The 115,343-nt window shown below is 62.2% G+C and carries 101 protein-coding genes and 2 tRNA genes (1 of these 103 running past the window's edge); 44 read left to right on the top strand and 59 right to left on the bottom strand.

Annotated features, from left to right (window positions below):
- Positions 1–53 carry the end of an LOG family protein gene (locus G503_RS12910; RefSeq protein ID WP_051190783.1) on the top strand. 538 nt of this gene lie to the left of the window's left edge, so 53 of the gene's 591 nt are visible here — the last part of the coding sequence; the start codon falls outside the window, past its left edge; it ends in the stop codon at positions 51–53.
- A gap of 51 nt (positions 54–104) precedes the next feature.
- Here G503_RS12910 and G503_RS0100510 read toward each other — a convergent pair whose 3' ends face one another.
- The gene (locus G503_RS0100510; protein WP_028026040.1) at positions 105–1,499 is read right to left on the bottom strand and encodes a sensor domain-containing diguanylate cyclase; all 1,395 of its coding nucleotides are present in this window, start codon (positions 1,497–1,499) and stop codon (positions 105–107) included.
- A 239-nt stretch (positions 1,500–1,738) separates the two neighbouring features.
- On the bottom strand, positions 1,739–2,044 hold the full coding sequence (locus tag G503_RS0100505) for a thioredoxin family protein (protein WP_035021223.1): 306 nt from the start codon (positions 2,042–2,044) through the stop codon (positions 1,739–1,741).
- 418 nt (positions 2,045–2,462) lie between these two features.
- Between G503_RS0100505 and G503_RS0100500 the strand changes: the two genes are divergently transcribed.
- The 5 genes from G503_RS0100500 (at position 2,463) to G503_RS12895 (ending at position 7,598) form a co-directional block, all read left to right on the top strand.
- Entirely contained in the window at positions 2,463–3,785 is a 1,323-nt protein-coding gene (locus tag G503_RS0100500) for an MFS transporter (protein ID WP_084636176.1), read from the top strand.
- 270 nt (positions 3,786–4,055) lie between these two features.
- Entirely contained in the window at positions 4,056–5,225 is a 1,170-nt protein-coding gene (locus tag G503_RS0100495) for an ATP-binding protein (RefSeq protein WP_028026037.1), read from the top strand.
- Between the two features lie 112 nt (positions 5,226–5,337).
- Positions 5,338–6,318: a glutamine-hydrolyzing GMP synthase gene (guaA, locus tag G503_RS12905; RefSeq protein WP_084636175.1), complete on the top strand. Its 981-nt coding sequence runs from the start codon at positions 5,338–5,340 to the stop codon at positions 6,316–6,318.
- A 279-nt stretch (positions 6,319–6,597) separates the two neighbouring features.
- Positions 6,598–6,924 (top strand): hypothetical protein, encoded by a 327-nt coding sequence (locus tag G503_RS12900; protein ID WP_156891839.1) that lies wholly within the window; start codon positions 6,598–6,600, stop codon positions 6,922–6,924.
- Positions 6,921–7,598, top strand: coding sequence for a Fic family protein (locus tag G503_RS12895; RefSeq protein WP_051190782.1), 678 nt, complete (start codon positions 6,921–6,923; stop codon positions 7,596–7,598). Before G503_RS12900 ends, G503_RS12895 begins: the two co-directional genes overlap by 4 nt.
- A gap of 219 nt (positions 7,599–7,817) precedes the next feature.
- Here the strand turns inward: G503_RS12895 and G503_RS15845 are convergent, their stop codons facing one another.
- The 3 genes from G503_RS15845 to G503_RS0100465 all read right to left on the bottom strand — a co-directional run bounded on the left by G503_RS15845 (position 7,818) and on the right by G503_RS0100465 (position 10,830).
- Positions 7,818–8,777 carry an Abi family protein gene (locus G503_RS15845; protein ID WP_084636174.1) on the bottom strand — a complete coding sequence of 320 codons (960 nt, stop codon included), beginning with the start codon at positions 8,775–8,777 and terminating at the stop codon, positions 7,818–7,820.
- A gap of 490 nt (positions 8,778–9,267) precedes the next feature.
- Positions 9,268–9,903, bottom strand: a complete 636-nt coding sequence (locus G503_RS0100470) for a GyrI-like domain-containing protein (RefSeq protein ID WP_028026036.1) — start codon at positions 9,901–9,903, stop codon at positions 9,268–9,270.
- 69 nt (positions 9,904–9,972) lie between these two features.
- Positions 9,973–10,830: an AraC family transcriptional regulator gene (locus tag G503_RS0100465; protein ID WP_028026035.1), complete on the bottom strand. Its 858-nt coding sequence runs from the start codon at positions 10,828–10,830 to the stop codon at positions 9,973–9,975.
- A 410-nt stretch (positions 10,831–11,240) separates the two neighbouring features.
- On the opposite strand from G503_RS0100465, the gene G503_RS0100460 reads away from it, so the two are divergent.
- The 4 genes from G503_RS0100460 to G503_RS0100440 all read left to right on the top strand — a co-directional run bounded on the left by G503_RS0100460 (position 11,241) and on the right by G503_RS0100440 (position 14,484).
- Positions 11,241–11,840, top strand: coding sequence for a type IV toxin-antitoxin system AbiEi family antitoxin domain-containing protein (locus G503_RS0100460; protein ID WP_051190781.1), 600 nt, complete (start codon positions 11,241–11,243; stop codon positions 11,838–11,840).
- 414 nt (positions 11,841–12,254) lie between these two features.
- Entirely contained in the window at positions 12,255–12,857 is a 603-nt protein-coding gene (locus G503_RS15365) for a class I SAM-dependent methyltransferase (RefSeq protein ID WP_051190780.1), read from the top strand.
- On the top strand, positions 12,854–13,414 hold the full coding sequence (locus tag G503_RS0100445; RefSeq protein ID WP_028026033.1) for a YdeI/OmpD-associated family protein: 561 nt from the start codon (positions 12,854–12,856) through the stop codon (positions 13,412–13,414). Before G503_RS15365 ends, G503_RS0100445 begins: the two co-directional genes overlap by 4 nt.
- A gap of 92 nt (positions 13,415–13,506) precedes the next feature.
- Complete coding sequence (locus G503_RS0100440; RefSeq protein WP_156891838.1) at positions 13,507–14,484, top strand: hypothetical protein; 978 nt, start codon at positions 13,507–13,509, stop codon at positions 14,482–14,484.
- Between the two features lie 199 nt (positions 14,485–14,683).
- On the opposite strand, the gene G503_RS15360 is transcribed toward G503_RS0100440, so the two are convergent.
- Complete coding sequence (locus G503_RS15360) at positions 14,684–15,829, bottom strand: helix-turn-helix transcriptional regulator (protein WP_028026031.1); 1,146 nt, start codon at positions 15,827–15,829, stop codon at positions 14,684–14,686.
- 310 nt (positions 15,830–16,139) lie between these two features.
- Between G503_RS15360 and G503_RS0100430 the strand changes: the two genes are divergently transcribed.
- Entirely contained in the window at positions 16,140–16,481 is a 342-nt protein-coding gene (locus G503_RS0100430; protein ID WP_084636171.1) for a SemiSWEET family transporter, read from the top strand.
- 77 nt (positions 16,482–16,558) lie between these two features.
- On the opposite strand, the gene G503_RS0100425 is transcribed toward G503_RS0100430, so the two are convergent.
- Positions 16,559–17,842, bottom strand: a complete 1,284-nt coding sequence (locus tag G503_RS0100425; RefSeq protein ID WP_235715453.1) for an ATP-binding protein — start codon at positions 17,840–17,842, stop codon at positions 16,559–16,561.
- Between the two features lie 352 nt (positions 17,843–18,194).
- On the opposite strand from G503_RS0100425, the gene G503_RS0100420 reads away from it, so the two are divergent.
- The 6 genes from G503_RS0100420 (at position 18,195) to G503_RS16150 (ending at position 24,287) form a co-directional block, all read left to right on the top strand.
- Positions 18,195–18,890, top strand: a complete 696-nt coding sequence (locus G503_RS0100420; RefSeq protein WP_028026028.1) for a response regulator transcription factor — start codon at positions 18,195–18,197, stop codon at positions 18,888–18,890.
- Positions 18,890–20,065 carry a HAMP domain-containing sensor histidine kinase gene (locus G503_RS0100415; RefSeq protein ID WP_028026027.1) on the top strand — a complete coding sequence of 392 codons (1,176 nt, stop codon included), beginning with the start codon at positions 18,890–18,892 and terminating at the stop codon, positions 20,063–20,065. The genes G503_RS0100420 and G503_RS0100415 overlap by 1 nt, the downstream gene beginning before the upstream one ends.
- Positions 20,066–20,149: 84 nt before the next feature.
- Positions 20,150–20,929: an ABC transporter ATP-binding protein gene (locus tag G503_RS0100410; RefSeq protein WP_028026026.1), complete on the top strand. Its 780-nt coding sequence runs from the start codon at positions 20,150–20,152 to the stop codon at positions 20,927–20,929.
- A 10-nt stretch (positions 20,930–20,939) separates the two neighbouring features.
- The gene (locus G503_RS0100405; protein WP_028026025.1) at positions 20,940–23,387 is read left to right on the top strand and encodes an FtsX-like permease family protein; all 2,448 of its coding nucleotides are present in this window, start codon (positions 20,940–20,942) and stop codon (positions 23,385–23,387) included.
- A 228-nt stretch (positions 23,388–23,615) separates the two neighbouring features.
- Positions 23,616–24,083: a YbaK/EbsC family protein gene (locus G503_RS0100400; protein ID WP_028026024.1), complete on the top strand. Its 468-nt coding sequence runs from the start codon at positions 23,616–23,618 to the stop codon at positions 24,081–24,083.
- A gap of 51 nt (positions 24,084–24,134) precedes the next feature.
- Positions 24,135–24,287 (top strand): hypothetical protein, encoded by a 153-nt coding sequence (locus tag G503_RS16150; RefSeq protein ID WP_156891837.1) that lies wholly within the window; start codon positions 24,135–24,137, stop codon positions 24,285–24,287.
- Between the two features lie 130 nt (positions 24,288–24,417).
- Here the strand turns inward: G503_RS16150 and G503_RS0100390 are convergent, their stop codons facing one another.
- A complete protein-coding gene (locus G503_RS0100390) occupies positions 24,418–25,350 on the bottom strand; it encodes a radical SAM protein (protein ID WP_028026023.1) in 933 nt (310 codons plus the stop codon).
- Positions 25,351–25,469: 119 nt separating this feature from the next.
- On the opposite strand from G503_RS0100390, the gene G503_RS0100385 reads away from it, so the two are divergent.
- The 3 genes from G503_RS0100385 (at position 25,470) to G503_RS16145 (ending at position 26,954) form a co-directional block, all read left to right on the top strand.
- Entirely contained in the window at positions 25,470–25,802 is a 333-nt protein-coding gene (locus tag G503_RS0100385) for a winged helix-turn-helix transcriptional regulator (protein ID WP_035021214.1), read from the top strand.
- A 144-nt stretch (positions 25,803–25,946) separates the two neighbouring features.
- The gene (locus tag G503_RS0100380) at positions 25,947–26,612 is read left to right on the top strand and encodes a Fic family protein (RefSeq protein ID WP_235715463.1); all 666 of its coding nucleotides are present in this window, start codon (positions 25,947–25,949) and stop codon (positions 26,610–26,612) included.
- Positions 26,613–26,744: 132 nt separating this feature from the next.
- Complete coding sequence (locus G503_RS16145) at positions 26,745–26,954, top strand: hypothetical protein (protein ID WP_156891836.1); 210 nt, start codon at positions 26,745–26,747, stop codon at positions 26,952–26,954.
- On the opposite strand, the gene G503_RS0100375 is transcribed toward G503_RS16145, so the two are convergent.
- From G503_RS0100375 to G503_RS0100360, 5 genes are all read right to left on the bottom strand, one after another.
- Positions 26,931–27,581, bottom strand: a complete 651-nt coding sequence (locus tag G503_RS0100375) for an HAD family hydrolase (RefSeq protein WP_028026020.1) — start codon at positions 27,579–27,581, stop codon at positions 26,931–26,933. The genes G503_RS16145 and G503_RS0100375 overlap by 24 nt on opposite strands.
- Positions 27,582–28,237: 656 nt before the next feature.
- Complete coding sequence (locus G503_RS0100370) at positions 28,238–29,188, bottom strand: restriction endonuclease (RefSeq protein ID WP_084636170.1); 951 nt, start codon at positions 29,186–29,188, stop codon at positions 28,238–28,240.
- A gap of 207 nt (positions 29,189–29,395) precedes the next feature.
- Positions 29,396–29,698: a type II toxin-antitoxin system RelE/ParE family toxin gene (locus G503_RS15840; protein ID WP_084636169.1), complete on the bottom strand. Its 303-nt coding sequence runs from the start codon at positions 29,696–29,698 to the stop codon at positions 29,396–29,398.
- On the bottom strand, positions 29,695–29,967 hold the full coding sequence (locus tag G503_RS0100365) for a type II toxin-antitoxin system RelB/DinJ family antitoxin (protein WP_028026018.1): 273 nt from the start codon (positions 29,965–29,967) through the stop codon (positions 29,695–29,697). The genes G503_RS15840 and G503_RS0100365 overlap by 4 nt, the downstream gene beginning before the upstream one ends.
- Before the next feature lie 74 nt (positions 29,968–30,041).
- On the bottom strand, positions 30,042–30,314 hold the full coding sequence (locus G503_RS0100360) for a hypothetical protein (RefSeq protein WP_156891835.1): 273 nt from the start codon (positions 30,312–30,314) through the stop codon (positions 30,042–30,044).
- 317 nt (positions 30,315–30,631) lie between these two features.
- Between G503_RS0100360 and msrA the strand changes: the two genes are divergently transcribed.
- A complete protein-coding gene (gene msrA / locus G503_RS15355; RefSeq protein WP_084636168.1) occupies positions 30,632–31,066 on the top strand; it encodes a peptide-methionine (S)-S-oxide reductase MsrA in 435 nt (144 codons plus the stop codon).
- A gap of 397 nt (positions 31,067–31,463) precedes the next feature.
- On the opposite strand, the gene G503_RS12870 is transcribed toward msrA, so the two are convergent.
- The 4 genes from G503_RS12870 to G503_RS16615 all read right to left on the bottom strand — a co-directional run bounded on the left by G503_RS12870 (position 31,464) and on the right by G503_RS16615 (position 34,186).
- A complete protein-coding gene (locus tag G503_RS12870; RefSeq protein WP_051190779.1) occupies positions 31,464–31,799 on the bottom strand; it encodes a hypothetical protein in 336 nt (111 codons plus the stop codon).
- Between the two features lie 118 nt (positions 31,800–31,917).
- Positions 31,918–32,319 (bottom strand): DUF6262 family protein, encoded by a 402-nt coding sequence (locus G503_RS0100345; protein WP_028026015.1) that lies wholly within the window; start codon positions 32,317–32,319, stop codon positions 31,918–31,920.
- A gap of 343 nt (positions 32,320–32,662) precedes the next feature.
- A complete protein-coding gene (locus tag G503_RS15350) occupies positions 32,663–33,913 on the bottom strand; it encodes a helix-turn-helix transcriptional regulator (RefSeq protein WP_051190778.1) in 1,251 nt (416 codons plus the stop codon).
- Between the two features lie 123 nt (positions 33,914–34,036).
- On the bottom strand, positions 34,037–34,186 hold the full coding sequence (locus G503_RS16615) for a hypothetical protein (RefSeq protein ID WP_169628132.1): 150 nt from the start codon (positions 34,184–34,186) through the stop codon (positions 34,037–34,039).
- On the opposite strand from G503_RS16615, the gene G503_RS16610 reads away from it, so the two are divergent.
- Positions 34,141–34,590, top strand: a complete 450-nt coding sequence (locus G503_RS16610; RefSeq protein ID WP_235715462.1) for a GNAT family N-acetyltransferase — start codon at positions 34,141–34,143, stop codon at positions 34,588–34,590. The two genes, G503_RS16615 and G503_RS16610, sit on opposite strands and share 46 nt — an antisense overlap.
- Here the strand turns inward: G503_RS16610 and G503_RS15345 are convergent.
- Positions 34,587–35,120 carry a hypothetical protein gene (locus tag G503_RS15345; protein WP_051190777.1) on the bottom strand — a complete coding sequence of 178 codons (534 nt, stop codon included), beginning with the start codon at positions 35,118–35,120 and terminating at the stop codon, positions 34,587–34,589. The genes G503_RS16610 and G503_RS15345 overlap by 4 nt on opposite strands.
- Before the next feature lie 260 nt (positions 35,121–35,380).
- Here G503_RS15345 and G503_RS12855 point away from each other — a divergent pair, with 260 nt between their 5' ends.
- Positions 35,381–36,124: a TetR/AcrR family transcriptional regulator gene (locus G503_RS12855; protein WP_035021209.1), complete on the top strand. Its 744-nt coding sequence runs from the start codon at positions 35,381–35,383 to the stop codon at positions 36,122–36,124.
- Positions 36,125–36,319: 195 nt separating this feature from the next.
- On the opposite strand, the gene G503_RS12850 is transcribed toward G503_RS12855, so the two are convergent.
- The 7 genes from G503_RS12850 to G503_RS0100285 form a co-directional block, all read right to left on the bottom strand.
- Positions 36,320–37,213 (bottom strand): FAD-binding protein, encoded by an 894-nt coding sequence (locus G503_RS12850; RefSeq protein WP_035021307.1) that lies wholly within the window; start codon positions 37,211–37,213, stop codon positions 36,320–36,322.
- A gap of 299 nt (positions 37,214–37,512) precedes the next feature.
- On the bottom strand, positions 37,513–41,937 hold the full coding sequence (locus G503_RS0100310) for an MBG domain-containing protein (protein ID WP_028026012.1): 4,425 nt from the start codon (positions 41,935–41,937) through the stop codon (positions 37,513–37,515).
- Positions 41,938–42,197: 260 nt separating this feature from the next.
- Positions 42,198–42,695, bottom strand: coding sequence for a hypothetical protein (locus G503_RS0100305; protein WP_028026011.1), 498 nt, complete (start codon positions 42,693–42,695; stop codon positions 42,198–42,200).
- A gap of 187 nt (positions 42,696–42,882) precedes the next feature.
- A complete protein-coding gene (locus G503_RS0100300) occupies positions 42,883–43,071 on the bottom strand; it encodes a 4Fe-4S binding protein (protein WP_028026010.1) in 189 nt (62 codons plus the stop codon).
- A gap of 242 nt (positions 43,072–43,313) precedes the next feature.
- Positions 43,314–44,339 (bottom strand): hydrogenase expression/formation protein HypE, encoded by a 1,026-nt coding sequence (gene hypE, locus G503_RS0100295; protein WP_028026009.1) that lies wholly within the window; start codon positions 44,337–44,339, stop codon positions 43,314–43,316.
- Entirely contained in the window at positions 44,339–44,761 is a 423-nt protein-coding gene (gene nikR, locus G503_RS0100290; protein WP_028026008.1) for a nickel-responsive transcriptional regulator NikR, read from the bottom strand. Before nikR ends, hypE begins: the two co-directional genes overlap by 1 nt.
- Before the next feature lie 12 nt (positions 44,762–44,773).
- Entirely contained in the window at positions 44,774–45,028 is a 255-nt protein-coding gene (locus tag G503_RS0100285; RefSeq protein WP_028026007.1) for a hypothetical protein, read from the bottom strand.
- A gap of 121 nt (positions 45,029–45,149) precedes the next feature.
- Here G503_RS0100285 and G503_RS0100280 point away from each other — a divergent pair, with 121 nt between their 5' ends.
- Positions 45,150–45,581 (top strand): hypothetical protein, encoded by a 432-nt coding sequence (locus G503_RS0100280; RefSeq protein WP_028026006.1) that lies wholly within the window; start codon positions 45,150–45,152, stop codon positions 45,579–45,581.
- Between the two features lie 428 nt (positions 45,582–46,009).
- Positions 46,010–51,196 carry a DUF11 domain-containing protein gene (locus G503_RS0100270; protein ID WP_156891832.1) on the top strand — a complete coding sequence of 1,729 codons (5,187 nt, stop codon included), beginning with the start codon at positions 46,010–46,012 and terminating at the stop codon, positions 51,194–51,196.
- 271 nt (positions 51,197–51,467) lie between these two features.
- On the opposite strand, the gene G503_RS0100265 is transcribed toward G503_RS0100270, so the two are convergent.
- Complete coding sequence (locus G503_RS0100265) at positions 51,468–52,880, bottom strand: phosphohexomutase domain-containing protein (RefSeq protein WP_028026004.1); 1,413 nt, start codon at positions 52,878–52,880, stop codon at positions 51,468–51,470.
- Positions 52,881–53,366: 486 nt separating this feature from the next.
- Here G503_RS0100265 and galE point away from each other — a divergent pair, with 486 nt between their 5' ends.
- A complete protein-coding gene (gene galE / locus G503_RS0100260) occupies positions 53,367–54,584 on the top strand; it encodes a UDP-glucose 4-epimerase GalE (RefSeq protein ID WP_028026003.1) in 1,218 nt (405 codons plus the stop codon).
- A gap of 209 nt (positions 54,585–54,793) precedes the next feature.
- Here the strand turns inward: galE and G503_RS0100255 are convergent, their stop codons facing one another.
- A complete protein-coding gene (locus G503_RS0100255) occupies positions 54,794–56,503 on the bottom strand; it encodes an ATP-binding protein (protein ID WP_028026002.1) in 1,710 nt (569 codons plus the stop codon).
- Between the two features lie 310 nt (positions 56,504–56,813).
- Here G503_RS0100255 and G503_RS0100250 point away from each other — a divergent pair, with 310 nt between their 5' ends.
- Complete coding sequence (locus tag G503_RS0100250) at positions 56,814–57,743, top strand: SDR family NAD(P)-dependent oxidoreductase (protein ID WP_051190776.1); 930 nt, start codon at positions 56,814–56,816, stop codon at positions 57,741–57,743.
- Here the strand turns inward: G503_RS0100250 and G503_RS12845 are convergent.
- Positions 57,738–59,285 carry a response regulator transcription factor gene (locus G503_RS12845; protein WP_051190775.1) on the bottom strand — a complete coding sequence of 516 codons (1,548 nt, stop codon included), beginning with the start codon at positions 59,283–59,285 and terminating at the stop codon, positions 57,738–57,740. The genes G503_RS0100250 and G503_RS12845 overlap by 6 nt on opposite strands.
- Before the next feature lie 233 nt (positions 59,286–59,518).
- Between G503_RS12845 and G503_RS0100240 the strand changes: the two genes are divergently transcribed.
- Positions 59,519–61,078, top strand: a complete 1,560-nt coding sequence (locus G503_RS0100240) for an FAD-dependent oxidoreductase (RefSeq protein WP_035021205.1) — start codon at positions 59,519–59,521, stop codon at positions 61,076–61,078.
- 68 nt (positions 61,079–61,146) lie between these two features.
- Here G503_RS0100240 and G503_RS0100235 read toward each other — a convergent pair whose 3' ends face one another.
- From G503_RS0100235 to G503_RS12835, 4 genes are all read right to left on the bottom strand, one after another.
- A complete protein-coding gene (locus tag G503_RS0100235) occupies positions 61,147–61,587 on the bottom strand; it encodes a VanZ family protein (protein WP_235715452.1) in 441 nt (146 codons plus the stop codon).
- A 2-nt stretch (positions 61,588–61,589) separates the two neighbouring features.
- Positions 61,590–62,279, bottom strand: coding sequence for an HAD family hydrolase (locus tag G503_RS12840; protein WP_035021203.1), 690 nt, complete (start codon positions 62,277–62,279; stop codon positions 61,590–61,592).
- Between the two features lie 150 nt (positions 62,280–62,429).
- Complete coding sequence (locus G503_RS0100225) at positions 62,430–63,248, bottom strand: ABC transporter permease (protein ID WP_028025998.1); 819 nt, start codon at positions 63,246–63,248, stop codon at positions 62,430–62,432.
- Positions 63,245–64,138, bottom strand: a complete 894-nt coding sequence (locus tag G503_RS12835) for an ABC transporter ATP-binding protein (RefSeq protein WP_156891831.1) — start codon at positions 64,136–64,138, stop codon at positions 63,245–63,247. The genes G503_RS0100225 and G503_RS12835 overlap by 4 nt, the downstream gene beginning before the upstream one ends.
- A gap of 274 nt (positions 64,139–64,412) precedes the next feature.
- Here G503_RS12835 and G503_RS0100215 point away from each other — a divergent pair, with 274 nt between their 5' ends.
- The 8 genes from G503_RS0100215 (at position 64,413) to G503_RS16140 (ending at position 71,804) form a co-directional block, all read left to right on the top strand.
- Positions 64,413–64,937 (top strand): ferredoxin domain-containing protein, encoded by a 525-nt coding sequence (locus tag G503_RS0100215; RefSeq protein WP_028025997.1) that lies wholly within the window; start codon positions 64,413–64,415, stop codon positions 64,935–64,937.
- 199 nt (positions 64,938–65,136) lie between these two features.
- Positions 65,137–66,789, top strand: coding sequence for a hypothetical protein (locus G503_RS0100210; protein WP_028025996.1), 1,653 nt, complete (start codon positions 65,137–65,139; stop codon positions 66,787–66,789).
- A 71-nt stretch (positions 66,790–66,860) separates the two neighbouring features.
- Positions 66,861–67,598 carry a putative DNA binding domain-containing protein gene (locus G503_RS12830; protein WP_051190773.1) on the top strand — a complete coding sequence of 246 codons (738 nt, stop codon included), beginning with the start codon at positions 66,861–66,863 and terminating at the stop codon, positions 67,596–67,598.
- 241 nt (positions 67,599–67,839) lie between these two features.
- Entirely contained in the window at positions 67,840–68,307 is a 468-nt protein-coding gene (locus G503_RS12825; protein ID WP_035021200.1) for a Panacea domain-containing protein, read from the top strand.
- Entirely contained in the window at positions 68,304–69,326 is a 1,023-nt protein-coding gene (locus G503_RS15830) for a RelA/SpoT domain-containing protein (RefSeq protein ID WP_084636166.1), read from the top strand. The genes G503_RS12825 and G503_RS15830 overlap by 4 nt, the downstream gene beginning before the upstream one ends.
- 69 nt (positions 69,327–69,395) lie before the next feature.
- On the top strand, positions 69,396–69,917 hold the full coding sequence (locus tag G503_RS0100190) for a ferredoxin domain-containing protein (protein ID WP_028025994.1): 522 nt from the start codon (positions 69,396–69,398) through the stop codon (positions 69,915–69,917).
- Positions 69,918–69,999: 82 nt separating this feature from the next.
- Positions 70,000–70,473: a hypothetical protein gene (locus G503_RS0100185; protein ID WP_028025993.1), complete on the top strand. Its 474-nt coding sequence runs from the start codon at positions 70,000–70,002 to the stop codon at positions 70,471–70,473.
- Positions 70,474–70,727: 254 nt separating this feature from the next.
- On the top strand, positions 70,728–71,804 hold the full coding sequence (locus tag G503_RS16140; protein ID WP_235715461.1) for an IS1249 family transposase: 1,077 nt from the start codon (positions 70,728–70,730) through the stop codon (positions 71,802–71,804).
- Positions 71,805–71,926: 122 nt separating this feature from the next.
- Here the strand turns inward: G503_RS16140 and G503_RS0100175 are convergent.
- A tRNA-Met gene (locus tag G503_RS0100175) sits at positions 71,927–72,004 on the bottom strand.
- A 358-nt stretch (positions 72,005–72,362) separates the two neighbouring features.
- On the opposite strand from G503_RS0100175, the gene G503_RS12820 reads away from it, so the two are divergent.
- Entirely contained in the window at positions 72,363–73,382 is a 1,020-nt protein-coding gene (locus G503_RS12820; protein WP_235715451.1) for a DMT family transporter, read from the top strand.
- Between the two features lie 229 nt (positions 73,383–73,611).
- Here the strand turns inward: G503_RS12820 and G503_RS0100165 are convergent, their stop codons facing one another.
- The 18 genes from G503_RS0100165 to G503_RS0100080 all read right to left on the bottom strand — a co-directional run bounded on the left by G503_RS0100165 (position 73,612) and on the right by G503_RS0100080 (position 98,310).
- Entirely contained in the window at positions 73,612–75,036 is a 1,425-nt protein-coding gene (locus G503_RS0100165) for an amidophosphoribosyltransferase (RefSeq protein WP_028025991.1), read from the bottom strand.
- Positions 75,037–75,501: 465 nt separating this feature from the next.
- Positions 75,502–78,363: an AMP-binding protein gene (locus G503_RS12815; protein ID WP_051190769.1), complete on the bottom strand. Its 2,862-nt coding sequence runs from the start codon at positions 78,361–78,363 to the stop codon at positions 75,502–75,504.
- Positions 78,364–78,381: 18 nt separating this feature from the next.
- Positions 78,382–79,221 carry a 1,4-dihydroxy-2-naphthoyl-CoA synthase gene (gene menB, locus G503_RS0100155; protein ID WP_028025990.1) on the bottom strand — a complete coding sequence of 280 codons (840 nt, stop codon included), beginning with the start codon at positions 79,219–79,221 and terminating at the stop codon, positions 78,382–78,384.
- Positions 79,222–79,727: 506 nt separating this feature from the next.
- Positions 79,728–80,801: a type IV pilus twitching motility protein PilT gene (locus tag G503_RS0100150; RefSeq protein WP_028025989.1), complete on the bottom strand. Its 1,074-nt coding sequence runs from the start codon at positions 80,799–80,801 to the stop codon at positions 79,728–79,730.
- A 20-nt stretch (positions 80,802–80,821) separates the two neighbouring features.
- Positions 80,822–81,406, bottom strand: coding sequence for a hypothetical protein (locus G503_RS0100145; RefSeq protein WP_028025988.1), 585 nt, complete (start codon positions 81,404–81,406; stop codon positions 80,822–80,824).
- Positions 81,399–82,157, bottom strand: coding sequence for a hypothetical protein (locus tag G503_RS15330; protein ID WP_156891829.1), 759 nt, complete (start codon positions 82,155–82,157; stop codon positions 81,399–81,401). Before G503_RS15330 ends, G503_RS0100145 begins: the two co-directional genes overlap by 8 nt.
- Entirely contained in the window at positions 82,157–82,765 is a 609-nt protein-coding gene (locus G503_RS0100135) for a DUF4860 domain-containing protein (protein WP_028025987.1), read from the bottom strand. Before G503_RS0100135 ends, G503_RS15330 begins: the two co-directional genes overlap by 1 nt.
- The gene (locus G503_RS0100130) at positions 82,762–83,085 is read right to left on the bottom strand and encodes a hypothetical protein (RefSeq protein WP_028025986.1); all 324 of its coding nucleotides are present in this window, start codon (positions 83,083–83,085) and stop codon (positions 82,762–82,764) included. Before G503_RS0100130 ends, G503_RS0100135 begins: the two co-directional genes overlap by 4 nt.
- 4 nt (positions 83,086–83,089) lie before the next feature.
- Complete coding sequence (locus G503_RS0100125) at positions 83,090–84,142, bottom strand: type II secretion system F family protein (protein ID WP_028025985.1); 1,053 nt, start codon at positions 84,140–84,142, stop codon at positions 83,090–83,092.
- A gap of 18 nt (positions 84,143–84,160) precedes the next feature.
- On the bottom strand, positions 84,161–85,132 hold the full coding sequence (locus tag G503_RS12805) for a transglutaminase-like domain-containing protein (protein ID WP_051190766.1): 972 nt from the start codon (positions 85,130–85,132) through the stop codon (positions 84,161–84,163).
- A 5-nt stretch (positions 85,133–85,137) separates the two neighbouring features.
- Positions 85,138–88,134, bottom strand: a complete 2,997-nt coding sequence (locus G503_RS12800; RefSeq protein ID WP_051190765.1) for a hybrid sensor histidine kinase/response regulator — start codon at positions 88,132–88,134, stop codon at positions 85,138–85,140.
- Positions 88,135–88,220: 86 nt separating this feature from the next.
- The gene (locus tag G503_RS0100110; protein ID WP_028025984.1) at positions 88,221–88,583 is read right to left on the bottom strand and encodes an Hpt domain-containing protein; all 363 of its coding nucleotides are present in this window, start codon (positions 88,581–88,583) and stop codon (positions 88,221–88,223) included.
- A gap of 27 nt (positions 88,584–88,610) precedes the next feature.
- Positions 88,611–90,776, bottom strand: coding sequence for a bifunctional diguanylate cyclase/phosphohydrolase (locus G503_RS12795; protein ID WP_202805144.1), 2,166 nt, complete (start codon positions 90,774–90,776; stop codon positions 88,611–88,613).
- A 99-nt stretch (positions 90,777–90,875) separates the two neighbouring features.
- Positions 90,876–92,111, bottom strand: coding sequence for a phenylacetate--CoA ligase family protein (locus G503_RS0100100; protein ID WP_028025983.1), 1,236 nt, complete (start codon positions 92,109–92,111; stop codon positions 90,876–90,878).
- A gap of 304 nt (positions 92,112–92,415) precedes the next feature.
- Entirely contained in the window at positions 92,416–93,153 is a 738-nt protein-coding gene (locus tag G503_RS0100095) for a response regulator transcription factor (protein WP_035021196.1), read from the bottom strand.
- Complete coding sequence (locus G503_RS12790; RefSeq protein WP_084636161.1) at positions 93,131–94,858, bottom strand: ATP-binding protein; 1,728 nt, start codon at positions 94,856–94,858, stop codon at positions 93,131–93,133. Before G503_RS12790 ends, G503_RS0100095 begins: the two co-directional genes overlap by 23 nt.
- Positions 94,859–94,995: 137 nt before the next feature.
- Positions 94,996–95,595 (bottom strand): 4Fe-4S dicluster domain-containing protein, encoded by a 600-nt coding sequence (locus G503_RS0100085; RefSeq protein WP_028025981.1) that lies wholly within the window; start codon positions 95,593–95,595, stop codon positions 94,996–94,998.
- 15 nt (positions 95,596–95,610) lie between these two features.
- Complete coding sequence (locus G503_RS0100080) at positions 95,611–98,310, bottom strand: molybdopterin-dependent oxidoreductase (RefSeq protein ID WP_028025980.1); 2,700 nt, start codon at positions 98,308–98,310, stop codon at positions 95,611–95,613.
- 411 nt (positions 98,311–98,721) lie between these two features.
- Here G503_RS0100080 and G503_RS0100075 point away from each other — a divergent pair, with 411 nt between their 5' ends.
- Complete coding sequence (locus G503_RS0100075) at positions 98,722–99,234, top strand: type II toxin-antitoxin system RelB/DinJ family antitoxin (protein ID WP_051190764.1); 513 nt, start codon at positions 98,722–98,724, stop codon at positions 99,232–99,234.
- Positions 99,234–99,725: a type II toxin-antitoxin system VapC family toxin gene (locus G503_RS0100070; RefSeq protein ID WP_028025978.1), complete on the top strand. Its 492-nt coding sequence runs from the start codon at positions 99,234–99,236 to the stop codon at positions 99,723–99,725. The genes G503_RS0100075 and G503_RS0100070 overlap by 1 nt, the downstream gene beginning before the upstream one ends.
- A 67-nt stretch (positions 99,726–99,792) precedes the next feature.
- Here the strand turns inward: G503_RS0100070 and G503_RS0100065 are convergent, their stop codons facing one another.
- The 4 genes from G503_RS0100065 to purE all read right to left on the bottom strand — a co-directional run bounded on the left by G503_RS0100065 (position 99,793) and on the right by purE (position 105,521).
- Positions 99,793–101,580 (bottom strand): AAA family ATPase, encoded by a 1,788-nt coding sequence (locus tag G503_RS0100065; RefSeq protein WP_035021193.1) that lies wholly within the window; start codon positions 101,578–101,580, stop codon positions 99,793–99,795.
- Between the two features lie 170 nt (positions 101,581–101,750).
- Entirely contained in the window at positions 101,751–102,482 is a 732-nt protein-coding gene (locus G503_RS0100060) for a 2-oxoacid:acceptor oxidoreductase family protein (RefSeq protein WP_028025976.1), read from the bottom strand.
- Positions 102,479–104,860: a thiamine pyrophosphate-dependent enzyme gene (locus tag G503_RS12785; RefSeq protein ID WP_084636160.1), complete on the bottom strand. Its 2,382-nt coding sequence runs from the start codon at positions 104,858–104,860 to the stop codon at positions 102,479–102,481. The genes G503_RS0100060 and G503_RS12785 overlap by 4 nt, the downstream gene beginning before the upstream one ends.
- Positions 104,861–105,059: 199 nt before the next feature.
- Positions 105,060–105,521, bottom strand: coding sequence for a 5-(carboxyamino)imidazole ribonucleotide mutase (gene purE / locus G503_RS0100050; RefSeq protein WP_028025975.1), 462 nt, complete (start codon positions 105,519–105,521; stop codon positions 105,060–105,062).
- Between the two features lie 146 nt (positions 105,522–105,667).
- On the opposite strand from purE, the gene G503_RS0100045 reads away from it, so the two are divergent.
- Positions 105,668–105,898: a hypothetical protein gene (locus G503_RS0100045; RefSeq protein WP_028025974.1), complete on the top strand. Its 231-nt coding sequence runs from the start codon at positions 105,668–105,670 to the stop codon at positions 105,896–105,898.
- A gap of 95 nt (positions 105,899–105,993) precedes the next feature.
- Positions 105,994–106,080: transfer RNA gene (locus G503_RS0100040), tRNA-Leu, on the top strand.
- Between the two features lie 263 nt (positions 106,081–106,343).
- On the opposite strand, the gene G503_RS0100035 is transcribed toward G503_RS0100040, so the two are convergent.
- Positions 106,344–107,144, bottom strand: a complete 801-nt coding sequence (locus tag G503_RS0100035; protein WP_235715450.1) for an alpha/beta fold hydrolase — start codon at positions 107,142–107,144, stop codon at positions 106,344–106,346.
- A 246-nt stretch (positions 107,145–107,390) separates the two neighbouring features.
- On the opposite strand from G503_RS0100035, the gene G503_RS12775 reads away from it, so the two are divergent.
- Positions 107,391–108,713 (top strand): hypothetical protein, encoded by a 1,323-nt coding sequence (locus G503_RS12775; protein ID WP_156891827.1) that lies wholly within the window; start codon positions 107,391–107,393, stop codon positions 108,711–108,713.
- A 153-nt stretch (positions 108,714–108,866) separates the two neighbouring features.
- Here G503_RS12775 and G503_RS0100025 read toward each other — a convergent pair whose 3' ends face one another.
- Together G503_RS0100025 and G503_RS0100020 are read right to left on the bottom strand one after the other, a co-directional pair.
- The gene (locus G503_RS0100025) at positions 108,867–109,145 is read right to left on the bottom strand and encodes a hypothetical protein (protein ID WP_028025971.1); all 279 of its coding nucleotides are present in this window, start codon (positions 109,143–109,145) and stop codon (positions 108,867–108,869) included.
- Positions 109,146–109,694: 549 nt separating this feature from the next.
- Positions 109,695–111,197 carry a LuxR family transcriptional regulator gene (locus tag G503_RS0100020; RefSeq protein ID WP_028025970.1) on the bottom strand — a complete coding sequence of 501 codons (1,503 nt, stop codon included), beginning with the start codon at positions 111,195–111,197 and terminating at the stop codon, positions 109,695–109,697.
- A gap of 279 nt (positions 111,198–111,476) precedes the next feature.
- Here G503_RS0100020 and G503_RS0100015 point away from each other — a divergent pair, with 279 nt between their 5' ends.
- Together G503_RS0100015 and G503_RS0100010 are read left to right on the top strand one after the other, a co-directional pair.
- Positions 111,477–113,168: an FAD-dependent oxidoreductase gene (locus G503_RS0100015; protein WP_028025969.1), complete on the top strand. Its 1,692-nt coding sequence runs from the start codon at positions 111,477–111,479 to the stop codon at positions 113,166–113,168.
- Positions 113,169–113,356: 188 nt separating this feature from the next.
- Complete coding sequence (locus G503_RS0100010) at positions 113,357–114,970, top strand: FAD-dependent oxidoreductase (protein WP_028025968.1); 1,614 nt, start codon at positions 113,357–113,359, stop codon at positions 114,968–114,970.
- A gap of 75 nt (positions 114,971–115,045) precedes the next feature.
- Here G503_RS0100010 and G503_RS0100005 read toward each other — a convergent pair.
- The coding region (locus G503_RS0100005) for an IS3 family transposase (protein ID WP_028025967.1) at positions 115,046–115,343 on the bottom strand (298 nt) is incomplete at its 5' end.

Here is a 115,343-nt window from a genome sequence, read left to right as displayed (position 1 = left end):
AGCGCGCCACACTGCGCTGCGATGGCCCGCTGCTGGCGCAGAAGGCGGGGTAACGGGAAGTTGCGCGCATCCGTCGGCGCGCGTACAGCGAGCGAGCAGGCCGTCTAGCCGATGACGGTCAGGTGGTAGCGCGCCTTACCGGCCTCCTTGGCCTGGTACAGGCTGCTGTCGGCCACGGCGAACAGCTCTTCGAAGGGCATGGGAGGCGTCACGCAGCACGCCGCACCGATGCTGATGGAAGGCGCCGCGTGGCTGCCGCGACGGCCCGCGCCATCGGTTGCGCGTTGGGCCGCGAAGGGGCCGCGGGCCAAATGCTCCAGCACGCGATCGGTCGCAGGACCGGCCACCAAGCCGGGCGCGAAGATGAGGAACTCGTCACCGCCGATGCGGGCCACGATATCCTCCTTGCGCATCACTTGGGTGAGGAACACCGCCAGCTCCTTCAGCACCACGTCGCCCTCCAAATGGCCGTACGTGTCGTTTACCAGTTTGAAGTCGTCCACATCCACCACGATCAACGTGCAGGGGCGCATCTCGGCGCGCAGGGCCGTCTCAATGCGATCGAGGGCAGCGGCGCGATTGTACAGCCCCGTGAGACTATCGCGCTCGGCCTTGCGGCGGAACTGGCTCTCGCGCTGAGCGGCCTCGTTGGTATCCAGCAATCGGCCCACGTGGCGCAGCGGCGCGCCCTCGTCATCGTAGAGCACCACCGACTGGTAGCGGTACCACACCGGCTCCCCATCGGGACCGAGCGTGGCCGTTTCGAAATCTACGAGGCTGTTCTCGCCGATCTGCTCCATGAGCGGCGAGAGATCGTGTGAGGTGATGGCCAGGGTGCAGGGTTTCTGGCAGCGGCGGTGCACCACGAAGTCGCCCTGCTCCGGCGCGCGGCCGAAACGGCCCTCGAAGTCGCCGTACACATGGGCATCGCCCGAAGCGCATTCGATATCGAAGAGCACGTCGCTCGACAGGGCCGTGAGAATCTCCAGGCGCTCGTTGGCCCGACGCAGCTGCTCCTCGTCGCGCACCTGATCGGTGATATCCATCACCGTCACGTAGAACCAGCGCTTGCCCGCGCCGTCTTCCACCAGATGGCCCCAGTCTTCCACCCAACGCACCGCCCCATCAGCCCGCTGAATACGGTAGCGCACGTGGTCATCGGCGCTGTCAGTGGTCTGCTCGCGGATCTCGCCAAGCACGCGATCGCGGTCGGCGGGATGCACCATGCCCGCGAACGTGCCGCCCGTCAGCGCAACGAACTGATCCCTGTCATCGCAGCCGAACAGGTGCAGCAGCCCGGCATTGGCGTATTCGATCTCATCGCTATCGTCAGCGGCATAGCGGAACATGCCCCCGGGGAAGCGGTCGAGGAACTCCTGGGAGATCGCGGCATTCTCGGCGCATTCGGCGTCGGCCTTGACGCCCACCGCTGCCTCGGTCGCCCCAACGGCATCGCCCGCAGATTCCCCTGCATGGAAGAGGCGGCGAAAGACGTCCATTGGCTCTCCTTCTCACGACTCGATACCCCAGGTCAGCCCATTTTCCGAGGCCGCCCGTCTTGATCCGTGCCATCGTAGCACGACGGCACCCCGCGCAGTTGGCCAAAGTCGAACAAGCGAAAGGAAATCAAGAGTTTCGGCGAGGAGAGATGCAAGCGGCGGGCAGCAAAGAGGCGTGGGCAACGCCAGGGGGCAGTACTGGGAGGGGCGCCGGCCGAAGCCAGGAGCGGGTGCCCCGTCTAGGGCGCGATCAGCTCTTCGATGCGCCGGGCCGGAACCGCGCCCACGATCTCGCCGACGGGCACCCCGTCACGGAAGAGCACGAAGGCAGGGACGCTGACCACGTTGAAGGCCCAGGCGATATCGGGGTTCGCCGCCGCATCCAGCTTGGCGAAGCGCACGGCGGGATGGCGCGCCGCCACCGCCTCTAGCACCGGCTCCATCATGCGGCAGGGGCCGCACCCGGGGCTCCAGAAGTCCACAAGCACCAGACCCGATGCCTCAGTCACCTGGGCGTCGAAGTTCGCTTTCGTCAGCTCCACCATGATGCGCGTCCTTCCTTCCCGAGCGCCCTTTCTTCGCTTGCGCGACCCAGTATAGCGGCCTGTCACCCTGTGCTGACGTGAGGAGCCCGAGCCGTGGACGGTTTGACAGACAGCAAATACTCCCGTACACTGGGCGAACTTTGGAATCTATCGAGGTGGGTGTTTTGATGGCCGGAAGGTTCGTAATCTAATATATCGGCAGCGAAGCCGTGCGATGAGCGCAACATTTTGTCGCGCCGCCCCCTTGCGCTCCGCACAGTGCGGCACGACGCTTCGGCACCGCTTCGCCTTCCGCAACTTCTCGTTGCGATGCCTTTTGCCACCTGAAATAGGTGGCGCAACCCCTTCCGCAACCCCATGCTGAGCCCCACGCGAATCGTTCCGTCGCGCTCGGCCTTACCTTTATAAGGAGATTCCCATGACCGAACATTCCCCACACTCTTTCGAAGTGACTGGCAACGCCATCCCCGACATCACCGCAGCCGAGACTGCCGTCCCCAACAACGAGGAGCCCCTGAGCGCGGCCGGCCTACCGCTGCCGAGAAACTGGCTGGCCATTATCGCGTTCATCTGGGCCGGTCAGGCTGTGTCCATGATCACCAGCTACGCCGCCGGATACGCGGTGGTGTGGTACGTCACCGAGAGCACCGGCAGCGCGCTTATGCTGGCCATCATGAACATCTGCGTGATGCTGCCCATCGGGCTCGTGTCGCCCTTCGGCGGCATTGTGGCCGACAAGCACAACCGCAAGATCATCATGATTGTCGCCGACGGAGCCGTGGGCGCGATCTCGCTGGTGGCGGCCCTGCTCATTCTGACCGGCGATGTGTCCATCCCGCTGCTTTTGGTGGTGTGCATGGGCCGCGCCGTGGGTCAGGCCTTCCACGGGCCGGCCATGATGGCCGCCATGCCCATGCTCGTGCCCGACAAGCACCTGCTGCGCATCAACACCTTGGATCAGCTACTGGCCTCGGTGGCCTCTATCGGGGCGCCGGCCTTCGGCATCTTCCTGTACACCACCCTCGGGTTCTCCTCGGTCATGTTCCTCGATTTCGCTGGTGCGTGCGTGGCCATCGGCGGCCTTGCCCTGGCGAAGATCCCCACGGTGGTGGATGCCACTGCCACCCAGCAGCACGTGCTGGCGAACCTGCGCGACGGCTGGCGGGCCATCGCGCAGACGCGCGGCCTGGTGCTGCTCATCGGCGGCGTGACCGTAGGCATGATGATCTTCGGGCCGATGTCGGCGGTGTTCCCGCTCATGACCTACGACCACTTCGGCGGCGACGGCTACATGGCATCGCTCACCGAGGCGGCCTTCGGCGCGGGCATGCTCGTGGGCTCGGGCATTCTCATGGCCTGGGGCGGTGGCAAGCGCCTGGCCGGGCTCATCGCCGTGGCCTGCATGATCGTGGGCGTTGCCACCGCTGCCTGCGGTCTTTTGCCCACCGACGGCTTCCCCGCCTTCCTGGCCCTGGTCGTGATCATGGCCGTGGCCTGCGCCTGGTTCAACGGCCCCACCATGACGCTCACCCAGCGTCATGTGGCTGACGAGAAGATGGGCCGCGCCATGGGCCTGCTCACGGCCGCCATGGGTCTGGCCACCCCCATCGGCGTGGCCATCGGCGGCGTGCTGGCCGAGTGGATCGGCATCGCGCCGTTCTTCCTCGTCGACGGCCTGGCGTGCCTGGCGCTGGGGCTGGTCATGTACCTGCCGAAGTCGGTGCGCGCGTTGGATGCCTAGGGGAGCCGAACAGCCAACCGACTGCCCCCGTGCCGACGGCTCGCTTGCAGCAACCCGCCCCCTTCCCCAGCCTGTCACCACCATGCACTGCTCACCCGCAGGGGCGGCCTTTAGGCCGCCCATCCACAACCTGGCATCACCCCACGCCCCAGCCCAGCTGTTCCAAACATGCACTCAATAAGTGCAGGTTTTTCCTAGATATAGCACTCAATGAGTGCACTTATGGTACAATTTCTGCACTCAATAAGTGCATTCATTGAAGGATCGGCCATGGAACGCCTCTACGAAACCATGTACCGCCTGCTCGAGAACACGACGAGCGAATTTCACCGGTACATCTACGACCGCATCAACTGGGACAATCGCATGCTCGGCCTCGTCGGACCGCGAGGCGTCGGCAAAACCACACTCTTCTTGCAGCATATCAAGCATGCCAACCAGACCGACCGGGCACTCTTCGCCTCGGCCGACAACTTGTACTTCTCGGACCACACGCTCTTTGATACGGCCGAGGCTTTCAGCAAAAGCGGCGGCGCATTCCTCTATCTCGATGAGATTCATAAATATGAGGGATGGTCCCGCGAGCTGAAGGCCATCTACGACTCGTTCCCCGATATGCACGTGTACTTCACGGGCTCGTCGATCCTCGACATCGAGCGCGGCGAGGCGGATCTGAGTCGTCGGGCACCGAAGTACCACCTGCAGGGCCTTTCCTTCCGCGAGTTCCTCGCCATGCGCCACGGAATAGAGACGCCGGCCTTCTCCCTGGAGGACATCATCGAGCACCGGGCCTCCATTCCCGGGGTAACCCACCCCCTCCCCTACTTTCGGGAATACCTCATCAGCGGCTATTACCCCTTCGGGCAAGACCCCGACTTCTCCATCGAGCTCGCTCAGGTCATCAACCGCACGCTCGAAGTGGACATTCCCCAGTTCGCGAACATGAACGCCTCGACAGGTCGCAAGCTGCGCAAGCTCATGGCCCTTGCCAGCACGCTTGCCCCCTTCAAACCCAGCATGGCAAAACTAGCCTCGCAGATTGGAGCCAGCCGCAACAACCTGGAGGACTACCTTTTGTTCATCGAGAAAGCAGGCATGACAGCCCAGCTGCGTGAGCCCTCGTCGAGCATCAATGCCCTGGGCAAGGTCGAGAAAGTCTACCTGGACAACACGAACATCCTTCACAACTTAAGCGACGGAGCCCCGGATGTCGGCACGGTTCGCGAGACGTTCTTCTTCAATCAGATGCGTGTCAACCAGAAGGTCTTCAGCTCACCGATCTCTGACTTTCAAATCGACGGCGCCACCTTCGAGGTAGGCGGCAAAAGCAAGGGTGCGAGGCAGATTCGCGATGCGGCGCAGGGGTTCATCGTAAAGGACGACATCGAATACGGCCACGGCAACGTCATCCCCCTGTGGGCCTTCGGGCTGAGTTACTGAGGGCGCTCGCCTGAAACCTCGAGAAGTTCCCCCAGGAAGAGCGCACCCAGACCTGGCCTTCGCTATAATCGTCCCAGAGAGAATCACGACCCGAATTTGCGAGGAGGTTCCTATGGATCAGAACGTTCGCCCCGACGACATGGAGCGCATCAGCACGCCCGAGCTGGCCCAGGCTTTCATCGACGAGCAGGTGGCCGCCATTCGAGAGCAGGTCGGCGACAAGAAGGTGCTGCTGGCCCTGTCCGGCGGCGTGGACTCCAGCGTGGTGGCGGCGCTGCTGATCAAGGCCATCGGGAAGAACCTCGTGTGCGTGCACGTGAACCACGGCCTTATGCGCAAGGGCGAGTCGGAGCAGGTCATCGACGTGTTCCAGAACCAGATGGACGCGAATCTGGTGTACGTGGACGCCACCGACCGCTTCCTGGACTTGCTGGCCGGCGTGGACGAGCCGGAGACCAAGCGCAAGATCATCGGCGGCGAGTTCATCCGCGTGTTCGAGGAAGAGGCCCGCAAGGTGGGCGACGAGGTTGATTTCCTCGCCCAGGGCACCATCTATCCCGACATCCTGGAGTCCCAGGACGGCGTGAAGGCCCATCACAACGTGGGCGGCCTGCCGGACGATCTGCAGTTCGACCTCGTGGAGCCCGTAAAGCTGCTGTTCAAAGACGAGGTGCGCGTCGTCGGCCGCGAGCTGGGGCTGCCGGAGAACATGGTGGAGCGCCAGCCCTTCCCCGGCCCGGGCCTGGGGGTACGCTGCCTGGGCGCCATCACCCGTGACCGCTTGGAAGCGCTGCGCGAGGCCGACGCCATCGTGCGCGAGGAGATGGAGGCGGCGAACGTGGGCGCCTGGCAGTACTTCGCTGTGGTGCCCGACGTGCGCGCCACCGGTGTGCGCGACGGCGTGCGCGCCTACGAGTGGCCGGCCATCATCCGCGCCATCAACACCGTGGACGTGATGACCGCCGAAGTGCCGGAGCTTGACTGGGCGCTGCTGAAGCGCATGACCGACCGCATCACCCACGAGGTCCCCGGCATCTGCCGCGTGGCCTACGACCTGACTCCCAAACCCGTCGGCACGGTGGAGTGGGAGTAAAGCGCTCAAACACGATCAAGCGAACGAAACCCGAAGTGCTCCTGGGCAGCTGCCGAGGAGCACTTTTGTATCTCACCGGTCTCGATGCCTTCATGGGCGAGAACACAGGGGGGCTTGTCGGCAAGCTTCCACGAGAAGCCGGTGAGTTTACCGACGAATGTGCCATCGAAAACGTTTAATGCTGAGGTTCAAATTAGGCATTCCAGCCCTTGACACATGCGCTATTAAGAAGAAAATAGATATCTATATTTCTAGAAATCTTCCTTTGAAAGGATCAGCGTGTCCAAGGCAGTTAAACCGGCATCGTTTGAGGATTTTCTCGGGGCCCCTGTGCGCCTTTCGGGACGAAAAGGGGCGCGTGCCGCCGCTTCCGGGGGCGAAATGCCGGCGCCCGTTGCTAGGCCTTCGTCCGAACGCGGCGAGAAGTGCCCCGCGGCTTCCCCCAAAAAGGTAAAAGTGGGACTAACCATAGACGAGGGTCTTATCGATGCCGTTGACGACTACATCTACCTCGCGCGGAAACAAGGGCGGCGGCTTAAGAAGAACGATGTGTACGAAGCCGCCCTGCGCCAATTCCTCGAAGCCGAAGGGGTAGATGTTCGATGACCGCAAACGGAAGGCTCTCCCTCGAGGACAACATTTTCCTCGCTAAGCGAAACTTGGTGGACAGCATCTGGAAAGAGACCCGACTCGAGGGCATCGCCGTCACATACCCCCAGACCGCCGATGTGCTCGAAGGCCGCGTGGTGGCCGACTTGAGCCTTGAGCAGAACCTCGCCCTCAATAATCTGAAGCAGGCGTGGCGCTATGTTCTCGATGAGCCTCACGCGATAGACTTCGAGACTCTTCTGCACCTCAACCTGCTCATCGGCCAGGGCGGAGTGGTTCGCTATGCGGGCGAGGTGGGCGACGGGCTTGTTCGCATTGGGGGCACCGATTTCGTGCCACCCGTTCCCGACGAGAATCAAGTTCGCAGTGAATTCGCGCGAATTCTCTCCGTGAAAGAACCCGTCATGCGCGCTCTGCTCGCGTTTGCATGGACATGCCGTTCGCAGCTATTCCGCGACGGCAACAAGCGAACTGCCCAGCTTGTCGCCAACGATATCCTCGTCCACTCGGGCGAGGGCATTTTGGCCGTGCCCATTGACGCCCAAGGCGAGTTCTTCGAGTTGCTGGTGGCATTCTACGAGAGCAACATTCCTGATGAGCTGATTTCGTTCCTGCGGGAAAAGTGCATCGAAAGACCCGCGATCGGGAAGGCTGATACTCGGCAATCGTGATGTCCCGCACGTCGTGGGGCACCTTCCGCCTCACAACGTCCAATCCAGGCTATGCGCTGCCGAAAGCGCGGAGGGCAGTCTGAGCCAGTGCGGGAGCACCCCTGTTGCCCGTAGATGTCTTCCTGCAGCTCTACCAGAAAGTCGTTCAGCGTGGGGTAGCACCGGCAGAAGGTCCTCTTCTCTCGGTTCCGGGGAGTGGGAGTAAGCGCCCAAGCAAAGCTATACGGCACTTTTGCCCGAATCGTACTGTTCAACCCAGGATTTCCACAGAGGACTTTCTTTCCAACCATCAGTAAACCCCATACGATTGAGCTCGTCTGCCGACCTGGTCTCCAGAAGGCTAAATAGTTTTGACCGCCAAGACGTGTCAGGAGCCACTCTTTCGAGCAGGTAGCTGAGGATAGTGAGAATTCCGCAGGTTCTGTCGGCGCGAATCTGAAAAGGTTCATACCACTCGGGATTCTTTGCTTTGGTTGGAATAACCGGTCTTGTACCAATACCTTTATTCCAGAGTCGTGCATGATGAGCACATATGTTGCGCGTGGTATTTAATGCAACAAGCCAGGATTTCAACACACGCGTGGTTACACCGAGCTTGCCTGCGAGTTCATTTCGAATTTCCGACGACGCACCTTTATAGAGGCGCAGCATCGTCCCGAATTCCATGAGATTAACCATGATCCAATACGGGGGCAGCTCTTTACTATCGCCATACTTCTCTTTGAAGTGTCGCACAAACGGTTCACTAGAACGCAGATACTGGGTTTCGCAGCGCTCCAGAAATTCGCTATATTCTTCTTCATCTAAACGTGGCAGATTTTCTGGTTCCAGATATCCAAATGGACCAGTTTCTTTCGCGAGTTCATATGCAAGCTGAGACCTAAAATAAACCTCAATACGCTCTATAGCGTCGAGAGTCAATAAACGCAATTGCCGGTCGAATGTATAGAGGCTCCAGATTTCGTCAAACGTTGTTCCCTCGATGAAGCGCTCATCGTGAGTACCTTTGGAATCTGAGATGTTAGAGCGTTTGAAAATATACCAATACCCACTCAGACGGTAATAGCCGACCTCTTGAAGATGTCGAATCAGGTTCTCTCGGTTGGCGCTCAAGCCACGCTCATCTATAAGCAGATCTGCTTGCTGCTCGTAAGACAACCATGGCTTTTCGTACTCCAAGGACCCTCCTAGGCGAGAATATAAGAAGACCCGGCAGTGTGCATCGTTGAGAGGCCGGCCGGGTTTGCTGTTGCTTATACTAGCACAAGCGCTTGAAGATTTGGTGGCGATACTCTTGAATGGTAGCCCGCTTCATCCAGCAAGCCCCTCGACCTTTGGTTGTCTTGCCGCCGCCATAGACCCAGAATCTGTCGGAAACCCATTCGGCCCCTTCGAAACGCTTTCTATCTTGACACCTGCTACGGCCACAGCATGAACATACACACGAACTCGGTTCATGTGTATGTTCATGCTAATACTGCCGATTGAGGGCGAATGGGGCTTCGATGTGGGGCTACGGGCACAGATTGTCCGACAGCACGATGGAATCACGGCAACGACTCAGTACCGTATCTGTCATCCGCGGCGGCACAGCCATAGCGAGGCCTGCCGTTTTACGCTCGGCAGGCCTTTTCTTCTGGTCAGATATGCGGCTTACGGCACGCTTGCCCTAGGCGGGCTTTACGGGGATGCGGAGAACCGTTTTCAGGCGCTCGGGGGCAACCCGTCGCGGGTCGGAGAGGTAGATCTCGTGGTGGAGGCGCTCCCCGCTCTGGTCGAACCGCAGGCCCTCTGACTCGGCATAGCTTCTCAGCGCGTCGATCGTCGCAGGCTCGTCGTCGTAGGACCCGCTGTGCATGCACTGCACGCAGAGCCCCTCGCCCACCGTGACCATCTCCGCCTTCGAGAAGTCGGCCTTCTTCTTGCGCGCGGCCTCCTGCACCGCCCAGTCGAACACCCCGGGCGTCACGAACTCGGGCAGCCGGATGCAGCTTATCCACTCAAGCTCGGCCTTGCGCTTCGGGTCCAGTCGCTCGATAGGCTCGGGAAAAGTCCAGAAGCCCTCGAGCGGCGGAACGACGTAGGGCGTATACCCCTCGATGTCGTAGCCCGACTTGGGCGACATCTTGATGGTAAAGGAGATGCCGTAGAGCATCTGGAGGGCACGCTGGTATTCGCCGTCTTCCTCGTTCGGATCCCCCTTGCCGCGCACCGCCACATAGCTGATCGGCGGCACCTCTATGAGAGCCGGCTTCTTCGACGGCTGGTAGATGTCCTTGTACTCTTTCTTGTAGTCGAACGGCATGGGGCTCCTCGCTCCTTACGTGATGGTTGCTCTGGTTATCGGCTCGCCGTCGGCGAACGCGGCTGGGCCTTAGGCCTTGACCACGGGAAGCCAGACCTCGCTCCTGCTGTCCGGCGCGGTCATGGCCGGCGTGAAGTATCTCTCGACGTCGGTGCCCGAGGCCCACTGGTACCCAGAGGCCGGCAGCCACTCGGCGAGGATGCGATGCCACAACTCGTTCATGGCATCGGGCATCGGCCCGACGCACTCGAAGACCGCATAGGTGGCCGCCTCGACGACGCGCTCCCCCATGCCCTCGGGGCACGGCTGGCCTGTGGCCACGCAGGCCATGTAGCAGTCGAACTCGCCGTCGTCGCAGAACTGGACGCCCAGCAGGCCCGCAGGCTCGCTGCCGTCCATCAGGTCCAGCACCTTGTGGACGTCCGCCCCGATCTTAGCCCAGTACTCGGTGGCCTTCGCCCCGGCGCTCTCGACGTCCCACGTCCCGTTGTCGGACGGTATCCCGACCACGCGGAAAGACGGCTGCTCGATGATCTTGTAGTCCATTGCCTCTTCTCCCTTCACGGATAGCGTGAACGCGAGGCGTGGGTGGAGTTTGAGCTTGGTGCCGGGCAGGCGCGCCTCGCTCGGCGACGCGCCGTGCACGCTTCGGAACGCCCTGCTGAACGACGTCGGAGAGTCGTACCCGTATCTCAGGGCCACGTCTATCACCTTCGCATCGGTTGACGCAAGGTCGTATGCGGCGCTCGTCATCGCCCGGCGCCTGACGTACTCCGAAAGCGTCACGCCCGCCAGGTAGGGGAACATCCGCTGGAGCTGGTACTGGGAGCATCCGGCAATGCGGGAGAGCTCCTCCAGGTCGAGCGTCCCGTCCAGGTGCTCCTCGACGTAGCCCATGGCTCGGTTCAAGTTCTCAAGCTGGCTCATCCACGCCTCCTTTCGCATCCAGGTTACCGGGCAGGAGAGGGCGCGTCCTCTCATATCCCGTGCGAATATTGGCTGGGCGCGACCACGCATCACGCCCGAACCAGCAGCATAGCTTAACATTGCAAAGCATGCAGAAGAAACCCTAGGCATCGCGCTCCAAAGGACATATCCTTGCGCGATGGTTATACTTGAAGGAGTCTAATCTGTTCGGAAGGGGAGGAAGATGGGCGTGCGACGAAGGGGCGCAAATTCGGCATGAGGGCGTTCTGGACCCCTGCGATTGCCGGGGCGAAATGATTCGCACGACAAAGATCTGTCAAATGAATAACCGAACTTACCGGCCAGGTACCTACTGAACTATATTTTACAAACATGCTGAATATGTATTAGAATGTCAGCGTGATTGTAAAATGATTACCAAATACGACAAGACACTGAATTCTATCCTCGAAGCCAACGCGGGGATCATAACCTCTGCCGAGGCGCAAGAGGCAGGGGCCACGCGCCCGGCCTTCTCCGACTACGTCCGCAGACACGGCCTTGAGCGAGCATCGCGTGGGGTCTACATTGATCCTGATGTATTCCCGGACGAAATGGCGCTCCTCCAGAAGCGCTTCCCTAAAGCCGCGTTCTCCCATGAATCGGCGCTCTACCTCCATGACCTGACCGACCGAGAACCGATGCCGATCTCGGTCACGGTTGACTCGGGCTACAACGCCGGCCCCCTGAAGGCCCAAGGCGTGCGCATCTACTACACGAAGCCGGAGTGGTACGAGATGGGACTCGCGGAGGTCGAAACGCCGAGCGGTGCCAAAGTGAGGGCCTACGACAAGGAGCGCACTATCTGCGACCTCATCCGCAAGCGTACTGCTTTCGATCCGGCAGTGTTCCGACAGGCGATCCGCGACTACGCGCGATCAAAGGACAAGAACCTCGCGCGCCTGTCTGCCTACGCGCGTGCGATGAACATCGAATCCCGCGTTTACGAGGTAATGGAGGTGGCGTTGTGATCACAGGAGCCAGGAGAATCAAAGACCTCATCAGAAATCGCGCCAAAGGAGATGGCGCCACGGCACAGATGCTCCTTCGTCACTACGCCATGGAGCGCCTGCTTGAGAGACTGTCCGTGTCCGATTATCGCGATGACTTCGTTATCAAGGGAGGCATGCTCGTGGCAGCTCGACCGGAGCGACGAGATGATAGACCTGCTTGCGCAAAGCGAGATGATGGAGGGGCACTGGAGCCGATATCAGGCGGCAAACGCCTTCGCTGAGTCAGTCAGTTGGCAAGACGCGCTCGCGTCTCTTCGCGCGTTGGCCAACGCGGTCAAGGACGCCAAAACTGCCGACTAGCCGTTTTCACGAAGAAATACCAGTTCAGAGCTAATGGGACAATTTGTCTCAGTGGAACGAGGAAAGACCAGAATGTCTATCAACGAGTACATCGCCAAGCAGTTCGCCAACCCCCGTGGTATAGGCGGGCGCATCGTTATGGCCGTCATGAACCGTCAGAACGCGCAGATGTACGAAGAGACAGAGAGGCTCCTTCGTCCTCGAAACGACGACATCATACTTGACATAGGCTGCGGCAACGGGATCATGTTGGAGCGGATCGCCCATGCGTGTGATTGCCATTTGATAGGAACCGATATCTCGGAAGATGCGCTTGAGATCGCGAAACGTCGGCTTGCCGGAACGAACGTGGAGCTCCTTCGCTGTCCGGTTGACGATACGCCACTCGAAGACGCAACAGTCGACAAGGCTCTAACAATCAACACGATTTACTTCTGGGAGGATCTGGCGTCGGGCTTCGAGGAGATTGCTCGCGTGCTCAAACCCGAGGGCATCTTCACCAGCACTCATTACACGAACCGAGCCCTCGAATCCTACTCTCACACTCAGTTCGGCTATAGGATGCGTACGGAACAAGAGGTTGTTTCGGCTGCGGAGATTGCGGGCTTTACCGTTCAAATCAAGTCCATCATGGACGGAAGGGCGTATTGTGTTGTAGGCAGGAGGCAAGCGTGAGCGAGGATTTGCGATTCGCCGACAGGGGCGAGTTCAGAAAATGGCTGCAAGGCAATGCGTCTTCCGACGATGGTGTCTGGCTCATCTTCGGCAAGGCAGGAGGCCCCAAGACGCTCAAGGCATCGGAAGCCCTGGAAGAAGCGCTCTGCTTTGGCTGGATCGACGGGCAGATGCAGAAGATCGACGACGTCTCTTATCGCAAGTACTTCTCTCAACGTAGGCTCAACAGCAAGTGGTCTGAGAAGAACAAGAAGCTCGTAGCCAAGCTTGAGAAGCGCGGACTCATGACTGAGCATGGGCGCTCGAAGATCGAGGAAGCGAAGGCCAACGGACAGTGGGATGCTCCGAAGGCTCCTGGCATCACCGACGAGGACATCGAGCGTATCGCGCAGATTCTTGAGCCCTATGAGAAGGCGCACGCGAACTTCCTCGGCATGTCGCCTTCGGTGAGGAAGACCTACACGAGGGCCTACCTTGATGCAAAGACCGACGCTGGTCGCGAGAAGCGTCTCGCTTGGATGGTTGACAGGCTCAATCGAAACCTGAAGCCGATGTAATCGGCGAAGAATCACCAGTTCAGAGCAACTGAGATAATTTGTCCCAGTGAAGCAAGGAGGGAGAAGAGATGGATGCAGCAAGAAGGCAGCGATTGAGCTTGATCAGTTTTTGCTTGCTGGATCTCGTTCTCTACACCTACGGCGTCATCTCCGCGCCGCGCATACCTAGCCACATCGAGGGCATCGCCCTGCCGCTTGATTTCATGGTGGGAATACCGCTTGGGTTCTATCTTCTCGTGGTTAGGCCGAGAAGGCTCACGCTGCTCTCGGTCATTCCCGTTATCTGGCTCGGTTATGCGCTGAGCGCACTCGCGCTCGGAGCGCCAGATGCAGGTATCCTGCCGGCCCTGCTCTCCGCGTTGATTCCCGTAGAGCTCGCCATCGCCGCGCGGGAATGCCTGAAGATCGCCCGCACTTTCAAAACCGCCAAGGCGAAGAGCCCCGATCCCATGGTCTGGTTCAGGGAGACAATGCTCTACCTCGTCCGCAAAGATGCCGCCGCTAGCATGACGGCAGCCGAGCTGAGCGTTTGGCACTACGCGCTGCTCTCGTGGCGAAAGAAGCCCTACGCGCTGCCAAGCGAGCGGGAGTTCAGCTACCACAACGCCGGCGGTTACATGAACATGATACTCGGCCTTGCGCTCGCGTTCCCCGTGGAGATCGTCGCGGTGCACCTCCTGGTGTCACAGTGGAGCGTTCCGGCCGCTATCGTCATTACGGCACTTTCCGCTTATGCGGCCGTTTGGCTCATGGGCGACGCGCGCGCCCGCATACTGCGCCCCATCGTGGTCGGAAAAGGCTCCGTTCGTCTGGAATGCGGCATTCAGATGGAGGTCGTCATCCCCGTCTCCAATATCGAGATGGTCGCACTTTCGGATAACGAACTTGGGCCTATCGAGGAATCGGACAGGCTCAACTACGGCACGTTCTACCATCCCGACGCATGGCTGGTGACGAAGAGCCCCGTGGAGGTTCGAACACTCTTGGGCGCGAAACGCGTACGCGCCATCGGCGTGAGCGTGGACGACCCGAAGGCCCTTGCCGCCGCGATTAAAGAGGCCACGGAGTAAAACGCCGTGTCTTGGCGCATGCCAAGCGTCGGAGGATCGAAGCGAATGCCCAGCGACTTGAACACCTGATCCTCTACGGTTGGCGCAAGCTCGAAGGCATCGACCAGGGGCCAAGGCGACTGGAAGGCGTGCACCCAGGCGCAAGCAAGCTGGAAGGCGACCGAAATGATCGCGTATCTCAAGACCAAATCGACGGCGCTCATACGGAGACCTCCTCTTCCTCCAGACGGCGCACGACCGCATCAAACCTTGGGTTGCCGCGAAGCGTGCCCCAACTCTCGTTCGATGTGATGCTGCTCACGAAGGACGAGCGTAGCGATGCCGCAGCCTCTCCCCTCGCCTCATCCGCCTTCTCGTCTCCGTTCTGCCACAAGAACTCGTCGACGGGTTTGAAGAAAGGCGGGTTCTGCGGGTTCTCAAACGTCTCGCAGCAGCGCTCCAGGTCTTCGACGAACCGTTCCAACTCGTCCAGCGCGCGGTCGCCATCTCCCGATTCCACGAGCTGCGTCGCCAACGCGATCCGAATGATCGGGACGAGCGTCGGGGAGAGCGCCTCAAACCCATTCGGCGCTTGAATGGCTGCCGCGAGAACAAGGATATCTTCGAGCTCCTCGGCGCTTACACCCTCGACCCCGGCCAAAGCCTGCGCGCAGCTGGCAACTTCGAGGAGCGAAAAGAGGAGCTGGCGCTTGAGCGCAATCTCGGCCCCCTTCGGGTTCCCTGCTCTTATGGCGATGCCCGCGAGAATGATTGCTGCCGTGTTCGGCTTAGCGGGAACCATCTTCCCAATAAGTTCATCTGCTTGCCCCTCCCTCCCCTCGGACGCGAGCAATATGCAGAGCGCTTGCAAAACGAAGTCTGTGGAGGGGCCGTCTGGGTCGAGCTGCAGCACACGGCGCAAGATCCTCTCAGCGAGATTGGCCACGTGCGATGCGGGTTCGGGGCAATTCGCCTCATCTGAGGCGCTCGGCTCTATCGCTTTCACATAGAGCGCGAGGCCAATAGCCTTGAGGAGCTCAGGGTCGGACCAGTACCGGGCAGACTGCCGCTCGGCATACGCAGCAGCCTGGGCAGGATCCTCCGCCAGCAACGCTTGCAGCCGCTCCGTGACCTCCTCCCGCTTTTCCTCGCTTGCCAGGGGTTTGTACCCGAACAAGTCGTCCAAGGTTACAGAGAAAAGGGAGGCTATCTGGGGCACAAGGGCGATGTCGGGCAAGCTTTGGCCGCATTCCCATTTCGATACGGCCGCTTTCGACACGCCGAGTCGGCAGGCAAGTTCCTCCTGCGTAAGATGGTTGCGGATGCGCTCTTCCAGGATATGGTCAGATAAAGAGAGGCGGTTCATTGGCAGTCCTTTCGACACCTCTCATTATCTCTGCGCCAAAATGCCGCAGCAAGCGAGAGGAGATTGACTTTGCCCGCCGTTAAATCAACCGACGGTTGACTGCCGCTCTTGTAACGCGATTTTGCGACGGCCGGTCCGAAAGGATCAGCACGGTAAAGAACCGGCTAGCGAGGCGGAGCTCACGCCCTCGGCTTCCCGTTACGGAAATCCTACGGCGGTGTAAAAGGCCGGTTTCGGCTCCGGGGCGGCCCCTTTCGGCTCTTTTCCGCAATCGCTACGGTAAAGGGACGGAAAACGAAAGGAGGAAGCTATGTCTTCGATCAGCCATACCGTAGCAAAGCCCATCATCAGCCAGCCCGTATCCGAGAAAGTCCAGCGTAAGCAGCACGAGAAGAAAGATATCGTCGCCGTTGTCGGCCGCATTGCCTCCGTCCTCTCGGTGATCATGTACGTGTCCTACCTCACGCAGATCGCCAACAACCTCGGCGGCAACCCCGGCAGCCCGTGGCAGCCGCTCTGCGCGTTCTTCAACTGCACCATGTGGACCATCTACGGCTTCATGAAGCCCAAGCGCGACATCCCCATCATCGTCGCCAACATCCCCGGCATCGTCCTCGGGCTTATCACGTTCATCACCGCCATCGTGCACTAACGCTGTTTCGCGGCGGAGTGCCCGTGGTGTTCGCCTCAGCGCGCATCGAACCCGATGCGCGCATCCGCCTTAGGTTGTCATTTCCAATTCGCAAAAGGGGCGATTGCATAAAGAGGTATATTTTGCATCCAACCCTCATCGCGATGCCCGGACAGACTGAATCTCCGCGCCTGCATACCTTTGTATTTCTCGCAAAACGCACGCAGGCTCTTTGATTTCAAGTTCTCTTCTGCTTTGACTTCGATCGGATACGTGATGCCATTTTTTTGAACCACGAAGTCAATCTCGCCGCGCGAGTTTTCTGCCGACCAGTAAAACGGGGTCAACCCGCATTCTGCTATGAGTTGCTGGCACACGAATTGTTCTGCGAACGCGCCTTTGAATTCAGTGAAGAGCAGGTTCCCCCCTAAGATGCTGCGTTCGTCCAACCCCGACATTGCGCCCAACAAACCGACATCCAAAGCAAAAAGCTTGAAAGCGGAATTCGTATATGCCGAGAGGGGGACTCCGGGTTTTGTGACGCGCGGTACTTTCAAAACGAGTCCGGATTTAGTGAGCCATGTTATGGCGGCATGGTAGTTCTTTGCGCGAGCGCCCGATTTGATGTGTCCGAAGATGTACTTCTTATTCTCCTTGCTCAGCTGGGCCGGAAGGGAGTTCCAAGCTGCAAGCGTATACTCGGTTTCAGTTCGACTAAGATGTTTGGAGACGTCTCGCTCATATCCTTGAAGGATCTCCTTCTGGACTTGGCGAACCTCGCTAAGGTCGGCAGATTCAGCGAACCGCGATACAACCTCAGGCATCCCACCGACAAAATAGTATTGCCGCAGAAGCGATGTTAGCTTTTCTTTAAATGAATCTATGAGCTTCCAATCCCCCGAATCAACTAATTCGCGTAAAGCGCTCTCGTTTGTGGCATCTAAGAACTCCCGAAAGCTCAAGGGGTAGAGGTCCAATGTGGTTACTTTGCCTACGGGATATCCGGTGCCCTCATGAATCGTGATTCCGAGCAGAGACCCGGCGGCCGCTATTGCCTGTCCGGGCATTTGTTCATGGAAATATTTCAGTGATGTAAGCGCTTTTGGGCACTCTTGAATCTCGTCGAAGATGATGAGGGTGTCTTCTTGCGTGACCTTTTGCCGTGATTCGGCCTGGATCCCCAACAGGATTTGCGCAAGATCATATCCATTGTCAAATAATGAGGCCAATTGCGGGTTGTTGTCGAAGGAGACGTATGCGACGTTTTTAAACGCTGCTTTTCCGAACTCTTGCAAAAGCCATGTTTTTCCTACCTGTCTGGCTCCGTTGAGCACAAGCGGCTTGCGGTGTGGCGAGTCTCTCCATTCCAAAAGATCTGCCATGAGGAATCGACGCATGATCGCCTCCAGTCATGTTTTGTGATGGCGTTTTCGGCTACAGGCCTATTTGTCATGATGCTCCATTATAGTGCTTCATCCTGATTTTCTTGCCATTAGGACATTTTAAGGACGTAAAATCTCATTCCAAGGATATTTTCATGACGTAACCCGATAGGGCTGACATTAGGTCTGATCCACCGTCGTCTGAAGGGCATTGACGGGCGAATCGTTCGGAACGTTCGCAATAGCTCCTGTGATTACTGCCGCGTCGCAAGTCTCTTACTGCTTGAGGCAGTAGAATGGCGTAAAGGGATTTTGTCAAAAAGCATTTCAAGCAGGGCGGGCAGGAATAATCATGAAAAGGGTTTTGATTGTTGAGGACGAAGGCGAATTGGCGCAGCTGATGCGCCGCGCGTTCGAGGCGGACGGCATTGCGGCCGATATCGCCGGAAGCGCCGAGGAGGCGTACGATCTTTTGACCAGCGCCGTCTTCGATTGCCTGATGGTGGACGTGAACCTTCCGGGCGACGACGGCTACGCCCTCTGCCGCAACCTGCGCGAGCGCAGCGGGGTGCCCGTGGTGTTCGCCTCGGCGCGCATCGAGCCCGACGCGCGCATCCGCGCCCTGGAGGAAGGGGGCGACGCCTACCTTTCCAAGCCATTCAGCCTCCGGGAAATGCTCGCCCAGGCGAAGGCGCTCATGATGAGGCCCGAGCGGAAAAGCGGAGCCGATGAGGCGGTGCTCTCCATCGGCCCGTTCGAGCTTGACGGCAGGGCCAAGACCATCCGGAAGGACGGACGGCTGATTGCCCTGTCGCCCCGGGAGTTCCAGCTTGCATCCGCCCTCATGGGCAATGCCGGCAAGAGCCTCAGCCGCGACACCCTTCTGGCGAAGGTGTGGGGCGCCTTTGCCGAGGTGGAGCCGCAGACGGTCTCCGTCCATATGAGCTGGCTTCGCTCCAAACTTGAGGATGACCCGGCCCATCCCGTTTACTTCAAGACGGTGCGCGGCGAGGGGTACCGCTTCGACCTCCCCGAGGGAAATCGCTGATGGCGAAGCAGGGAGAGCGCCTGACGAAGCGACTTGTCGGCGTGGCCTTTGCTGCCACGCTTGCCGTTGTCATCGCCGCCGCTGGGGGCATGGCGGTGATTGTCGGCGGGGGCGAAGAGACGCTGAGGGGCCAGGTGGTCGAGCTCAACGGCGTTCGGCAGGAAATCGCGGAAACCGCGCCCGGCGATGGCGAATCGCTTCGCGCTGCCGACCAGGCACTCGCAAGTGCCCAGGATGCGTTGCGGGATGCCGCCGAATCCCGCAACGACGCGGCGGCCGGCGCCGTGGCGCTCACCGCCCTCGTCTCCGTTGCGGCCCTCGCGTTTTTGTCCATCTACCTGCACCGCGCGGTGGCGCGGCCCTTCACGCGGCTGGAGGGCTTCGCCGAGGAAGTGGCATCCGGCAACCTGGATGCGCCGCTTGCCTATGAGCGGTCCAACCCCTTCGGCAAGTTCACCTGGGCATTCGACCACCTTCGCAAGGAACTCGACCGCGCCCGGAAGGACGAGGAACGCGCGAGGGAAGACCACAAGGCCGCGCTCGCCTCGCTATCCCACGACCTGCGCACCCCGCTCGCGTCCCTTCGGGCCTATGCGGAGGCCTTGGACATGGGGCTGGTGAACTCGGAGGAGGAGCGGGCGGAATACGAGCGTGCCATCATCCGAAAATGCGACGAGGCCTCATCTCTGGTGGAGGACCTGTTCCAGCATGCGCTCTCGGATATGGATCGCATCGCGGTGGCCTGCGAGCCCGTGCAGGCGGCCCCCATCGTGAGGCGCTGCGCCAGCGACTCATCTGGCCTGGCCCGGATTTCCTGCCTGCGCGTGGACGATGCCTGCGTGGAGGCCGACGAGGCGCGGCTCGCCCAGGCCATCGGCAACCTCATCGGCAACGCCATCAAGTACGCGCGCGGTTCGGCCATCGACATCCAGGCCACGGCCGAGAACGGGCTGTACACGATAGCGGTGCGCGATTACGGGCCGGGCATGCCGCCTGAGGACATGCCGTTTGCCACCGAGCGCTTCTATCGGGGCGCGAACGCGTCGGGCAAGCCGGGTTCGGGGCTGGGGCTCTACATCTCGTCCTATCTGGTAGAACGCATGGGCGGCCGCCTGCGCCTGGCCAATGTCCACCCGGGGCTCAAGGCCACCATAGAGCTTCCCCTTTTGCCCTGAGCCGCAAACCCTGCGGCCTTAATGATTCCTTAATGGCCGTCTTTCTATGATGGGGCCGACGGCGCACAAGGGAAAGGACCAACCATGCGCGAAACCATACTCTCGACGCGAAAACTGTCGAAGACCTACGTTGCGGACGGCGTGCAGGCCCATGTCCTGGGAAGCGTCGGCCTCGATCTTTACCAGGGGGATTTCACCTCGATTATGGGCCCTTCAGGCTCGGGAAAATCCACGCTGCTCTACTGCCTCTCGGGCATGGATGCCCCCACCTCGGGCGAGGTCATCTTCGAAGGCGAGGACATCGCCCGCCTTGGGCAGGGCCGGCTCTCCGAGCTGAGGGCGCAGCGCTTCGGGTTCGTCTTTCAGGCGGCGAACCTCGTGAGCAACCTCACCCTGTACGAGAACATCGCCGTGCCCGGCTATCTGAAGCGGGGGCGCAGCGCCTCCGAGACGAAGCGCGCCACCGACGAGCTGGTTGCGCGCATGGGGCTGGCGCAAGTTGCCTCGCACCTTCCCAGCCAAGCGTCCGGCGGCCAGAAGCAGCGCTGCGCCGTGGCCCGCGCAGTGGTGAACGAGCCGGCGATCGTGTTCGCCGACGAGCCTACCGGTGCCCTCAACCGCGCGAACAGCCTGGAGGTGCTCGACCTTCTGGGCGAGCTCAACCGCGACGGCATCAGCATCCTCATGGTGACCCACGACGTGCGCAGCGCCGTCCGCGGCAACCGCGTGCTCTACTTCGAGGACGGTGGCATCCGCGGCGAGCTGGAGTTGGCGCCTTGGGACCCGGTGCTCTCCGGCGACGAAGCCTACGTTCGCGAGCGCGAGGCCATGGCGAGCGCCTGGCTTGCCTCGCTATCCTGGTAGGGGGTGCGCCATGGAACCGTTGCGCACGCTTGTGCTCGCAGGGTTGCGGAAGGACAAAGGGACGTTCGTCGGCCTCGCACTGCTCTTGTTCCTTGCCGCCTTCGCACTGACGCTGACCACCAGCCTCTTCGCCGACCTCTCCAATCGCGAGGAGGCCTTGCTCGATGAGGCCGAAGCGGGAGATGTTTTCGCCAACGACCTGATCGCGAACCTCACCGATGAGGACGTTCGCGAGATAGAGGCGCTTCCCGAAGTTGCCGAGGTGAAGGTGACCGAGGCTTTCGCCGCACCCACGCGCGTCGAAGATGCCCAGGGAAACGAGGTCGTGAAAACCGCACCGCCGTCGGCAAGCGCCTATGAGGCCTGGGGCTCATCCCTCGACTTCAACGTCTTCGCCGATGACCTCTCGTCGTATCGCGACGATGAGAGAGGGCCGGCGGACGGCGAGGCCTACGTCCGCATTGCGGAGCGCACTCTGCACAACATACAGATAGGCGACTACCTGGTGCTCGATATCGGCGGACGGGAGACCTCTCTGCGCGTCGCGGGATTCTACGAAGATCCGCAGATGGGGACGCCCTTCATGGAGATAAAGCGCTATCTGCTGTCTTCCGGCACTTTCGAGAAGCTGTTGGCGGAAGTTGAGGAGACGGGCGTATCCGGCGCCGGTGTCTCCAGCGGCGCCATGGCCATGGAGAAGGAAGCGTACCCCATCAGGGAGATCAACGTGATGCTGACGCCCGAGGCACGCTCCCAGGGCATCGACGGGCACGATCTGACGCAGCTGATCGACGATGGGACCTCGTGGGGCGAATCCGCGCACACGCTTTTCTCCCGGCAGACTCTCGCTGGCTACAGTCTTTTGGTGGTGCAGGTCATCACCGCGGTGCTTGCCGTGTTCTCGCTCATCCTGTTTGTGGTAGCCCTCATCCTGTGCCTGCACACGGCGTCCTCGAACATACAGAGCGGCTATGCCGACTGGGGCGTCCTGAAAGGGGTGGGGCTTCCGCGCAATGCGCTCCGTAGGGCCCTCGTCATGCAGTATGCGTTCGTCGCGTTCATTGGCCTCGTCCTCGGCTTCGTCGCGGGCTGCCTTCTGGAGCCGCTCTTCTGGCCGATGTTCTTGCTCATCACGGGAATCCTCGTGGTTGAGGCATCCTTTCCTTGGGTGGGCCTTTGCTGCTGTGCTGCCCTCTTGGCGGCCCTCGTGGTATGCGTTGCCGTGATGGCCCGCAAGATAGGGCGCATCACGCCTTTGGCGGCACTCCGGCAAGGCGATGGCGACATCCGCTTCTCGCCACGTGGGGCGAGCGCGATATCGGGCAATCGGCTGAGGGCGTCGCTGGCATGGCGGGCGATCGTGTCCGAGAAGGGACGCTATCTTGGAATCGGCGTTTGCTCCCTGCCGCTGTGCGCTTTCGTCGCGCTGTGCTTCGGAATCGGCGGCGCGGTTGCCGGAGACGACGCGATGTACAAGGCCTTTGGCGTGTGGAAGAGCGACGGCTCGGTTCGCTTCGATGCGCAGGAAGTGAGCCTTGACGAGGTGCGTGAAACCATAGAGGGCATCTCTCCCATAACGCGCGAGTGGGAAGAAAGCGCAGCGATTCTCAATTTGAGCGGCGAGGCCTGCACCTTCATCGGACTGTCCGACACGGGCGTTCTGGAGGAGGCGTCCATCGTCTCGGGACGCGCGCCAAAGCACGCCAACGAGGCGCTCGTAGGATTGAGCCTTGCCCGCGCCAAGGGGCTTTCGGTGGGCGATGAGCTGCAGGTGGAGAAGGGCGACGGCGAGGAGCGAACCTACATCGTAAGCGGTTTGCTGTCATCGGTGCTCAATGGGGGCAATGGCGTCGTCCTCACTCATGAGGGATTTCAGGAGCTGGTGGAGTTGGGGGCGGACGCCACGGACGTTTCGCGTCAGTACCAGCTGGCCGATCCCGATAAGGCCGAAGAAGTGGTAGAGGCGCTTGCAAGCAGGTTCGGGGACAGCGTTGACACCGAGCTGACCGGACTGTTCGGGTCGAGCACGAACATGCTTTTGCTCTGCAGGGACATGCTGACGATCATGGGCTATGTCATGTCCGCATTTGCGATGGCCCTTGCCTGCGTTGCCGTGATGCTGATAAGCAGGCGAACGCTCCTTTCCGAGCGTCGTGATATGGGCATCTATCGCGCCATGGGATTCACGGTGGCCTCGTTGCGCGCCTCGTTCGCGCTGCGCTTCCTCGGCGTGTCGGCGGCGGGCGCCCTGGTGGGGTCGGCCCTCACGATGGCAGCTGGGGGCGCCCTGGTCAGCTCGCTGTTCGGCCTGTTCGGCGTCGGCGCGTTCAGCCTCTCGCTGCCTGTCTGGGAGGCGCTTGCCATCAGCGCGGTCTTCGCCCTCGCCTTCGCGCTCTCGGCCTTCGGAATGTCAAGGAGGATCAAGGACGTTAGCGTCCGCGAGCTCGTTGTGGAGTAACGCCCATCGCTCCCGTGTCGGGGCTTCGCCCCTGCCGTCGGCAGCTCGGAAGCCGACGGCAGGGGTGGCCCGATCCCCATCCCGCACCTGCAGCGAGGGGAGAAGCGCCACATTTGAACTTTCGACTGCAATAGATACTGCAGCGGCGATCCCGGTTCGTTTCAATTACTGTCGAATCGAGTGTGTGCTATGCTGCTTGCACGTAACGCGCAGCTGGAGGGAGAAACCATGTCGCTGGAGAAGGCGAAAGATCATCTTGCGAAGTTCGGCAAGGCCGATGCGGTGATGGAGTTCGACACATCGAGCGCCACGGTGGAGCTGGCGGCTGCGGCCGTGGGGTGCGAGTCCGCGCGGATCGCGAAGACCCTCTCCTTCGCCATCGGCGACCGCGTTGCCCTGGTGGTGTGCGCGGGAGACGCCCGCATCGCCAACCCGAAATTCAAGGCGCAATTCGCCACGAAGCCGAAGATGCTGAGCCCCGATGAAGCCGAGGCGCGCATCGGACACGCAGTGGGAGGCGTGTGCCCCTTCGGCGTGAACGAGAAGTGCGACATCTACCTGGACGAATCCCTCAAGCGCTTCAGCACCGTGTTCCCCGCCTGCGGGAGCTCGAACAGCGCCATCGAGCTTTCCCCCGCCGAGCTAGCGGAAATCACCCACGGCACTTGGGTAGGCGTCTGCAAGCTTCCCGAATAACGGGGCTGTTCGCGGCGCCTGCTCGACCACGCTCGCGCCGAGGTGTCCGCCATGGGCCACGGCCGCCTGTACCTGGTCACCGACCTCGTAGGGTTCTACGAGAAATGCGGCTGGGAGTACGTGGGCGAGGTGAACGAGCTCGACGGCGGCTCAATCCGCCTCTACGGCACCAGCGCGCTTCTGCACCACAAGCAGGGGAAGTAAGCACCTCCTCGAACGCGGAGCAGCCAAAGTTTTTACTGTCGTTTACTGTTTTGTCAAGGGAGCAGCAGCATGGGAGGGCGGCGCTTCACACCAAGCTCGGACTCTCGGAAAGCCCTCGCGTCTGAAACACCTACAAGTGCCGAAGGCTGGTACGGTAGCTCCGCAGGCGCTCCTCACCGATGTCGGTGATAATGGTGTCGAGAGCCGCCAGGATCTGCTCTCGCTGCTCGGGCAAGCGGCCCTGCAGCATTACCGGGTTGGAAGCGCCCAGCATGGCGAACTCGGTCGGCACGGAAAGAGCGCCCACTAGCTCCTTTACCTCCTCGTACTTCTCCACCTCGGCCGCTTCTTGCCAGTTGCCGGCGACGATTTCCCGGTGCAGCTCGGAGTCCTCGTACACCGTGAGCATGTTGGCACCGATAAGCCACGGGTGCGTGCGGTTCACCACGGCGGCCGTGCGCCGGGCGCCCTCAAGGCCGCGCCCCCGCCCCGCGATGCCCACCAGGTAGAAAAAGGCGTAGGAGATGCCCGCCGCATCGAGCCGGGCGCACTGCTCGACGATGTCGCGGGCCCCATAGCCCTTGTTCATGAACGCGAGCGCGTCGTCGTCCCCCGTCTCGATCCCCAAGGTGAGGCCGTCGTAGCCGGCCGCCGCCAGTTCTGTCAGCTCCGCATCGGTCTTGTGCGCTACGTCGGTTATGCGCGAGAAGCATCCGATGCTCCGGCACTCCGGAAAGTACCCGTGCGCCAGACCGGCTATCTCAAGCAGCCCCTTCGCCTTGAGCCCGAAAGGGTTCGCGCCCGCCAGGAAGATGCGCTCGCAGCTCGCCCGCCGCGTTTCGAAGAGCCGCTCCTCGGCCTTGCGCAGCGGATCGTGGTACCAAGTCTGCGCTTCCAGCAGGTCGGCCTCGATATGCTCGATTGGGGATGGCCTGAACTTGAACGGCAAATCGGCGTAAAGCGTGCAGAACTTGCAGGCATGGTGGGTGCATCCCGCCGTGGCCTCGATGATGAGCGAATCGGCCTCGTAGGGCGGCCGCCAGATAGTTCCCGTGTAGTGCATGACTTGCTTCCTTTCCCTTCGGCTGCCCGCCGGCAGTCCCGCTGCATGCTGCTATCATGGGAGAAGAGCTACAAACCGTGAAGTACTGTCTTTTTCTGGAGTGCATAAAGGAGGTGCCCATGGCGAAAAGGCGCGGCGAGGAAATCGAGCGCTGCCGATCGGTCTCGACTATCCAGCGCATGATCGGCGGGAAATGGAAGATCGAGATCCTCTTCTACATCGCTTTGAAGGACGTGCGCCACTTTGGCCAGCTGCGCCGCTGCATCGGCAATATCTCCGAATCGACACTCTCCAAGCAGCTCAAAGAACTGGTCGAGGACGGCTTCCTCACCCGCACGGACTTCGGCGAGGTGCCCCCGCGCGTCGAGTACACCCTCACGCCCCGAGGCAAAAGCTTCGTACCGATCCTTCTGGCCATGAAGCAGTGGGGAGAGACCGAGCTGGGATTGTAGCCGAAGCGAGTCCGCACTGGATTTCGCAATCGCCAGCACCATGGCGGCGCACTCCCAGCCAGAGGCGAGAGGGAGGGTTTTCTTGCGTGCTAAAATGAAACCCCCAATGACCGAACCCCCTCCAAGGAGTGCCCCGTGGATGTCATGGAATTCATGCGCGATCATCAAGCTTACTTCGAAGATTACGTGACGCGCAGCACATACCACTCGAATGCCATCGAGGGCAGCACGCTGTCTTATGCTGAGACGTATGCCATTTTATGGAACGATAATTCCATGAAGGTGACGGCTACGGCGCGCGAGTTGTACGAGGCAATTAACCACAAGTACGCTCTCGGCGTCGCCACGGGCGAACTGAGCACCAGTCTTTCCGAGAGGCTCATCAAGGACATAGCACAAGGCATTAATCGCAACATCAGCGAGGTTGACGATTATCGGCGGGTGCAGGTGGTGATTCGCGGCGCCGAGCACATGCCGCCGGCTCCTAACCAGGTGAACCAGCTCATGATGCAGCTGGTATGGGAGTACAACCACGACGAGGGGGAGGACCCCTTCCTGCGCGAGGCGAAATTTCATATCCGATTCGAGAGAATTCACCCTTTCGAAGACGGCAACGGGCGCACGGGGCGCATTCTCATAAATCGCGGACTTATGCGAGCCGGGCTTGCCCCTGTGGTCATCCCTGTGGAGGAGCGCGCCGCGTACATGGAGGCGCTGGCCCGGAGTGACTACGAAGGGTTGGCGGCCATGTTTTGCCGCTTGTCCGAAGCGGAAGCCGAGCGCATGGAACGATTCGCCGATGCCGGCTAGGAGGCAAGCCCCATATTGCGTTTACCGCCCGGAATCGATATGCGGGCGCGACGGCACAGCCGATCTCTGCATCGCCGCCAACGTCGGCGAGGTACTGGGATTTTAGGGAGCCGAACAGAAAGGCGACATGCCATGGAACAGAGGCATCGTAGCGAGGAGTGGTGCACCATTCCCTCTGCCGGGCGCGACATCCGCCTGCTGGTCATGCGGCCGGTGGCAAGCGCTCGGCCGCCCGAGCAGACGCCGGGCATCCTGTGGATTCACGGCGGCCGATTGAAAAAACGTACGCGAGAACGCGATCCCAGATCGCATCGGGCGCTAGCAGCCGAGGCGGTCTGCTAGCTCTGCGAGGGATTCGCACATTATCGTGGGATTCTCGGCGGCAAGAGCCTCCGTGGGGAACATGCCCCAGAGGGCGGCCACCGTGGCGCAGCCGGCGGCGTTACCGGCCTGGATGTCGAAGGGGCTGTCGCCCACATAGAGGCAGCGGGTCGGATCGAGCCCCATGAGCTCGCAGGCGCGCAGCAGCGGCCCGGGCGCCGGCTTGTGCTCGGGCCAATCGTCGGGGCCGATGAGCACGGGGAAGAACTCGGCGATGCCGCTCATGGCCAGCCCGCGCTCGGCCAGGGCGTGGCGCTTCGACGTGACGACCGCCATCGGAATGCCCGCGGCCCGCATGCGCCCAAGGGCCGCGCGCGTGTCGGGAAAGGCCCGCACCTGCGCATCGTGCACGGCCACGTTGTGCTCGCGGTAGGTCGTCAGCAAATGCTCGGCCAGGGCCTCGTCGCCTTCCGCGAAGCCGACCATCTGATCGCGCAGGGGCGTACCGACGCCGGCCATGAGCACATCATCGGACAGATCGCGCCCCAGCACGTCGTTGATGGCGTAGCGCATGGAGGCGAGAATGATGTCGTAGGTATCGACCAGCGTGCCGTCGGCATCGAACAAGATGCCCTGAATATCGTTCATAGGAGCCTTTCTGCGGAGCGCGGCAATGACATTCGTGTCCAGCCACCATTGCAAATGCCCAGCGGCGGCGATCATGGGAGCGCCCCCCAGCCGTCGTTGTCGCGGTCGGAACCTCAATGGGGCCTCCGCCACGAGCATACCCCAAAAACGACCGAACGCACCCGGTACCGCCTTCAAAACATCAGACGTCTTGATGGCGGCACGCGCATCGCCGAGCAAGGCGATCCTTAGTGCCAGGCACCTCACCCCAGCGAGCACGGTAGGCACGGATAGCGGTGCGGACGGCGTCAGCGAAGGCCCCTCTCGTTGCAGCGTATTATAGCGCGGTGGACATTCCCCACCGGCCCTTTTTGCCCACCTTCCGCTTGCCACGAGTGGTCAAGCGCCTCATTCGCTGCATAACGCATCGGCGTCAGAATGACATCGTAGGTGTCGATCAGCGTCCCATCCGCATCAACAAGACACCTTCGATACGATCCACAAGTTGGCCTTTCTCCGATATCACTCCATCTACTGTACCTACAATAAAGAGAGGCGCGCAGGCATCGTCACCACTCAGTTCGCGTCTGTAGACAGTCACTTCCAGATTGTCCAAAACCGTCCCAGCACGCGAACCCTCAACCACCTCATAACCAAAGCGCACTTACAGCTTCGGTCTAATCGCCTATATCGAAATAGTCGCGATCAATACCCTTGATCTCATAGGTGTGTCGAACCGAGACGCCAACATTATGGGCGGCCATCAAACGTGCGAGCTGATCTCCATCCACAAGCACAAGTTTTATGGCATGCTGCATACTTGCAAACTGAAGGGCGCCTTTCGAGAATCGCGCCGTTGTGATAAAAAGACCCTTTGTCGCGCCCGTTCCCGTCAAAGCGCCCACAAATGCCTGCAAGTCGGGCCGTCCGACACTCGCATTCAGATCCCATCGCTTTGCCTGAATGTAGATGTTTTCAAAGCCGAGCTTGTCCTCGCGGATAACGCCATCGATGCCCCCATCGTTTGAAAGCGGCGTCACCGAGCCCGACTCGTCAAATGAATCGCCATAGCCCATGGCGAGCAGCAGCTGAACCACCAAGCGCTCAAAAAATGCTGGCGACTGCTGCATAATAGCCTCAAGAATGTCGGAAACCAACGCAGCCTCAATGCTGCGAAACGCCCCCTCTATAACATCTTCCGGAGACTCTCCTTCTTCTACCACTGATTGTGATGATTCATTGATCATCGATTGCGGGGCGGACGGCTTCCCTTTGCGACTCCGATTCAGAAAATCGCAGAATTCCGGATACCTCATGAGCGATTGACGATCGAGGCTCTCAACACCAGTGCCGAGCAGCTCCAATCCTCGATCCGTAATCACATAAGCGCCTCGCTTGGGCGATTCGATGCACTTCGCCTGCTTTAAGTAGGTGCAAGCCCACAGCATATTGTTGGCATACCGCTCGAAACCACTTGAAATAGTTTCCGATGTCTCGCTGTCGCTGAGACCCCAATGCTCAATCACAAACCGGCGGAGCTGCTTGCTTGTTACCGCAGCGCCAGGCTCTGCCCCAATGCGTCGCAAAACGGGAACCATCATCTCATCATACTTAGGAACCGCCATCATCCCTCCTCATCAGCCAACATCGTTCCACCTCAATAAGCCATCAAGCAAACAAGCAGTCTGTTCACTCAGTCGATTGTACTTTATTTGTCGTCGGAATGATCGCATACGTCAAGACCGAGCACCGCCAAGAAGACTGAAAGCCAAATGGTCATTTATCGGCGCAAGTTGCTCGAATCTGGATCAAATGCCCCTGAGTCAATCAACACACTAGCGAAATAGCTCTTCGTGAGAACCAGTTCTCTGGAAATAAGCGATTCCACTGCCAACGCACCAGACGAGAAGCCAATCTCCAGCGTTGGCGACGTGACACTCGCTGCTTCCCTCCCATTTGCCTGAAAGCCGATGCATGTTGCGCCGACGCTTTAATGTCTCAATCGATTTGGCGCTGTTGTCCAAAATAAGATCAATCACGGACTCCAGATCGGAGAGATTCCAATTGCGCTTGGAGGCTTTCTTTTTTAGATCTTTGCTAAATGCTGGCGTGAATTTCGCCTCGAGACAGGAACTCATACCAGAGCAGCCTGAATGAGGTCGCGCCCACTGCGATAACTTTCGCCCGATCCGTTAGCAATCATTTCCCTTGTCTCCTGAATAGCGATCAAACTTTCTTCATTGGGCTGCTCGTAATCAAGTGAGAGGGGAATTGCGTTGGTGTTCACAATCTGCGTCAGAAACATTCGCATTGCAGTAGAGATATCGAGCCCATAATGTTCAACGACCCGCGAAGCCTCGTTCTTAAGATCGCTATCAAGCCGGATGGTGAGAGTGCTAGCGGCCATAATTGCCTCCCTGTTTGTGTATGCATGACCATCTATATGATAACGTTTGTATGTGCAAACATCAATTTTTGCAATCATACCGCAACAGAAACGAGGCTTACATGCATACCATTGCGTTGCTCGAGAGAACCGCCTTCAACATTGTTCAGCTTTTCAATGGCTTCCTGAACCGCCGCCCTCGGAAGACCGGGATTAATGCGCGCAAGCGCCGCCGGCAAAACATCAGGCAGAAAAATATCCCGGTAGCGATCGTCGGTGCGCTCAATACTCGGGCCATAGAGATGCTCATAACCCAACTCGTCGACCAAGTGCTCCACAACCACATCTTCGAAGAACTCTTCGTTCATCCTAACTACACCGTACTGGAATTGGCCCATCGCGCTCTCCTCATGCCGATAAGGGATTTCGGCTATTCTACCCTATCGACCTCCCATCCATTGCAACCGACCCTATCAGCTTTCATTCAAACGCCCCTGGTTAAAGCGAAGCAGCAGCGATCATCAAAGCAATTCGAGCGATGACATTGTCGAGAAGGCACCACCGCCGTCATCTAACAGCAATTCAGGAGCAACTTCATCAGAGAGCACATCTGTTACACTCTTTTTCTGCCCGATCATTAAAAGGAGGCCGCAGTGAACGTGCACGAGATTTATTTGGCTGACGGGTGCTTTTGGGGACTGAGGCTTACCTGAGGCAGTTGCCGGGTGTGGCTGATACCGAGGCAGGATATGCCAATAGCTTGGCAGAAGAACCTGCTTATAAGGAGGTATGTTCCGGGAAGATGGGAGCCGCTGAAACGGCACGCATGAGCTACGATGCTGGAGCTATTCCGCTGTCGCTGTTACTGGAAGCATACTTGCACACCATTGATTCCCTTTCGTTCAATCGGCAGGGAAACGACCGAGAGACACAGTATCGGGCGGGCATCTACTGGACCGATCCCGCCGACGAGTCTGTAGTACAAGCGTCTCTTTCTGCCTTGGAGTTACGGCTGGAACAGGCACCGTACATTGAAGCCGCGCCACTGGTGAATTTCTTTCCAGCGGAGGCCTACCATCAAGACTACCTGGCACGAACCCCTTCGGGTATTGTCATGTGAACCTGGCTGATGCACGGCTCTTTGCGACAGAACATGGACGTAATTTCGCCTCTGCAGCAGGAGAGCAAACTGATCGGCAGATGTTTTGATCCCTCTTGGGGCTGCTCTGGTTGTTTGGGAGGCAATAGACCTGACGGGCTATACAGATGGTGCCTGAAACCGAACCTCGGCACTGGGAGGGCCTCCGTGGAAGATCCCAGGTTTTTGGCGGGGGACGAAGTAAGGCAAAAGTCGCTGTTTCAGCGTGGCTAACGGCAAACTTCACAGCACTACAAACTACGGACTACCGAACAACGCCAACGAATCAACTTCAACGTCCCATAATGTCCCGAAGGAGCACGTCCCCCGCCCGGAAAACGGGAGCCCGTGCCGCGGGGAGGGCGGCTCGGGCACCGCGTTATAGAGCTACCTCGAAGGTTTTGGTCTGATTAGCGAGGTCGAGCTCGAGCTGGATGGCGGCTATCTTTTCGGACAGCGTCTCATAGTCGCGCTCTACTTCCTGCACGTCGTAATTGGCGTAGCGATATTCCACCGTTGCGACCCCTGCTCCAGCGAGACGCTCTCCCAGGCGCACCTTCGGCTGACGCGCGCGCAAGTCGACTACGCGATCGCGTTCAAGGGATAGCTGGGCCAGAGCAATAAGCGCCTCGTCGATGGTCAGGTCGCAGTGGAGCTGGGCCTCCACCGCACGCTGGCTGTCGGAGACGCCCGCCGCCGATTCTGCCCCCACCATACCCGAAGGTTACCTTAAGCACAAACGACGTTTTCGTTTCGCTTTGATGCCGAGATCGGGGCATCAAAGCGAAACGCAAGGCGACACTCGACGAAGCCGCTACTAGACAGGGCCACACTTACGCAGCCGCTTCGCAGAGACACACGCCATATATCGTTGCGGAACGTTCGGCCATGGCCCACTGAAGCTCAAGCTGACCCTCTAGCCTGTCATACTCGCGTTGGAGCGCGGACAGATCAGCCTGAAGACACTCGATCTGCCACAGGTCGCCTGTGTACCCGGGCGGCTTAGCAGTTGCCATCAGCTCATCGGAACGACGCGCACGCGCTTCGCTCACGCATGCCCGCAGCGCAGCGTTGCGATACAGCGTACTCCGCGCCACTTTCGCACGATGAGCAACCTGGTAAAACGAGGGCTTCCGGCCCTCGCTCAGCAATCCATCGACTGCCTCCTGCACGCGTTGCTCAATGGGACGCTCATACGACTTCTGGATCGCAGCGAGATCGGGAGACGAATCCATATCAGTCCTTCCTTTCACGAACAAGTGTTTTATTTTTGTTTATTGTAGAAAGGAATAACAGACTGGGAGGTTTTAAAATGGGACAGCAAGGGATGTCTTTGACGGGAAGAAACAGCGCCCCCGAAAACAAAAGCGAGTCGCCCACCACGCGCAAACCGCCTGCAATGCACATCGCGTGCGAATCAACAACTGCGGCGATACACCCAGACTGCGCACCACCTGGACTTCAGCCGTCGGAGCCAGCACAAAGGCGTCCACCAGAGGCCACGGTTCGCAGAACGCCTGCATCCAAGCGCAAGCCAACGACGCAGCTGCCGCGATGATGGCGCAACGAAGCAGCAGATCAACGCACATTCCATGTCCCTTCCCGCACATCATCCTCCGTCACGCGGGACGTCAGCGCGACAAACCTCTCGTCGTCGCGCAGGCCATCCCAGCAGGGGTCGGCCGCCAGCCGCAAGCCGTATTGCTGGCGCAAAGCCGCAACAGCCTTCGCACGCTGTTCCGGGTAATCAGCTTGCTCGCCACTCCACAGGACATCGGAAGTCTTATCGAACAGCGACGCCCGAGGCCCCGCAGACCCATCGCCCCAAGAAGCATCGAGAGCATCCGCAAAGCGCCGCAGGGCGCCCAATGCCCGCTCTTGCTCACCTCCACGGGCAAGCGCCGCCGCGTATGCGTAGCGCACGCTGAGAAGTAGCGACGGATTCAGAGACGCTACGCCGTCGTTGGCGCACAGGGATTCGACCACCTGCGCCACTGGCTCCAAAGCTGCCACGTCATGCTGTCGCGCCGCCACCAACCCCGTCAGCGCACACTCGGCATCCACCAGGGAAAAGACCAGCGCCCGCTGCAGCGTGCGCTCCGCACGCTCGTCTTCCCCTTGCTCCCGATAGATGCCGGCGAGCACCGTAGACGCCAGAGAAGGCCCGTCGGGCACCAACGGCTCCAAAAGTGCAACGGCCTCGGAAACGCGACCCAGCCACTGCAGCACCACGGCCTCAGCTTCCACCGTGCGCTGCACTACCGAGCGCAGCGATGGCGCCGTCTCGCTCGCCCGAGCGACCTGCGAACCCGCACCTTCAAAGACGCCCTCCACAGCCAGCCCGCCTTCTTCCGCTCGACGGGCCAACGCTCTTACGCGCCCGAAACAACGGGCCGCCAGCTCGGCATAAGCCGCCGCGTCGCCCTGCACGGGACGGTCGGCACCGCCCGTCGTCTGCGGAACCTGCCCATACAGCGCCATGCCTATATAGAAGAGCACCTCCACGCACGACCAATACCGCACCGCCATCTCGCCACAACGCCGAAAGGCCGTCGCAGGGTCGTCCGCGAACTGCGCCAACACCTCAACATACCAGGCAGTCGCCTCGGCCGAAGACAGCTGCGGCTCATAGCCGAACAGGTCATCCAGCGATACCGCGAACAGCGATGCGATCTTGGGCATCTGCGCCATATCCGGCAAGCTGGCCCCACGCTCCCACTTCGACACCGCGGCCTTGGTGACGCCGAGATGCGCCGCCACTTGATCCTGCGTGAGACCGCAGCGGCGGCGCTCGCGCGCGAGACGCTCGGCAAACTGAAACTGCTCCATGGCACTCCTCTTTTCCTCGGGAAAAAGGCAGCTGCGGGCTGGCCATTCGCCAACCGCACGCCCCACGACACCTTATATTGTGGGAAGCATCCTCGGTTGACGCAAGCGACCAGCCGTTGACTTTCACGGTGTCGAAATCAACGGATGCACGCCGAACGCGTGCACGACGCCCTGCGCGGTGTGCGCCAGCTCGCCATCGCCACCGACGAGACGGGCGCGCCCCTCGGATTCGCCGGTGTTCAGGACGAGGCGCTGGAGATGCCGTTCATTCATTCATCCATCCCTCCGCCCGCGGCCAGGGGATTGGACGCGCGCTGCTCGCCTTCGCCGTAAGCGAACTGGGAGCGCGACGCCTCGACGTGAACGAGCAGAACCCCCAGGCCCAGGGATTCTATGAGCACTGCGGCTGGCACGTGATTGGCCGATCTGAAACCGACGAACAGGGTGAGCCCTACCCAATTCTGCACATGGAATTGCCGCCGACCCCAGCCGAGCTGGCTGAAGCGAAGCGCCAGATCGAATCTACGTTGCACAAGCTGCGTGCCACCCTGAACAGCCTGGAAGCCAAAAACGAGCTCGGCCGGTATCAGTCGCAGATCACCCTCGCCCAACGCCGCATTCGCGCCTTCGGTATCGCGAACCGCCTCATCGAAGTAGAAATCGCCCGATTCTGCTAGTCGTCAAGCAGCGGACTGTGCACCATGCGCAACCCGCGGTCCAACCCGGCCACAATGCCCAGCGCGCCCAGCAGCGTGTTCAGCCATTCCGACAGCGCGAACGTGGGCACCGAGAACCCCAAGGGGATTCCCAGCCAGGCAGCTCCCTGTGCCAGGCTGTTCAGCAGGTTGGGAATCTGTGTGACCAGCGCCACCACCAGCACTGCCCAGGACACCGCGGCGATGACGCGGCTGGCCACGGGATGCTCGCGGTCGAAGGCGAGACGCAGCGCCTCGGCCGTGCCGGGCAGCGGCAGCAGCGCACGGGCACGCCCGCTAGCCACCAGGTGGGCGCGTTTCATACCGTATAGCGCCATGGCGGCCTCGATGACGGCACCATCATCCAGCACGAAACGGGCGGGCGACTTCTGCTCTTCCGCCAGGCAACCATCGCGATACAGCCGCACCTTCTCGCCGAAGTCGAAGAAGTCCACCTCCACCACATAGGACGAACCGCCATAGCCCGCGCCGAACAGGCCGCGCCAGAACACATCGGTCGCTTTCGTGGGGCGCAGACAATCAGCCGTCTCTTTCGCGAAACGCGCGGGGCTATCGCCGTTCGAACGATGGGAAGAACGCGCGGCGGCTCTTCCCTCATCGTCCTTCCGCCCACAGCTGCGCACCGATAATTCCATGGGGTGTCTCCTGCCCTCAGGTTATAATACGCTTGTATTATATTACATTTGTATTAGAATGGAAGCCCCTTTGCCAAAGTTGGTGTAATTTCGCCACCGAACCTAAGGACGCCACCATGCCCAAGATCATCGACGAGCGTGCTCGCCGCGAAACCATTGCCGAAGCCGTATGGGCCATCGCCAGCCGTGATGGCCTCGACGGAGCCACCGTACGCGCCGTGGCAGCGGAGTGCGGGCTGTCCACCGGAGCCATCCAGCACTCCTTCCCCAGCCAAGCTACCCTGCAGCAATTCGCCATGGAGCTGATCGTAGAACGCGTTACCGAGCGCCTGACCGAAACGGGAACGACCGACCCGCACCCCGCGCCCTGCGACGAAAGCGCCACGGCCAACCACAACACCCCCGCGCTCGTTTCCAACCACCGCAACCCCGCGGCCATTTCTGTCGCCGAAGCCCGCGCCGTCCTGGACGAGACCGTCACCGCGATGCTGTTGCAGCTGCTGCCCTTAGACAAAGAACGGGAAACCGAGGCCCGCGTATGGGCCGCCTTCTCCACTGCCGCCCTCACAAACCCCGACTTGGCTCCCTACGCCCGCAAGATGGATGCGCTCCTGGCGACTTTCTGTCGGCGCTGCGTTGAGTCGCTCATCAGCGGCATGCCCGCCGACGATCTGGCGGCCGGCAACAGCCGTTCCGCGAAATCCGCCCCAACGTCGCGCGCAGGCGACCCCGCTGCCATCGCTGCTCACCTCCACGCACTGCTCGATGGCCTCGCCCTCCACCTCCTCGTGAATCCCGACGCCGCCCATCGCCGCCAGGCCACCGCCCTCATCCGTTCCTTCGTCGCCGCCCTCACTTAGCTCGCTCGCACGCGACCAAAATCACGTTTGGGCGAGTCACCGGGCCCCTTTGCGCGACAAAAAGCACGGTTGGGCGAGCCTTTGCATCCGAAAAGCTCCCGCCGCCCTCGCCCAAACGTCATTTTGGTCGCGCGAACCCCGCATTAGACGCGCCGCTGTACCAAGACCCACGTTGACCGCCATCGCGATCTGGCCCTAGCCCTTGTAGATGCCGCCGTACTTGAAGCCCTGGTCCCAGTCGGGCTCGCTGTCGCACACGTCGTCTTTCACGTAGTCGGCGGTCTCGGGGCAGTAGCGGCGCATCATGTCGCGGTCGCCGGAGAAGTCGCCCGTGGCCAGCACGATGGCCTTGTGGCCCACGTACTGGGCGTAGCTGCCGTCCTCACGCTTGCAGATGACGGCGGTCACACGACCGGTGCTGCCATCCTCGCGGATCAGCTGCTCGGCGATGTTCCTATAGAAGATGCTCCCACCCAGATCGTCGGTCAAGTGGCGCGCCAACTCCCACACGAACAGCGGCTGCATCTTGCCCGTAACCACCTCCAGGCCGTAACCAGCCTTCTCCATTAAGTCGCAGGCCCAGTTCATGGCCTCCTTGGAGTTGTTGTAGTGCAGGTACCACTTGCGCTGGTCCACCTTGTGCACCTGGCAGAAAATCTCCTTCTGGTACTGCTCGATGGGCACGCGCGGGTAGCCCTGGGCCTCGAAGGCCTTGCAGTACACGGCATTATTGGAACCGCCGCGGGACGTGGGCTTGGTGGAAGCCGACACGATGATGGCGTCCAGCCCCTCTTCCGCCGCGCTGTTCGCGGTCATCAGGCCCGAGGTGCCGCAACCCACCACGACCACGTCAGCCTCAATGGTCTCGGCGATCTGATCGGCGGGAATCGGATCGGGCGCGATCTCGAAGGCCCACGGGCGCTGCGCGGTGGCAGCCGTGTTGTACTGGTCGCCGCCCGTGGCGGGCAGAATCTCGTCTTGCTTGTCGGACGATGCCGTAGGCGCGCAGGCCGCCAACGTCGTCGCGCTCACGGCGCCCACCGCTGTCAGCGCCGCGCCCTTCAGAACGTTTCGACGATTCATATCCATGACAGGTCTCCCTTCCGGCGAAGCTTGCGCCCCCTTTGGGCGCCCCTCCTCTTCGCATCACCGAGAAGGTATCGCAGCCCTCGCGGGCCCCACATCCCCCAACTAGGGGCCACCGGGGAAAATGTCACTTTGGCCCCTTTTGGGGGATGGACGGGGGATGGGCAAATGACGGGAAAAGGCTGATCGAAGGAAGCCCCCACCCTTTCGCCACCCATAACCAGAGCGCAAAAAAGGGAAGGGCAGCCGAGGGGGGTGGCTGCCCTTCCAAGAGGAGGGGGGTATGTCAGTTCGGTATCGCCCTAGGCGCCCACATGGTGGGCGGCGCTGCGCGCCTGATCGGACTCGACCAACGAGCCGCCCGTCAGGTTATCGTCCAGCTCGCCCACCTTCCGCGCATAGCCCAGGCGGCGCGCCACCACGAGGCCGGCGTAGGCGATGGTCAGCAGCAGGCCCATGGCCATCACCCAGTGCACCCAGCACTTCGGCTCGTCGAAGGCACCCAGGGCCGTCGCATCGTCCTCGATGGTCTCTCCGCCCACACGGCTCACCATGGGGGTGGAGTCGTCGAACAGCACTTCGGCGTACACCGGCTCGGAGATGTCATCGGTACCTGCCACGGCGCGAGCCAGGCGATCCGCAGCGGCCGCCGTCCGATACACCGTCTGAATCGAGCCGCCCAGCGGCGTAGTGGGCGTCATGCCCGCGGGGGTGTCCGACCGGCTGAAGCCCGGAGTCAGCACCGCGTCGCCAATGGTGAAGGTGCCCGGCATCACGGTGATACGGTAATTCGGGTTGTAGTCGTACTCGGCCGTCAGCGCGTTCAGGTAAACGCCCGTCATCTCGCCGGCCACCGAGCGGGTGTAGGTGAGCCCCGCCAGCACATCACCCTTGACCAAACCGATCACCTGACCGGTGAAGGCGGGGTCGGCCGTACCGGCCGCCTTGCGGGCATCGTCCACATTGATGATCGCGCGAGCCTGCTCCACCGTCAGCGAACCGTCCACGGTGGTCACGCGGAAGTTGTCCGTCACGTCGTTCTGAGCCGCATCCACGATCTTCACCGACGCGGGATCGATGGAGGCCGTCGACACACCGGCGTTCGTGCGCGAACCCGTCACCGCCGCCGTGGCCGTAAAGCCCTCGGGCACGCCGGTGATCTGCGCCGCGCCCGGCTCGAGCGCGGTGCCGTCGTACACCTTCGACGCGCTGGGGGCCTCGATGACCACCTCATCCATATGAGCAGTGCGCACCACGATCTCGGAATCCTTCGACACGCGCTTGATCTTGCACTCATAGGTGGTCTGGCCGTTGGCCACCGGCTGGCTTTCGCCGTTCACCACCACCGACGCGATGCGATAGCCCTCGTCGGCGTTGAAGGTCATGGTCTCGGAGTCGCGGCCGAACAGCACTTCCTGGGTGGCGTTGCCGCGCACCACGCCGTGGGAGCCCTCGGCGAAGGTGCCGCGCACCGTGTAGGCGTCGCGCTGGTACACCACGTACAGCACATTCTGGTCGGGGTCGAGGCCCATGGTAGTCGGGCCCACGAAGGTCGGCTCACCCGTAAAGCCCTCGACGGGGCGGAAGTTCTCCACCAGCACGGGCACGTCGCCCTCGAAAGCGGCCTTGCCGCGCGCGGCGCTGATCACTTCGCCGTTCACGGAGTCCTTGCAGTAGAACACCGTGTAGCCCACCTGCTCGGGCACGAACGAGTACACGAACTCGTTGGTCTCGCCGCCGATCAAGGTATCGACGGAAGGCACCTCGCTCCAAGCGCCCGAGGTCGGCACGTAGCCGAGGCGGGCCTTCGCCCCCGGCAGCGACAGCAGCAGCTCGTCGTCGGCCAGGGCCTCCCACGCGTCACCGTTCCACCGGTTCAGTGTCACCACCGTGGTCTTGTCGTCGGTGGAGCCCGCAGGCTCGTCCCACGTGCCGTTCTCCACCGAGAACACCGCCACGGCCTGGTACTTGTCGGGCACACCGTCGCCGCGATCCAGGCTCTCCACGCCCAGACGGTCCACACCGTAATGCAGCGTCACCACGTTGTTGTCGGCACTCGAAGTGACAATGCCGTTCGCGTTCTCCACGAAGTCGAAAGCATAGCCCTCGATGACGCGATCCATCTCATAGGGAATGAGACCCTCGAAACCGGCGGTGCCCGTCTGCTCGTCCAGCACACGACCCTCGTCATCCACATAGCGCACCGTGTAGGGGAAGTTGCCCACCACGAAGCGCGCCTCGAAGGTCATCGGAGCCGCGACGTCGGTGTTGGGAGTCGGCCAATTGCAGGCATCGTCCAGCGACATGCCGTCGGTCTGAGTCAGGGCCGGAATCTGGGCCTCGGTCAGATGCCCGATGCCGTCCACTGCCAGAGCGCCCTCGGCGTTGTAGCGGCTGACCACGGCGTACTTCTCCACCGCGTCCGAGCCATCGGCCCACACGCTGTTCTCGTCGTGAATGAAGGCGACCTTCACCTGGTACTTGTCGGGCACGCCGTCGCCCTTATCAGGATCGTCCACGCCCATGGTGTCGCGGGTGTAGTAATGCTTGATCACATTCAGGTCGGCGTCGTCGGTCACCGTGATGGAGCACTGGTTGTTGGGGTTCGTCTCGTCGAACATGTAGTTCACACGCTGGGAGTTTCCGTCGATGTTCTCCAGCGTGGGCAGCACGGCCGGTGCGTAGTCAGTGCCGTAGGGCACCTGGGCGAATTGGGTTCTGGCCAGCGCATCGCCGAAGTAGATCTCGGTCTTCACCTCGTACTTGTTCTTGTCGCAGTAGAAGGTGATCACGCGACCGGTGCGCTCCACCTGCTGGGCCGCGTTACCCGAGGCCGCATAGGCATAGCCGCGCGGGCAATCCAACGAATCGGTGGTCACGACCGTGGTCAGCTCGACTTTCTCCATGGAATCGCCGGCGCTCTTCACCTCGGTCACGTCGCGGCGCTCGATCTCGGTCTCGCGACCGTCCTCGTCCTTCCACACGAAGCGCGCGGTGAAGAAGGTCTCGCCGTCGAAGGCCTCCCACTGGGCCTTCAGCACCACGTCGCGGGCCGGCATGATCAGCTTCGCGCCGGGCTCGTAGATGCCCAGATCGTTGCCGGCACCGTCCAGCAGCTTCCAGGCCGCCAGATAATGGCCCTCCAGGGCGAAGTCCTCGCTCGGGCCGGCCAACACCACCGGGGTGCCCGGAGCGGCCGTCACAGCCTGGGGCGCGGTGCCCTCGGCGCCGTTCAGATCGTAGGACGCAGTGTAGGAACGCGTATTCACGAACACGGCGATGGCGCGGTAGGTGCCCGTAGGCCAAGTGATGGACGTGCCCTCGTAGGTGTCGGCGTTGCTATCGGTCGCCAGGGCCAGCGCCTCGGCGGCCGTGTAAGGCTGGTCGGGATGGGCGGAATCATTGGAGATGAAGCAGCGTGCCACTTCGTAGCTCACGCCGTCGCCCAGGTTGAACTTCACACCCTGGGGCAGGCTCGTCACCGCGGCGTCGAAGTACAGCGTCTGGGTGAACAGCGGCTCGGTGCCCTCCTCGGCACCCGCGGGGAACACGAAGACCTGCACGCCATGGCCGCCAGCCACCGCATCGGTCAGCACATCCTCTTCCACGGCCACGTTCAGCATATCTTTGTTGTCGCTCGCGCCCTGCAACTTCGAGCAGAAATACACCAGCTGCTCGCCCTCGGCCAGCGCGGTCCAGTCGGCCGACGCGGTGCGGTACTCCACCACGCCGTCGGTCACACGCAGGGATACCACGTTAGCTGCGCTGTTGCAGGCCTCGGAAACGGCCTTCACCTGGTCGGGCGTGGCGTCGGTGGCGATCACGCCCACCTTGCCATTCAGCACGTAGCGGTCGGCGCCGAAGTTGAACACGGGATCGGCTACGGGAGGTACGCGGTTCGCGTCCACCTCGCCCGTCAGCGGAACGACAATGGTGCGATCGCCCAACTTGGCGCCGCCCTGGTACAGAGCTGCGGGGACCACGGCGCTCTCGCCCTCGGTCAGGGTAAGCAGAGGCGCCTCCACCTGATTCACTGCGTCGGTTGCCACGTCGGTCACACCCTGGACGATGGCGTCCTTCAGCGCGTCGCCCACGGTGGCGGGGCCCTCGGTCGTCTCGGTATCGGCCGGAGCGGGGGCCTCCTCGGCGGGGGCCTCGTCGCCCTCCGCCACCTCGCCGTCGTCCGAAGCAGCGGAATCGTTCTCGGCGGCCACAGCGGTCACCTTCAGCACGGCGCCTTCCACCAGCTGGTCAGCGGCGATCACGTACAGGTCATTGGCGGCGGCCTCGTCGGCAACCTCGGCGGCCACAGGCTCGGTAGAAATCGTGCGCTGGGTGCCGGCCACTTCCAGAACCTCGTCGTTGTAGGTCACCGACTCAATGGCGAAGCCCTCTTCGACGGCCACGGCGAAGCGCAGCTCGTCGCCGGCGGCCACCTCGATGGCGCCCTCGATGGCGCGGCCGTCCACCAGCAGGCTGGCGTTCTGCACCTCAACGGGCACCGTCATCGAAGCGACGCCGGCACCGTCGGCCGCGTCGTCCTCGGTCTCGACCACGCGCGAGGTCTCCATCGCCTTGTCGGACACCGTGGCGCCGTCCATCTCGTCGGCCACGGCCATGGCCGAGGGGGTGAACGTCGAGCAGGCCAGCAGGGCCGTCAGCGCGACCGCCACCACCTTGCCCTCAGTGCTGTGTCGTGCGTCGATGAAGCGCTCCATCATCTTCATTTCCACCAACAACTCCTTTTTATCGCGGCGATGTTCTCGCCCGGTCTCTCCACCCGTTGCGCGGGCTTGGTATTACTCAAGACATAGTTCTCAGATTGGTGACAATTTTACCGAGCATTTAATGGTAGAAAAAAGGCTCTTGCAGGGTTTTGACCATGAAGTGATAGGGCAATGATCGGAGAACAGTTGCCAAGTTGTTAGAATTCCGTAGTGAAATGGTAGCGTCAGGGATACTGACCGAGCGCGAAAAGAGCGCTCCGTTAGACGTTCTCGCCCATGAGAATGGCCAGCTCCCGCCGGCTTTCAAAAGTCTGGGGACGATCGGGGTGGGCCACCTCGACCAACTCTCCCTCCCAAATGGCTCCGTTATCGCCGAACTTCGACGTTCGCACGATCCGCTGGAATCTCACGCGGGAATTCGAAGGGAGTTCTGCCAGGTCGAAGCTGTAATTCAAGGCCCCCAGCAAAGTTTGCAGGGTGTCGACCACCGATGTGCCGGGCTCCAACCGTATCACGCCCGTCTCGCAGTTGTACACCAAGCCCGGTGCCAGAAACATGGTGCGGATGCGCTCGCGACGCTTCTTCTCGGCCAAATGGATGGCTACGCAGGCCCCGGCGATTACCAGCCACCATGCCAGGGTAATGACCAGATCTACAGGATTGTCGACGACGTTGAACTGCAGGGCCTGCCACATCCACAGGAAGAGGACAGAAGCAGCCACGAGAATGGCGATGATTATCCAATTGCTCTTCTGCATCCCGTTTTCCTCATCTTGGCCGACCGGCGACCATGGCGCGACTATCCTGTTACCAATTCGAGAACTATAGCACAAACAACGGCGGCCACGCCCCATCTGCGGTCATAAAAAGACCCGCTGGCACTTCAGCGGGTCTGAGAGATTCCTGATGGCAGGCCCCGCGCGGGCCGGCTCAAGAACGGTAAGGTTAGTCCTCGACGATCTCGGGGATAGCGCCCATGGGGCACTCCTCGACGCAGTCGCCGCAGGCGATGCAAGCGTCCTCGTTGACCGCCTCAACAACGCCGTTGACGACCTCGAGCACTTCCTGGGGGCACGCGTCAACGCAGATGCCGCAGCCGATGCACTCGTCAGCTTCAATAACCGGATGAGACATGGGAAGCTCCTTTTGTTCTCAGTGAATGATTCCTCGTCTGGGGGGCGGGGGCGGGACCCCTCAACCACATTGCGCAAGATACCATGAAAGCCGTGAAGCGCAAGCAGGAATCAAGAACTTTTCAGGGGGCGGCTTGCAAGCGCAAGAAGCACCGTCTCTTTGCCCGGTAAACGGTGTTGCGCAACCGCCCAAAAACCGTCGCACAGCCGCCGGCAAGCCGCCCCGCTCACGCGGTCGTTACCTTAGCAAATGCGGGGCAGCTGCTCGCCGACCAGCATGTCCAGGATGCGAGTGCTGCCGAAGGCGGTGCGCAGGAACACCTTGGGGCCGCGCGTCGCATCGGCTTCGGCCACGGTGCCGATGATGGCCGCATCGCGCCCGTAGGGGCTCGCCTGCATGGCCGCCAGGGCCGCCTCGGCCTCGTCGGGAGCCACCACGCAGACCATCTTGCCCTCGTTGGCCACCTGCAGCACGTCGTAACCGAGCATCTCGCAAGCGCCCAGCACCGCATCGCGCACGGGAACGGCCTGCTCGTCCACGGTGATGTCGGTGTTCGACTGAGCCGCCAGCTCGTTGAGCGTGGAGGCCAAACCGCCCCGAGTGGGGTCGCGGAAGCAGCGCGTATGGGGCGCGGCCGCCAGCACGTCGGCGATCAGGTGGTTCAGCGGTGCGGCGTCGCTTTCGATATCCGCCGAGAAGTTCAGGCCCTCGCGGCAGCTCATGATGGTGATGCCGTGGTCACCCAGCGTGCCGCTTACAAGCACCGCATCCCCGGGGCGAATCTGAGCGCCGCCCAAGTCCACGCCCGCCGGCACCGCCCCGATGCCGCTCGTATTGATGTAGATGCCGTCACCGTGGCCGCGATTCACCACTTTGGTGTCGCCGGTCACCATGCGCACGCCGGCTTCCTTCGCGCATTCCGCCATGGAAGCGCAGATGCGACGCAGATCGTCCATGGGAAAGCCCTCTTCCAGAATGAAGGCGCAGGACAGGTACAGCGGCCGCGCGCCGGAGGTGGCCACATCGTTCACCGTGCCGCACACGGCCAGACGGCCGATGTCGCCGCCCGGGAAGAAGTGCGGCGTCACCACGAAGCTGTCGGTGGAGTAGGCCACGCGCTCGTCCGGGCGCAGCGCCGGCAGCACCGCCGCGTCATCGCCGCGAAGCAGCTCGTCGGAACCGTAGGCCTCGAAGAACACCTCGTCGATGATGCGCTTCATCATCGAGCCGCCCGACCCGTGGCCGAGCATTACCTTGTCGTCCGCCATTACAAATGCCTTCCTGTCGTGGTCAGCACCAGCTTCCCGTTCTTCACACCCTTGGTGCCCAAAATGAGGTTGGCCACCGTCTGCACAAGCCCGGTCTCGCCGCGCATCACGATCACCTCCAGGCACATGTGCTGGTCAACGTGCACGTGCATCGTGGAAATGATGTTGTCGAAATAGTCGTGCTGAATGGTGTGCAGCTTTTCCTGCAAGTCGTTGGAATGGTGGTTGTACACGATGGTCAGCGTGCCCATGACCACGGTGCCCGGCGTGGAGCACTCCTCTTCCACCAGCGCGTCGCGCACCAGGTCTCGCACGACTTCACTGCGATTCTTCGCCAGGCCGCGGCGGGCCACCAGCTGATCGAACTCCATCAGCAGGCCCTCGGGCATGGCCACCGAGAAACGAACCAGATCGTTGCTCATGGCGCGGCGCCCTTACACCAGCGAAACCGTGAAGCCCGTCGCGTCGGCGGCGTCGTCCTCCATGGCGTCCTTGGCCTCATCCAGAGCGGCGCGCACCTCATCCAGCAGGTGCTGGGCCGCGTGCAGCTTCTCGCCCACCGTGGCAAAGCCCGCGTCGGCGGCGGTGTGGGCCAGGTTGTGAACGTGACGGCGCTCCAGCTTGATGTGGTCGTCGACCTGATCGATCATCATCTCCAGCTGGGCGGTGTTAACTCCGTTGGTGCACATGGCGCCTCCTTCGCGTGGCCGTCGCGTTACCGCGACTTTGCTACTATATAGGTTGAGCTCTTTTTATCCCGAAAGCCATGGCGGCGCAAGATTGGGTGTGATTTTTTCCGTGAAAAGTAACATGTTTGAGGTGACGGGCGAATCGGTGCTCACCCTGTACGGCGCCAACGTCACGGGCACGCCATTGTCGACCCTCCTGGTGGTGAGCGAGACCCCGGTGGGCGAGACGGCCCTGGAAGCCTTGGAGAAATCCGCCGCGTCCCTGGACTTCGGCAGTGCCCCCGTGGCCTTCCTCGTTGCGGAAGGCCCCGACGGGAAGCTCGGCGCCGAGGATGTGCGCACCATCGTTGAAGGCCTGGACCCCGTGGCGCTTGTCGCCACCGATGCCTTCGCCGCCGAGCTGCTATCGGCCGCCTACCGCGCCCCGCTCACCTTGGATGCCCCCAACCGCCTCCTCGGCCGCACTGCCCTCATCTTCGAAGACTTCGAAGCCCTGATGGAAACCCCCGAAACCAAACAGAAAGCCTGGGCCCTGCTGAAGCAACTGCGGTAGGAAGGCGGCCTCGCAGGGACGCCCCCACAAGGGCACCCCTCGCAGGTGCGATCGTAGGGGCGGCCTTTAGACCGCCCGCGACATCTTGCGGCCCCTCGCTGGGCCCGACGGCGGGGTGGATGGTTGCACGGCGGGGGCGAAAGGGGTATATTCGGGCTGATTTCGCGCCGTCAAGGCGCCCGAGAGAAGGAGATTCCCATGAGAGAGAAGCGCTCACGGTCGCTTCTGCGCCTCGGATTGGCGGCGATGCTCGCCTGCGGCATGACGCCCGCGGTCGCCGTGGCCGAGCCGGAGGCCCAGATCACAGAGACCCCCCCCCCATCGCGTTTTCTGAGACCCTAGCGAAAGCCGCCGCGGCCGGCGACTCGGCCGACCCGAGCGGACCTCTCGATTCCCCTCCCTTTTCTCTCCCTGCCAGCGGCCTGGGCGTGCCCAGCAGCGCCAACCCCGTTCCCGCCGACAGGGGCTCCAACTCAACCGATCCCGCGGGAGTAGCCCTCGAAGGCAGCGGCTCCGTCTCCAGCGATGCCCCAGGGACAACTCCCGGAGACAGCAACGCTGGCCCCGACGATCCCACCGGGGCAGCTCCGGGCAGCAGCTCCACCGGCCCCAGCAATCCCGCAGGGGCAACTTCCGGCGAAGGCGCCGCCGGTTCCCCCGACTCTCCATCCAGCACCCCCACCGATCCCGTGGCCCTCTCCGTGGCCGAGGCCGCCCTTCCCCTGACCGCGGCCGCTGCCCTCGCCGCCGGCGACGCCCGTGCGGCCGACGACGCTCGTGCGGCCGCGCAGCCCACCGCCGAGGGTCTCGTTGCCCTGAACGCGCCCAACGCCAGCCCCGCGAGCTCCCATACGCCCGACGCCGACGGCTGGGTCACCTGCGGCACCCTGCGCGTGAAGGGCGGCACCTACGGCACCGACTTCATCTACTACCCCGATGTGTTCCAATATCCCAAAGAAGATGGAACGGTGGTCAACTACGGGTTCGTAGGTTATGGTGGGGTCAAGAAATCGGATCTTATCCTAGTACTTTCAGGGAAGCCTCTCTCATTCAAGAATGCCGAGGGCACCAATATCACAGACGGGCGCGCCCCAGACGCCGCCATGACAAGTATCTCTATTGCGCCAGGCAACCACGCTGATCTCATTCTCGCCGGAGTGAACATCAATACGACACCCAACGGCAACGGCAGCTCCAGCATACCCATCAATGTCATGACAAATGTCTACGACGCCGCCTCCGGTACCTGGGCAAAATCGAGCGAAGAGGTGAGGAATCGAACCTCTTTGCACCTCACCCTTGCCGATGGTACCGCCAACTACTTGGCCGTGAACGAGATCAACATGCCCGCCATCCGCTGCGGCGAAGGAAGCGACCTCATCATAGACGACGCAGAGCGCAACGTGGATACAGCTGGCAACCCCGTTGTACCCATCGGAGCCGTCATCAATCGCGACACGACACTTGCCAGCGGGAAAGCATTAAAAGCCGGCGACCCACACACTGCCTTGGACAGTGCGAACCCTGGGAGCCTGGAGGTGTGGGGCGGTCAGCAGTCGGCAGCCATCGGAGGCGCCAACGAAGAAGATGGCGGCACCATGACCTTCGACGGGGGAGCCATCACTTCCCATGCATGGACGGGAAGCCACTGGGTTGAAACTGGCGCCGCCATAGGAGGGGGCGCCTGGGGCCGGGGAACCGACGGCACCCTTACCTTCAATTCTGGAACGATAAACGCAATTGGCAACTACCACACGAGTGGCATCGGATCCGGCAGTGGCGCCAAACACGACTTCAGATACGACTACGCCATAGCGCCCGATCACATCCCCTGCGACTCCCGCCAATCGGGCAATATCATCTATGATGGAAGCTGGTACTACGGGACGGATAATGTACGTGCCGGCAACATCACCATTAACGGCGGCTTCATCAAGTCGACGGGCTACCAGCATTCCTCCGGTTTCGGCAACAGCTGCGGATCGACCCCGAACACCGGCGGCGTCATCCGCATCACCGGCGGCACTCTCTACCCCACCGTCACGAGCACCGAGGGCTTCCCCGACTTCAACGCCGAGGGTGGACATGTGGTCATCACGGGCGGCTCGGTGTACACCAACGGCTCGTTCAAGGGCATCGGCGACACGGCCTGGGGCAACGACGCGGCCCTGGCCCCGGGCTACGACCCCTCCGACCCCGACGACCCCAACAAGGTGTTCATGGTGACCATCGACCTTTCCGCCGACATGGCCGCGGCCGGCGAGGCGGGCGACAACCTCATCGAGAGCTGGAGCCTGAAGGTGGGCGGCGAGGACTACCCCTACGGCGCGCCCACCCAGCTCATCGACGGCAAGCTGTACCTGTGGCTGCCCAAGTCGGCTACCCAGCAGACCGTGTCGGTGGACCTGTCCTACCGCGGCAAGGACGGCCAGGCCCACCCCTTCGACACCCTGTTCCGCAACCCGGGCCAGGAAGACCTGCTGAAGCGCTACGAGGACTTCGAGCTGCCCCAGGAGTACCTGGACAGCCTGGTGAAGCCCTACGACGGCCTGCCCTTCAAAACCTACGAGATTACGCCGGAGCATCCCCTGCGCACGCCCGAGGTGCTCTCCTACGACGAGCACGGCAACCCCAGCGAGTACCGCTGGCTCACCAACACCGACGACGTCGTCTACCGCTACCGCCCCTACGACAAGCGGGGCGGCAGCCCCATCGGCGAGGAGGTGGACGGCGCCAACGGCGGCAAGGACATGCCCACCGACGTGGGCGTGATGAAGTTCACCATGGTGTCGCGCGAGTACTCCGGCTCGTCGGACCCGGCACTCGCCGACTTCGCCAACGGCTACTGGGGCCACCGCGCCACCGGCTGGTGCGAGATCACGCCCATCCCCTCCAAGGTGTCGCTGCTGTCGGCCGAGTGGGTGGAGGAGTCCGATGCCGACAAGAGGCCCGGCGCCGTGGAGCACCCCGCCACGAGCAAGCTGAAGGTGGTGGCCGAGGTGCGCGGGGGCACCTTCCCCGACGGGACCCCCACAGCCGACACGTGCAAGGCACCCCAGGGATCGTTCCAACTCTACGTGGACGGCAAGCCCGTGGGGCCCGTCACGCCCATCCGCTACACCGCGGGCACCGACGCCGAGGGCAACCCCGTGCCGGCCAACGCCACGGTGGTGCCCAACCCGGCCGACAGCCGCGGCTCCTTCGCCCACATCGAGTTTCAGGTGACGCCTGCCGACGCCGACCTGCTGTTCCCCGAGCCCGGCAAGGACAACACCCACGTGGTGTCGATGCGCTACCTGCCGCCCGACGAGGCCCAGCAGAAGGCGGGCGCGCCGGCGAACTACCTGGCCAGCGCGAGCCCGGCCGACGACCCCGACGCCGCGCCGAAGGTGGAGGTGGCCATCAAGCCCGTCGACCCGCAGGTGGAGGTGACGGGCAAGGGCGATCCCGACTGCAAGGATCCCGACTTCCCCGCCCCCGACGTGCAGACGAAGCCGGGCGAGGCCACCGACCCCGCGAACCCCGACGGGGGCAAGACCTACCGGGGGAAGATCACGACCACCTGGGGCGAGCCGAGCGAGGCCAACCCGCACCCCGGGCGCGTGGTACTGACAGTGAAGACGGAGTCGACCGCCCCCATCTCGGTGACCGATGCGAAGGGCAACGTGTTCACCGTCGAGTTCGCCAAGGGCGAGGACGGCAAGCCGCTGCGCGGCGAGGACGGCTCCTACACCCTGGTGCTGGACCCCACGGCCGTGGGCGCGGGGCAGCTGACGATCAAGCAGGAGCCCAACGGCGCCTACACGGGAACGACCTGGATCTACGACGTCACGGTGAACCCCGACGTGACCGTGGCCCCCTCGCCCGCGCTGGCCAAGAAGGCGCAGAACCTGACCCATCCGGACGGGCCGACGCAGCCGGGCGACCGCATCCGCTACACGATCACGGCGTCGAACACGGCGACGGGGTCGCTGTGGATGCAGGGCGTGGTGACCGACCCGCTGCCGGCCTGCCTCGACCTGGACGAGAAGAGCCTGCAGCTGGACAACCCCCGCGGCGGCGTCGCCGGCCGCGCGCTCGAGAAGGCCCCGGCGGTGGGCGCGGCGGACGTGGGGAAGTTCTCGCTGTCGGCGCCGGCGGCCGACGGAAGGCCCGTGCTGACGGTGCCTGTGGGCAACGTCGCCGGCGGGGCCTCGGCCACGGTGACCTTCGAGTGCACGGTGCGCGCCGACGCGGCCGGCGAGGGGAAGCCGGCGGCCGACCTGGCCAACGTGGCCCAGGCGACGGGCACGCGGCCCGACCCGGCCGACCCAGAGAGGCCGATGCCCGACCCCGACAACCCCGGGCAGCCCCTGCCCGTGAACCCCGACCCCACCGACCCGGCCACGCCGCCCGGCCCCGGCCGCGTGGTGCCGGCCGACCCGGTTGTCGACCTGTCCAAGACCGTGGAGAACGTCACCGCGCCCGATGCGGGGACCACGCACATCGGCGATGTGCTGCGCTACACCGTGACCCTCGCGAACACCGGAGCGGCCAACAGTTGCCTCGTGGGCGCCGTGGTGTCCGACCCGCTGCCCGCGGGGCTGGAGCCCGTGGCCGGCACGCTGCGCCTGGCCGTGGACGGCGGGGCGCCCGTCGCCGTGCCCGACGCGGCCTACGACCGGGCGAGCCGCACCATCGCGGTGACCTGCGGCGATATGTGGGGTGGCTCGCGCGCCGTGCTCACCTTCGACGCCGTGGTGGGAGCCGCCGCCGTGGGAGCCGACAACGGGAACATCGCCCGCGTCCACGGGTCCGTCCCCTCGAAGGATCCCGACGCCGCGCCGACCGACCCCGAGCCCGGCAAGCCCGCGACCCCGCCGCCGGGAGAGCCCGAGGAGTCCACGCCGCCGGCCCTGCCGCCGACCGTCGTCCCCGACGACCCCGACCGCGGGGACGTGACCATCGAGAAGACCGCAGAGAACGCCTCGCGCGACGACGGCACCACCCACGTGGGCGACACGGTGCGCTACCGCGTCGAGCTGGCCAACGACGCCGTGGGCACCGGCTGGATGGACGCCGTGATCCGCGACGACGTGCCCGAGGGGCTGGAGCCCGTGGCCGGCACGCTGCGGCTGACGCTGCCCGACGGGAGCGAGGTGGCCGTGGACGATGCCGCCTACGACCCGGCCACCCGCGTGCTGGCCGTGGCCTGCGGGCACCTCTACGGCGGGCAGCGGGTCACGCTGACCTTCGACGCGCTGGTGACGGAGGCCGCCGTGGGCGCCGACATCGGCAACGTGGCCGTGGGGCTCGGGACGCCGCCGAGCGCGTGGGACCCCGACGGGGAGTCGCCCGAGCCCGGCAGCCCCTTCGACCCGCCGGAGGGATGGGACGCCTACGACCGCTCGCACGGCAAGGTGGTGTCCGAGCCCGCCTACCCGCCGGGCGTGGACAAACTCGGCGGCGTGGTGGCCGGCGACCTGTCCCGCGACAAGGAGCGCACCACCATCGCCCACAAGCTCGCCCAGACTGGCGACGCCCTGGCCGCCGCGGCCGGCCTGCCCCTGGCGCTCGCCCTGGCTGCCGGAGCCCTGGCCCTCGCAACGCGCCGCCGCCGGGCGCGGGCGCGGTAGGGCGAGAAGGCCCGGGCCGCGGGAGGGCTGAAGCCCTCCCCTACGGGGCATTTCCACCAGGCCGCCAGCTGGCCACCGCCTGAAGCCGTCCGTAGGGGCGGCCTTCAGGCCGCCCGTGACCTGGGAGGCGGTTCCGGGGCGCGGAGCACAGCAAAAGGGAGGGCGAAAGCCCTCCCCTACAAGCCTCCCCGCAAGTCCTTCTCTGCGGGCTCTTCCCTACGAGCCTTCTCTGCAAGCCCCCCCCCACGGGCCTCCATTCGATCCCGAGCTTTTACAAACTCGTGACTACCTTCTCGGCGGCATCCAGTAGCTGCTCCACCTCATCGGTAGTGGCCGCTTCGGCGTAGACGCGCACGAGGGGTTCGGTGCCGCTCGGGCGCATCATCACCCAGGCATCGCCTTCCAGCAGCAGCTTCACGCCGTCGCGGCGATCAACGTCCACGACGCGCTTGCCGCACACCTCGTCGGCCGTATAGGTGGGCACCGTTTCCGTGCGGAAGCGCTCCATCTGCTCGGGCGTGATGGACAGGCCACGGCGGGCGAACTCCAAGCGCCCGATGTCGGCCAGCATGTCGTCCACCAGCGCGCCCAGGTCCTTCCCCGCCTGCGCCATGCACTCCGTGAGCAGCAGGGCCATCAGCAGGCCGTCGCGCTCCTTCACGTGGCCGGGAAGCCCGATGCCGCCGGACTCCTCGCCGCCGATCATCACGCCGCCCTTCTCCATCTCGCCATAGATCCACTTGAATCCCACCGGCGTGCTGACCAGCTCCAGGCCCAGCTTGCGGCACATGCGATCCAGCATGGCCGAGGCCGTGATCGTGGACACCACGCGGCCCGTCTCGCCGCGATCCACCATGTGCTTGGTAAGCAGCGTGATAATGCGGTGCGGATTCACAAAGTTGCCCGCCGCGTCGCCGGCGGCAATGCGATCGGCATCGCCGTCGTTGATGAACAGCGCGTCGTAGCCCAGCTCGCCCACCTTCGCCAGGCCCTCGTCCACCCACGGCTGGATGGGCTCGGGATGCAGCCCCGCGAACGTGGGGTCGCAGGCGTTGTGGATCTCCACCACTTCCACGCCCATATCGCGCAGCAGGTCGGCCAGGTAATGGCGACCAGCGCCGAACAGCGGGTCCACCACCACGCGCAGGCCCGCACCGCGGATGGCCTCGACGTCCACCACCTCGCGCAGAGCGGCCAGGTAGTCGGTCATCAGATCCACTTCCCGGAAGGGGCCCAGCACGTCGGTGGGGTTGGCCGGCAGCACCGCTTCCACGCGATCGGTGAACTCGGCGGGACTCGCGCCGCCATCGGCCATGCGCAGTTTCACGCCTAGATACTCGGCCGGATTGTGCGAGCTCGTGAGCATGATGCCGCCCACCGCGTCATCGTTGTGAGCCACCGACCAGCACAGCGTGGGCGTGGGGCAATAATCCTCGGTCAGCAGCACGGTGAAGCCCTCGCCTGCGGCCACCTGCGCGGCCAGTTCGGCGTAGGCGTGGGCATCTTGGCGACAGTCGTGGCCGATAATGAGCGTGCCCGGCGCATCGGCGTCGCGACCCGCGGCCACGGCGTCTTCCTTGAAAATGCGCGCTGCCGCCGCGATCACGCGACTCAGGTTGTCGGCCGTGAAATCCTCGCCGATAATGGCGCGCCAGCCGTCGGTTCCGAAATGAATATCAGCCATGAGCAATGCCTCCTGAGAGAACAGCGGGAACCGAAGCGCGCCACCGCGCCCCACCCGCACAAACTTTCGCAGCACTGTTGATTATAGATGATATGCGCGCGCCGCAGCGTACCGTTTCCCCGGGAGCACCCCCGGTGCCCGCGCAAGCGGGCGTCGCCAGGCCCATTCGCCTCGGCACCCGACAGGGGGCAGCCGTCCGACTCCTGCATGGCATGGGAGCCCACCCCGGGGGCGCCTGAATTGGGCGGAAAAGCACGGTTCTCGTAGTCGGCGGTGGGCGGTGATGGCGATGCGAATTCGCTGAACTGGGGAAATACAAGTCCGGATTCACTTACTTGCGCCTACAAGCCGCGAAAAACTACGAGAACCGTGCTTTTCCGCCCAATTCAGGCAGTCGTGCCTTGCAGTGCTGCTACTATGGACGCAGTACAACGCGCGGCTGCAAGCGAAAGACAGCCGCCCCTGATTTCGAGAAAGAAGGCCCCTATGGCGAATGCGCTGCTTGCGAAGGATCCCGCGGACACCTGCGTGCTGGTGACGGGAGGCGCCGGGTTCATCGGTAGCCACACCGTGGTGGAGCTGCTGAAGCGCGGCTACGCGGTGGTCATCGTGGACGACCTGAGCAATTCCAGCCGCGAGGCCGTGCGCCGCGTGGGCGAGATCGCCGGCGTGGCCCCCGTCTTCGCCGACCTGGCCGCTGAGGAGGTGGCCGAGGCCGCGGCAGCCGTGGCCGATGCGGAAGTGCGCGTTGCCACCGCAGGCCCGTCGCTCACCTTCTACGAAGCGAACATCTTGGACCGCGCGGCCTTGGAAACTATCTTCACCGCCCACGCCGTGGACGTGATCATCCACTTCGCCGGCTTCAAAGCCGTGGGCGAATCGGTGGCCAAGCCGCTGGAATACTACTGGAACAACATCGCGGGCACCCTGGTGCTGTGCGAGGTGGCCCGCGAGCACGGGTGCAAGAACATCGTGTTCTCGTCGAGCGCCACGGTGTACGGCGACCCCGAGTTCGTGCCCATCACGGAAAGCTGCCCGAAGCACAACGCCACCAACCCCTACGGCCAGACCAAGTCGATGCTCGAGCAGATTCTGTCCGACCTGTACGTGGGCGACAACGAGTGGAACGTTGTGCTGCTGCGCTACTTCAACCCCATCGGCGCGCACGTTAGCGGTCGCATCGGCGAGGATCCGAAGGGCATTCCGAACAACCTGCTGCCCTACGTGGCCCAGGTGGCCGTGGGCAAGCTGGAATCGGTGGGCGTGTTCGGCGACGACTATCCCACCCCTGACGGCACCGGCGTGCGCGACTACATCCACGTGGTCGACCTGGCCCGGGGCCATGTGGCGGCCCTGGACTGGATGGCCGGACGCGTGGGCACCGGCGAGCCGATGGGCCTGGGCTCGGTAGCGGGCGAACCTGCCGCCGACGGGTCGCGCCGCGGCGTGGGCATCTTCAACCTGGGCACGGGGAAGGGCTCTTCGGTACTTGACGTCATCCACGCCTTCGAGGCGGCCTGCGGCCACGAGCTGTCCTACCGCATCCTGCCGCGCCGCGCCGGCGACATCGCGGAATGCTACGCCGACGCCGCCAAGGCCCGCGCCGAGCTGGGCTGGACAGCCGAGTACGACATGGCTCGCATGTGCGCCGACGGCTGGCGCTGGCAGTCGAACAACCCCAACGGCTACGGGGATGTGGAATAGCTGCAAACCGTTCGATTACGGGGGCGCCCATGCGCCCCTTTCCTTTGCGGAAACGCCGAACCGCGCCCTCTTCCCTCTCCTTTTGGCTCTCTCAGTTTTCCGACTACTCTCTAAAACTACTCTCTAAAACTACTCTCTAAAAAGCTCTCTAATTTAGAGAGTAGTTTTAGAGAGCTCAAGAGCATCACGAAAGAGCCAAGAGGCTTGCTCTATCCTTTTCGATACTTTCTATCTGGGCTATGGGCCGCAGCCGTTGCTTGCACAGCGCCCTCTGCCACCAATCGCGTCATCTGGGCGCGCAAGGTAGACAGCTTTCGTCCGCTTAGTTCTGCGATGTCCTTCATGCTCAACGGCTCTCCCGCTTTGTCGAGCGCACTCAAGATATCGTCCCGCGCCGATTTGCGCGCTCTCTTTTCCGCAGCTTTTCCCTTTTCAACAAGACAGTAGCGGTCTTTCGAGAGCCGTTTCATCATGCCCTCTTTTTCAAGCCTCTTCAGATGAGCGCGAATGTCGTCAGAATCATGGCCTAAAAATCCGTGCAGCTCTCTGACCGAAACAGCCTCACGGCGCTGTGCTTCTAACAATATCGCCTCATCTACTTTGCTGGCGGGCTGCTTCGACAAGCTCTCCAACCATGTTCGATTTGCCGCGATCTCCGCACCGCCGCGCTGCAGAACGACACGGAAGTAATCGAGCCCTGCCTCAAAACGCGGCTCATCCAAGGCTCGAGATCTCATCTCTCTGATCATAAGGCGAATTCCCGAGCCCTGACCTTCGGCCGCCGCACCTTCGCTGGGGTACTCGATCCTTGAAACGAGCTTCATCAGCGTATCGTTGCGACAGCGAGACTGGCCGTCACCGAGCGTCTCGAGCGTTTTGCCGCCCCACAATCCACCGGGGTTCGTTATCTCTACCCGATCGAGGAACACATCGACCGATACCGACTGCCCGGTAAAGTAAGGACCGTACTCGCGATGCACCACCGCATTCGCCACAGCCTCGCGCAGCACATCGCGAGGAATCTCCAGCCCATCACGACGGCCCGCCCCCTCAACAAAGGAGTAGGTACGTAGGTTCTTCGCAATAGCCTGCACGGCTTCCTCGATCATCTCGCCTAAAGAGCCTTCGCATATTACGCGGTCGAGAAAGCGCGGCCCATCAGGCTCCGACTTTTCCAAACCAGGGTGAGCTGCCACATCTATCACAAGTTTGGGGAAAAACTGCTGGGGGTAGCTCCCCAAACTGAGGAGACCCCCCATGCGCACGCGGCCATCGGGGGTGAGAATGTTAAGTCGAGCCAGCTGAGCGGCTTTGGTCTTCACCCCTCGCAATGCACGGGAATTCCGCTCCTTCTCCTTCGCGATCAACCGTTTAACCAGGTTGTCGTCTAAATCATCCACGGTAGCTTCGTCAACGACTCCTCGATCAGCAGGCGATGGAACAAGCTCGTTCTGCAATTCAAAAATCTCCGTTGACGAGAGCTTTATATCTTTGTCGTCAAGTCGTCGAAACGACCCGTTCGCCATCCCCCGATCCCTCAGATAGCAGGGCTTCGAGCGAAGGGGCACTTCTTCGACCTCAATAACGAGAACTTGCGCGCCTTCGAAATCGATGCGACTCAGAGTATAGCGGGGAGGGTTGACTATTACCTCCTTCATGCGCGAACCATCGCCGAGACCTGAAACGAACTGGTCGCGCACCTTCTCAAGCTTGAAATTCTCAACAGGCCTGAAGCCATCGTTCTCCGCCAGCCCAAGAATAACAACGCCGCCGCGCGTATTCCCAAACGCGCACACCGACTCCCACACGTCTTTCGACAAGGAATTCTGGCAGGCTTTCACCTCTACGAGCGCATCATCGCTGCCTTGCCGACGCAAGCGCGCGACAATTTTCTCAAGCTCTTCCGCTGTAATCGCCATGCTGCCTCACCAACCAACCGCCATTGCCAGATTTACCGCCAGGATTTGCCCCGTAAGAATGAAGGCCATTATAACGCAGCTCTCTAAAACTACTCTCTCAGTTTTCCGACTACTCTCTAAAACTGCTCTCTAAAAAGCTCTCTAATTTAGAGAGTAGTTTTAGAGAGTTCATTGGAGAGTTAGAGAGTGCACTGAGAGAGCTGTCAGAAAACCTAGAGAGCGACATCATTGCAACAATTAGCTACTTCCCGGACGAAGACGTCCTTCTTGCTGATAGGTTAAACTCACGGAACGCAACGGAAGGGGCTCTATGAGCAATTCAGCGACAGCGAACGCCGCCACGATTCAGGCACAGGATGACGCCACCATGGCCGACAATGCGCGGACTGCGCAACCTCTGCCGGCCATCGATGCCGGCGCTTACGTCGATATGCGCCCCCATGCCGACGCCCCTATTACCCCCGACGCTCCCAAGCGGGTGGCCCTCATCACCGGAGCCTCGTCGGGCCTGGGGCGCGAGTTCGCGCGCCAGCTGGACAGCCTGCAGGTGGCCGACGAGCTGTGGCTGATCGCCCGCAACGAGGAATCCCTGGCCGCCGTGGCCGCCTCGTTGGACACGCCGTGCCGCATCATGGCAGCCAACCTGGCCCATCCCGAGGGCGTCGCCTCGGTGCGCGCCCAACTGGCCGCCGAACAGCCCCGCGTCACCTTCCTCGTGAACGCAGCCGGTTTCGGCAAGTTTGGCGACTGGCAGACCATCTCCGAAGGTGCCGTGAACGCCATGATCGATTTGAACTGCCGCGCCCTGGTGGATATGACCCACAGCGCGCTGCCTTTCATGGGGCGCGGCAGTCGCATCATCCAGGTGGCCTCGGCCGCCGCCTTCGTTCCCCTGCCCCATATGAATGTATACGCCGCCAGCAAGGCCTTCGTGCTGCGCTACACCCGCGCCTTGCGCTGGGAGCTGCACGGCACGGGCATCACCGCCACGGCCCTGTGCCCCACCTGGGTGAAAACCGGTTTCGAAAAGGTGGCCCGCGCCTCGGGCGGCGACCAGGATGTGGGCCACCTGCTCGGCGAGCAAGACGCCGCCACCGTGGTGCGCCGCACCCTGGGCGCCAACCGCGCGCACCTGGCCGTCGCCTGCGCCAGCCCCCAATCGGCGGCCCTGCGCCTCGTGGGGAAAGTGGTGCCCAGCTGCATCACCATGGCCGCCTGGAACGGCCTGCGTCGCTTATAGCCCGTGGCGGCGCATCGCCTGCTGGCGGTATTCCTCAGCCACTATCTCATCCATGCGATCGAGCAGCTCCTGGCGCGAGTGCACATCGAGCTTCGCATAAGCACGACGCAAGTGCGTCTTCACCGTGTGCTCGGAAATGAGATACCAGTCGGCTATATAGCGCGCCGTGCGCCCCGTGGCGAAATCGCGCAGAATATCGCTCTCCCGCGCGGACAGGCCGCCTTCGGCCATAAGCCGCTCCAGCGCCCGCTCTTGGGCCGAGACGTCCAGAAGGCCCGCGTCGGTACCTGCTGCCATGGCGCTTCCCAGCGCGGCGGCATCACCCGACACGCCGCCTTCTGACTCCTGCCCAGCCACCGCCGCCAGCCCCGTACCGCCCCGCTCGCCTTCCGCCACATCGTAGGCGCGGCGACCAAGTTTGGCCACATAGCTACGCTGGGCAATAAACACCCCCGACACCGTTATGACCAGCGCCCACATCATCGCCACGATGATGGCCGTCTCATCCAGCGGCATCACGCTGCTCGCCACGAGGGCGCTGAAGCGACCGCAGGCCACCGAGATGCGCGCGACCGCCAGGGCGAGGCCCAACAGAAAGAACGCCGGCAAGGTGCGCTCGAAAGCCTCGCTGACGAACATGAGCCACAGAAACACGTAGAACGAAATCAGCGTCGCCGTCATAAGACCGCCCGAGAACGCCACGTCCCCCACCCCGAAGAAGCGCAGGGCCAGCACCGTGGCAATACAGATGGCGGCCACGGGCGAAATGTAATCCATGTTCACCTTACGCACCCGAAACAGAGAAAGCAGCAGCACCATGACCACTGCCACCCCCAAGCACATCCATGCCGTGAGAACGGTCTGGGAATACAACGCACCCGCCAAAAGAGCGTCCGATTCCACGACGAAGCCGCACACGAACGAGAACGCAAAGGTGGCCACGATGGCGCGGCGCGTACGGGAGAAGGCTTCTTGCAGCGTCGTCTTCGGAATAGAGGGCTCATGCATAGCCGCGGCCACGGCATCGGACTTCCGCAGGCACAGCCACAGCAGGAACACCGAGAGCAGATACACGGGCACGAACACCAAAGGCGCAGTTCCCAGATCGCCCAGCAGCGGCTGGATGGCCACATCCACCGCGTAGCCCAAGGCGATCATCAGCAGCGCGATGCGCGGGCGGTAGCAGGTGAACACGTACATCCAGCACAAGATGTTCGTGGCCCAGCTAATGCCGGCGCAGGTCTGTTTCACCAGCATCCACAGCATCGATACGGGGCCAACCACGGCAAGCAGCACATAGGCAACGGTTGCCGACACGCCCACGACGAACAGCGTATCGGGCCGCTCGATTTTCGCGAAGTAGGACAGCAGCGCCACGGTAAGGAAGGTAAGGCCGTCGACGAGCAGCCCGTAAAGGGCGAACTCGTCCTGACTATAGGGGCCCGATCCTCCGTCGAGCAACCGCGCGCCCTGAAGCAGACCGAAGCCCACCACCGCCACGGCGGCGATCACGCGCAGTTTGTGTTCCCGCAGCTGTTCCATCCCCGATCCCCCTCAGAGGCTTTCGCTTCCAAGTGATTATAACGAAGGCAGCGAGGAGGACGAGGGAAGAAGCCGCAGTTAAAACCCGTCAATCCTCGCTTGTCATCCCTTTCGAGGGACAAGGGAATCGATTCGTGCGACAAAGCTTCATCACCTCTTTTCCATGATGTCGATGCCCCCGAGCGGTCCCGTTAAACGGGGGATGAGAGCATCACCTACAAGAGGGAGGAACCATGACCCCAACCCATCTGAGCCGCAGAGCCTTCTGCATCGGCGCATCCATACTAGGCGCCTCCATCGCCCTGGGCGGTTGCGCGAGCAAGACCGACACCGCCGAAACGGACAACGCCGGCGAGACAGCCGTCGGCCCTGACGCCGACCTGATTATCATCGGAGCCGGCCTGTCGGGCATGGCCTGCGCGCGCTCCGCTGCCGAGAACGGCGCGTCGGTCATCCTCATCGACAAGGCGCCCTTCGCCGGTTCCACGTTTCAGACCTCCATGGGCAACGTCTCCATTCTGCAGATCGCCGATAACGAGGAGTTCTGGCAGTTCCAGGATGGCCCCGAGGACACCATGGACGACTTCATCGCCCGCTACACCAAGGCCACGGAAACCGGCAAGGTGGACGCGCCCTACCCCGATTACGACCGTGTGAAGGCGCTCATGGCCGCAAGCTGCGAGACCATCGCCTGGATGGAAGAGCTCGGGGTAGATTTCCAGCAGTCCTTCACCAAAGAAATGGTGGGCACCGACACAGTGAAGCCCGACGCGAGCAACCTTAGCGACACGCTGCCCGGCGCCTTTGTGGTCGAACAGATGGTGCACGCCCTCGACAACCTCGGCGTTGACCTGCGCCTGTCCACCGAAGCGCTGGAATTGATCACCGAGGGCGACGCCGTGGTGGGCGTGCGCGTCGATGACGGCGCGGAAAGCGAGCTGCGTGCTCCGGTGGTCGTGCTGGCCACGGGCGGCTTCGGCGCGAGCGAGGCCTACTGCGACGAGCTGGTGCCCACCATCAACAAGATCGGCTTCCAGTACCAGGGCAACGCCATGAACACTGGCGACGGCATGACCATGGCGAAGGCCGTGGACGCCGCCCTATATGAGGACTGCTGGGTGATCCCCAACGTTATCGTGCCCGCCCGCGCCCTGACCGCAGTGGATCCCGACTTCGAGCTGCTGTGCGATCAGTCGATTCACGGAAAGGCCCTGGAGGGCGGCGCCACCGCCACCAAGCTGATCGTGGATGCGGCGGGCGAGCGGTTCATCAACGAGGCGCTGCCGCCCATCGCCCTGGCCACCACCATGGCCGATCGCGACGCTGCCCCCTACTTCGCGCTGTTCGATAGCTCCGACGGCGAGGTCGTCGCCGTTCTGGAGAAGGGCGTGGGAACCGACGGCCTGCTCAAGGCCGACACCATCGAGGCCCTGGCCGAAACGGCTCAGCTGCCAGCTCTGCCCGAGACGTTCGCCGCCTACCAAGCAGTCGCCGAGTCGGGCGCAGACGAGGCCTTCGGCAAGACCGCCGAAAAGTTGACGGCTTACGCAAGCGGCCCCTATTACCTGGTCAGCTACGTGCCTTCCTATGTGGCCACCATGGGCGGCGTGAAGACCAACGCCGACTGCCAGGCCGTCCGGGCCGACGAGAGCGCCATCACGGGCCTGTACGTGGTGGGCGAGTGCACGCACCGATTCATGTACAACCGCAGCTTCGTGCGCCATTGCTCGAATTCCAGCGCCCTTACCATGGGACGCTTGACCGGCAAGGCCCTCGCCGAGCTGAGCGCTTAGCCCTCCCTCAAGCCGGCCCTGCCCGAGCGCGGGGCCGGCTGTCGCGCGGGGGACTGCGAGCTGCTTCCCTACCTGCCCCGTACCACCAGGGCAGATGCGCCCACTCCCAGGGCGGCACCCAGGGTATCGGTCAGCCAATCGGCCGGATCGCACAGGCGCCCGGGCACGAACAGCTGGTGGAACTCGTCGCTGGCGCCGTACAGGCTGGCCAGCCCGATGGCCGCCGCGACCAGCAGCGCCCATCGGGCATCGGGGCGGGTTTGCCACAGCGCCACGAACAGCAGCGCGCCAAGCACCACATATTCGCTGAAGTGCGCCGCCACCGACACCACATCGGTATCCGGGCCGAACACGGGCGCGGCCAGGGCCGACAGCCAGCGCTTGATCTGGGCCACCAGGCCCGAACCGTCATCCAAGTCGCTGCCCGTATGGGCGGACATGAGAAAGATGAACGCCGCCCACAGCGCCACGGCGCCCCAGGCAGCGACGAGCTTCGCGCGCCTCGTCACGGCTATTGCGCCTCGGGGGCCAAGGCCGTGATCTGCGCCGGATGATCCACCAGCAGATCGGGCTCCCAGCCTTCGGCAGCGAAGTCACCAGGCTCGTGATAGCCCCAGGTCACGCCAATGGCATAGCAGCCGGCGTTGCGCGCCACGTGGATATCGCCCGGCGAGTCGCCCACGTAGGCCGTGCGCGCCGGCGTGCTCCCCAGCTCTTCAATAGTCGCCAGCAGCCCGGTGGGGTCGGGCTTGCGCGGGAAGTTCTGCGGGCCGCCTTCCCCGTGAACCGCATCGGCCATCCCGTCCAGACACTTCTTCACGATGAACTGCACGCCGCCGTCGAACTTGTTGGACAGAATGCCCAGCTTGCACTCCGCGACCCGCAGGTCGGCCAACATCGACTCCACCCCCTCGTAGGGATGGGTCAGGTCGTTGGGATAGTCGCCGTACAGCGACGTCCAACGCCGGCGCACCTGTTCGGCCTCTTCGTCGGACGTGCCCGCGGGCACTGCCTGGCGAATGAGCGCCATAGCGCCGTTGCCCACGTAAGAGTTAATCTCCTCCCGCGTACGCGGCGGCATGCCCGACGCCGCCAGGACGTCGTTCGTGAGCACCACCAGGTCATCGAGGGTATCGAGCAGCGTGCCATCCAAATCGAAGATGAACGTGTCGAAGGGAGGCTGCGATGTCGTTTCAGCCATAGAACGGCTCCTTGCTTTCAGTAGCGCGAATCTTTCCCCTTTAGGTAACCACGTCTCGCTGCCGCGCGCCACCGAAGATGCCAAAACGTCAGCGGGGCTTCACAATTGGGCGCGGACCACGGTCGTATCTCGGCCGCGCCGGCACTTTCCCTACCCTTGGCCCCTCCCCGCGCCATCGTCGCGCAGGGCCGCATCCAAGTAATAGCCCTCGGCCGCAAAGCGCTTCTTGTAGGCGAGGAAGCACATCATGACGATGGACAACGTCGTGGCCGCCGAGATCATCAGCAGCACGACGATCTGGTATTTCGCCGCGATGACAGGATCGGCCCCGGCCAGAATCTGCCCCGACATCATGCCGGGAATCTGCACGATGCCCGCCGCCGACAGCCGTGCCAGCTCGGGCGTCATGCCCGCACCCACAGCCGCCTTGATCGACGGGAAGGCCGCCTCCCGCGGCGTGGCGCCCAGGGCCACCATCATATAGATCTCGTTCGACCGCGCGTCCATGCTGGCGAACAGCCGATCGATGGCCACGGCTGCCGAGGCCAGGGTATTGCCCAGAATCATGCCGGAAATGGGGATCATCTCCTTGGCGCTGTACCACGGATCGGCATGGATGATGCACTCCACGACCACCAGGGCGATGACGATCGACGACACCGTGATGGACAGAAACGTGTCCACCCACAGCCCGCGCACCACGTTCTTCGTGCGCCCCACGGCGATCTGCGTGGCCGCGATGCACATGCCCAGTAGCACCAGGCACACAAGCCACCAAGTTTGGTACTGGAACAGGTACACCAGCAGAAGGCCCATGGCCAGCAGCTGCAGAAACGCGCGCACCGTGGAGATGGCGATGCGCCGCGTCTGGCCCAGCCGCAGCCGCCACGACACCACGCCGGCCACCAGCATCAGCAAGCTGGCTGCCACCAGTTCCACGTAGCCGATGTTCACCACGCCACCCGTCATCGCGACCTCTCCTTCGGAGAGGCGGCGGGGCCGACCGCGCTGGCTGCCGTGGAAGCCGCCGAAGCTCCATCGGACGCGGCCGAGCGGCCAACGACCGAGGCACTTGGCCTTGCGTTCATCGCAGGAGCAGGAGGCGTGGGAGCAAGCGATGCCAGTATCTGGAAGACACCCATATCGTGGGCTGAGACATCGTCGGTGACAGGGGCGTTGTCGGCCGTCAAGGGGTTCTGCTGGTAGCTCATCGTGCCGCCGTCCAGGGTGAACACCCCGTAGGCGTAGCCGTCTTCGGCCCGATGGCGAATGCGCAGACAGGTGGTGCCGCTTGTGAGCAGGGCGCGCGTCAGCCGGCTCACGGCCACGGCCGATTGCTCGTCCAACGCGGCCTCCACTTCGTCCAGCAGCATCACTGTCGGCCGCGTCGTGAAGGCCCGCAACAGCGCCACCCGCGCCTGCTGGCCGCCCGACAGCTGGGCCGCGGCGTGATCGAGCCCCACCCCATCCAGCATCGCCAGCGACAACAGCGCACGCAGCACCTCATCGCTCGGCGGCGGCGTGCCGGCGTTCACCTTCAGCGTCCAGGGGAACAGCAGGTTGTCGCGCACCGTGCCCGGCACGAGCGCCGAGGCCTGGGGCACGAGACACACCCGGCGGCGCCACTGGGCCGGGCGAAACTGCCGACAGGGCACGCCCGCCAGCGATAGGGTGCCGCCCGAGCGCGGAATCATCAGCGCGCAGGCATTCAACAGCGTCGACTTCCCCGACCCCGACGGACCCGTCAGGTTGTACAGGCAGCCGGCTTCTAGCGAGAAACTCACGTCTGAGAACGGCACGAAGGGCTCGCCGCTGCGATGATACCGTACCCCGATATGTTCAACTTCAAATAAGGCCATGGCGCCATGGTACGCGACCCCGGCCGCCGGCACGGTCGCCCGTTGTCAACCGTGACCCATCTGGCAACTACCGCACCCGCAGGCGGCCTGAAGGCCGCCCCTACGAGAGCCTTCCGGGGGATTGCCTCTCCCTTCCGGGGGATTGTCTCTCCCTCCACTCTCCCTCCACTCTCCCTTTATCCTCCCCGGCCCGGTCTGCGGCGATTCCCTCCCTCGCCGCGGACCGGGCATCGGTGTAAGATGAGCCTGCACCCTTTGGACCTGAGGAGGACCCATGCTCTACAACGAACGCGACCTGCGACAGACCCAGGCTTTGGATATCGCCCAGAAGATGCTGGTGGCCGCACGGACGGCGCCGAAGGGCAAGGGCATCGATGTCGTGGAATGTGCCGTGATCGACGGCGACGACTTGGAAACCCTCGCCTGCACCATGGAGGCCATCGGGGAAGAGCGGGGGCATCAGTTCTTCCTGCGCGACGCCGGCTGCGTGCGAAACAGCCTGGCCGTAGTGCTTGTGGGCACACGCGAGCAGGCCCAGGGACTTAACTGCGGGCGTTGCGGCTTCGCCCGCTGCGGCGAGCGCGCGGTCGGCGTGCCCTGCGAAGTGAACTCCATCGACGTGGGCATCGCCCTAGGCGTCGCCTGCGCCAAAGCCGCCGACTACTGTGTAGACACCCGCGTGATGTTCAGCGCCGGCACCGCCGCCGACCGCCTGCGCCTGCTGGGTGACGACGTGGCTCAAACCTACGCCATTCCCATAAGCATCAGCTCCAAGAGCCCGTTCTTCGATCGCCGCTAGGATTGGCGAACGGCCGCAGAACGGCCTCGCGACGAGCCCTCGACACGGGGGCTGCCCGTCCATCGTCGGCACCGTTTCGTAGCTGCGCTCCCAAACGCTCCCTTCGCCCCAGAATCTCTTGAGGCCGCCGGCCGCATCCTATTATTATGGAAATCGTCGTCTTAACCGCTGGGCAGGATCGCACCGAGAAGAGGTCCTCATGCACGATCTGAACAAGACCATGTTCTACAAAACCTCCTTCGACATTCGCACGACGGATGAGGGCGACGATGCCCTGTGGAGCCTTCTGTGCAGCCTGCGGGCGTGGGCCACGCGCAAGTACCCGGCCCTTCCCCGGGAAGCGGCCTTCTGGAGCGCCCTCAAGCGAACAGGCCGCGTGCCCTTCCAGGAAAGCTGCCCCGTCCGTTTCCGTTCGGAGCTGTGCCTGGAAGACGGAGGGAACCACTGGGCCCTCACCATCGAGGAGATCGCCGAGGAGCCCGGTGCGGCCCCGCGCCACTGGACGACCGAGATCTTCTTCGCCTGGACGGCCGTAGATGCAGGCTCGGTGGCCGTCGCCCTGTCCTATGGCGACACGCCGGGCTTCCTCGGTCCCTGCCAGCCCGAGCCCTCGCTCACTTTCCCCGGCTTCATCCAGACCATTCTGGAAAACGATCGCCTTGTCAGCACCGCCTCGGGCCGGCCTTTGTCCCTTGAGCCCACCTTGCTGCACGTGGGGCAGTTCAAAGATCTGTGGAACCTCATCGCCGATGGCGAGCGGGAGACGCCCCTCGTGTACATCAGCCCCCGTTTCGAGCCCGGCAGCGACGAACCTTCCTTCGCCGTAGACCCGAAACGGGTGGCCGCGGCCTTGGGCCCCTCGGCCTTCGTGTGCTATTCCCAGGACGGGGCATTCACCCAGGAGATGTGCGCATGCATTCCCGACCTGGCCTTTCGCTGCTGTCATGGCACCGTACGCGTATACACCGGCCGTCCACGCGTGGAAGAGCCCGGCGACGCGGGCCGCCACCGCTTCTTCCCGGCCCGAGACATCGAGGCCATGGGTGAGGAGGCCTTCATCGGCATCCTGCGGCGGGCGCTGGCCCAGGACGTGCACTTCTACGAGACCATGCTGCGGGCCGACGGAGTGAAGCGGCGCCGCGCCTGGCTCATCCACACGAAGCAGGTGAAGGACGAATCCGTCTCGGAAGCCCTGGACATGGTGGAGGCGGCCGAAGAGGAGAAGGCCGTCGCCGTCGATCTTCTGGAGGAGCTGCACCACGAGAACGACCAACTGAAGGCCCGCAACGACGAGCTCGAAAGCGAGCTGTACCTGGCCCAGGCGAAGGCGACGACCCTCGAGGGCCAGCTCAGCCGGGCGGGACGACAGACAGAAAGCGCCAACGACCTGCACTGCTGGCCGCTGCCCTATGAAGATATCCTTCGGCTCTTCTGTGCGCACCACGGCGATCGCGTCGATTTCACCGATCGCGCCTATCAGTCGCTGGGCGATTGCATCACGGAGCCGGCGTTGGTCTGGAACGCCCTGCACGACCTGTGCGCTATCGCATACCCCCTCTTCGCCTCCCACGATGCCGGCGACTACGCCAAGAAGTTCAACAGCCAATCGGCCTTCGAGCTGAAGCGCGGCGCGGGGAAGATGACCCGCAAGGACAGCCGGCTCATGGCCCAGTACCAGGACACCTACCAGGGCCGCGCCATCAACGCGGAGGCCCACCTGGCAAAGGGAAACGACGACGCTAGCCCCAACAGCCTGCGCCTCTACTTCGTCTTCGACGAAGAGACCGGCCGTATCATCGTCTCGCACATCGGCAAGCACCTCGACAACTATTCCACCCGCTACCTGAAGTAGGCGATACGACCCGAAGAATCGCGCCAATCGCGCCATGGCGCAATTCTGAAAGGGATCACCCGTGGGGCGCTATGGCCAACGAGCAGCTGGTGGAATCAGCGGGGCTCTTCGGGAAGGACTACGCCACAGGGAAGGTGGGATACAACCTGGCTGCCATCATCCTGCTGGGAAAGGACGACGCTATCCGCTCGCTCTGTCCCGTCTACAAGACCGACGCCCTCGTACGCACCCACGACGAGGAGCGCTACGACGACCGTCTGATCGTGACCACTAATCTTCAGGACGCCTACCGCCTTCTTGCCGATTTCGGGCACAAACACCTGCCCGACCGGTTCGCTGTGGAAGGGGACTACGCTGTGAGCCCCCGCGACACTATCCTGCGTGAGCTTTTGGTCAACTGCCTTGTTCACCGGGAGTTCACGAGCCCCTTTCCCGCCAAAGTCGTTATCGGCCGCGAGGGCATTCGCACCGAAAACGCGAGCCGCGTCTCATTCGAGAGTCCCCTGGAGCCCGACACCTTCAGCCCGCTGCCGAAAAATCCGCTCATCGCGTCGTTCTTTTCGCATATCGGCTTAGCCGAGGAGCTGGGCAGCGGCACTCGGAAGCTGTTCAAAAGCTCACGTTTGTATACGGGCCGAGACCCCGAGCTGGAAGAAGGCCTCGTGCTCCGCGCCTTCGCGCCGAACCGCCCAACGAGCCATCAAAGAGCTCACGGAACAAGGGCATCTCGTACCTCACGGCAACGGTCGCAGCCGGGTGTACCGGCGCAACAAACGGGGCTAGCCGAGCGCCTCTGCCTCTCCACCTAGGGGCCGCTGCTTCTTCGCGCGACCCCCCTTCGGCTCTTCTTGTTCTGCAAAAGCACCCTGTCACATCGCCAAACAGGGATCATCGACAACGATTCTTCCGCTGAACTTAGCTGTTCCCCGCCGAGGCAAGTTGTCGAGATGCCTCACTTCTAGAAACTCTTCGCTGCTGCTGCAGGATTTTGCGATACATTGCCATGGAGCCCGTAGTAGAATGTTAAGCATCTTAAGGAAGGAGGCTATCATGGCAAATATTTTCGATGTTGCCGAGTTTATTCTTAACGATTTGGATACCTCCTCCACCATGAAACTGCAGAAGATAATTTTCTACAGCCACGCATATCATCTCGTTCATTACGGCTCACCCCTTGTTAACTCCCGAGTTGAGGCGTGGGCTAACGGCCCCGTGTTCCCAGAGCTTTTCAGCAAGCATCGCCACTCTTTCGTTGTTGCGCACGGTCACTTTGCCCCCTATGCCCCGGGTGAAAAGCTCACGACGAGCGAGGTTGTCTCGATACGCCGTGCGTTGCAGGCGTTTCGTTCTAAAACGGGATCTGAGCTCAGCGAACTCACTCACTCCGAGGTTCCGTGGGTAAAGGCCCGCGAGGGACTTTCTCCCTCCGCCCGTTCCCATAATGAGATCACCAATGCCGCTATACGTAGCTTTTATGCAGTGGGCACGGGCGCCAATCCTCTTTTCGCCGCGCGATGACCCACTATTCCAAGAAGGATGTTCGCAGGGCCGGTAAAGCAATTATCGACCCTGCGAGTTCTTTCCAAGAACGCAGAGAAGCAGAAGCGGTCGTTAATTTCTGGCGCGATTGTCATCGCCTGCCTTTGCAGCGTCTCCTCGAAGAACTGAACCGCACAATCGGAAACTCCCCCAGCTTCCTTATAGCCGGGCGCATAAAAAAGCTAGACACCATCATTGACAAAATGACTCGACGACAAGCTATTGCGAATCTGGCCGCCATGGACGACATAGCAGGTTGCCGCATTATCGTTCCCAATTTGGCTGCTCAGGAAAAACTTTGCCTCCAGCTATCTGCTATTGCAGAATGCGACAACAGCTGGTCGGATCGCCACAATTACATAGCCTCCCCTAAAGAAAGCGGCTATCGTGGACGCCATATGCTTTTTCGCTACCACGACGAGCAGCACGGCTATAAACTTACCGCCGAGTTGCAGGTTAGAACGGAATATCAGCACGCTTGGGCCACCGCCGTGGAAATGTACGACGCCGTAGCCAATGATCGACTAAAGTTTGGCGAGGGAGAAAATCGTTCAAATATCTTTTTCCAGAAAGTCTCTGCGCTACTTCGACAAATTGAAGAATCGGGTGAAGTGGATCGCACGTCAATCCGCTCTCTTGGGGACGAAAGTGGCAGCCTTCGTTCCACCTTGTCTATTCTCAAGATGCTCTCGGCCGCCTCGCAGTCAGTGTATGTAGTAGGAGGCCATCCCGCTCTTGCAGCTTCCGATTACTGCTTGGTAGACTTTGATCCGGCAGAGCAAATGATCGTTCTGACAAAACTCAGCCCTGAAGAAGCATTTGAGGCCTATTTCAGCAACGAGGACGACCCCGAGAAGCGCGCCCACAACCTTGTCCTCCTTCGAGGAGCGTCAATTGAAAAGCTCGCGGCCCTTTATCCCAACTATTTTGGCGACATATCGAAATTTGTGAACCTTTTTAATAAACTGATAGAACAGAATCTTGATGCGTTTGCCTAGTTCCCGACAATTCCGTTATTTTGAGAAAAACTGCCCTGACAACTCTTCTGAAACGAAAGCGAGGCGACCATGGTCTACAACGAACGCGAGCTGCGGCGGAACCAGGCGTTGGATATTGTCCAGAAGATGTGCGTGGCAGCGCGGACGGCCCCCAAGGGCAAGGGCGTCGACATCGTGGAATGCGCCGTGGTAGACGGCGACGAGCAGGAGGCGCTGGCCTGCGCCATGGAAGCCATCGGCCAGGAGCGCGGGCACCGGTTCTTCCGGCGCGATGCTGGCTGCGTGCGGCGCAGCCAATGCGTCGTGCTCGCGGGAACGCGCACCAAGATGCAGGGTCTGAACTGCGGCTACTGCGGCTTTCCCACCTGCGGCCAGAAGCCCGCGGAAGTCCCTTGCGAGATTAACGCCGTGGATGTGGGTATCGCTCTCGGCTCCGCTGTGTCCCGCGCCCAGCTGTATGGGGTGGACACCCGCATCATGTTCTCCGCCGGCACCGCCGCCCCCCTGGGCCTGCTCGGGGAGGGAGTAAGGCAGGTGTACGCCATCCCCGTGGGCATCAGCTCCAAAAGCCCTCTCTTCGACCGAAGCTAAAACCGAGGCGCCGCTATCGCTCCGGCACGCCCGTGAGAATCGCGCCAATCGCGCCATGGCGCAATTCCGAAAGGACGGATTCATGGATGCACAGCAAGCACTCGCATGTTTTCAGGCGAAGGACGGAACCGGCACGTGGGAGGTCTTCGCCTGGGGAATCGCGGTTAACGGCGAGCGCTACTACTTCACGAGGCAATCCCACATCGTGTGCGCCGGCCTGCTGGGACGCACCGAGAGGCACGTTTGCCAAACGGAGGAGAAGGACGACGGCTTCGGCGCCATGGCGGCCTTGGCCGTCTATCAGGAAACAGGCAGCCTTTCAGACGCCGGCCTCGCCGCCTGGGCCCTGGGTGGCTCGAGCATCAGTACCCACGTCGACACCCGGGAGATCCCCGGCAACGTGACCCTCTCCATCGGACACCTGCGCGTTGGCCGCAGCCGAGGGCATTCCCTGCGCTATCGGGAAGATGGCCGCTGGGTTCAAGTGGACGCCATCCAGCACTTCGCCGATGCGACCCTCGCCGCCATCCGAGCCTATCGCGCAGGAGCGCTGTAAGTGCGCTTGCCTTTTCCTCAGGGTTCCAAATAGGGTTATGGCTCAAAAAGCGTGCTCCTTTTGGTAAACAATCGTGAGGTAGTTCTCCGTAAATCACCGTTCCAAGTTGTCTCCCCGCAACTTTTCACTGGCTCAAAAAGCGTGCTCGTGTAGATATTGACACGCCCGCTCAGGCAAGCTTTTCCAAAAGAGAAGTTGCCTCGAGACGGGATCGGATAGTGAACAACCCAAAATGCGAGATCTGCGATCGCCCGATGCGCAAGAACGGAACGACGTCCTCCGGCAGACAGAGATGGCGCTGCAGCGCCTGCGGCTGCTCCTCGGTTCGCAAGATAGACTCCCGCGCCAAGCGCCTCGACATGTTCCTGAGATGGCTCTTCTCGAAGGCGACGCAAGCGGACATGGGATGCTCTCGCGCGACATTCAAAAGGATGACGAGGGAGTTTTGGCGCATATGGCCGATCGCCCCGTTCACGGGCGAGGTCTGCGACGCCGTCTTCTTGGACGGCATCTGGATCGGGCGGGATGCGGTCGTGCTCATAGCCTGCACGAGGGAGCACGTGCTGGCATGGCATCTGGCGCGATCCGAATGCGCAAGCGCGTGGGCGGCCCTCATGATGAGAATGCCCGCGCCCGCCATGGCGGTAACAGACGGAGCGCCCGGATTCGCGAAGGCGGCGAGCGCGATATGGCCGGCAACGCGCATCCAGCGCTGCACCTTCCACGCCTTCTGCCAGGTGAGGAGATGCACGACGAGCCGCCCGAAGCTCGACGCGGGCATCGAGCTCTACTCCCTTGCCCGCCGCCTATCCAAGGCAAAGGACGCCAATGCCGCAGTGCAATGGCTTGCCGACTATGCGATGTGGTGCTCTAAATGGGAGAAGTTCTTGCGGGAGTTCACCTTGGGGGACGGGCGCAAGCAGTATGTCCACGAGCGCCTTCGCAAGGCGAGGCGAGCGCCCAGCAAGCCTGTGGGGTCGGGCGAGCTCTTCACCTTCGTCGAAATGTCCGAAGAGCGAGGGGGCGAATGGGACTCCACCAACAACATGATCGAGGGCAGCGCGAACGCGCAGCTTCGCGAGGTGCTCCGATTGCATCGAGGGCTCTCGACGATCAGGCGCATCAAGGCGATTTTTTGGTGGTGCTATATGCACACAGAAAGCCCTTTGCCCCCAGCTGATATCCTGCGCGTAATGCCGACCGATGACCAGGTGGAAGGACTTTTCGCATCAACTTCCAAAAAGCGCAAGCGAGACGATGGGGCGCCTGAGGAATACGGGTCAGGAATCAACTGGGGCGAGTTCCATATGCCAACCCGGTACAGACAGTGAATAATGCTAGGAGCACACTTTTTGAGCCTTAACCCGCCTTAACCCGCCTTAACCCTTTTTTGTCCTATAACCCCAGAAGTACAAAAAAGTCGGCAGCTTTACACTGCCGACCTCAAGTTTCTTGGTCGCGGGGGGCGGATTTGAACCACCGACCTTCGGGTTATGAGCCCGACGAGCTGACCAGACTGCTCCACCCCGCAATGGGTTGCCTCTCAAAGGCAAGGATATATATTACTCTAACCCCAGCCAATTGCAAGAAAGAAATTCCCTACGCCAATGACAGCACAATTCCTGCACACAAAAGCTTCCGCTTGATCTTTGGAGATGAGCAGAATCCGCTTTACTGGACAAAAAGGCCTCGAGTGAGCTCGCTTTTGCGATATTTTCTCTCGGAATATCTGTTATTCGTTAATTTCAACCGATGCGGCAGCCCATATTCCTTCTTTTACGCCCGAAAATCAGCCTAAAAACAGCGCGCGCCGCTCACTCGAGGCCTTTTTGTCCCAAAATCCTGAAACTGCTCGTCCGTGCTATGATGCAGCGGCTATGGTTTCCCTCATGCGACATACCAACGTGCCCCCGTGGGTCTACAAGGCCGCGCTGCTCCTGTCGGCAGCCATTTGGGGCATGGGCACCGTGGTCATCAAGTCCACCGTCGACGCCTTCCCGCCCTCGTGGCTCGTCGGCGTGCGCTTCCTGGGGGCCGGCCTCATCTTAGGAGCCGTCACCCTGCCGCGCATTCGCCAGGCCTACGCCCGCAACAAGCGCGGGCACCTGCGCGACGGCGCCGTGCTCGGCGCGCTCCTGTTCGCCTCCTACTGGTGCAACTCCACCGGGCTTACCGACACCACAGCCTCCAACAGCTCGTTTCTCACCACGCTCTATGTGGTCATCATCCCGTTCCTCGGCTGGATCATCATCGCGAAGCGGCCCACCCGGTTCAACATCGCCGCCGCTCTGCTCTGCGTTGCGGGCGTTGCCTGCGTGGCCTACGGCGGCGCCGGCGCCTTCTCGCTGCGCTTCGGCGACCTCATCACCCTGGCCTCGGCGTTCTTCCTCAGCCTGCACGTGCTGTACACGGCGAAGTACGCCCCGGGCCGCTCCATGACGCTGCTCACGGTCATCCAGTTCGTCACCGCCGGCATCCTCGGCCTCATCGTCGGCGCCGCCACCGAGCCCACGCCGCACTTCGCAGCCCTCGGCGCCGACACGTGGATCAGCCTTGTCTACATCACGGTATTCGCCAGCTGTGTGGCCCTGGGCCTCCAGAACATGGCCGTGGCCCGGGTCGATCCCGCCCAGGCGTCGCTGTTTCTGGCCACCGAATCGGTCTTCGGCGTCACGTTCTCCATCCTGCTGCTCGGCGAAGTGCTCACCCTCTCGTCGTTCGCCGGCTTCGCCCTCATCTTCGCTGGCATCGTCATCAGCGAATACCTGCCCCTGCGAGCCGAGAAGAAGGCCGTGGAACGGGGTGAGGGCCTCACCGCTCCAGCCAGCCAGGATTATACCCTCCAAGCAAAAGCGGCAGCCGAAGCCGCCGCCCTTGAACTTGACGAAGCCGATGCCGCCCTGCGGTAGGGCGCGCAAGCCAACGAGCAAGGGCCGATCACGGCATAGGCGGTGCGATATTCCAGCCGCTCTCGATCCGCTCTCTATTCACTCTCGAAGTCGCACTCTCTATCGAGAGCATTTTCGAGAGTGAATAGAGAGTGAATAGAGAGCGGATCGAGAGTGCCGCAAAAAAGGAGCCAACCTGGGTCGGCTCCTTTGAGAACAGCACTACGGTCGTGAATGCAGAAATGAACTTTTACTCCCGGCCGTCCCAGCAGTAGGTGCAGATCTTCTCCGGGTCGATGCCGATGGCCTCGATCATGCCGGTCAGGCTCTGGTAGCTCAAAGAGTCGAAGCCCATGTCCTCGCAGATGGTCTTCAGCAGGCACGCTCCGCGCTCGGTGGTGGCATCGGCGTACTCGTCCAGATGCGCCACGCCCTCTTCGCCTTCCAGCGAATCCACCACGCGGCGGGCGATCAGATCCATATCGGACTTGCTCGACGAGAAGCTCAGGTACTTGCAGCTGTACATGATGGGCGGGCAGGCGCTGCGCATGTGCACCTCAGCCGCACCCGAATCGTACAGGAAGTTCACCGTCTCGCGCAGCTGGGTGCCGCGCACGATGGAATCGTCCACGAACAGCAGCTTCTTGTCGCGGATGAGCTCGGGCACCGGCACCTGCTTCATGTTGGCAATCTTGTTGCGCAGATCCTGGTTGGCCGGCATGAACGAGCGCGGCCAGGTGGGCGTGTACTTGATGAAGGGGCGCCCGAAGGGCATGCCGCTTTCCGTGGAGTACCCAATGGCATGGGGCACGCCGGAGTCGGGCACGCCGGCCACGTAATCCACCTGGGGCTGCGCGCCGCGGGCCGCCTCGTCGCGGGCCATGATGGCGCCGTTGCGATAGCGCATAACTTCCACGTTCATGCCCTCGTAGTTGGAATTGGGGTAGCCGTAGTACACCCACATGAAGGCGCACATCTTCATCTCGTCGCGCGCCGGCGAGAGCACTTCGATGGCATCGGGCGTCAGCCGTACGATCTCGGCCGGCCCCAGCTCGTACTCGTCATGGTAGCCCAGCTTGTGGTAGGCAAAGCTCTCGAAGGCCACGCAATGGCCGTTCTCGTCGCGCCCCACCAGCACGGGCAGGCGCCCCATGAAGTCACGGGCCGCAATGAGGTCGCCCGCATCGGTCATGATGAGCAGCGTGAGCGACCCATCCACCTTCGACTGGGCGTACTGAATGCCAGCCACCAGATTGTCCTTCTGGTTGATGAGCGCCGCCACCAGTTCCGTCGCGTTCACCGCGCCCGAACTAAGCGCCATGAACTGGCTATTGCGGCCCGAGAAGTACTCTTCCACCAGCTCCTCGGCGTTATTGATAGCCCCAATAGTGGTAATGGCAAAGGTGCCCAAGTGCGACCTCACCAACAGCGGCTGCGGATCGGCGTCGGAGATGCAACCCACCGCGCTCGTGCCGTGGAAGCGCACGATGTCGTCTTCGAACTTCGTGCGGAAGGGGGTGTTCTCAATGGAGTGAATCTGACGCTGGAAGCCGCTCTCGTGGTCGTGCACGATCATGCCTGCACGCCGTGTTCCCAGATGAGAGTGATAATCCACGCCGAAAAACACATCCAGCACCACGTCGCGCCGGGAAACTGCTCCGAAAAAGCCGCCCACGAAAATCCTCCGTCTCAGAAAGATTGCCTTACGGAGTCAGTATAAATGGTGCATGCGGACGAATGTTGCCCAACGGTTAATTGGCTTGAAAATCACGCTTTCGGGGATGGAAAACCTCTTGCGGGAGGGCCAAAGGCCGTTCCTGCGGGACAACGGGCCCCGCGCGTCTTGCCCTCACGACGTCTTCCCTGGTGAAGAGCGACCGCGAGTTCTGCTTGAGCCGAGTTCGTCCCCGAAACCGTGTTTTTCAAGCCAGAAAACGGAAGGGACAGCTTGCGGAGGGGCCCCGCGGCGCGATGATTTGGCGGGCACACCATCGTGGTTGCTCGGCCGAGCTGAAGCCCGCCCCTACGGGGGAGGGGGCGTCGCCGACATCTCACGTCTCTTGCGGGCGGCCTGAAGCCCGCCCTACGGGCCGTCCCGCTCTGCCTCGCCCGGCATTGCGCGGCCGAGCTGAAGCCCGCCTTACGGGACAACGGGAGCGGCGCTTGCGCTTCCGGCTTCTACCACGAAGCGGCGCTGGCGCACCTCGGCCAGGGCGCGGGGAACCAGATCGCAGCCGATGCCGCTTTCGTGACCAGGGGCGTTCAGCGTGATAATCCCATCGGGCACCTCGTAGGCCGGCTCGGTCAGATCGATGTCGAAATAGCGGTCAGTCGCCCCCAAATCGCCGGGGATGACCACCCCGGGCAGCGTCTGAAAAGCCGCGTGAGCGAAACGCGAGATACCCGTGTCGTACATCCCGCTCATGCACACCTCGCGCCCTTCGGACAACGCCCGATGCACGAACTCCAAGGCCGGCTGTATGCCGCCGAACTTCCCGATCTTCACCATGGCACAACGCAGTTCGGGATAGTCGAACAGCCAGGTGGCCTCATGGCGGTTCACGAACGATTCGTCTACGCAGATGGGCATGGCCAGCGTGTGCTGGAACGACGCCAGCCGCGCGAACGCGTTCTCATGACGGCTCACCCCGGCCGCGCTCAGGTTCAGCGGCTCTTCGATCCAGCCGATATCCAGCTGATCGTAGGCGCGCAGCTCGGCCATATGATGCAGGCTAAAACTCTGGTTCGCATCCAGCGTGATCAGCAGATCGGGGAAGGCCCGCCGCACGGCGCGCACCGCCGGAAGCCCCTTGCCCGGAGCCACCTTCAGCTTGATGCGCTGGTAGCCCTGGCGCACGCAGGCGCGCACGTCCTCCACCGTTTGAGCCGGCGTGCCCAACCCCACCACCGCACCGCTGTACACCTGGCGCGCAGGCGAGCGGTAGGGCACCGATGCCTTTCCCACCGCTGGCGGCTCTCCGTCGCGGAAGGTGGCGGCGCGACTGATATGATCGAACTCCTCGCCGATCAGCGCCCATAGCGGGGCCTCGGTGATCTTGCCGTACAGGTCCCAACAGGCCATCTCCAGCGCGCTGCACGCCATGGGGAAGGCTGCGGCCCCCTCCAGCGCGGCGAAGTCGCCCGACACCTCGCGCGGATGCAGGTAGGTGCGCGCGATCACCTGGGGCGCCAAAAGCTCGCGCAGCACTCGCAGGTCCTCTTCCAAAGTTTCGGGCAGATACCAGTCGGTGTCGAAGGCGGTGCACTCGCCCAAGCCCACGCGACCCTTCTTGTCCACCACCTCCACTAAGATCAGCTCGCGGTAGGTCAGTGTCTCCTTCGGCGTTTTGAATGGCTTGGAAAACGGCAAGCGCACCCGATGCAGCACCACGCGCGCGATGTCGATATGCTGGCGGAACAGCCCCTCGCAGGCAGCGCGATCAATCTTGCCGATGCCCGCACGCGGCATCTCGTTCACGATGCAGATTTGCTCGGGTATGTACAGGCGCGACAGCCGCTTGGACAGCGCCTGGCGAATGGAGGCCACGCTGAGCGGCGGCGCGCCCGGGGCCAATTCCACCACGGCAGCGGGGCGACGCCCCCAGCGAGCGTCGGGCACACCGAACACGTAGGCGTCCGAGATGCCGGGAATGCGCACGAGGGCGTCCACGATCTCAGCGGGGTACACGTTCTCGCCGCCCGAGACGAACATGTCGGCGGTACGCTCGCGAATGTACAGGCAGCCCTCGTGCAGGGCCGCCGTGTCACCAGTCAGGAAAAAGCCGTCCACGGTGAAAGCCGCCCGCGCGTTGGCATAACCGCCGAACACCCCGGGGCCGCGCAAGGCCAAGCGGCCGAAACCGCCTTCATCGGGGTCCACGATACGGGCGGAATAACCGGGTAGCAGGCGCAGTCCGCCCGTGAACTGGGATGTGATCAGGGTGTTCGCCACCTGGCTCGAGGTTTCGGTCATGCCGTAGCTGGCATACACCCGCGCTTTCACCGCCAGGGCGCGACGCACCGTGTTCGCGTTCAGCGGGCCGCCACCGAGCAGCACGCACTGGTACTGGTCCAGACTGCCCCGCGTCGCAGCCGCGCCCGGGCCGCCCGCAGCCGCGCCCGCAGGCGCAACCGCCCCGGCAGCCGCGTCCACACCCGTCGCGCCCTTCCGCCGCGCCGCCCGCTCCCACGACAGTTGCACGTTCAACATGTCCTGCAGCATTTTGTCAACCACAGAGATATGCGTGACGTGGTGCACCGCCGCATCCTCCAGAATGCGCGCGGCGTCAAACCCCTCGTACAGTCGCAGGGGCCAGCGGCTGCACACGCTGCGCACCAGCACCTGGAAGCCGCCCACATGGAACAGGGGCAACACCGCCTGCCACAGGCCGCGACTGCCATGGCGCCCCGCCAGCACGCGGTTCGACGCCCCCGCCGACTCCACCAGATTGCTCCAGGTCAGCTCGGCCCCCTTGGGCTTGCCCGAGGTGCCCGACGTGAACATGAGCAGCGCCCGCTGATCGGGATCGAAAATGTGCGCCGCCCGTTCCGCGAAGTGAATGGCGTCCTCCACCGACCCGCCCAGCGAGTCGTCCACGCGGCCGCCGCGCTCGCCGCGCAGCAGCGAGTTGCACACCTGCTCGAACAGGCGCGGCTCCGATTCGCCATCGATGCGATAGGCGATACGCACACCGCAGCGCTCCAGCTCCAGGATGCGCGTCAGCTTCTCCGCCGCCGTCAGACGATGGTTCAGCGCCACCAGCCCGAACGACCCGTAAGCCGCAGCCAAGGTCAGAAACACATACATGGGACAGTTCGGCAGATCCACCGCCACCATGTCGCCGGGGAACACCCCCTTATCGCGCAGGCGCCGCGCCAGCTGGGCCGCCAGCAGCCGCGTCTCGCGATAGGTGTAGGACGTCTCCTCACCCCGACGATCGACATAGGAAAAGAACACCGAATCAGGGCGCGCCTGGGCTGTGCTTTCAAATATATCGATCATCGGAGCGCGAAACCCATCCTACGGAAACTTCGGGAACTGGGTAAAGTCGGGAGCGCGCTTCTCCTTGAAGGCATCGCGGCCTTCCTTGGCCTCGTCGGTGGTGTAGTACAAAAGCGTCGCGTCGCCAGCCAGCTGCTGGATGCCCGCCAAACCGTCGGTGGCAGCGTTGAAAGACGCCTTCATGAAACGCAGGGCCGTGGGGCTGAACTGCATCATCTCCGCCGCCCAGTCCATGCACTCCTGCTCCAGGTCGTCGAAGGGCACCACCTTGTTCACCAGGCCCATCTCCAAGGCCTCGGCGGCGCTGTACTGACGGCAAAGGTACCAAATCTCGCGCGCCTTCTTCTGGCCCACGATGGCGGCCAGATACCCCGCGCCGTAACCGGCGTCGAAGGAGCCCACCTTAGGGCCGGTCTGACCGAACTTCGCCGTGTCGGCAGCGATGGTGAGGTCGCACAGGATAGAGAGCACGTGCCCGCCACCGATGGCGTAGCCGTTCACCATGGCGATCACGGGCTTGGGCACCACGCGGATAAGTCGCTGCAGGTCCAGTACGTTCAGGCGTGGGATGGAGTCCTCGCCCACGTAGCCGCCGTTGCCGCGTTTCTTCTGGTCGCCGCCCGAGCAGAACGCCTCGTCCTCGTGGGCACCGCCGTGGTTCACGCCCGTCAGCAGGATCACGCCCACCGACGCATCATCGCGCGCCAGGTTGAAGGCGTCGTACATTTCCATCACGGTCAGCGGCGTGAACGCATTGCGCCGATGCGGCCGATTGATGGAGACCTTCGCCACGCCGTCGCACAGCTCATAGCGAATCTCGCGATACTCCTTACCGATCTTCCAATCGAAAGTGCTCAAACTTCCGTCCTTCCCCTTAATCGCCCCAAAAATAAGCGCGTTTTCCTAACCGATCATAATACCGCAGAACCCCGTCGCGGTCTGGAAAAACAGCCTCGCTTTAGGAAAAGCTCCCCCAGAGGAACTCCGACGGAAGCACCAAGGCAACTAGCAGCATCGCTTTCGCAAATGCTCTCCCCTCCGTCTATGCAGCGGAATTTTGAAGCAAATGCCTTCGAAAGTGGCACTGAACTTCGAAAAGTAAGCGAACCCTGCCCAAGACTCTCGCATTACTCTCCATCGAGCCACGCTCAACAGGGAAAACAACACCAATTGCAGCAAGAGCCGTCACTGGATTGCAAAAAGTTCGCCGCCTCTGTCTACTTTTCGCAATCCAGCGCCACTTTCAGCGAATTCTTTTTAAAAAACGGGACGCCGCCCTTTAAGAGCAGCGTCCCGTTTGAAGAATGATGCCGAGGCAGAGCGCCCCGCCACATTAAGTTTTTCGGGCAATTTTCGGGTATCGCCTACATGCCCTCGCTCTCGAAGCGCTTCTTCAGGGCCTCCTGGTGGATGGCGTGCTGCAGGGCCACTTCCCGGGCCACGACGCCGTCCCTCACCAAGCGGTACAGGCTCTGGTCCATGGTGCGCATGCCGGCTCCGGCGCTGCTGGCGATGACCGAGTCGATCTGGTGGGTCTTCTCCTCGCGAATGAGGTTGCGGATGGCCGGCGTGGCGGTCATTATCTCGAAGGCCGGCACGATGCCGCCGTCCACCGTGGGCACCAGCTGCTGGGACACCACGGCCTGCAGCACCATGGACAGCTGCATGCGAATCTGGCGCTGCTGGTTGGCGGGGAAGGCGTCGATGATGCGATCCACCGTGGAGGATGCGCCCGTGGTATGCAAGGTGGAGAACAAAAGCTGGGCCATCTCGGCGGCGGTCATGGCCGTGCCGATGGTCTCCTGGTCGCGCATCTCGCCGAGCAGAATCACGTCGGGGCTCTCGCGCATGGCGGAGCGCAGGGCCTCGGCGTAGGTGGCCACGTCCGAGGGAATCTCGCGCTGGGTGACGATGCAGCCCTCGTGGCGATGCACGTACTCGATGGGGTCCTCCATGGTGATGATGTGGCCCGTGCGGCTCTTGTTCAGCTTGTCGATGATGCAGGCGAGCGTGGTGGACTTGCCGGCACCGGCCGGGCCCGTGACCAGCACGAGACCCTTCTGGAAGTCGGCGCAGGCCATGACATCTTCGGGGATGTGGTAGGCCTCAGGCTGGGGCAGCGTGAAGGGGATGACGCGGATGACGGCACCCAGAGAACCGCGCTGGCGGAACACGTTCACGCGAAAGCGACCCAAGCCGGCCACGGCGAAGGAGAAGTCGTCATCGTGGTTGTGGCCGTCCAGGAAGATGGCCACGTCGCGGCCCGACAGACCGTAGATGGCCTCCACGAGCGCACGCGTGTCCGCGGGCATGAGCGGCGCCATGTCCATGCGAACCTGGCGGCCTTCGGCAGTGTAGGTCAGCGGCAGACCAGCCACGATGAACACATCCGAGGCCTTCTTGTCGATCATTTCCTGCAGCAGAGTCTTCAGTTCCATGAGTTCGCTTTCTCCTATCTCTAGCCGAGCCACAGGTTCTCGCCTGCGCCGTCGTCGGTCCATTGGGTCGTGGTCTTCCATTGCTCGATGGTATAGGTATCGTTGTTGCTCACACGAAGCACCACGGCCAGGGTGCGGCCGCTGTCCATGGCGAACGTCGCGGAGATGAGTTCGCCGTCGAAGGTGCCGGACACCGTGATGGCTCCCGCGCCCCCATCGTCATCGCTGATAGTCGTGCCAGCGGCCGGAACGGTACCACCCGAGGAGGTCTCGTCCTCGATGGCCTCGCCGGCCGGAACGGCGCCTGCCGCGGCCGCATCGCCAGCAGGGGCAGCCGTCACCGCAACGCCGTACTCCGCCAACACCGCTTCCAAAGCCGTCTCGCCGCCAGAGGCCAGAGCCCCATCCACGGCAGCCACGAATTCCTGCCCCTGCACTTCCAGCTGATAAGTTTCCGTGGTAGTAGCTGCCTGGCGCTCGGTGATGGAAAGCTCGGCCCGGGCCGTGGTGATAGAAAGCACCGCCAGCACCGCCAAGCACAAGATGATGATCAGGGTGAACAGGCTGATCGGGCCGATGCGCACCGATCCATGGGGTCTAGCCACGAGACACCTCCCCTTCGGTCGGAGTCGCATCCGTGCCATCGGCAGCCGGTGCCTCGACCGCACCCGTCACGGGCGGCGCCGCAGGATCGTCCAGCACAACCGACAGCGACTCTCCCTCGACCGCGCCGGCAGCCGACGGCGAGACGCGGGCGCCGTCGTTGGCCACGTAGCACGCTGTCTCCAACGTGTACACCGGCTCGGCCGCGCCATCGGCACCGGAGCCCTCCGCAGGGGCGGGCTTTGGCCCGCCCGAGCCTGCGCCCGCCAACTCCGCCGCAGCCGCGCCCTCATGCCACACCGCGATACGGGCGCGGTACATCGTGCCCGCCGCCAGGGGCTCGGCCTCCACAATGCGCGTCATCACGAGCCCCGTGCCGTACCGCACACGAGCGGCCTCTTCCTCGTCGCCCAGCGCGCCTGTGGCCGTCACCAACTCGGGGTTCGCGGCGAACTCCTCCGCCGCGTTCGACGCCAAGGTCATGGCCTCCATGAGGTCGGCGCTCTGCCGACCCGCGGCATCGGCGTCGGCATTCAGTTCCATAAGCACCGCCAGCGAGCCGGCTAAAAACACCAGCAGCAGCAAGGCCTCCACGATGAAGGCCGCGCCGGGCCACACCGACCGCTCGGCGCGATGACGGCCCACATACTCATGATAGCGCTCCATGCGCTCGTCTCCGGCCGCCGTCCCCTGGGCGTGGCCGGCCACAGAATAGGCCGTCATGGAGCGACGGCGCGTGCTTCCTCCGGCCATCAGCGCTCACCTCCCCCGCTGCGCAGGGCCACCGACACTTCGCCGGCATCGGTCACAATAGTCAGCAAACCGTTCTCGTAGACAAAACCGAACACCGACGAATCCACGATGGCCGTGGCCTTCTCGGGATCGTAGGGCGCTTCGGCCAGGGCGTACTCTTCCATGATAGTGCCGTCGTAGGAATACAGGCGCGTCTCGTATACGCCGCTCGGCAGTGTCTCGCGCAACACCAGCGCCGGGCCGTCCAGCACGCAGCGCTCCGTTCCCTCGATGGTCGCGGAATCCAGCCCTGCGCCCGCCTCGGCCACCTCGATCTGCACCTTATCGGCGCTCACCCAGGCACCGGCCACGGCGTTGATCTGGTCGTTGGCCCGCACGTCGTTAGCCAGCAACGTCAGCGACAGGCGCTGGTTGTCGGCCACATCACCCTCCTGGTGCAAGGTCCTGTACACGCCCGTACCCGTGAGAATGGCCATCAGTAGCGTAATCACGAACAGCGCGAACAGCATGCCCGTGAACACGCGGCCGAAATCGCGCTCGCGGCGCCGGGGATTGCCGCCGTAGGCCTTCCCCGCAGCCAGCGTATCCGCCGCCTTCTTCCTATTCATCGGGGCATCACCACCACGCTGGGAGGCACATTCGACGCGAAGGCCTCGTAGGTCACGGCGTAGTCGTCGTGATTCACGATGAGCCCGTAGTGCTCTTCCAAGTACTTCAGCGACGAGGGGTAGGCGCCTTCCACGGCGGCGCACTGCATGGCCGCGTCCATCACGGCGTTGCGCACCGACAGCGCGCCCTGGGCCTCGGCCTCGACGTTGACCGCATCCCACGCGAACCACAGTGACACCGCCAGCGCCACGGCGGCCACCAGGGCCACCGTGCGCCGGGTGCGGCGCCGTCTCGCTTGGGCTGTCTTTCCGTGCATCATGATGCTAGCCGATCGATCCCATGATACCGATAAGCGGCATCATGACTGAAATGAGCGTCGCGCCCACGGCAATGGTGAGAAAAGCCGCCAGAGCAGGCTCGATGTTGTCGATGGCTCCGTCGATGCGCAGGATAGCATCGTCGAAGAAGTTGGCCGAAAGGCGATCGAGGGCCGCGTCCAACGAGCCCGAGCGCGTGCCGATGGTCAGCATGCGCGCGTGAATCTGCTCGAACACCTCGGCCTCGCTGATGGCCTGAGCCAGCGAGCGGGGCGCCGTGGGATCGATCATCAGCCCGTAGGCCGCCTGGGCCTTGGCCCGCAGACCGCTGTGCTCCACCACTTCGATGGCCTCCCTCATGGCCACGTCGGTGTTCACACCCGAAGCGGTGTAAGCCGCCAGGGCCGAGGCGAAGCGCGACACGGCCAACTGCTCCATGGCACCGCGGGTGGCGGGGAACTTCTCGAACAGTCGCATCACTGCCATGCGCCCGGCCTCCGAACGGCAGGCGATCACACCGGCCAGGGCCACCACGGTGCACACCAGCGTGATGCCCAGGGCCACCCAGCCGATACCAATGGACAGCCCCACGGCGTTGAACGAGCCGTTAGTCAGCGAGCCGGCGATGGACACGTACACGTCCTCGAACACGGGCAGGATAATCACCACGGTAAAGGCCAGGATGATGGACATGATGCACAAAAGCGCCGCCGGATAGCCCACCGACGAGCGGATCTTTGCGAACAGGCGGTCCTCCTCGTCGTAGTACACGCCCAGGGCCCGCAGCACCTCCTCGGTGCGGCCGGCGGTCTCACCCACCTGCACCATGTCTACGGCGTAGCGGGGAAACGCCCCCGAGGCCTGCATGGCACCGGCCAAAGTGTCGCCATCGTTTAAGCGCGCGTACACCACGGTGCAGGTGGCCTGCAGGCCCTCGTCGCCGATGTCCTCCGACAGCATTCCCACCGCTTCATCGGTCTGGATGCCCGCCGCCAGCATCATGGCGACGCTCTCGCAGAAAAGGCTGATTCCCGCACTATCGAGCTTCGGTTTGGCCATAGTCTCCCCTGTCCGTTCCTAATAGGTGTATCGATCGGTGTAACTGGTGCCGTCGCCGACAGTGCTCGCGGCACCGGAGGCGGCGAAGGTCAAATCGACCCGCGTCCAGTCATTTGGCTTAATGCTGATTTCCACGCTCACCCATTCCCCATCAATATATACCATGTTCCAGGCATGGTAGACATCATCGGGAGAAACGTAGCCGGTGACCACCTTGCAAGGTATACCAAGGCTGCGCAGCATGGCGGCCCCGAGCGAGGCGTAGTCGAAGCAGATGCCCGTGCCCGAGGCCAAAGTGGCATCGGGGTCGGGCACGTATCCGGTCGCCGAGGCCAGCTCGGCAGCCTTATCGTGATCATAGGTGATATTGGCCACCACCCACTCGTAGATGTTGCGCACCACGTCGCCTTGGTTCGTGCAGCCGGCCGCCAGCTCGCGGGCCTTGGCCACCACGGCCGACGAATCGTTGTAGTTCACGAACATGTTGGGCACCAGGAAGGGCGCCTGCTCGCTGTTCAGCTTCACGTTCTCCACCACGCTGAACAGCTCAACATAGTTGTTGCCCGAGGTGTTCTGCATCACGCGGAAATTGTAGGGGCCATCCCCCATGTTCACGGGCACCACGATAGGGGTGTTGTCGCCGGGCAGGTCGTAGTTGTAGCTCATGTCGCCCTTGCTCACCTGGAACTTCAGGCGGCTGTCCGACGAGGCCGCCGCGCCCACGTAGCCCTCAGCCAGAGCCGAGGTGTCGATGGCGCAGCCGTTGCCCGTCTGGGCGAAGTCGTTGTGGAAGGCCGACAGCGCCAGCGATGAGGGCACCGCATAGTCGGGCCCTGAGGTGGAGCCCCCGTCGCCCGTCGCGCCACCACCGCCTCCTCCGCCGCCAGAGCCGCCCGAACCGCCGCAGCCCACCAGGGCCAGGACGCACAGCAGCAGCGCCGCCGCGGCGGCCACAGCCAGCGAAACGGTATGGCGGCGCACTCGAGCCATAGACCCTACAGCCACTCCTTCAGCGTCTTGATCAGCAGCTCAATTTCCATGGGCTTCGACATGTGGGCGTTCATACCCGCAGCGCGCGCCCGAGCCACGTCGTCGGCAAAAGCGTCGGCGGTCAGCGCCACCACCGGGATGGTGCCCAAATCGGGGCGCGGATCGATCATGGTGCCGTCGGGACCCTTGCCCTCGGCGGCGGCGCGGATGGCGCTGGCGGCCTGGTAGCCGTTCATCACGGGCATCTGGATGTCCATGAACACCAAATCGTAGTGACCCGGCTCGGAGTCCAGCAGCTTGTCCACGGCGATGCGGCCGTTCTCGGCATGATCCACTTCCAACCCCGTCATGCCCATGATGTCCAGGGCGATGGCGGCGGCGATGGAGTTGTCCTCGGTCAAAAGCACGCGGTGCCCGCTGAAGTCGCTCTGCTGCAGCACCTCGTACTCGCTGGCAGGCTCGGGCTCTTCCGAGGCCAATAGCCCCTTCATCACGTGCACCAAACGGGAGCGGAACAGCGGCTTGGAAATGAAGGCGTCCACGCCCACCGAGCGGGCCTCCTGCTCCACGGCCGTCCAGTCGTAGGCCGACAGGATGATGATGGGCATCTCGTCGGCCACGATCTCGCGGATCTCGCGGGCCGCCTCGATGCCGCTCTTGCCGGGCATCTTCCAATCCAGAATGACCGCCACGTAGTCGCGGGCGTTCTCCACGGCCTCGCGCACCGCAGCCACGGCCTCGTCGCCCGACAGCACATAATCGGGCTCCATGCCGATGCTGCGCAGCACCTCGCAGGCGCTCTCGCAGGCTGCGATCTCGTCGTCGGCCACCAGCACGCGCAGGCCCTCCAAGGGTGCCAGGTCGTGCTCGTCGCCCTCGCGCAGCTTCATGTACACCGTCACGGTGAAGGTGGTGCCCTCGCCCAGCTTGCTCTTCACGTCGATGGTGCCGTTCATCAGGTTCACCACGGAACGCACGATGGACATGCCCAAGCCGGTGCCCTCCACCTTGGTCACGCGGCTGTCGTTAGCGCGGGTGAACGGCTCGAACACCGTCTTCACGAAGTCCTCGGACATGCCGCAGCCCGTATCGGAGAAAGTGAACTCGTAGCAGCCCGAGCCCTTCACGCGACTCGGCAGCTCTTTGATGCGCAGGCTGACGATGCCGCCTTCGGGCGTGAACTTCACCGAGTTGCCCATGATGTTCACGAACACCTGCTGCAGGCGCATGGGGTCACCCACCACATGCTCGTGCTGGATGTCGGCGATCTCCACCTTCAGTTCCAGCTTCTTGTCGTTGATCTGGGGCGTCATGATGGAAAGCAGGCTCTCCACCGTCTCGGGCAGGTCGAAGTCCTCCTCGGACAGGCCCAAGTTGCCGCTCTCGATCTTCGCCATATCCAGCACCTCGTTGATGAGGCCGAGCAGATGCCGGCTGGACGTGGTGATCTTCGTCAGGCAGTCCTTCACGCGCTCCGGGTCGTCTAGGTACATGGACGCGATGGCCGTCAGCCCCATGATGGAGTTCATGGGCGTGCGGATGTCGTGGCTCATGGAATTCAGGAAGTCGGTCTTGGCGCGACTGGCGCGATCGGCCTCGTTGAAGGCGTCCTGCAGCGCGTTGTGCTGGGCGATCTCGCGCTCCTTCACGTCGGTCACGTCCTGAACCGACAGCAGCACGCTGGTGACCACACCGTTCTCGTCGCGCTGAAGCGGCAGCATGGATGCCTGGTTCCAGGCCACTTCCCCGGTATCGGGATCCTCCAGGCGGTACTCCAAATGCAGGTAGGGCACGTCCTCGGTCAGCTGCTCCTGGATGTAGGCCGGCGTCAGGGCCTTCTTCATGCGCTCGCATTCCTCTTCGTTGTAGAAGCGCGTCTGCCAATAGTAGCGGAACATGTTGTAGTCGCCGTTGCGGGGCAGGTCGTCTTTGATGCTCTCGTCCTTCAGGTACTCGTAGGTGTTGTCCTTCAGGTTGATCACGGCAAACCGCTGGAACAGGGCCAGCGACGAGTACACGATGCTCGTCACGTGCTCGCTCTCACTCAGCAACTTGGCGCGCTGACGCATAGTCTGCACGAGCAAGAAGATGGCCACCAGCGACAGGGCACCGCCCACCATGCCCACCAGCACCAGGCCGGCCAGATTCGCACGAGCCTGCATCCCCTCGGTAATAGACGCGGGGAAGGTGCGCATGAGCATCCAGTCGTAGCCCTCCAGCTGCATGGCGTAGGCCATGCCCGCGCCCGCGTCGCTTTGGTAGTCGAAGGCGACCGAGGAACCGTCGCGGAAGGCCTCCTCCAACTGCGCGCGCGTAACCTCGCTGGCCGTGCCTTCCTTGGTGTAGATATCGAAGGCGTTCTTCACGTCGCCCGTCGCCTCGGATACGCCGGAATGGGCCACCACGGCACCGTCGCTGCTGCACAAGAAGGTGGATGTTTTCTCGCCGAAGATGTTCGTGGCCAGAAAACCCTCCATGGCGTCCTCGCGGTAAGCGCCGGACACCACGCCGATCACCTCGTCGTTATAGCGCAGCGGCGTGTAGAAAATGACGGACAGATCATCGTAGAACAGCGAGTTATCGGTAGCGTACACGCCCGACTCGCCTTCCATGCCGCGCACGAAGTAGTCGCGCTCCGAAGCGTCTTCCGAACGGCCGCGGTCATCGTAGGTCATGCCCGAAGCATCGGAGAAGGTCACGTAGCTGAACTTCGTGTAGGCCGCCAGGTCGCGGATACCGTCGATGGAGGCCTCCTCGGCACTCGCAAGCGAGCTCTCGTACAGCGACGTGAGCAGGCGCACCTCGGTCTGCGAATCGGTCATCCACTCGGAGATGCGGCGCGCCGACTGCTGGGTGGAACCTTCCAGATACTGGGCGTTTTGCGCCGAAACGCGCTCGTTGTTCATGGTGACGAAGATGAAGAACGCGGCAACGACCACGACAAGCGCGGCCAGGGCGATCAGGATGCGCCCGCGTCTTACTTTGTTATTTGTTTCGGTCATGGCGTTTCGTTCCTTCTCAACGTCAACAACAAACCCTCGAAGCCGGCGGGCGCCAAGGCGCTTGCCGCCCATCGGGGCCTCGCATTCTAGATGATGGCGATGGAGTCCACCACCAGGGTGTAAGCGTCGCGCACCTGGGGCATCAGCTCGGGCACGGCCGCCAGGTTGGCCGGCATGCCCGCATCGTCCAGGCGCAGGGCATCGGACAGGGCGCAGGAGGCCTCGAACAGCGGGGTGAAGCCCAGATCGCGACTCACGCCCTTCAAGGTGTGGGCGCCACGATAGGCCTCGGAGAAGTCGCCAGCCTCAAGAGCGGTCTCCAGGGTCTGCATCGAGGTGTCCTGCAAGAAGATCTTCGCGAACTTCTCGATACGCTCGTCGGTCATCAGACGGCCGCGCACCGTTTCCAAATCGCCGCCCATTGCAGCGTAGGCAATCTCCAATGACATGGTCTCTCCTTATCGTTGTGGTCGAATCTACTGATCCGTTTCGTTTTTGTCTATGCCCGAGAGCGCCGTGAACTCCCCGTCGATCACCGAGCCGCGCTCTTCCTCGCTCAGGTCGTCGTAGAACACATAGCCGCCGCGGCCGCCGCGCTTCTTGTGGTACAGGGCCACATCCGCTCGGCGGAACAGCTCGTCGTAGTCGCGCACCCCATCGTCGGTGGTGGCCACGCCCATGGACACCGACAGCGGAAAGCCCTCGAACTCGCCCTCCAGCGATCGGTGGATACGGTCGATCAGCGGACGCGGGTCCACCGGGCAGTCCATGCACACGAGGAACTCATCGCCGCCCACCCGGGCCACTACGTCGCCGCCGCGCACGCTATCCTGCAAGCGGCCGGCGAAGTGCTGAAGCACCCGGTCTCCGAACTGGTGGCCGTGGGTGTCGTTAGCCTGCTTGAAGAAGTCCAGGTCACACACGGCCAGCACGTGGTGATCGCTGTGGCGGTCGCACTCGTCTTCCTCGCCCAGGCGCTCGGTGATCACCTTGCGGGCGAAAGCGCGGTTCACCACTTCGGTCAGCGGATCGTGGTAGGCCTTGAACTGCAGGTCGTGCAATTCGGCCTGACGATCGTCAATATCGATGAACTTGCCGAGAGAGCCCAGATACTCGGGCGGGTTCTCATCGGACCACAGGGCGCGGGCCAGCGCGTGCAGCCAGCGGGTCTCGCCGTTGACGGTCACCTCCAGCTCCATATCGACCAGCGGCGCCTCTTGGGTCGTCGCGCGCAGCCGCTGGTTCAACTCGGCCAGGTTGTCGTTGCCGAACACACGGCAGAAGGCCTCGTCGTGATAGGGGTCCATCACGATCTCGGGCAGCCCCAGCTTGCGGTCGCTCCAGTCGGATAGCACGATCATAGGCGGCTCGTCGGTGTATTCGAACTGCACCTCATTGCTCATGGACGCGAAGAAGTGGTACTTCATGCGCTCGTAGTCCAGAAGCTCCAGGGTGCGGCTGGACGCCTTGGCGACGCCGTTGTCCAAGGCGGCCTCCGACAGATGCAGGCTGTCCACGGATATCTCGCGACCCGTGACGCCGCGGTTCAGGCGGCTCTCCAGATCGTCGGCCACCGCCGTCAGGCATTCCAGGATCAGCGGGTTGAACGAGCCGCATTCCCCGTCGCGAATCATGCGCAGGGCCTCCTCGTGGCTGAAGGGCGGCTTGTACACGCGCTGGCTCGTGAGGGCATCGTACACATCGGCCAAGGCAACCACCTGGGCCGATATGGGAATCTCGTCGCCCACCAGGCCGTCGGGGTACCCGCGGCCGTCGTAGCGCTCGTGGTGCCAGCGGCAAATCTCGCGGGCCACCTTCACCAGCTTCTCGTCCTTGTACAGCTCTAGATTGTCCAGCATGTCGCTGCCCACCGCGGAATGCGTCTTCATGATGGCGAATTCCTCGTCAGTGAAGCGGCCGGGCTTGTTCAGCACTTCCTCGGGGATGGCGATCTTGCCGATGTCATGCAGGCTGGAGGCCATGGTAATGAGCGAGATGTCCTCGGCCGTCAGCGGGTACTGGTCGGTCAGGCGCACCAGGTGGGTGAGGATCATCTCGGTCATGGCCTGCACGTTCAGCACGTGCATGCCGCTCTCGCCGTTGCGGAACTCCACGATGTGCGACAGGATGTACACCATGAGGTTGTTGGACTTCTCGCGCTCGTAGACCTGGTCGGCCACCATGCCCATCAGCGTGCGCTGCTTCTGGTACAGCATGAGCGTGTTCATCACGCGGCGGCGCACGATATTCACGTCGTAGGGGCGGTTAATGAAGTCAGTCACACCCAGCTCGTAGGCGCGCTCGATATAGGCGGCGTCGGACTCGGCGGACACCATGATGACCGGGATGTCCTTGATCCAGCCGTTGCGGTTCATCACTTCCAGCACGTCGAAGCCGTTCATCTGCGGCATGACGTAGTCCAGCAGCACGAGCGAGATGCCCGTGCCTTCCTTCTGAAGCGCGGCCACGGCCTGCTTGCCGTCCTCGGCTTCCACAATGCGATAGGCGTCGCCGATCATATCAGCCAGAAGCGCCCGATTCAGCATGGAGTCGTCCACGATGAGAATCGTCTGCTTCTCGTTCAAGCTCGTAATGATGGCTTTCTCCTTCCATCCCGGGCTCGCCGACGGCTCCGTCCCCACGAACCCGCTGGCCTTTCCTTCTCAGGCGCCCCGTGCCTGTCGTTCCTTCTCGTGTGGGAGGGCTGAAGCCCTCCCTTCATCCTGCGACCCCCGACAGCCCTAGTAGCGGCTGTCGAAGATGCGCTTCGTCTTCTTCTCGGAACGCGGCAGCTCGCCCATGGGCACGCCCTTGGCCTCGGGGGTGCAGCCCAACTTCGCCTTGAAGATGAGCGCGAGCTCCTCCTCACAGCGGGCGAGCGCCTCGCCCTCAAGAGGCGTCTCGAACAGCACGGTGAGCACGTCGTGGCCGTTCACAGCCTCGATCATCACCTGGTATTCGGAACTGGTGCCGTCGGTGGCCTTGATGACCTCCTCCACCTGGGCCGGGAACATGTTGCAGCCCTTCACCTTAAACATGTCGTCGGTGCGGCCCGTGAGCGTATCGATGCGCGGGTGGCGGCAGCCGCAGGGGCAGGTACCGGGGATGATGCGCGTGAGGTCGTGGGTGCGGTAGCGGATAAGCGGGGCGCCCTGCTTGCGCAGCGTAGTGAGCACCAGCTCGCCCACCTCGCCGTCGGGCAGGTTCTCACCGGTTTCCGGATCCACGATCTCGATGTAGACGAAGTCGTCCCAGATGTGCATGCCGGCATGGGCATCGCAGGAGATGCCGATGCCGGGGCCGTACACCTCGGTGAGGCCGTAGATGTCGTAGATCTCGATGCCCAGCTCGTTCTGGATGCGGTTGCGCATCTTCTCGCCCCAGCGCTCCGACCCGATGACGCCCTTCTTCAGGTGAATCTTGTCGCGCAGGCCGCGCTTGGAGATTTCCTCGGCCAAAAGCAGAGCGTAGGAGCTGGTGGCGGTTATGACCGTGGATTTCAGGTCCTGCATCATCTGGAGCTGCTTGTCGGTGTTGCCCGGACCCATGGGAATGGCCATGGCGCCCAAACGCTCGGCACCCAGCTGAAAACCGATGCCGGCGGTCCACAGGCCGTAGCCCGGGGTGATCTGGATGCGGTCGAGGGGCGTGATGCCGGCCATCTCGTAGCAGCGGGCAAACTGGGTAGCCCAGTCGATGACGTCCTGCTGGGTGTAGGGGATGATGACCGGCGTGCCCGTGGTGCCAGAGGAGGAGTGGATGCGCACCACCTCCTCGTCGGGCACGGCCTGCAGGCCGAGCGGGTACACACCTCGCAGGTCATCCTTCTCGGAGAAGGGCAGGCGCTCGAAGTCGGCCTGGGTGCGCACGGCGGCCATGTCGATGCCGTCGAATTTCTTCGCGTAGAACGGCGAGCGTTCCTTAATTGTTGCCAGCTCGCACGTGATAAGCGAAAGCTGCTCCTCTGTCATCTCCATGGGTGCGCGTCTCTCCTTTGGGCACAGTTTGCGTGATTCTGAACTATTCTAACAAACTGGCAACAAAAGGACCTCGCGATTCACGACAATCTCGCAGGTGAGATAAGAGGATGGCGAAGCAGAAAGATAGCCTTTACGATTAGGATTAAGCGAGGGTTGTAGTACCACGCGCAGTTATGTCCAACGAATCGAATAGCTCATGGGAAACGCGAGACCGCCTCTGCCATCAAAAGTGTTTTCCACTTGAAAAAGGAGAACTCGTCGAGGGGCTGAGGACTCCTGGGGGATCGACAGCGCGAACACGCTACTCTGCCGCAAGTTTGTAGCCGACGCGCCAAACCGTGAGCAGATAGCGGGGCTCGCTAGGATTGTCCTCGATTTTCTCGCGAATTTTGCGCATGAACACGGTAATGGAGTTCTCGTCTACTTCAGCCGTCTCGCCCCATAAGTGCTCATAGATACGCCGACGCGTAAACACCTCACCGGGGCTTTCTGCTAACAGAGAGAGGATTTCGAACTCCTTGGCAGTGAGCGTCACCGCCTCGCCGCGCAAGTGCACCTCATAGCGATCGAAAAACACCTCCAGCTCGCCGATACGACAAGGCGAGCGGCGCGTAGGAGTCTCCGATGCCTCTTCGGTGCGGCGCACGTGCTGCAGGTCGTCGCGATGGCGACGCACATGAGCATCGATGCGCAGCAGCAACTCGTCGGCAATGAAGGGCTTGGTCACGTAATCGTCGGCGCCCACGCCGAAGCCGGTGCTTTTATCGACGATGTCGTTTTTCGCAGTAAGGAAGATAACCGGTATGCGCCGGCCCGCCTCGCGCATCTGCCGGCACACGTCGAAGCCGTTCATGCCAGGCATCATGACATCGAGCAGGAGCAGGTCGGGGCGCTCCTCATCCAGAAGGCGCAGCCCCTCGCGGCCGCTCAGGGCGCCGCAGAACTCGTAGCCCACCTCCTCCACTACATCGCGCAGGCTCTCGTGAATGCTCGGATCATCATCGATGAGCATGACTTTAATCGGCTTTTCCAACACCATGTGCTCCCTCTTCCCTCGTTGAATCGGCTCGATCGCCGTCGAAGTCCATCTCGTCTTTTTCCGGGGACGTCACGGGAATGCGCACGACAAACGCGGCACCCTGCCCCAGTGCGCTTTCGACCGATACGCTGCCGCCGTGCATGTCCACGTACTCGTGCACGATGGCGAGGCCCAACCCCGTGCCGTTGTAGCGTCGCGTGGACGAGGAATCCACCTGCGCGAATTTCTCGAATATGCGCTCGTGGTCGACCGGCGCAATGCCAATGCCCGTGTCGGCTACCGTGAACTGCACGGCATCGGCGTCCTGGTCGTAAGACGCCCCTACGGATACGCGCCCACCGTCGGGAGTAAACTTCACCGCGTTGCCGCACAAGTTTTGCAGTACATGAACGAGCTTGTCGAAATCGGCGCGAATAAGCGGCACATCGGGGGCCACGTGGCAGGAGAACTCCAAATTTTCCTTCAGGGCCAGCGGCTCTGCCGTTGCACGAACAAGCGCGATGACATCCCCCACATCCACCACCTCTGTGTTCAGCTTCACGCGACCCGCATCCAAACGGCTCATCTCCAAGATATCGTTGATCATAAGCATGAGTGCCTGAGAGTTAGCCTCAATGCCGCGAAGAGCCCGGGCCTCCTTCTCATTAGAGGGAACTATGTGCTTGTTCAGCAAGTCGGCAAAAGCCACAATGGAAGTAAGCGGAGTGCGCAACTCGTGGCTGACCATGGAAAGGAAATCCGACTTGTATTGATTCTCATCCAGCAGCTGGGCATTCACCTCTTCGAGTTGACACCGCTGTCGCTCGAGCACGGCATTAGCTTCCTGTAGCTGGGTTGTGCGATCGGCCACCTCATCTTCCAGGTTCGCATAGACGTCGGCCAACTCGCGGGCCATGCCGTTGAACTCGCACGTAAGGTCGCTCATTTCCTGGGATGACTCACTATAGGAAAGCTGCACGCCCAGATTACCCTCAGACACCTCGGCCACGGCTGCCTTTATCTTGCCGAGAGGACGCGTGACCAAATAGCTCAGAGCCCCATAAACCACAACGAGGCACACGGCCAACATCACGGCGAAGAATAGCACGTCCTGGATGATGGAGTCTCGTTCGTTCTGTTGATAGACGTCCAGCGGCATGATAATGCTGATGGCGCCGCCGATATCCCCCATCTCCCAGCCCTCTTTGGGGTATCCCGTGATGTCCAGCTCGCCGACCGGCTCGCCATGACACTGCAAGCAGGCCTCCTCGATGGTCATGGGAGCTAAGTAGCGAAAGACCTCTTTGCCATCCACCTCGGCGAAGCCGTACACGTCCCGCAAGCCCCCGTCGGCGCGAAAGGCATTCAGGGCCGCGGTCTCGTACTCGTCGGGCATGCCGGCGTCGTTGCGAGGGTTGAGGTTCACGAAGCGGGTGGTGTAGTCCGACTGGCGCGTAAAGGACTGCCCGATGATGCGGCCGGCGATGGCGCAATGAAGCCCCTGGTAGACGCCGTCTTCGGTATAGGCGATCTGAGAAAGCCTATCCTGGTTGAATACCATGAACTCCCATACGGCGTCCATCTGCTGTGCCAGCGCCCGTCCCTGCACCCGCAGTTCGTCCTCCATTTGGCCGTGCTGGTTAGCAGTGGTCCACGCGATGTTGGCCCCCAGCGACACCGCAAGTAGCACGGCGATAAGGCAGAGGAATTTTGTCCTCAATTTCACAGGCTCACCCCCTTCTCTCTTCGCGACGTTCAGTCTAATGCAAGAGGCCGGGCCACGCGGCGGAGGAGAGCTCGCGCGGTCCGGCCTTCGAGAGTGTCGCCTACATTCTCAACGACCTTCTCCTTTCGACATCTCTCTTACAGCGTCATAATCATAGGCTCTGCTTCAAGGGCTGCCGGTTTAGCATTGATAACTACCGATGGATCGGTTTGGGCGGCATCGGGAAGCACGGTAATTTGGCTTACGCCCCCAGGATGGGCAGCTCTCAGCTCGGAGATCGGTCCGAATTCCAGCGCGCGCAGAGGGCAAGCGGTCACGCAAGCTGGCTGCTCGCCGACAGCGCGCAGATTGATGCAGCCATCGCAGCGGTGCACCACGTTCAGTTCCTTAATGAGCACCGGATGACCATAGGGGCACGCCTTCACGCAATACTCGCAACCGATGCACTTGTCGTCATCGTGCTGCACGGTGCCATCTTCGGCGTTGATGTAGGTGGCACCCGCCGGGCACACATCCACGCAAGCCGGGACATGGCAGTGGTTGCACGCGCCGGAATAATGGTAGGTGATCGGCTTCGGGAACTCGCCCGCCTCGTAGCTGGTCACACGCCGGAACAGGTAGCCCACGTCAAGGTCGTTCTTATCTTTGCAGGCCACCTGGCAGGTGCGGCACCCCACGCAGGCCTGCTGGTTGAAGTAGAAGCCCTGCGGATTCTCGTTGATCTTCTCGTCAGCCATGGTAATCCTTCCCTCCTACACTTCCACCGTGCGACGCGGCTTGTCGCAATCGGGCACCAATTCCTCGTCTACCTTCTCAATACTCACGATCATGGTATTGAAGCCCGTCGTGCCCTGACCAGCCGTCGCGTTACCGAACAGGATGTTGTCGGAACCGCCGCGGTCGATGCCGGTTTCCTCGTCGTAATCGGACCACGAGCCGTGCATAAGCCCCACGCAGCCGGGAATAATGCGGCCCGTCACTTCCGCCGTACGCAGCGTTTTACCATAGCGGCTCGTCAGCATCACGGTGTCACCCGTTTTAATGCCCTCGGCAGCGGCGTCCTGCGTGCTAATCATCACCGGCGAGACAAAGGCCTCCTGCAGCACGCCCGTGTTGCCGAACGTAGTGTGGGACCGGCCCATGTAGTGCATGGTGACCACCTGATAGGGGAACTCACCCTTCACGCCCGCCGCAAAGTCGGCGAAAGTGGCCTCGTATCCATCGACCGGCTCCATAAACGTAGGGATCGGCTTTACGTTGTCTACGTATCCCATGCCGTTCACTTTGTCGGCCAGCGCCTGACTATAGGCCTCCAGCTTGCCGCTCTCAGACGTATCGCGCGGGTTGGCCGCCGGGTCTTTCACGAAGTCCTCGAAGGCGATAAAACCGTAGTTGTCGCCCTTTGAACGTGGAATCTGGTAGATGCCGTCTTCTTCAAGCTGCGCCAGGGGTATGCGACCCTCCTGCGGCGTGCCTTCCACTCCCCAGCGATCGATGTCTTCCTGAGTGATGGTCACCAACATCTCGTAATCGCTATCGGCATTTAGCGATCCATCATCGGTAAAGGGGTTCGCCATGCCCGAGGCACTCACGCCGCTCTCCTTGGCAACCGTAGCACCAGCGGCCATGTTGAACAGCTGCTGCTTGCGGCCGAAGGGGTACAGCACATTGGCATCCAAACCGAGCCTCTTGCCCAACTCAGTCACAATCCATTGATCGTCCTTGCTCTCGTACATCGAATCGATGACCTGCCGGTACATGATGATCATTTCACGGTTGCCCGACAGAAAGCCGCCTTCGCGCTCCCATTCGGTGTTCACCGGCAACACGATGTCAGCGTACTTCGCGTTATTAGTGAAGAACGTCGTGGCCGCCACCACGCAATCCACTTTGCGATGGGCCTCGATGCCCTGAATGATGCCCTGGCGGCTCTGCAGGCGATTGCCGCCGCCGTGGAAGATCATGTGGATGTCGGCTTGACGCATTTCGCACGGTAGCCACTCGATACCGTCGTTGCTCTGGCCCGTGTAGTTGTAGGGCTTACCGAGCACCATGTCCCACGCCTGCACATCGTTCACATAGTCGTTCTCGGGGTTGGGAATGGCCTCCAAGCCGTTGCCGCCGGCCTTCACCAACGAAGGGCCATGGTTGCCGAAGTTCACGTGGCATGCCACCGAGGTCATGTGGCCCGATTTACCCATATGGCCGCCCATGGCGCCAAGAATCATGTACAGCTGGGGGAGATTGTCGGAATTGTTCGTGCGGGCCACGCCCCAGGACGTGAGCATGGCCACCTTGTGGTCGCGGCCCAATTCCACCGCAAGCTGGCGGATGCGGTCGGCCGGAACCTTGCAGTGGGTTTCCGCCCATGCGGCGTCCTTCGGCTGGCCGTCGTAGGTGCCCAGCACGTAGTCCTTGAAATTCTCTTTCGGATCGACGCCCCCGGGCATATGATCAGCGTCGAAGCCCAGCACCGCTTTGTCGAGGAAGTCCCAATCAATAAGCGAGCCGTTGTCATCCTGCTCCAGCATGGAATGCACCACGCCCAGCAGGAAGGCCGTGTCGGAACCGGGAAGGATGGGCACCCATTCCGCATCGAGCACTGAATAGCTCTCGTTGTACACGGGGTCGACGCCGATGAACGTGGCGCCGGCGTCCTTCGCCGTGCGCAGGATGTTGGTACCCATGCCCGCTGAACTCCACGCGGGGTTTACGCCTAGCATGAACACCGTTTCCACGTTCTCGAAATCGAAACGATCATTGGACGTTTCGAAGCCGCCGGCAATGGAGTAGCCGACATTCTGCGGCGTAAGGCTGTAGTTGCCGAATGAGCAGGTGCCCCAGCCGTTGATGAAGCCGCCGAACAGGCCGAACACGCGGGCGTACTCGCCGTTCATCGTCCAGGAATCGAGGAAGAACGCGCGATTGCCGTAAGTTTCCTTGATGCGCTTCATTTCACCGGTTACCAGATCGAGCGCCTCGTCCCAGCTGATGCGCTCCCAGGTATCTTTGCCGCGCATGGCACCATTTGAGGCCTCGCCACCGCCGGGCTGCCACCCCTTGCGCTTCATGGGGTACTTGAGGCGGTCCTCGGCGTACACCTGGCGGCGCTGGGAACGCCCGCGCACGCAGCCGCGCTGCTGGGGAAATTCCGCGCTGTCCTCATGGGTATCATCGGTTTTCTGCCGAACAACCACACCATCTTTCACCAATGCCTTGTTCAAACAGCGGCCGCCGCAGTTATGCCAGCAGGCCGCCGTAACCCACACGCCCTCGGTTTCCGCTGACGCGCTGTTGTCGCCCGTAGCGGCCAGGTCGTCTTCTTGAGACGATGAGCATGCCACGAGCGACCCTCCCGCCGCCAATGCCACCGTTGCTGCCGCACCCGCCCTCACAAAGGAGCGGCGGTTCAGAGCCGATGCGCGCTTGAACTTCTCGAGATACGTTGCCATCGATCCTCCTCTTCCTCATCTTAAGCACGACGGGGAACGTGCCCCGTCCTTGTTCGGCACTCTCATCAGGTGTGCTCTCGGCGCTTGAAGTCCCCCTTCGTAACGCCATGTAAAAAGATTAGGAAATCCCCCAACAGATAGCCATTACCCCCACCCGCATTCTTTCTTTCCAAATTATTAATTTCGCCCAGGATACACGAGGCGTGGGGGGATCCCCCGCGCCCGCAAACCATCAGCCGTTTCGGCTGCCGCCTGGAACCCTAAGCGAAAATCTCTTCACATCAGCCAAATTTTCCCAGTAGGCTCTTGCCCTGCGCTCGTTTCCCTGACCCCGAAAGACCGCCTTGCCAGTCTTTTCATCTCTGTTTGCTACATGCTATACTTTTCTGTATCTTTACACAAGCTGACAGGATGATCGCCATGGTAACGGCAGCATTGGAAAAACCGAAGAAGGCGAAGGGCACGGAGAAGGCCCGAGGCAACGTCGCGCCCAAGCGATCGACGGCGAAAAAGAATGCCTCGAATGCCGGCGCGCTCTCCCCGGCGAAAACCGTGCAGATGAATGTGCGCATCGACGAAGATCTGAAAAAAGCCGGCGATATCGCATTCGCTCGCATCGGCCTCACCCCTAGCCAAGCAGTGCGCCTGCTGTGGGACTACGCCGCACGCCACGCCAACGACCCTCAAACGTGCAGCCAGCTCATTGAGATGCTCGATGAGGAGCCCCCAGATAACAGCACCTCGAACGAGCGGGAGCAGCGTCTCGAGTCCCTTCGCAAGGGCTGGGATCTTATTGATGATTTTCGCAGAGAGCATAATTTGACCTGCACCCTGCCAGAGGATGACGACGAGAGAATGGCCTATTACGAGCAGCTGCGCGAGGAGGCTCTGTGGGAGCGTCTTGCGGAAAGGGGTCTGCAGTGATGCGCTTGCCATCCACCATTCTTCTTGACACCAATACCTGGATCGATAGCTGTATCGGCACACGAACGGGAAGCGCCAAATCCCGGCAACTCCTCTGCGCGTGCGTAGAGAAGGAAATATCTGTTTGTCTCGCTATCACATCTCTTAAGGACATCTACTATCAAGTGGGAGCGGAGCTCAAACGAGAGCGCCGGGCCACCGGCGAAGCGCTAACCGAAGCGGCCGCACTCGCCATTGAAGAGGTAAGTTGGCAGTCCGTCATGACCATAGTCGAACAAGCAACAATTGTTCCTGCCGACACCTCCGACGTAACGGTCGCTCGATATTTCCATCAAATCCATCGCGATTTTGAAGACGATCTCGTTTTGGCAGCCGTAGAGCGATCGGGCGCCGATTACCTCATCACGAACGATAAGAGGCTCCGCACCCACGCGCCTGTGGCGGCGATCACCCCCGCCGACATGCTCACGCTACTGGAGTCATTCGAGTAGGCGCCTACCCGTAGGCCCCGGCGGGCACAATTATGCTCAGGTTCACCCTCGCCGCGAGTTGCATGCCTCAGCAAGAAAAGGCGGTCTTAAAACCTTTAAGATATTCTTCGACGTTGAGGTACTCGACACCCTCTTCAAGGCCCGGCTCGCCTCGATAAATAACCGCTTTGCGCTCAATCGTGCCCCAGCGATGCCCAACGCGAGCGCATTTTTCCAAATCAAGCAGATGGCGCCTTTGCGCAGGATCTCGCTTGTCACTGTGCTTCACTTCGAAGATTTCGCACGTAAGGCTATCCGGATCGGCAATCACCATATCGAACTCGCCGATGGCAAAACGCAGGGCAAACACGTTGCACTGAGGACGCGCCAACTTTGTTTCCAGCAGAACAATATCCTCCATCATGCGGCCGCGCACTTCCTCCAAAACGCGTTCGGTAATGTACTTGCGCTCTGGTGCGGTCAAGTCTGCGAGGGCCGGATCTTCCACCAACGAATTGACCAACGCCTTCGCCTGAGCGTAACGAAGCCCAGGCTGGGAAATAATCGTTCGCGACTCAGCGGCGAAATCCACCGCGTTCACGACACTCACCCTTTCAATAACATCCAAAAGCTCAAGGTACTCTTCAATCTCCGCCGCATGAGACTCCGCCAAAGCAACAACGCGCTCACCAGCATCCTTGATTTGCAGAAGATCCTTCAACCGTTTTGTCACCGCTACTGCATCGATGAGGTCGAGTGTGTCTTGGGGATGAAAACGATCTTTGCGCAGGTTTGTGCGAGCAATGCCCAAATCGTGGGATTTGAAATCACGTGCGAGCACGTCAAGCGTGAAGCGATGATTGATATCTTCCACGACACGGTTGATAACATTCGTGAGCTCGTCTTTTTCATAAAGATCTATCAGGCCCCTGAAATGACCGCCGTACTGGTAATTGCTCAGGGAATGCTGAATATTGCGGGCAATGGCGCTATCGACATACTCATCAGCGCCACGCGCCTTGGAGAACAGAGAGAATTCTCGGTTGTAGTTCGCGCCTCCCACGCTCATAGTTCCGCCGTACTCGATATACGCGTCAATTCCTTCTATACCCAGCACCTCGCTGAACTCGGCATAGGGAATGAACGTCGTATGCACCAGATAGCATCGGTCGTAGAGCTCCTCGTCTTCGGCAAAGAGAAAACCCAGCGAATCGGTGCCAGATAAAACGATTTTCATCCCAGAGGCGGCATAGATATCCGACAGCAGGGCGGCCCCCACAATGAAGTCATCCGCCAGAGTAACCTCATCGATGAAGACAAAGCGTATTCCCTTGGCCTCAAGTTCTCGCAGCAGACTGTTCAAAGTGCCCAGCGTGTCTTTGTCGCGAACCTGCACGAAGGCCGACCGGCTCAGGTCTTCCTCGCTCATGGCAGATAAAGACTGCCTTATCAGCGTTGTCTTGCCCGTGCGTCGCAGCCCGTAGAGCGCCATCACGCGCCCGTCGCTCGTCCCGTGCAAATACTCGGAAAGCGCAACAAAGCATCCTCGGCGGCGCCACGACGCTACAGGAGCTGCGAAGGATTTCAGCTCGTCGCCAATCCTTACCAACATCGTTGACGTAAGCTCGATCTCCCTGCGCACAAGTTCCGATCGCGGGCTGCTGGAATATGACGACAGCTCTTGTTTTAAGCTTTTCCGTTCGTTGATGAGGGCTTGAAGGGCCTCGATCTCATCATCTTTTACCCTGCGCGCGTGCTGCTTGCCCCCCTCGGTCCACTGGTAATAGGCATAACGTTTTCCCGAGATAGTCTTATACGTTATACCGCCCTGGGGGAGTTCCGCAATGCGCGCTTCAATGTGACTTTTCGACATCATTTGCCCCTTCCACTGTGTTAACTTACATTTTAACTTAATAAGTTAAAAAGTTAATCGTGAGACGAATCAAGTCCAGGAACTGCTGCGTGAAAAATCTCCGATTTGGGAGATTTTTTCACGAATTTTCCTCCAGAATCGGAGATTTTTTCAAGCTAATAGAAGCAGGGCGCCTATCCGTAGGCCTCGGCGGCGCGGTCGATGGCCTCTAGATTCATGGCCACGAACTGGGGTTTCACGCAGGCCTGCACGGCCGATTTCAGCTCGGCCACAGTGAGGGGAATGCGCCCCTGGGCCACGGCCACGGCGAGCAGCATCATGTTGAGCGACTTGCGGGAGCCGGCACCGAGGTGCGCCACGAGCGCCTCGTCGTCCACGGGGATGAAGAGAGGCACGGGATAACCGTCCATGCCGGGAGCTTGGGTGTCCTTTATGGCGATCGCCCCATCGGCGACGTCGAGGCTCGCAGCCGTCTCTTCGGCCACATCGGCGGCAGCAGCCGCCTGCTCGCGCGGGGCCTCGGCTTGAAGCGAGTTCGCCAGGGCCGCCACCACGTCGTCGGCTCGGTAGGGCTGGCTGGCAAGGGCGGCCGTTACGGGCTGGATGGCCGTGGTGGAGCACACCAGCACGGCGCCGGGAGCCAAATAGGGCAGCGCCCGGGCGGCCTCGCCGGGCTCCAGGGCGATCACCATGTCGGCGGTACCGGGCGTGATCAGCGACGAGAACACTTCCTCGCCTTCCGAACCCATGCGCACGTGACTCGTCACATTGCCGCCGCGCTGGGCCATGCCGATGGTCTCGGCCGTACGCACCTGCCACCCGCGCGCCTGGGCCGCGCTGGCCAGCACCTTCGCCGCCAACACCGTGCCCTGGCCGCCCACGCCCGCCAGCAACACATTGATCATCGGGCACCCCCTTCTTCCCACGAACCCCTCGTCGCACCCAGCGCTTCACCGAGCGCCTCGTCGGGCTTGCAGCGCCATTCCGTTTCTTGAAAGTCGTTCGCCTCGTCAGCAAGTACCACGGGAATTTCCCCTGTTTGGAACGGCTCGGGATTCGGAGCGTATCTGGCCGGCTCCACCGCGACCGCGCCACCGAAGCCCACCGCGCCTTCGATAGCACCGAAGGGACACACCTGCACGCACAGGGCGCAGCCGTCGCACAGGCTGCCGTCCACGAAAGCCTGGCCGCGTTCGCGCGAGGCCGGGTCGCGACGCGCTTCGTCGAAGCCGATGCCCGGGCAGCCGATGGACGTGATGCACTTCTTGCAGCCCGTGCACGCCTCGGCGTTAATGCGTACCGGCTCCGCGGGCTTCTTCAATTGAATGCACGGCGCACGGAAAATAACCACCGCGGGACCCTCGAAATCGATGGCCGCCCGGGCCGCGGCCACGGACATCTCCAGGCTGTGCGGGTTCGCGAACCCGATGTGCTGCACACCCAGCCCGCGCAGCACCTCCTCGATCACGATGGGGCGGCGCTTCTCGCCCATCAGCGTAACGCCCGTGCCCGGATGCGGCTGCGAGCCCGTCATGGCCGTAGTGGCGTTGTCCAGAATGGCGAAGGTAACGTCGTGGCCGTTGTACACGGCGTTCGCAATGCCGGTCAGCGCACTGGCAAAGAACGTGGAGTCGCCCACGAAGGCCACCGACTTCTTGTGCGGCTCGGCCACCGCGAAGCCCTGAGCCATAGTGATACCCGCGCCCATGCACAAGCAGGTGTCCACCGCATCCAGCGGCTGAGCGTTCCCCAGCGTGTAGCAGCCGATGTCGCCGCACAGCACCGCCTCGCGCCCCTTAAGCGCCTGTTTCACGGCGTAGAAACTGCCGCGATGGGGGCACCCCGCGCACAGCACCGGCGGCCGCACGGGCAGCGGGCCATCGTAGCCGAGCGCATTGGCTCCGATGGTTCGGGCCGCGAGGGCAGCAAGGGAGCCAGTCCCTTCGGCCTCGGACGAGCAGCGCGAGGACGGAGGCGCCTCCTCGCACGCAGATTCCGCAGACTCGGAAAAAATGGGATACACTTCTGATCCCGTTTTTTCCGAAAGCGAGGACTGGTTTGAGCACGTGGAGGCGCCTCGGTCCTCGTGCGGCGGAATTGGAAGGGCAGCCCGCGTCCGATCGAAGAACCGCCCTAGGCGCGCCGCAATGTTCTCGGTGGTGTTCTCGCCGCGATCGTTGGCCTCAGCCGTCAACCTGCCGTGCACGCGCAGCGGCAGCTGGCGGGAGCCGGCCAGCTTCAGCATGTCCTCTTCCAGCACCGAATCGAGCTCTTCGAACACGATCACATCGGCGAGCCCCTCGGCAAACGCCGCCGCCGTTTCCACAGGGAAGGGGTAGGGCGTGCCCACGGCCAAGAAGCGGTAGCGAGGCACCGTCATGCCCGCAGCGGCGGCCTGGGCCTCCAGCAGCCCCAAAGCCTCGCGCGCATACGCCACCGATACGCCACCGGCCACGATGCCCACCGCAGGGGCCTCGGGCACCGTGGATGCGTCGGACGCGTCGGGAGCCACGCACGCCTCCGCCAACGCGGCCTGCTGCGCAGGACCCTCGGCGGCAGCTGCCTCCCCGCCGCCCTCGAACATCTCGTTAAACTGCGACAACACAGGATCATGGGCGTATTCCCAGGCGATCTGGCCCAAACGGCGGTTGATCTCGCCGTGGCCCTCATAGGCTCGCTTCGGGAAGATGACCCACTTCGGATCTTTCTGGAAGCCCCCTTCAGGCAACGAGCGGCCGTGGGTTTCCTCGGCCACGTCGAAGAACGTGGAGGCATGGCAGATGCGCGTGGTGGGACGCACGATGACCGGCGTATGGTAGCGCTCCGACAAGTCGAAGGCGGCCTGCATCATGGCGAAACCCTGCTCGGGCGTGGCCGGATCGAGCACCGGCACCTTCGCGAAGGCCCCGAAGCGGCGCGTGTCCTGCTCGGTCTGGGAGGAAATGGGACCCGGATCGTCGGCCACGAACAGCACGCAGCCGCCGCCCACTCCCACGTAGTTCAGGGACATGAGGGCGTCCGAGGCCACATTCAGCCCCACCTGCTTGCAGGTGAACAGCACCCGGGCTCCGCAGTAAGACGCTCCCGCGAGCATTTCCAGGGCCGCCTTCTCGTTGGTAGACCATTCCACATGCACATCCCGGGCCGCGCCGGCTCCATGCAGCTTCGCCACGGTCTCCACCAGTTCGGACGACGGCGTGCCGGGATAGCCCGCCACCACGTTCACCCCAGCCTCTAGGGCCGCGTGGGCGAACGCCTCATTTCCCATCAAAAGTTGCTTCATAAGCTCGTTTCCATCCCCATTTGCGCGGTCGGTTTCCCTCTCACCCGTTTTTATGCAACAAACTTCGGTAGGTAGACTTTTCTTCCAGCCGAAACCTCGAAAGAGGCCCAAATTGCGCGTTTTGACGCCCTTTTCAGCCCTCAAACCCTTCCCCGCTGTCTACTTACCGTAGTTTGTTGCGCAGAAGGACCTCTTTCGGCTACGAGGCCATCTCCGCCTTCAGGTCGGCCACCTTCTGCAGCATGGCCGGATCGTTCGTGCCCATCATCTGCACGGCCAAGATGGCGGCGTTCTTCGCGCCGTTGATGGCCACGCAGGCCACGGGCACGCCCGAGGGCATCTGCACCATGGACAGCAGGGAATCCAGGCCGCCCAAATCACTCGTCTTCATGGGTACGGCGATGACCGGCAGCGGCGTGAAGGCAGCCACCACGCCGCCCAGATGCGCGGCCTTGCCGGCGGCGGCGATGATCACCTTGATGCCGCGCTCGACGGCGGTTTCGGCCCACTCGTGCACCACGGCCGGCTTGCGGTGGGCGCTCGCCACCTTCACCTCGTAGGGCACGCCCATGGCGTCCAGCTGGGCCATGCACGGCTCCATGGCCGGCATATCCGATTCCGATCCCATAATGATACCCACTACCGGCGTCGCCTCTGCCATGTTCGCGTCCTTTCCTCGTTTGCCTGCGCGTCGCTGCCCATTATAAAACCGTCTCGTGGCAAATCGCCTACGAATGACCCCGTCGCCCCATGGTCGGCTGTCGGTGACCTATGGTGGGAAAATCACCGATCAGAAGGAGGCCGACCATGGGCACCGAGACCTACCAGCAGCACGAGGCGCAGAAGGAGAAGCACATCGCGGACCACATCGGCGACGAGGCCCGCGTCGCGCGCGACCGCGAATACCGCGCCGACCATAGCGAGCACGAGACCATCGGCGACGAGATCGCCCACGAGAAGAAGGCCTGTCGCCGCCAACAGGACGAGACCGATGCCGCCCTTGCCGAGACTGCCGACACCATTCTGCGCGGGGAATAAGTGCATTCGGACATTTCCCGAAAAAAATTCTTGCACGGGTGCCCTAAGTCGGGTATTATCTACTACGCTCTTTTGGTGATACCGAAACAGCACCTGCGGGCGTGGCGGAATTGGCAGACGCGTACGGTTCAGGTCCGTATGGGGGCAACCCCATGGAGGTTCAAGTCCTCTCGCCCGCACCACTTTAAAGCAAACGCCCTCCTCGGAGGGCGTTTTTGTTTTGCCAGAGTTAGCCCCAAAGGGGTGAGCCCATGTCCGCCGATAGCCTTGATGCCTTCCCCTACGAGACCAGCGCACAGGCCTCTAGCGAAGCGATGCGTCGGCATTACTGGGCCACGGCCATCGGGCTGCAGGCGGTGGACGGCCTGGAAGTTTCCCCATCTGCGCAAGTCCGCCTGAGGCTACGAGCAAGGGCGCTGAAGGCCCACAGCTGGTACTCGATCGGCTATTCCCCGTTTGTCCAGAACTGGCTCAGTATGTCGTTGAAGCGGTCGGGGGCGTCCATGTTGGCGCAGTGGCCGGCGCCTTCCACGACGACCACCGAGCTGCCAGGCTCGGCGGCGGCCCAGGCCTGCACGGCCTCCAGCTCCATGGGCAGATCATGCTCGCCACAACCGATGAGCAGCGGATAGGGACGCGGGCGGGGCTCGTGCTTGCCCACTAGCTTTCCCAGGGCCGCCAGATGCCGCAGCGATCGCTTGGGGAAACCCAGATTGAGCTCGTAGAACTCCTGTTGCGCCTGGTCAGTGTAGGCCGAAATGGCCTTGTTGGCCCCGGCGAACCACCGCACCGACACGAGGGCCTTGCCCACCATGGCCATCTGAGCAGCGCCGTTGGCCCTAATCAGCTCGGGATCGGGCCGCGTTATGTCGTAGGCGCCGAAACAGGCCAGAGAAGCCACGTGCTCCGGATAGGCACAGGCGAAGTCCTGGGCCAGCACCCCGCCGAGCGACACACCCACCACATGGGCTGTACTGGCGCCCTCAGCCTCCAAGATGGCGCTCAGCCACGAGGCCATGGATTCGAGGCTGTCGCCACGGTGCGTCTCGGTCGAGCCGCCATGGCCGAGAATATCCACGGCGATGACGCTATAGCGCCCGCGAAAGGCCTCCACCTGGGTTCGGAACATCCGGTGATCGACGAAGGCCCCGTGGAGCAGCAGCACCCACGGCGCGCCCTCGGTCTTGTCCACGTGGTACACGATGGGCGTACCCTCCCGCCGACACCGCTGCATTCCCAGACCCATAGCCCTGCCTCCTTCTCTAAGCGGCACCAATGATAGCGCCTTTCGATGAAGCAGAGAAGCCACGCGCTGGGCACCGGGCCTCAAAGTGCGCAAGCTCTCTTATGAAGTGTCCGCGGAACAACAGGTTGCGGAAGGGTTGGTGACAGGCTGGATGGGGGCGCAGGGCGCACGAGCCTGCCTTCCTATACTTGCGATGACCTTTTCAGTGAGGAAGAGTCTTCGCAGCATCGAGAATGAGAGCGCGCCATGGCTACTTCAACGAGAAAACCCATCCCCGTCCTTCTCTCGTGCTTGTTTGTGGGATGCCTGGCCATCTCGCTGGGCGGCTGCGCAAGCCAGCCGGCAGACGACACCGGCCGCGGCCTCGCATCCACCTCTCCGACGGAACAGGCTGCGGAAAACGCTGACGGCGAAGAAGCGCCAGCTACCCCGAACGAAGCCGATGCCCCCGCCGAAACGTCGCCGGCGCAAAAGAAGGGCGCCCCGAGCGCCGAACTAGCCGACAGCAGCGCCGCCCCCGACGCCGGCCCGAGCGCTGAACTAGCCGACAAGACCGCCAGCGCCGAACTAGTCGGCAGCGACGCTGAAGCCAGCGCCGACGCCGCGGCCACCACGGCCACCATCATGTACTACGAGAACGTCAGCTACGACGACGGCGACGTAGAACCCGATGAGGAGGGCCGCGTGCTTCTGGGAACCTACGAGCTCAAAGACGTGCACGTCGGACAAACCTTGAACGCCTGGGACTACGTAGTCGACATTCCCGGCTACTTCTTCTGGGACGGCTGGCCGCAGAACCTCACCCTTGGCGAGAACCCCGACGACAATGTGATCAAGCTGTTCTACTTCAAGCTGTGGAACAACGAGTACACGGTGAACTACTACCTCATGGAAAATGCCGATCTATCGGCCGACAACTGGAAAGATGCTCTCAAGCCCGATGACGTGAAGTTCATCAAGATGGGCTCCGAGACCTTCACCGACCAGCGCTTCGACAAGCTCGTGAAGGGAGACGCCTATGAGTACAAGATCGACGGCACCTACGTGGTAGACACCTATCCGGCCGAGATCCGCGTGGGCGTGAACCCCGACGACAACGTCATCAACGTGCTCTACGTTCCCGATTCCCCGAACATCCCCGACGGTGCGGGCGTGCCGGACAACACGACGAAACCCGATGACGACGCAACCCCGCCCGATGATGGGAGCAGCACCCCCGACGGCGACACCCCCACCCCGCCGAGCATGCCGAGCGATACCACCTTCGACAAAGACGAAATCGAAACTGCCGTTCCCAACAAAGACGAGGTGATCAGCGACTTCATCGTCTCGGGCGACGTCCAGGACAAGGTGGAGATCACCGATGAGATGATCGAGAACCCCGTGAGCAAAACTGATGCCGACTACGTGAAGAACGTCTACGAGACCGGCCTGCGCGAGGGCGAGAAGCTCGCCCAAACAGGAGATCGCACAGCCCTCGCCGTGGTGGGAGCCGTCGCCGTGACCGCCGCCATCGCGGTCGCCATCGCCGTCGCCCGCAGCCATCGCGGAAAGAAGGACGCGCTTTAGCCCGATTGCGCACTCCGTTGAAAAAGATCAGTCACAGAGGTCGAGAAAGAAAGGCGTTTATCTTCGACCCTCGTCTTACAGGGCCATCATCAGGGGCTTTCATGGGTAAACCGGCGCACACACTTTCAGCGAAGCGCTCACCCGTCCCCGATCTTACTTCTCTTTCGAGGTGAGGTGCCAGCCTTCGCAGTAGGGGCAGCGGTACACGTGCAGGGGCGGGGCACCGTGCTCGGCGCACTCGGCGGCGGTGGCCTCGGCCTCGTAGCGACTGGCGTAGCGGTTCTTGCGCTCGCAGGACTTCTTGCGATGCGCGGCTTCGCGGGCCTCGTCGCGGGCGGCGGTTTCCCGAGCGAACAGATCGTCCAAGCCTCCGAGAGAAGCGGCAAACTCAGCCTTCTGCTTCTGCCACGCCGAACGCTTCTTGCTGCCCATGGGACTGCCCTCCTCCGCACTTTCCGTCGACACCGTCGCAATGCCTATCACGCATCATAGAGCACGCCGGCGGTAGACGGCCGTCAACACTGGCATTCTCGCAACAATTACCTTACTAACCCGTAGCCGTTCCCAGCCTACCGACGAGTTCGAGAGCCCGGGGCAGATGCTTCTGAACCAGGATCGGCCGATCAATCACCTATCAGGGAGGCCATATAGGCAGGGCAATAACGCACCTTTCCCTCAACATGGAGGTTGGCTTCGCAGAGAACCACAGCTTCGTCAATGCCGCAATTCGCGGTATTCAGAACATTGTTCTCGGCTTTCCGCTTGAGCATAGATATCACCGTTGCCCTTGTGTGAACTGCGATTATGTATTTTGCAAACCATGAGCAGAGCTTGAGTGGGCATCGTCAAGCTTCGTAGACACCTTTTTCATCTTTCCCGTGGCAATGGTGGACACCGGAGCTGGATCGGACATCTTATTCGTAGACGCTGGAGCAATCTCAGAAATCCCGGAAGACGACTGGGGGAAACCATCCTTGCGCCTCAACGCAAGCATAGGCCGTCTGAATCAGCGCAGGACTCTAGACCCTTCGCCCGTTCCTGCTCTACAAGATCAATAAGTTCCTGCTTGGAATGTATGTCCAGTTTTGCGTAGATGCGCTTGGTGTAGCCCTTCACCGTATTGCGAGCCAAACATAGCTCGTTGCACACAAATGCGACATCACGGCCTCGCGCCAACATCGTGAGCACCTCGGTCTCTCGTTTGGTAAGCCCCGCTGCACAGGCCAGCGATTCGCAGACAAGGTCCAGCTCGTCATTCGTTGCCTTTGCCACCACACGCGCCAGCCCTTCTTTTTCTTTCCGCTGACGATTCAACTCGCCTTCGAGACAACGCATCTTTCGCAACTTATCGCGATGTGCGACAAACAGCAGGACACCGCCAATGGCATAAGCTACGAACATGATAAAGGGTGCCGACTGCGAAAATGTCTCATACGAAAAGACCCCGAACCTCCATGGCACGAACAGTCCCCCTAAAAACGCGAGATGAACCAGCGCATACCCTATCGATAAAAACACGAGCGCAACCCTGCGATGCCGCGCCAGCTCACCAATAATGAGCGAGTAGAAAAGAAGTGCGCACACCTGGTTTCCTGCACTGAAGCCAGCAAGGGTCACCTCAAAGGGTGCCAAAAGCAGCAATACCGCCAGCACGCCAAACACCACCTGCAGCATCAAGCTCCCTCGCTGACCCGCCCCTATGCGTGTCCATATCAAATAGGCCGCCGCCCCTACCGGACCGCCCCAAATCACAACTGGCACAGTGCGGGGAAATCCCATCATCGAAGCTGCGACCGGTGTCAGCGCACCATATAAAAAGGAAACGACGACGGAGCACAAGGCCGGCAGCGCGATCGACTGAAAGATTCGGACCAGCTCCTCCCGTCCCTGGTATCCCACCTGTTCCCCGTCAGCCCCCGTACGGGCAGAGAACACGCCGCCCTTTTCTTGCAGACCCGCAATCGACGCTTCCCCAGATGCTCGCATACGCCACCATGCCACACAGGCGCAAACGCACGACACCGCCGCACCCGCCACGATTGCTATACGCGCGACTTCAAGCGGAAGCAATGACAGCAAAGAAAAGGCCAGTCCTCCAACCAGCGCCTGCCCTCCTTGCGCCGTCATGGCCCGCCGCCTATGCATAAACGTCAGCAAGCCCAACCAGTAAACGTATGCACACGCGAGACCCCCTCCGCACAGTGCTCCCGCGGTCACCGCAACCCACGCATCACCTATGGCTGTCATCAGCAATGCGCACCCGGCACCCAACATCGCGTACCCCGCCAGCGTCCCCGCAAAAAACAGCTTCGGGAAGCGGAACACTGCCACGCCGTAGGCTAGCGCACCTACAAATGACGCGAGACCAAAACCGCTGTTGAAGGAGCGGTACAGCGGAGCCGATGCGCCATCAAACATCATCGAGTGGGGAAAGAAGCACGCAAGCGACACACAGCAGAGTAAGGAAAAGCCTGCAACGACCATTGCGAAGGACGCATCAAGACGAGCTCTTCCTCGCTTCGAATGCATCGTGACCCTACCCTCTTCCCATCATATGCCTCTCGATCCTGAGATAGTATAGCGAAACAGAGCCCAAAAGCGACTGCGTTCCACCGTTCGCCACCTGGGGAAACGACAAAACCCCACCAGAAGGGTCTATTGCTCCAACCTAAAAAACACCATGATCGAGAGGCACGCGAGCCCCCCTTTCCGATGAAACAAACAAGGGCGCTGATGCATAACGAGTAGAAGGAGGAACCAAAAATGAAACGAGAGTTCTCACGACGCGCATTTCTCGCTGGCGCAGCTTCAACTGGCGCACTCGCGGCACTCGGCCTCGCCGGATGCTCGCAACAGGGAGATGCAGACCAGAGCCGCACGGGATCCTCGTCGGGAACCCAGGCGAATCCCATGCCCGAATGGGCACAACGCCTCAACGTAGATATAGCCGCTACGCTGCCGGGAAACACCTCTGAAGAAATCGATATCACCGAGACGAAAACCTGCGATGTCGTAGTAGTCGGCGCTGGATGCTCGGGCACCAACACCGCCGTGCGCGCAGCAGAACTTGGCCTGAGAGTAATCCTTCTTGAGAAAACGAACACCATCGGCGGAGCAAGCTTGAAATCCTGGGCCCCCTCGGCCTACAACAGCTCCTACGCAATCGCAGCCGGTGACGAAACCGACACCAACCCAATTATCGAGCAATGGGTTGCCGACTCCCACTGGCGCGTTGACGCGGCCGCCATTCGACAACTCGTAAATTCTGCGGGCGAGGCCATCGATTGGATGAGCGACAACGGCTGGAAATTCACCTACCTCGGGATGGGGGCCTCCATGACGGCCCTGCCCGACTATAGCGAACGCGGGCCGCTATTCAAGGCAATGATCGAGAAGTACGTTGCACCCACGGGCGAGGTTCTTACCAACACATCTGCCAAACATCTCGTCGTAAGCGACGGAGGCGAAGTCACTGGCGTTGTGGCGGTTGACGAGAACGGCGCGGGCATCCAGATCGATGCGAAAGCCGTGGTCATTGCCACGGGCGGCTATGGCGCCAATGCCGATATGGTGAGGGCTGCCTTCAATTTCGCCGGCGTATTCGCGGGCCTTCCCCAAAACATTGGAGAAGGTCTCGAGATGGCATGGGCCGCAGGTGCCCAGAAACCGACGAATTTCGGTGGCCAAATGCTGCACCAAACACTCGCCCGCGCAACGGACAAACTCGTCGATGAATTCGATGACTTCCCCGCCAAATACCCCATGATCCTCACCTATGTGGCAAACGTGCTCAACGTAGGTTCCACGGGCGCGCGATTCCGAAACGAGGCGCTCGTGCTCGATGCGGTACCATCAGCAAACTCAAGCACCTACCAGGGATCCTACCATTACGTCGTTATCTCTCAAACCCTCATGGATGTACTGCAGGCAGAGGGCCTTGCCGGTCTGGGCGTAGACTACCGCATAGGCATGCCGCCAGAGTACAAGCCCGACTTCGAGCTTGACACGCCGTGGGAAAACATTACCGCTGTCTTTGACAAAATGGTGGAAGTCAACGCTGGGTTCAAGGGGTCTACTCTCGAAGAACTTGCTCAAGCAGCCGGTATGGATGAAAGCATATTCTCCCATCAATTCGAAGAATACGAGGGCTTCTGCGCTACGGGCTCTGATACCCAATTTGGCAAAAGTACCAAGTATCTCAATGCACTCGGAGAAGGGCCCTACTACGCCATTATTACCGAAGAGAACAACCTCTGCTCTTGGGGCGGTCTGCTCACGAATACCGACTACGAAGTGCTCGACTATGAGCGCATCCCCGTGCCTGGCCTATACGCTGTAGGCAACGATGCAGGCGGCAATTTGTACAATGACACCTACGTGGGATTTGGCATCGGCATGGCGAATACCATCACATCTGGGTATCTCTGCGGCACAAAACTCGCCGAGAAACTGTAGAAGCTCGTGACTTTGCGGTAACGCTCCGTCAACACTGTCGTTTCTATGACAATTGCCCTACCGCGGCGCACCTATTCGGCAATCGGCTCGCCCAATACTGAGTAACCGAGTAAGAATAATGCCATCCGAAGAGGCACCGACTGGCTGGCAAGGCCGATGCCCCAAGCCATCTTTGGGAGGAGCACCCCATGAGCGAACAAGAACTCACCCGCCGCAACTTCTTAGGGCTCGCCGGCGCGGCCGCTGCGGGAGCCGCGGCCCTCGGCCTCGCCGGCTGTGCCCCGAAAACCGACAGCGCCCACGCCGCCGGCGGGGGCACCCCGGCCAGCGCACCCGCTACCTGGGACGAAGAGTACGATGTCGTGGTGTGCGGCGCGGGCATCGCCGGCCTGGCCGCGGGCATCTGCGCAGCCCGCGAGGGCAACGGCGCGAAGGTGCTCATCGTGGAGAAGGACGTCACGCCCAACGGCAACAGCCCGTTCTGCGCCGGATCGATGCTGTACTGCGACGACGCCGAGGCCTTCGGCGTGTACCTGAAGGCCATGCTGGGCGACCACACCCCCGACGACGTGCAGAAGGCCTTCTGCGAGGCCCTGACGGAAAACCTCGATTGGCTGTACGAGCTGGGCGCCAAGGAAGAGTGGCTCGACATCGGCGCACCGGCCACCGAGCCCGATCCGGCCAAAGGCGCCGAATGGCCCGAGCTGGAAAACTGGTGGACCTACGGGCGCATCAAGTTCAAGACCAAGGACACCGACGGCCCCACCCACGTGCACACCTTCTTCGAGCAGACCGCCGAGAACACCGAAAACCTCACCATCGAGTTCTCCACCCCCATGGAGTCCCTCGTGCAAGACCCCGAGACGAAGACCATCCTGGGTGTTGTGGCCGGCGGCAAGACCTACAAGGCCAACAAGGGCGTCATCATGTGCACCGGCGGCTTCGAAAGCGATCCGGATATGCTGTACAACTTCACCGGCGTGACCGGCTGCGTGCCCTACGCCGGCAAGGCCAACACCGGCGACGGCCATCGCGCCTGCGCGGCCGCAGGTGCCGGCTTCTGGCACATGTACGGCGGCGCGCAGTATTGGACGGCCCTGCGCAACCTGGACAACACCGAGTTCCTCTCCACCGTGTGGAACTTCACGAAGAAGAACCTGGGCATCACCGTGGGCGTGAGCGGCCGGCGCTTCTACATGGACTACGACGCGTGCAGCTGCCCCACCAGCCCCTACGCCGAGCCCGGCAGCGATATTCACCTGAACATGGGCTATCGCCACGGCATCACGAATTTCGGTGGCACCTGGAACCACCTGCCGCTGCCCGAGGTGACCTGGTTCATCTTCGACGCCGACGCCATGGCCACAGGCGAGGTCTTCACCGACATCACTGACGATCCCGTGGCCGACGGCTGGGCCTATGAGGCCGCGACCATCGAAGAGCTGGCAGGGAAGATCGAGGTGCCCGCAGCCGAGCTGACCGCCACGGTGGCCCAGTGGAACGAGTTCTGCGAGCGTGGCGCCGACATGGCGTTCTACCGCCCCGCCGACACGCTGACCCCCGTGAAGACCGGCCCGTTCTACGCCATGCGCTGCGTGCCGGCCATGCTGAACACCGACGGTGGCCCAACCCGTAATGCCCAGGGCCAGATCCTGGATCCGTTCGGCGAGCCGATTCCGCACCTGTACTCTGCCGGCGAGTTCGGCAGCGTATGGGGGCATCTGTACCAGGGCACCGGCAACGTCGGCGAGTGTGCCGCCTTCGGCCGCATCGCCGCCCGCAGCGCCCTGGCCAACGAATAGGCTGAGCGCGGGAACTACCAGGGAGGGCGTCGGTTGTGAACTAGACCCCAAAAGTGGGACGGTTAAATAAAGCTCTCAAGCGGCCCTCATCGAATGGCTCCGGTACTGCACCGGGGCCATTCCTTTCAATCGGGCTTGGTAGCGTCGCGTGTTCCAATAGACGATGTAGTCGTTTAGCTGGTCTTTGAAGGAGTCGAAGGAATCGAACTCCCGGCCGCGGTAGAACTCGTCTTTCAAGTGCCCGAAGAACCCTTCCATGCAGGCGTTGTCCAGGCAGGTCGCCTTTCTCGACATGCTCTGCGTGATGCCCATCTCCTCAAGACGCCTCTGATAGGCAAGCTGCTGGTACTGCCAGCCTTGGTCGGAGTGGAGA

Origin of the sequence: Adlercreutzia mucosicola DSM 19490 (assembly GCF_000422625.1) — a bacterium.
Taxonomy (GTDB): Bacteria; Actinomycetota; Coriobacteriia; order Coriobacteriales; family Eggerthellaceae; genus Adlercreutzia; species Adlercreutzia mucosicola.
Note: the sequence above shows the minus strand (reverse complement) of the source record. Positions and strands in the feature narration are given on the sequence as shown.

What these genes read in the sequence shown, in the direction of transcription:
- G503_RS0100510 (WP_028026040.1), bottom strand. Translation starts at nt 1,499, where the DNA reads ATGGACGTCTTTCGCCGCCTCTTCCATGCAGGGGAATCTGCGGGCGAT.
- G503_RS0100505 (WP_035021223.1), bottom strand. Translation starts at nt 2,044, where the DNA reads ATGGTGGAGCTGACGAAAGCGAACTTCGACGCCCAGGTGACTGAGGCA.
- G503_RS0100500 (WP_084636176.1), top strand. Translation starts at nt 2,463, where the DNA reads ATGACCGAACATTCCCCACACTCTTTCGAAGTGACTGGCAACGCCATC.
- G503_RS0100495 (WP_028026037.1), top strand. Translation starts at nt 4,056, where the DNA reads ATGGAACGCCTCTACGAAACCATGTACCGCCTGCTCGAGAACACGACG.
- guaA (WP_084636175.1), top strand. Translation starts at nt 5,338, where the DNA reads ATGGATCAGAACGTTCGCCCCGACGACATGGAGCGCATCAGCACGCCC.
- G503_RS12895 (WP_051190782.1), top strand. Translation starts at nt 6,921, where the DNA reads ATGACCGCAAACGGAAGGCTCTCCCTCGAGGACAACATTTTCCTCGCT.
- G503_RS0100470 (WP_028026036.1), bottom strand. Translation starts at nt 9,903, where the DNA reads ATGCCGTTCGACTACAAGAAAGAGTACAAGGACATCTACCAGCCGTCG.
- G503_RS0100465 (WP_028026035.1), bottom strand. Translation starts at nt 10,830, where the DNA reads ATGAGCCAGCTTGAGAACTTGAACCGAGCCATGGGCTACGTCGAGGAG.
- G503_RS0100460 (WP_051190781.1), top strand. Translation starts at nt 11,241, where the DNA reads ATGATTACCAAATACGACAAGACACTGAATTCTATCCTCGAAGCCAAC.
- G503_RS15365 (WP_051190780.1), top strand. Translation starts at nt 12,255, where the DNA reads ATGTCTATCAACGAGTACATCGCCAAGCAGTTCGCCAACCCCCGTGGT.
- G503_RS15360 (WP_028026031.1), bottom strand. Translation starts at nt 15,829, where the DNA reads ATGAACCGCCTCTCTTTATCTGACCATATCCTGGAAGAGCGCATCCGC.
- G503_RS0100430 (WP_084636171.1), top strand. Translation starts at nt 16,140, where the DNA reads ATGTCTTCGATCAGCCATACCGTAGCAAAGCCCATCATCAGCCAGCCC.
- G503_RS0100425 (WP_235715453.1), bottom strand. Translation starts at nt 17,842, where the DNA reads ATGGCAGATCTTTTGGAATGGAGAGACTCGCCACACCGCAAGCCGCTT.
- G503_RS0100420 (WP_028026028.1), top strand. Translation starts at nt 18,195, where the DNA reads ATGAAAAGGGTTTTGATTGTTGAGGACGAAGGCGAATTGGCGCAGCTG.
- G503_RS0100415 (WP_028026027.1), top strand. Translation starts at nt 18,890, where the DNA reads ATGGCGAAGCAGGGAGAGCGCCTGACGAAGCGACTTGTCGGCGTGGCC.
- G503_RS0100410 (WP_028026026.1), top strand. Translation starts at nt 20,150, where the DNA reads ATGCGCGAAACCATACTCTCGACGCGAAAACTGTCGAAGACCTACGTT.
- G503_RS0100405 (WP_028026025.1), top strand. Translation starts at nt 20,940, where the DNA reads ATGGAACCGTTGCGCACGCTTGTGCTCGCAGGGTTGCGGAAGGACAAA.
- G503_RS0100400 (WP_028026024.1), top strand. Translation starts at nt 23,616, where the DNA reads ATGTCGCTGGAGAAGGCGAAAGATCATCTTGCGAAGTTCGGCAAGGCC.
- G503_RS16150 (WP_156891837.1), top strand. Translation starts at nt 24,135, where the DNA reads ATGGGCCACGGCCGCCTGTACCTGGTCACCGACCTCGTAGGGTTCTAC.
- G503_RS0100390 (WP_028026023.1), bottom strand. Translation starts at nt 25,350, where the DNA reads ATGCACTACACGGGAACTATCTGGCGGCCGCCCTACGAGGCCGATTCG.
- G503_RS0100385 (WP_035021214.1), top strand. Translation starts at nt 25,470, where the DNA reads ATGGCGAAAAGGCGCGGCGAGGAAATCGAGCGCTGCCGATCGGTCTCG.
- G503_RS0100380 (WP_235715463.1), top strand. Translation starts at nt 25,947, where the DNA reads ATGGAATTCATGCGCGATCATCAAGCTTACTTCGAAGATTACGTGACG.
- G503_RS16145 (WP_156891836.1), top strand. Translation starts at nt 26,745, where the DNA reads ATGGAACAGAGGCATCGTAGCGAGGAGTGGTGCACCATTCCCTCTGCC.
- G503_RS0100375 (WP_028026020.1), bottom strand. Translation starts at nt 27,581, where the DNA reads ATGAACGATATTCAGGGCATCTTGTTCGATGCCGACGGCACGCTGGTC.
- G503_RS0100370 (WP_084636170.1), bottom strand. Translation starts at nt 29,188, where the DNA reads ATGATGGCGGTTCCTAAGTATGATGAGATGATGGTTCCCGTTTTGCGA.
- G503_RS15840 (WP_084636169.1), bottom strand. Translation starts at nt 29,698, where the DNA reads ATGAGTTCCTGTCTCGAGGCGAAATTCACGCCAGCATTTAGCAAAGAT.
- G503_RS0100365 (WP_028026018.1), bottom strand. Translation starts at nt 29,967, where the DNA reads ATGGCCGCTAGCACTCTCACCATCCGGCTTGATAGCGATCTTAAGAAC.
- G503_RS0100360 (WP_156891835.1), bottom strand. Translation starts at nt 30,314, where the DNA reads ATGAACGAAGAGTTCTTCGAAGATGTGGTTGTGGAGCACTTGGTCGAC.
- G503_RS12870 (WP_051190779.1), bottom strand. Translation starts at nt 31,799, where the DNA reads ATGGTGGGGGCAGAATCGGCGGCGGGCGTCTCCGACAGCCAGCGTGCG.
- G503_RS0100345 (WP_028026015.1), bottom strand. Translation starts at nt 32,319, where the DNA reads ATGGATTCGTCTCCCGATCTCGCTGCGATCCAGAAGTCGTATGAGCGT.
- G503_RS15350 (WP_051190778.1), bottom strand. Translation starts at nt 33,913, where the DNA reads ATGGAGCAGTTTCAGTTTGCCGAGCGTCTCGCGCGCGAGCGCCGCCGC.
- G503_RS16615 (WP_169628132.1), bottom strand. Translation starts at nt 34,186, where the DNA reads ATGAATGAACGGCATCTCCAGCGCCTCGTCCTGAACACCGGCGAATCC.
- G503_RS12855 (WP_035021209.1), top strand. Translation starts at nt 35,381, where the DNA reads ATGCCCAAGATCATCGACGAGCGTGCTCGCCGCGAAACCATTGCCGAA.
- G503_RS12850 (WP_035021307.1), bottom strand. Translation starts at nt 37,213, where the DNA reads ATGGATATGAATCGTCGAAACGTTCTGAAGGGCGCGGCGCTGACAGCG.
- G503_RS0100310 (WP_028026012.1), bottom strand. Translation starts at nt 41,937, where the DNA reads ATGAAGATGATGGAGCGCTTCATCGACGCACGACACAGCACTGAGGGC.
- G503_RS0100305 (WP_028026011.1), bottom strand. Translation starts at nt 42,695, where the DNA reads ATGCAGAAGAGCAATTGGATAATCATCGCCATTCTCGTGGCTGCTTCT.
- G503_RS0100300 (WP_028026010.1), bottom strand. Translation starts at nt 43,071, where the DNA reads ATGTCTCATCCGGTTATTGAAGCTGACGAGTGCATCGGCTGCGGCATC.
- hypE (WP_028026009.1), bottom strand. Translation starts at nt 44,339, where the DNA reads ATGGCGGACGACAAGGTAATGCTCGGCCACGGGTCGGGCGGCTCGATG.
- nikR (WP_028026008.1), bottom strand. Translation starts at nt 44,761, where the DNA reads ATGAGCAACGATCTGGTTCGTTTCTCGGTGGCCATGCCCGAGGGCCTG.
- G503_RS0100285 (WP_028026007.1), bottom strand. Translation starts at nt 45,028, where the DNA reads ATGTGCACCAACGGAGTTAACACCGCCCAGCTGGAGATGATGATCGAT.
- G503_RS0100280 (WP_028026006.1), top strand. Translation starts at nt 45,150, where the DNA reads ATGTTTGAGGTGACGGGCGAATCGGTGCTCACCCTGTACGGCGCCAAC.
- G503_RS0100265 (WP_028026004.1), bottom strand. Translation starts at nt 52,880, where the DNA reads ATGGCTGATATTCATTTCGGAACCGACGGCTGGCGCGCCATTATCGGC.
- galE (WP_028026003.1), top strand. Translation starts at nt 53,367, where the DNA reads ATGGCGAATGCGCTGCTTGCGAAGGATCCCGCGGACACCTGCGTGCTG.
- G503_RS0100255 (WP_028026002.1), bottom strand. Translation starts at nt 56,503, where the DNA reads ATGGCGATTACAGCGGAAGAGCTTGAGAAAATTGTCGCGCGCTTGCGT.
- G503_RS0100250 (WP_051190776.1), top strand. Translation starts at nt 56,814, where the DNA reads ATGAGCAATTCAGCGACAGCGAACGCCGCCACGATTCAGGCACAGGAT.
- G503_RS12845 (WP_051190775.1), bottom strand. Translation starts at nt 59,285, where the DNA reads ATGGAACAGCTGCGGGAACACAAACTGCGCGTGATCGCCGCCGTGGCG.
- G503_RS0100240 (WP_035021205.1), top strand. Translation starts at nt 59,519, where the DNA reads ATGACCCCAACCCATCTGAGCCGCAGAGCCTTCTGCATCGGCGCATCC.
- G503_RS12840 (WP_035021203.1), bottom strand. Translation starts at nt 62,279, where the DNA reads ATGGCTGAAACGACATCGCAGCCTCCCTTCGACACGTTCATCTTCGAT.
- G503_RS0100225 (WP_028025998.1), bottom strand. Translation starts at nt 63,248, where the DNA reads ATGACGGGTGGCGTGGTGAACATCGGCTACGTGGAACTGGTGGCAGCC.
- G503_RS12835 (WP_156891831.1), bottom strand. Translation starts at nt 64,138, where the DNA reads ATGGCCTTATTTGAAGTTGAACATATCGGGGTACGGTATCATCGCAGC.
- G503_RS0100215 (WP_028025997.1), top strand. Translation starts at nt 64,413, where the DNA reads ATGCTCTACAACGAACGCGACCTGCGACAGACCCAGGCTTTGGATATC.
- G503_RS0100210 (WP_028025996.1), top strand. Translation starts at nt 65,137, where the DNA reads ATGCACGATCTGAACAAGACCATGTTCTACAAAACCTCCTTCGACATT.
- G503_RS12830 (WP_051190773.1), top strand. Translation starts at nt 66,861, where the DNA reads ATGGCCAACGAGCAGCTGGTGGAATCAGCGGGGCTCTTCGGGAAGGAC.
- G503_RS12825 (WP_035021200.1), top strand. Translation starts at nt 67,840, where the DNA reads ATGGCAAATATTTTCGATGTTGCCGAGTTTATTCTTAACGATTTGGAT.
- G503_RS15830 (WP_084636166.1), top strand. Translation starts at nt 68,304, where the DNA reads ATGACCCACTATTCCAAGAAGGATGTTCGCAGGGCCGGTAAAGCAATT.
- G503_RS0100190 (WP_028025994.1), top strand. Translation starts at nt 69,396, where the DNA reads ATGGTCTACAACGAACGCGAGCTGCGGCGGAACCAGGCGTTGGATATT.
- G503_RS0100185 (WP_028025993.1), top strand. Translation starts at nt 70,000, where the DNA reads ATGGATGCACAGCAAGCACTCGCATGTTTTCAGGCGAAGGACGGAACC.
- G503_RS16140 (WP_235715461.1), top strand. Translation starts at nt 70,728, where the DNA reads ATGCGCAAGAACGGAACGACGTCCTCCGGCAGACAGAGATGGCGCTGC.
- G503_RS12820 (WP_235715451.1), top strand. Translation starts at nt 72,363, where the DNA reads ATGCGACATACCAACGTGCCCCCGTGGGTCTACAAGGCCGCGCTGCTC.
- G503_RS12815 (WP_051190769.1), bottom strand. Translation starts at nt 78,363, where the DNA reads ATGATCGATATATTTGAAAGCACAGCCCAGGCGCGCCCTGATTCGGTG.
- G503_RS0100150 (WP_028025989.1), bottom strand. Translation starts at nt 80,801, where the DNA reads ATGGAACTGAAGACTCTGCTGCAGGAAATGATCGACAAGAAGGCCTCG.
- G503_RS15330 (WP_156891829.1), bottom strand. Translation starts at nt 82,157, where the DNA reads ATGGCCGGAGGAAGCACGCGCCGTCGCTCCATGACGGCCTATTCTGTG.
- G503_RS0100135 (WP_028025987.1), bottom strand. Translation starts at nt 82,765, where the DNA reads ATGAATAGGAAGAAGGCGGCGGATACGCTGGCTGCGGGGAAGGCCTAC.
- G503_RS0100130 (WP_028025986.1), bottom strand. Translation starts at nt 83,085, where the DNA reads ATGATGCACGGAAAGACAGCCCAAGCGAGACGGCGCCGCACCCGGCGC.
- G503_RS0100125 (WP_028025985.1), bottom strand. Translation starts at nt 84,142, where the DNA reads ATGGCCAAACCGAAGCTCGATAGTGCGGGAATCAGCCTTTTCTGCGAG.
- G503_RS12805 (WP_051190766.1), bottom strand. Translation starts at nt 85,132, where the DNA reads ATGGCTCGAGTGCGCCGCCATACCGTTTCGCTGGCTGTGGCCGCCGCG.
- G503_RS12800 (WP_051190765.1), bottom strand. Translation starts at nt 88,134, where the DNA reads ATGACCGAAACAAATAACAAAGTAAGACGCGGGCGCATCCTGATCGCC.
- G503_RS0100110 (WP_028025984.1), bottom strand. Translation starts at nt 88,583, where the DNA reads ATGTCATTGGAGATTGCCTACGCTGCAATGGGCGGCGATTTGGAAACG.
- G503_RS0100100 (WP_028025983.1), bottom strand. Translation starts at nt 92,111, where the DNA reads ATGGAGATGACAGAGGAGCAGCTTTCGCTTATCACGTGCGAGCTGGCA.
- G503_RS0100095 (WP_035021196.1), bottom strand. Translation starts at nt 93,153, where the DNA reads ATGGTGTTGGAAAAGCCGATTAAAGTCATGCTCATCGATGATGATCCG.
- G503_RS0100085 (WP_028025981.1), bottom strand. Translation starts at nt 95,595, where the DNA reads ATGGCTGACGAGAAGATCAACGAGAATCCGCAGGGCTTCTACTTCAAC.
- G503_RS0100080 (WP_028025980.1), bottom strand. Translation starts at nt 98,310, where the DNA reads ATGGCAACGTATCTCGAGAAGTTCAAGCGCGCATCGGCTCTGAACCGC.
- G503_RS0100075 (WP_051190764.1), top strand. Translation starts at nt 98,722, where the DNA reads ATGATCGCCATGGTAACGGCAGCATTGGAAAAACCGAAGAAGGCGAAG.
- G503_RS0100070 (WP_028025978.1), top strand. Translation starts at nt 99,234, where the DNA reads ATGCGCTTGCCATCCACCATTCTTCTTGACACCAATACCTGGATCGAT.
- G503_RS0100065 (WP_035021193.1), bottom strand. Translation starts at nt 101,580, where the DNA reads ATGATGTCGAAAAGTCACATTGAAGCGCGCATTGCGGAACTCCCCCAG.
- G503_RS0100060 (WP_028025976.1), bottom strand. Translation starts at nt 102,482, where the DNA reads ATGATCAATGTGTTGCTGGCGGGCGTGGGCGGCCAGGGCACGGTGTTG.
- G503_RS12785 (WP_084636160.1), bottom strand. Translation starts at nt 104,860, where the DNA reads ATGAAGCAACTTTTGATGGGAAATGAGGCGTTCGCCCACGCGGCCCTA.
- purE (WP_028025975.1), bottom strand. Translation starts at nt 105,521, where the DNA reads ATGGCAGAGGCGACGCCGGTAGTGGGTATCATTATGGGATCGGAATCG.
- G503_RS0100045 (WP_028025974.1), top strand. Translation starts at nt 105,668, where the DNA reads ATGGGCACCGAGACCTACCAGCAGCACGAGGCGCAGAAGGAGAAGCAC.
- G503_RS0100035 (WP_235715450.1), bottom strand. Translation starts at nt 107,144, where the DNA reads ATGGGTCTGGGAATGCAGCGGTGTCGGCGGGAGGGTACGCCCATCGTG.
- G503_RS12775 (WP_156891827.1), top strand. Translation starts at nt 107,391, where the DNA reads ATGGCTACTTCAACGAGAAAACCCATCCCCGTCCTTCTCTCGTGCTTG.
- G503_RS0100025 (WP_028025971.1), bottom strand. Translation starts at nt 109,145, where the DNA reads ATGGGCAGCAAGAAGCGTTCGGCGTGGCAGAAGCAGAAGGCTGAGTTT.
- G503_RS0100020 (WP_028025970.1), bottom strand. Translation starts at nt 111,197, where the DNA reads ATGGTCGTTGCAGGCTTTTCCTTACTCTGCTGTGTGTCGCTTGCGTGC.
- G503_RS0100015 (WP_028025969.1), top strand. Translation starts at nt 111,477, where the DNA reads ATGAAACGAGAGTTCTCACGACGCGCATTTCTCGCTGGCGCAGCTTCA.
- G503_RS0100010 (WP_028025968.1), top strand. Translation starts at nt 113,357, where the DNA reads ATGAGCGAACAAGAACTCACCCGCCGCAACTTCTTAGGGCTCGCCGGC.